Consider the following 115,343-nt stretch of genomic DNA (forward strand, 5'->3'; position numbering starts at 1 on the left):
CTCGCGCCCGTGAGGGCCTTGCCCACCGCGCGGTTGTCACCCGACGCCGCGAGCCACCGGTGCAGCTCCTCATTCACGTGGAAGAAGTTGCGCCACCCTTCCGCGCCGCCGTCCTTCACCTCGCCCGTGTACGGATTCACGTAGACGAGGCTCTCGCGGCCCAGGTTCACCAGCACCGCCGCGTCGGGCTCCGGGTACACCGTCACGCCCGAGGGCTGCGCGTCCGGACGGGCGGCGCGCACGCACGTCAGCAGCTCGTCCACGGAGAGCCGGGCCGCGTCCGGCGCGGGCACCTGCACCTGGCGCGCATCGCGCTCGGCCCACTCCAGGATCTGCGACTCGAAGGCAATCGCCGCCCCGGTCAGCGACATGGTCGCGATGACGAGTCCGGCGACGATGCCCACCACCAGGTGAATCCAGAAGAGGATGTTGCGAAAGATGCTGTTCATGGGCGGGGACGGGCCCGGGCGCGAGGCCCGTGGCTTCACTTCAGGGAGAACTCGACGGGAATCTCGATGATGACGCGCACCGGCCGGCCCTCGCGCCCGAGCGCCGGGGAGAAGCGCCAGCGGCTGACCGCGTCGATGGCCGCCTGGTCCAGCGCGGGCACGGAGCGGATCACCCGGGTGTTCTCGGGCTCCACCTTCCCGTCCGTCCCGATGATGATGCGCACCACCACCAGCCCTTGGATGCCATCCGAGCGCGCGCGGCGCGGGTAGTCCGGAGCCACTTGCTTGAGCACGGCCGGGGGACGCGACACCTGCTTCAGCCCGAGGGCCTCGCCCGTCCCGCCCGAAGCGCCCACCACCCCGCCTTGCTGTCCACCAATGACACCCCCCACCACGCCACCCACCACCTCACCCACGTTGGCCGCCGGAGCCTCTTCCGTGGGCTCGGACGGCGCGACGTCGACGGGAGGCTCGGGCTCCACGGGCTCGGGGATGGGCTTCGGCACGGGCGCGACGAACTGGCGCTCCACGGGGCGCGGGGTGCGCGCCTTCGTCGGGCGCGGCGCCTTCTCCACCTTGGCGGCTCCCGCGCTGGCGGGCGCGGGCGGCGGCGGCGCGAAGGTGAGGAACACCAGCTCTGGCTCCGGCTTCGTGGGGGCCTTCTCCGGCCGCGCGGACGCGAACATCACCCCGGCTGCGAGCGCCGCGACGTGCACGGCCACGGCGACCACCACGGCCTGGCCCCAGCGCTTCGACGGAGCCTCGCCCGGGGCCGCTTCGCCCATGCGGAACAGCCCCACCGCGGGCCGCGCGCGCTCCACCGGCGCGGTCCGCGCGTCCTCCATTGCCGGGTAGTCGAAACTGAGAATCGTTCTCATTTTCACCGTGGCAGCTGGATACTCCCTGGGCAGGCCAGCCGTCAACGGGTGAGTTCAGTGAGGCCGTACTGTGCGTGTGGGGCTGTAGTGCGCAGCTGGTGTTGCTGTCGCTTGGGAGACCCCGACTCGCGGGCGGTGCTTATAGCCGCGTGAAGGACCAGCTCACCGCGCGGCCGCCCTCGTACGGCATGACGCCATGGAAGGGCCGCGAGTCCCCGTCGAACACGAGCGGCAGGAAGTGCCTGTCTCCGTCCCACAGGTTCAGCTTCGGCAGGTCCACCACGGGGACCCAGGACAGCGAGCCCTCCGGGTTGCGCTCCAGGGGCGTGCCCTCGAAGCGGTCGATGCGGAAGACGAAGCCGAGCCAGTCCTCCCCCTTCTTCCCGAAGCCGGGCCAGGAGAGGGTGCCGCGCAGCACCATCTCCACGCACTCGATGCCGGCCTCCTCGCGAATCTCGCGGCGCATGCACGCGGCCACGTCCTCGTCGCGATCCATCTTCCCGCCCAGGCCGTTGTACTTGCCGTAGTGCGCATCATCCGGCCGCGCGTTGCGGTGGATGAGCAGCACCCGCTGCCGGTCCGGCGACATCACGTAGCCGAGCGTTCCGATGATGGGCGTGTAGGGCATGACGGGCTCCGGCGGCGAGGGGTGGGGACTGGCGCGCCTGCGTAGAGCAAAGAAGCGCATCGCACCAGCGCCGTCCCCGTGAAGCAGGGCGCGCGCGTCCAGCGACATGGCGGCTGCCAGCGCGCCTGCCTGAAACAAAGGGCCGCGCCCCACCCGTTCCATTCCCCATGCGGCGCGTCACGCCCAGAGTCCCGGGCGCCGCCTCGCGTCACGGAAAAGCCCGCCCCCGGCGGCCCTGCGTCCGCCGGAAAGGCGACGCCTCCCTGCCCCGCGGTGTCGGCCAGCCCCTCTGGCGTCCCCTTCAGGGCTCGCGGAGGACTGCCATTTGCCGACGCGACGCGTTAGCATGCTGCGTTACCCACATAACCTCCCGCGTCAGCGGGGAAGGGGGAAGTTGATGTCCGCAATCCTCCCCGGCCGGTACGGCCTCTACGAGCCCGACACCGAGCACGACGCCTGCGGCGTGGGCTTCGTGGCCCACCTGAGAGGTGAGCGCTCCCGAGGCATCGTCGAGGACGCCCTGGAGTTGCTCAACCGACTGAGCCACCGGGCGGCCGCCGGGAGGGACCCTCGGACGGGAGATGGAGCGGGCATCCTGGTGCAGCTCCCCCACCGCTACTTCGAGCGCGTGGTGCCGGGGCTCGGCTTCGAGCTCCCCCCGCGCAGGCACTACGGCGTGGGCCAGGTCTTCCTCCCGCCCGAGCCGGAAGCGCGCGCGGCGTGCGAGGCGGCCTTCGCGGAGGTGGTGGCCGAGGAAGGTCAGCGCGTGCTCGGCTGGCGGGACGTCCCCGTGGACCCCGAGCACCTGGGGCCTGTGGCCCGCGAGGCCGCCCCCGTCATCCGCCAGCTCTTCATCGCCCGGCGCCGCGTGGTGCCCAGCGCCTTCGAGCGCAAGCTCTACCGCATCCGCAAGCTGACGGAGAACCGAGTGCAGGCGCGCGGCGTGGACCCGGGGAGCCACTTCCACGTCGCGTCGCTGTCGTCGGAGACGCTCATCTACAAGGGGCTGATGCTGCCGGTGGACCTGCCCCGCTTCTACACGGACCTGCAGCAGCCGGACTTCGTGAGCGCGCTGGCGCTGGTGCACTCGCGCTTCTCCACCAACACCTTCCCCCGGTGGGAGCTGGCGCAGCCGTTCCGCTTCATCGCGCACAACGGTGAAATCAATACGCTGCGCGGCAACCGGAACTGGATGACGGCGCGGCGCGGGCTGCTCCAGACGGCGCGGCTGGGCGGCAGCCTGGAGCCGCTCCAGCCCATCATCGTCCCCGGCAAGAGCGACTCGGCGCAGTTCGACAACATGGTGGAGCTGCTCTACCTGGGCGGCCGCACGCTGCCGCACGCGCTGATGATGATGATTCCGGAGGCGTGGGAGGGCGACGCGCTGATGGCCGACGAGCGGCGCGCCTTCTACGAGTACTCCTCCGCCCTGCTGGAGCCGTGGGACGGGCCGGCCGCCATCGCCTTCACGGACGGGCAGCTCATTGGCGCCACGTTGGATCGCAACGGCCTGCGGCCCGCGCGCTACCTCGTCACGGAGGATGACCGCATCATCCTCGCGTCGGAAGTTGGCGTCATCGACGTGCCGGCCGCGCAGGTACGCCGCAAGGGGCGCCTGACGCCGGGGCGCATGCTCCTGGTGGACACCACCGAGGGGCGCATCCTCGAGGACGCGGACGTCAAGCGCGACATCACCACGCGCTGGCCCTACCGCAAGTGGCTGGAGCGCAACGTCTACACCTTCGATGACTTGCCCTCCATCACCGCCCCGGAGCGGCTGCGGGGCGAGGAGCTCTGGCGGCTCCAGCGCGCCTTCGGCTTCACCGCCGAGGACGTGCGCACGGTGCTCACGCCCATGGCGGAGACGGGCAAGGAGCCGGTGGGCTCCATGGGCACGGACACGCCCCTGGCCGTCCTGAGCGACCAGGCCCCGAGCCTCTTCTCGTACTTCCACCAGCTCTTCGCGCAGGTGACGAACCCGCCCATCGACCCGCTGCGCGAGTCGCTGGTGATGACGCTGGCCACCGCGCTGGGGCCGGAGAGCAACACCTTCGAGGAGACGCCGGAGCAGTGCCACCGGCTGTCGCTGCCGGGCCCCGTCCTCACCAACGGGCAGCTCGCGAGGATGAGCGCCATCCACGGCGAGGGGCTCTTCGAGACGAAGCGCCTGTCCCTCCTCTACCCGGCGGACGGCGGTGAAGGTGCGCTGGACGTCGCGGTGGAGCGGTTGTGTACGGCGGCCGTGGACGCGGTGGACTCCGGTGCCAGCATCCTGCTGCTGAGTGACAGAGGCGTGGACGCGGCGCACTCGGCGATTCCGGCGCTGCTCGCCATGTCCGCGGTGCACCAGCGCCTGGTCCGCGACGGCATCCGCATGTACACGGGCCTGCTGCTGGAGACGGCCGAGGCGCGCGAGGTGCACCACTTCGCCTGCCTCTTCGCCTACGGCGCGGCGGCGGTGAACCCGTACCTCGCGCTGGACACGCTGCGCGCCATGGCGGACTCGGGCGAGCTGGCGGTGGACGCGGAGAAGGCCCAGGAGCGCTTCATCCACGCGGTGGAGGAAGGGCTGCTCAAGATCATGTCGAAGATGGGCATCTCCACGCTCCAGTCCTACCGGGGCGCGCAGCTCTTCGAAGCAGTGGGGCTTCAACGCTCGCTGGTGGAGCGGCACTTCACCGGCACGTCCTCGCGCGTGGAAGGCGTGGGGCTGCCGGAGCTGGGACGCGAGGTCCGCGAGCGCCACACGCGCGGCTTCGGCACGGAGGCGGACGCGGAGGTGGGCCTGCTGCCCGTGGGCGGCCAGTTCCGGTGGCGCCGCCTGGGCGAGCGGCACAAGTGGAACCCGGCCACCATCGCGAAGCTGCAGGCGGCGGTGCGCGGCAATGACCCCGCGCTCTTCACGGAGTACTCACGGCTGGCGGATGACGAGACGCGCGAGCACAGCAACCTGCGCGGACTCCTGGACGTGGTGACGGACGGCTGCACCGCGGTGCCGCTGGAGGAGGTGGAGCCGGCGCTCTCGATTGCGCGCCGCTTCGTCACCGGGGCCATGTCCTTCGGCTCCATCAGCGCCGAGGCGCACGAGACGCTGGCCATCGCCATGAACCGGCTGGGCGGACGCTCCAACAGCGGCGAGGGTGGCGAGGAGTCGCGCCGCTACACGCCGGACGAGAACGGCGACTCGCGCCGCAGCGCCATCAAGCAGGTGGCGAGCGCGCGGTTCGGCGTCACCACCGAGTACCTGGTCAACGCGGATGAACTGCAGATCAAGGTCGCCCAGGGGGCCAAGCCCGGCGAGGGCGGCCAGCTCCCCGGGCACAAGGTGGACGAGCGGATTGCGAAGGTGCGCTGGTCCACACCGGGCGTGACGCTCATCTCCCCTCCCCCGCACCACGACATCTACTCCATCGAGGACCTGGCGCAGCTCATCTACGATTTGCAGTCGGTGAACTCGCGCTCGCGCGTCAGCGTGAAGCTGGTGAGCGAGGTGGGCGTGGGCACCATCGCCGCGGGCGTGGCGAAGGCGGGCGCCGGGGCGGTGGTCATCTCCGGGTATGAAGGCGGCACGGGCGCCTCGCCCCTGTCGAGCCTCCAGCACGCGGGCCTGCCGTGGGAGCTGGGGTTGGCGGAGACGCAGCAGGTGCTGGTGCACAACGGGCTGCGCTCGCGCATCCGGGTGCAGGTGGACGGCGGCCTTCGCACCGCGCGCGACGTGCTGGTGGCCACACTGCTGGGCGCCGAGGAGTTCGGCATGGCCACCGCGAGCCTCGTGGCCGTGGGCTGCATCATGCTGCGCAAGTGCCACCTCAACACCTGCTCGGCCGGCATCGCCACGCAGGACCCGGCGCTGCGCGAGCGCTTCCAGGGGACGCCCGAGGACGTGGTGAACTTCTTCCTCCTCGTCGCGGAGGACCTGCGCGGGAAGATGGCCGCGCTGGGTGCGCGCACGATTGAGGAGCTGGTGGGCCGGGTGGACCTGCTGCGGCAGCGTCCGGCGGTGGACCACTGGAAGGCGAAGCGCGTGGACCTGTCCGCGCTGCTGGCGGCCCCCGCGGCTCCGGCCAGCGAGCCCCGCCACTGCAAGGTGCCGCGCGTGAAGGACGTGTCGGACCACCTGGACCACACGCTGCTCAAGGCCGCGAGCCACGTGCTGGATGGCGGGCCGCCGCTCCTTTTGACACAGCCGGTGAGCAACACGCACCGCGCGGTGGGGGCCATGTTGTCGGGCGAGATTGCGCGGCGGCACGGAGGCCGGGGCCTGCCGGACGGACGCATCCACGTGAAGCTGAAGGGCTCGGCGGGACAGAGCTTCGGCGCGTTCCTGGTGGCCGGGGTGACGCTGGAGCTGGAGGGCGATGCCAACGACTACGTCGGCAAGGGCCTGTCCGGAGGGCGCGTCATCGTCTACCCGCCGCAGGCCAGCCGCTTCGTGGCGGAGGAGAACGTGCTGGTGGGCAACACCGCGCTGTACGGAGCCACCGGCGGCGAGGTGTACCTGCGAGGGCTCGCGGGTGAGCGCTTCGCGGTGCGCAACAGCGGCGCTCAGGCGGTGGTGGAGGGCGTGGGCGACCACGGCTGCGAGTACATGACGGGCGGCGTGGTGGTGGTGCTCGGCTCCACCGGGCGCAACTTCGCGGCGGGCATGAGCGGCGGCACGGCGTACGTGCTGGACCGGGAGTTGTCCTTCCGCGAGCGGTGCAACCTGGAGATGGTGGAGCTGGAGTCGCTGGTGGACGAGTCCGAAATCTGGCTCGTGCACGGCATGGTGGAGCGGCACCTGCGCCACACGGGCAGCGCGCTGGCGAAGCGGGTGCTGGACAACTGGGAGTTGATGGTGCCGCGGTTCGTGAAGGTGATGCCCACGGACTACAAGCGCGTGCTCCAGGCGCGGCGCGCGGCGAAGCGGCCACCGGAGCCCATCGCGGAGCATCTTCAGCAGACGGCCGGCGCAGGCGGGAGGTCCTGACCATGGGAAAGCCAACGGGATTCATGGAGTGGCCCCGCGTCCATGCGCACAAGCGGGAGAAGCAGGAGCGGCTCGGGGACTGGAAGGAGTTCGCGCTGCCGCTGGCGCCCGAGGAGGCGAAGCGTCAGGCGGGCCGGTGCATGGACTGTGGCGTACCCTTCTGCCACCAGGGCTGTCCGCTGGGGAACCTCATCCCCGACTTCAACGAGGCCGTGTACCGGGGACGCTGGCGCGAGGCGTACGAGCTGCTCAGCCGCACCAACGGCTTCCCGGAGCTGACGGGCCGGCTGTGCCCCGCGCCGTGCGAGGCGGCGTGCGTCCTGGCGATTGACCGGGACGCGGTGACGATTGAGCAGATGGAGAAGGAGATCTCCGAGCGGGCCTTCGCGGAGGGCTGGGTGAAGCCGAGGCCCCCCGCGCGGCGCACGGGACGCACCGTGGGCGTGGTGGGCTCGGGGCCCGCGGGCCTGGCGGCGGCGGCGCAACTCAACGCGGCGGGACACACCGTCACCGTGTACGAGCGGGACTCGAAGCCCGGTGGACTGCTGCGCTACGGCATCCCCGACTTCAAGCTGGAGAAGTGGGTGTTGGACCGGCGGCTGGCGGTGATGGAGGCGGAGGGCATCAGCTTCGTCAACGGCGTCGATGTCGGTGGGGCGCTGGGCTTCCGCGAGCTGCGCTCGAAGCATGACGCGCTGGTGCTGGCGATGGGCGCGAGGCGGCCGAGGGAACTGGAGGTGCCGGGGCGGGAGCTGTCCGGCGTGGTGCAGGCGATGGACTTCCTGGAGCACCAGAACCGGCTCGTGGCGGGACACGGCGAGAAGGACGCGCGGCTGGACGCGGCGGGCCGGCGGGTGGTGATTCTGGGCGGTGGAGACACGGGCTCGGACTGCCTGGGCACGGCGCTGCGGCAGGGTGCGAAGAACGTGGTGCAGGTGGAGCTGCTGCCGGCGCCGCCCTCGGTGCGCGCGGCGGGCAATCCGTGGCCGAAGTGGCCGGTGGTGTTCCGCACCTCGTCGAGCCAGGAGGAAGGTGGAGACCGGGCCTTCGCACTGCTGACGAAGCGGCTGAGCGGGAGCGACGGACGTGTGCGGGCACTGCACGCGGTGCAGGTGGAGCTGCACCGGGAGCCCGGGGCACTGCCGCGCATGGTGGAGGTGCCCGGCTCGGAGACGACGCTCGACGTGGACCTGCTGGTGCTGGCCATGGGCTTCACGGGGCCGGAGCCGGGGCGGCTGTCGGAGGAGCTGGGCGTGAAGCTCACGCCGCGAGGCACGGTGCAGGTGGACGCGCGCTTCGCGACGACGGCCGACGGCGTGTTCTGCGCGGGCGACGCGAGCCGGGGCGCGAGCCTCATCGTCTGGGCGCTTTCCGATGGTCGCGAGGCGGCGAAGTCGGTGGACGCGTACCTCGCGGGTGGGCGGTCGGCATTGCCTGGCAAGGGCGCGGACTGCGCGTTCTAGATGCCTTTGAACACTCCCTTCATGGCAGTCCTTGGTTCACGGCTTTCTGTTTTTTCCTGAACGTCTATAATTCTCCCTGGTAGTCGATGTCTATCCAGGGAGTCACCGTGAATCAGATAAAACTGAAGGTGTCGTTGTCCGGACTTGCACTGCTGATGGGGCTCTTCACGGGCATGACCCTGGCAATCGCCCCCGACTCCGCACCGGGGTTTTCTCCCTCGACGGCCGTCGCGACTGGGAAAGCGGATCCCGTGTCCTTGTCGGAGGACGGCGACAACTACTCCACTCCGCGGCCCATGATCTGCTCTCTTTCCTGCAGGAGCTGCAACGCCACCCTCTCATGTCCCCCGGGTGAGGGCACCTGCACCGCAGACCCCTGCGTATTCTGAGGCCTGGGAAGCACTCTTCCCAATGCCAGACGCAAACGCACCTGACCCATCATCCTGCGAACCCGCACCATCGGCCGGTCGGAGGCCTCTGCGCCGTGGAGGCCAGGGTTCCCGTCAGAACCGCTGACGGTTGCTGGATGGCACGCGCTGCGCCAGCACCCGGGCAGCGCGGCATCTGTCCGCGTCAGAGCATCTTCGCTACCCTCGGGGGAGACTGTCCGTCCAGCGCGATGACCCCAGCTTTGGCGCCCCACCCGCGTGCGTTCCCCGACGCGAAGGACGGTGCCCCCAATGGCTTCGCAGCCTGTCCGGCCGACTCTCCTCCTGCTGTGTCTGGCGGGAGCCATTGCCTGTGATGGTTCCCTCCCCGCGCCCCTCTCGGACAGTGATGACCTGGCGCACAGTGTCTCCGCCCTCCTCTCGGGATCTCCGTCCGCCGTGGACGACATCGCCGGAGGCCGCCTCAGCGGCGCGCCCTACGCGCTGACGGACGTCGCCGGCACGCTCCTCTTCGGCGCCACGGACCTGTCTCGGGGGACGGAGCTCTGGAAGAGCAATGGCACGGACTCCGGCACCTTCCTGGTCAAGGACATCCGCCCCGGTCCCCTGGGCTCGGACCCTCACGACCTGACCGCCGTCGGCGGCACCCTCTTCTTCATCGCCAATGACGGCGAGCACGGCGACGAGCTGTGGCGCAGCAATGGCAAGCCAACCGGGACGTCGCTCGTCACCGACCTGCGCCCGGGCTCCGCCAGCGCCGGCCTGCGGGACCTCACCGTCCTGGGACACTTCCTCTACTTCGTCGCCAATGACGGCGTCTCAGGCGTCGAGCTGTGGCGCACCGACGGCACTTCCGCGGGCACCCGGCTCGTGAAGGACCTCTCGCCCGGGGGCTCGGGTTCCTACCCGTCCCAGCTCACTGTTTCGGCTGGGCGAATCTACTTCTTCGTCGACCGCACCCTCTGGAAGAGCGACGGCACTCCGGAGGGCACCCTCCCCGTCCGCCAGTTGGAGGCCGCTCCCGGTGTCATCGTCCGCACTCAGGGACTCACGAGTGTTGCGGGACAGCTCTTCTTCTTCGTCCAGCTCGACGGCAATGACGACGATGGTACCCCGCTCACCGCGCCGCCCCTGTCGCTGTGGAAGAGCAACGGAACCGCGAGCGGAACCGTCCGGCTCGCGGACATCGGGAGCCCCAGGCTCGACGGCGATCCGCGCCCCACCTCCGCCCGGGGGCTCCTCTTCTTCGTCACCAGCACTCCGGAGGACGGTGACGAGCTGTGGCGCAGTGACGGCACCCCCGGCGGCACCTACCGCGTCTCCGACCTTGCCCCCGGCCCGGCCAGCTCCAACCCGAGAGAGCTGACCGCGCTGGGAAACCTCCTCTACTTCTCCGCCTGGTCTCCCCAGTACGGCGACGAGCTGTGGCGCAGCGACGGCACCCCCGGCGGCACCGTGCTCGTGAAGGACATCACCCCCGGGCCGGAGGGCTCCGCGCTCGCATCCCTCCGCGCCCAGCAGGGCCGGCTCTACTTCTCCGCCCGCGAGCCCGGGAAGGGGCACGAGCCGTGGACGAGCCTCGGCAACCTTGCCAGCACCTCGCGCATCCGGGACATCGCGGGCGGGGCCCTCTCCTCGTCGGCGCGCGACTTCACGGCCAGTGGCTCGCGGCTGTTCTTCACGGCGAACCACCGCGACTCCGGCGCCGAGCTGTGGGCCATCGGCCTCTCGGATGACATCAGCCAGCTCCCCACGGACCTGCGCTTCGTCGGCGGCTCCGGCACGGACCGCGAGAGTGACGACACGTCGGCGGCACCGCAGTGGGACCCGGACGCTGCCCGCATGGTGCAGGACCTCCGCCCGGGCTCCCTACCGCCGTCCACCTCGTCGTGGACCTCCATGGGCGGAACCCTCTTCTTCGACTCGGACGACGGAAGCCTCGGCGCCGAGCCGTGGCGCACCGACGGCACCCCGGAAGGAACGTTCCTTCTCATGGACCTCCGCCCGGGTCCCGAGGGCTCGGCACCCTCGCAGTTCTTCGTGCTCGGCGCGCAGTCCTTCTTCTTCGCCGACGACGGCGTCGTGGGCCGCGAGCTGTGGCGCACCGATGGGACTCGCGCGGGCACCGTCCTCGTGAAGGACATCCACCCGGGCCCGGCGGGCAGCGCGGCCTTCGGCCTTCCCGTGGTGCTGGGTGGCCTCGCGTACTTCACCGCCACCGACGGCCTCCACGGCGAGGAGCTCTGGCGCACCGACGGTACCGCCGGGGGCACGGTCCTCGTGAAGGACCTCCGCCCGGGCCCGGCGAATGGCTCGAGCGGCAACCTGCTGGCCGTGGGAGACCGCCTGTTCTTCACCGGCTGCTTCGAGGACGAAGGCTGGGAGCCAGGCGTCAGCGACGGCACCGCCGAGGGCACCCGGCTCGTGAAGGACCTGGTACCGGGGCCAGACGGATCCTTCCCCCGGAGCCTCACCGCCCTGGGGACGCGCGTCGTCTTCGCGGCCGGGGACCTGGAGCACGGCAACGAGCCCTGGGTCAGCGATGGCACCGAGGCCGGCACCGTGCTGCTGCGCGACATCCACGCCGGCCAGGGCAGCTCCGTCCCGGACGGCTTCACCGTCGTGGGCAGCCGCGTCTTCTTCGCGGCCTCGGACCCGGTGAGTGGCCGCGAGCCGTGGCTCAGTGACGGTACCTGCGACGGCACGGTGCTCGTGGCGGACGTCTGGCCCGGGCCAGAAGGCTCGTACCCCGGCTGGTTCGGAGCCCTGGGGAACACCGTCCTCTTCAGCGCTGACGACGGGGTGCATGGCCAGGAGCCGTGGCGCTCGGATGGGACGGAGGACGGCACGGCCCTGGTGCGGGACATCTACCCGGGCCCGGGACACTCGGAGCCCCGGTGGATGACGGACTCCGGTGGCTCGGCCCTGCTGCACGCAGACGACGGTGAGCACGGCGCGGAGCTGTGGCGGACCGACGGCACGTGGGCCGGGACGCAATTGCGGCAGGAGCTGGCACCGGGACGGCTCGGCTCGCTGCCCTACTTCTTCACGCGCGCCGGCCCCCACGTCTTCTTCCTCGCTGATGACGGCGCGCACGGCATCGAGTGGTGGGTCCTCGACGAGCCCGAAGGCGGCGGATGACGATGAATCCTCGGGAATAGACCCGAGCCCCAACCGTTATGCGGGGTTCAACCCCAGTTTCAGCCAACGGAGCCTGGAGCCATGAACCCCGAGCAGTCCCTCATCGTGACCGAGACCGACCTGGAGCGCCTGCGCCACATCATCGACCACCATGGAGGCGGCCGGACGGCCGAGCTCGCGGAGCTGCTCGACCTGGAGCTGTCCCGGGCCCGCGTGGTGGCCTCGGAGGCAGTGCCGGCCGACGTGGTGACGATGAACAGCACCGTCGTCTTCGAGGACGAGCAGACGGGCGAGCGACGGCAGGTGACGCTCGTCTACCCGCGCGACGCGCGCAGTGACGACGGCCGCATCTCCGTCCTCGCGCCCGTCGGCAGCGCGCTCATCGGCCTCTCGGTGGGTCAGTCCATCTCGTGGCCCATGCCGGGCGGCCGCACGAAGCGCCTGCGCGTCGTCGCGGTGCCCTACCAGCCCGAGGCCGCGGGGCACTACCACCTCTGACGGGCCGCGGAGCATGGCCCTCTCCCCCACGGACCAGAAGCTGTTCGAGGAGCAGCGGAGCATCCGCAGGCGCAATCGCGTCCGGACGCGCACGCTCGTCTCCCTCGTCGACGCCGCGGGCGTCCTGACGCGAGTCGAGCCCAACACGAGTTGAGCTCGAGCCCGGTCAGGGCTCGTCGAAGATGAGCAGTCCGCGCGACGTGTCCACGACGTACACGTACCCGTCCCCGGGCACGCGGATGCCGATGGCGCCCTCGGCCCCGCTGTCCGTGCGCTCGGGGTCCGTCTCGCGGTAGGTGTTGAAGTGCGCCACCTCGCGCGGCTTCGTGGGGTTGGACACGTCCAGCACGCGCACGCCCTCGTGATACCAGGCGACGTACAGCCGCGTGCCCACCAGCAGCATGTTGTGGATGGAGGTGACGTCCCGCAGCTTGTACTGGCCAATCTTCACGATGTGGGCGGGGTCGGTGACGTCCAGCACGCGAAGAGAGGCGCCGGAGCCCTCTCCGCCCTCGAAGGCGATGGTGCGGCCCGCGAAGGTGCCCACGGCATTGTGATGGCTGTAGCTGTTGGCATACGGGTAGGTCCCCAGCAGCTTCACGTCCTCGAGGTTGCTGACGTCGACGACGTGGTAGCCGGCCGCGGTGTGGTTGACGTAGAGCCGGCCTCCGTACGCGAAGGCATCATGCGGCCCGTCGTACGAGTCGATGAGCGGGAGCTGGATGCGCTGCCGCAGCACGGGCGCGAGCGGCTGGGAGACGTCGAAGACGAACGTGGAGCTCTCGGGCGGGGGCGCCATGCCATAGAGCCGGTCTCCGTCCACGAGCACGGTGTGGATGTCGAGCGGCGCGGCGCCAGCAGGCACCGTCCGCACGAAGGCGGGATTGGCCGGGTCGGTGATGTCGAACACGACCACTCCGGTGGCATTGCTGGCCACATAGAGCGCGTCTCCCTTCGCCCAGACGCCGTTCCAGTAATTCTCCTCCGGCAGGCTGATGACCTTCTTCAGCACCGGGTGCCTCCGGTCCTTCACGTCGAAGACGGTGAGGCCGCCCGCCTTGCCGGAACGCGCGGAGGTGCTGACGGAGACGACGTAGGCATGCTCCTTCGTGACGTAGACGTCCACGGGCATGCCCTGCGCCACGGAGGACTCGGAGACGCGCTGGAGCCCACCCGAGGACTCGGCCTCTCCTTCCCGCCACGACATCCGGACCGCCTCGAACGTGGCGCTCGAGCGGACGACACCGTTGACGCAGCGGGCCTGGCAGCCGGTGAACCGCCCCGGCGTCCGGGCCTCGCACCCTGCGAAGAGCACGCGAGTCGAGCCACCATCGGCTCGCAGGGTGTGCTGTGCCAGGAAGAGGCTCTGCCCATCCTTCTGCTTCGACGTGAGGGGCGTGCCCAGCCCGGTATCGGGACCGCCGTCCGAGCGGAACTGGAAGGAGAAGCTGGTGACGGGCCCCTCCTCGTAGCGCATCCTCACCTGGTAGATGCCATCCTCTGGCACAGTGCCCAGGGTTGCGCGGTCGCACGCGGACAGGTCGAACTGGGAGGGCTCGGGGCATGCCGGGGAGGTACTACCGGGCTCGGGCAGGAAGGCGCACGGGGCCAGCGCGCCCGGGTCCTCCATGGAGTCGCCCCACTCCTCCAGCACGGTGTAGCCGCCATCCCACGGTGTGCCCGCATCCTCGCCAGGTAGGGTCCCGGCATCGGGAGCGGGACGCGGTGGGTCATCGCACCCGGAGAGCACTGCCAGCACGTGCAGTGCGCTGAGGAACACGGCCAGGGGAAAGCGCGGCAAGGGTGACATCGGGGGGCCCCTCGAACACGTCATCACGTGCGACTGCGGGATGCGCTGCATCATGAGAGTGCGCGCGCTCACCCCTCCGGAATGGTTGCGAAATGAAGGTGACCTCTCGCTGTGCAGGCGAAAACCGCGGGCGGCCGCCCCCTCCTGGTACTGCCATTGCTTGTCCGCGCCCACACACCGGAACGAATGCGACGTACGATGGCCCTCGCCCGGGGGGCCTCATGACGACCGCTGTCGCAGTCACCTCGCAGGACTTCACGCACCGCCACGTCCCCGTCTTCGGCAAGCCCGTGCATCGGCTGGGTCTGGCCGCCAACTACGGCATCGACGAGGCCGGGATGCGCGCCGCCTTCGAGCGCGGCCTCAACTACGTCTACTGGACGCCCACCGCGCGCAAGATGACGCGTGTGCTCCGCGAGTCCCTCAAGCCGCACCGCGAGCGCTTCGTCGTCGCCGCCTGCACCACCCTCGGCTGGTTCCCGGGCCAGGTGCGTCGGAGCTGCGAGCGCGCCCTCAAGGTGCTCGGCACGGACTACCTGGACCTCTTCCAGCTCTCCTGGCTCGGCACCACCAGCGCGTGGACTCCGGGCACGGTGGATGTGCTGATGAAGCTCAAGGAGGAAGGCAAGGTCCGCGCCCTCGGCGTCTCCATCCATGACCGGGAGCGCGCCGGACGGCTCGCGGAGGACTCGCCGCTCGACTTGCTGATGATTCGCTACAACGCCGCCCACCCCGGCGCCGAGCGCGACATCTTCCCGCACCTGGCCCGCCGCAAGCCCGCCGTCATCGCGTACACCGCCACGAGCTGGCGCCGCCTCCTCAAGCGCCCGCGCGGCTGGGACGGCCCCGTCCCCACCGCCGGAGACTGCTACCGCTTCTGCCTCTCCAACGCGCACGTGGACGTGGTCCTCACCGGCCCCGCCAACACCGCCCAGCTCGACGACAACCTCGCCGCCCTGGAGCGCGGCCCCATGTCCGCGCAGGAGCTCCAGTGGATGCGCGACTTCGGCCGCGTCGTCCACGGCTGATACGCAACCCGGACGACACGTCCCGCCGGACTCAACTTTCGTGGCCTCCCGGGCGACAATGTCCGGGAGTCCAGGCCACTGCAGCAGTGCACAGGGGGAGTCGCCACATGTCTTCGAAGATCTCCAGGAACCCATCGCCCCAGTCGATTTCCACTCCGAGCGAGCCGAAGCCCTCGGCCGCCCCGGAGAAGAACACCGCGACGGTGGCCGCCAGCACGCCGAAGCCCCTCCGCGCCACCGACGGGTTCGACGCTCCGAAGTCCGCCTCGCGGCAGACGGTGTCGCTGGACACGCCCACGCGGCAGCAGTTGGGGGGCACCGGTGGGACGCCTGGCGTCGCCACGGTGACCGGCCCGGGTGAGGACGGGAAGATGACCGTGCGCGTGGAGACGAACATGCACACCGTCTACCCCCTGGGGCTGCCGGCGCGCGGCTACATCGAGATTCGCGTGACGCCGCTGAACCTCAACATCGCGCCGGAGAACCTGCAGGCGGAGATGGACCGCGCCATGGCCGAGAAGCAGGCCGACGACGCGAGTACCTACGGCGCGGAGCTCGCGGCCCATGGCTATTCGTCGCTCGAGGAGTGGTCCCGCGACACGGGCTACTACGGCTCCCCTTCACACATCGCGTGGGCCGAGGCCGCCAGCGCCCGCTCCGGCGGCCAGATTCCCGCCGAGTACTGGATGCGCTTCGACCCGTTCGGCGGCACCGCCGGCAACGGCCCGAACATCCTTCCGACGGGCGAGTACCCCGGCGCCCTGAGCCGCATCGCCATGGCGCACGACACCGACTGGGACCTGGGCCGCTACTTCGGCGCGGGCCCGCTGGCGTCGCTGCGAGGCCAGCCCCACCCGGAGAACCTGGGCACCGTCGGCCTGATACCGGGCCAGGGCGTCGACAACTACTCGACCGGCCATGCGGACTGGCAGGTGACGTATGGCAGCGAGGTCATCCTCCCCGGCAGCCCGCCTCCACCGCAGATTGCCTGAGCGGCGCGTAGTAGAAGCGCGGCCATGCACCCGCGCCGACGTGACATCGACGAAGCCCTCCTCGACCTGCGCACCCGCGTCCCCGGTGGGAAGATTGTAGACCACTGGGGAGGCGAGCCGAACTGGCCCACGCCCGAGCAGAAGCGCCTGCGCGAGAAGTGGTTCGACAGCATGGCCGAAGCGCTGGACGCGGCCCTCCAGCGCACCACCTTCGAGCCCATCACGATTCCCGGCGCCCGAAGCCCTCCGGACTGGGAGTTCATCGTTGCCCATGCCCTGAAGCGGCTGGGCGGCCCCGTCGCCTCCTTCCCGGGCTTCTCAGAGACGAAGCAGCGAGGCGGGGAGACGTTCATCACGCTCGGCACGACGTCGGATGAGCTCGTCGTCTACCAGGGGCCGCTGGAGCTGCACGGCCACGTCCACCTGTCCGGGACGGTGGTGGTCCTGGGAGACCTCATCGTCCATGGCGCGCTGATGGATGGCGACCCGGCCGACTCGGGAATCGTGGTCATCGGCAACGAGCGGGTGCGCGCGCTCTACAGGGGAGCGGACCACCTCGTCGTCGGAGACCTCGAAGCGGACCTGATGATGCAGACGGGCTCGGATGGCTCATGGGACGTGGGCGGAGAGGTTCGCGCGCGGTTGCGGCTCGAAGACTCCGACCTGCTGTCGCAGGAAGACGCATTGCGGCGGTCGCTCGAGCCCGCACCGACTAAGGAGCTGCTCTCCCATGGATGGAAGCTGTGCCTCGACGTCGGCCGGGGCCGGACGAAGGTCCGTGCGCAGCCGCTGACGGAGTCCCCCTCCGGGGACTGAAGCACACCGCGAGACCGCGCCCCGGGCCCCATTGCCCTGACACGTGCCAACGCAGGGAGTAGGCTGGCGGAGATCTCACCCTCCCTCCTCGCGGGGCATTCCATGGAGCCTGGCTACCTCAATCCGGCATGCCTGCCCCCGGGCACGAGGGTGGGACCGTGGCGTGTGATGGAGCGGCGTGGCTGGGGAGCCTACGGTGCTGTCTACCGCGCCTTCCGGGTGGAGGGCGTCCCCGGGCCCGTGGCGCTCAAGCTGGCCCTGCACCCCGGAGATGAGCGCTTCGCGCGAGAGGGAGAGTTGCTCTCGCGAATCCGGCACCCGAGCGTCCCGCGCCTCGTGGCCCGGGGGAGCTGGCGGCAGCCGGGGGACATCCTCTCCACCCCCTACATCGCGATGGAGTGGATTGAGGGCGTGTCCCTGTACGAATGGGCGCGCGTGCAATGCCCCAGCTCCCGACAGGTGCTCCACGCCCTCGCCAGCCTCGCTCGGGCCCTGGAGGCCACGCATGCCGCAGGCGGCGTCCACAGAGATGTGAAGGGTGACAACGTGCTCGTGAGCGCCGCGGACGGCCAGGTCTTCCTGACCGACTTCGGCTCCGGGCACTACCTGGGTGCCGCCACGCTGACGTCACCGCCGTTCCCGCCCGGGACACCGCACTATCGTTCGCCGGAGGCCTGGCGCTCCGTGCGGCTCCCCTTCCAGGCGTCGGCCCCGCCCTACGCGCCCGGACCGGCGGATGATGTCTTCGCACTGGGGATGACGGCCTACCGGTTGGTGACCGACGACTACCCTCCCACGCCCGCCCCGATGGACGAGGAATCCCATATCTGGAGACCGGAGGGCCCTGGCCCGCGACCTCTACACGCCGTCAACGTCCGCTGCTGTGAGGAATTGAGCGGGCTCGTGTGCCGGATGATCTCCGTACACCCCGAAGCGCGTGGCAGCGCCCGCGAGCTGGCCGAGGCGCTGGAGCAGGCCGCGCGGAGAGCGGGGCCCAAGGCAGACGTGCCGCTCTTCGCGCGGGAGGAACCCCAGCCCGTGGATGCAAGGGGCGCCCCCCGACACGTCGTGCCTCGGGCGGCGGGGCACACCGCGCGGTCCTGGCTCACGGCAGCCAGCCTGGGAGGAGCCGTGGTGCTTGGAGCCGCATGGCTGCTGAGCGCGCATCCTGGAGAGGAGGCAGCGCAAGGACACGCGTCAGCGCCTGAGGACGAGAAGGATGGCGGCACCGTGGCCGTCGGAGATACCGCGCTGACGGCCCCGGTGTCTCCTCGGGCACCGTCCGCGTGGTCGGCCATCAGTGTGGATGTTCCCCCCAGGCCCCTTCCGGGACAGCAACGGGTGGATACCTCCGGCCGATGTCCCAGCAGGACGCAGGTTCCCATCAACGGTGGGTGCTGGACGAAGCTGGCCGTGAGCATGAAGGACTGTGACGCGAGCTTTAACTATTACGAGTACAAAGGCGCGTGTTACGGGCCCGCCCTCCCGCCGGCTCGGCCTTCCACCTCAGGGCCCGCGGAGCACTCCGAGTACGACACCCCATAGGCCCGTGTCTCAACAATCCGGTGCGGTACAGAGGCAACAACACCATGACTGGAAGATCCTTCTCCCTCCCGCAACGACTTGGGCTCGTCGCAGCGCTCTGTGCCTCTGCCCTCGTGGCCTGTTCAGACAAGCCCTCCACCGAGAGCGATGCCGGCACTTCCGATGCTGGGACTTCTCTCAAGAACAGCTGCCTGGGGCCTTCGAGCGCCAACGTGGCCAATGCGAGGTTGCCAGCGGGGTACTGTGCATGGACCTGGGCGACCGCTGCTGATCCGCGAGGGTTGATCGTCGCTCCGAACGGAGACGTTCTGGTGGTCGAGCGCACCGCGGGTCGAATCGCCGCGCTCTACGATTCGAACGGTGACGGCGTTTCGGATTCGTCCGAACGGGCGACGCTGGTCGAGGTCAGCGGGCTCAACCATGGCATCACACTGCACGACGGATATCTCTATGCCTCTTCCGCGACGCGCGTCCTGCGTTGGCCGTTCGCAACCGGCACGAGAGCAGCGCTTAGCGGCCAGGAAGCAGTGGTGACCGGCATCCCTTCGGGCGGCCATGCCACCCGGACGATCATCTTCGACGCCGAAGGCCGCCTCTACGTGAGCGTCGGTTCAGCCGCGAACGTGGACAACGATTCGACGCGCGCTCGCATTCGTCGCTTCACCGCGGCCCAGGTTCAGGCGGGCAACGTGGCTTTCACGGACGGCGAGGTGTTTGCCGATGGCCTTCGAAACGAAGTGGGCCTGCGTTTCGACGGCCAGGGCCGGCTGTGGGGTGTGGAAAACGGGCGAGACAATCTCAACCGTGCCGACCTCGGGGGCGACATCCACACCGACAATCCCGCTGAAGAGCTGAACCTCTTCGCCGAAGCCGGGCGGTTCTATGGCTACCCCTATTGCTTCAGTGAGTTTCTGCTTCCGTCGGGTGTGGGAATGGGCCCGAAGACGCAGTGGGCGGATCCGGGCTTCATGAATGATGGCACCCACTCCGATGCGTGGTGCCGCGACGTCAACAATGTGGTGCCTCCGATGCTGGCGATGCCCGCTCACGTTGCGCCGCTCGACATCGTCTTCTACGACGGCGCGTCCTTCCCGCCCGAGGTGGTCGACGACGCCTTCGTCAGCTTCCACGGTTCCTGGAATCGACAGCCCGCCCAGGGCTACGAGGTGGTGCGGGTGGTGTTCGAGAACGGGTCGCCGGTTCGCTACGAGCCGTTCTTCGAGTTCAACAGCGCCAGCGACACCGCAGCCAGCTGGCCGCATCGGCCGGTGGGGTTGGGTGTGGGCCCCAATGGCGAGTTGTTTGTGAGCAGCGACGCGTCAGGCCGAATCATCGCAATCGGCTACCAGCGATAACCGGACGGAGACTCGTTTCAGTCCAACACTCCATCGCTATAGTGGTAGTGCTCTTGACTGGCCGAAGAGAATCCCTGCACGAAAGTGGCAGAGGAGTGTTCTGCTCGCTTGGGCTCGAAAAAGCCTCCGCGCACGGCCCAGTCGTACACGCCCTCGTCAAGAGGGTATTTCGTCAAGGTACCTGACAGGCGATAACGGCCAATCCAATCCTCCGCGGAGCTACGAGCACGAAAGACCCCCGAAGGGAAACGTGCTCCAGCACCACAGAATACCCATACGTCAGCGAGTTCATGGAGCATTCAGGTCTCAATCCAGTTTGGGTGTTTTCAGGTTCATGCTTGAGAGACTGGCCATTCTGCGCTGCACGGCCCCGGACGTGAAGTCCCGGGCCCCGCCCCGGAGGCAACACGGCGCCGAGGCGGGGCGGGCCTCCAGGTCCTTCGCCCGCCCAGGGCCAGCCAGAAGGACCTGGGACCGCAACAGGCGAGCCGGCCCGCACGCCGGCTCATCGACGCGCGAGCGCCTTGACTCTCCCCCAGGGGGAGACCGCCACCATCCGCGCATGTCATCCAGACAGCGGTCGCGGAGGAACATCATGGTGTTGGCATTCGGAGCACTCGTCCTGCTGGTGGGTGCGGCGGCGGGCGCGTGGTGGTGGATGGGACGCGGGCTCTTCCAGCCGGGCACGGTGGAAGAGACGCTGGCCGCTCGGGGCGAGACGCTGGAGGTGCCCCCCGGACAGCGGACCGACGCCTCCCGCTGGGAGGTGGCGCCAGGCGTGCAACTGCACCACGTGGCCGTGGGCCAGGGGCGGGACGTCGTCGTCGTGCACGGAGGCCCGGGACTTCCCCCAGCAGCACCGTGGCGCGCAGCCGGCCTCACCGGCGAGGCACTGCGCTGGCACTTCTACGACCAGCGCGGCTGCGGTGCGTCCTCCCGTCCCATCACCCGCGCTCCGCCGGACGGGACATGGAAGGCCATGCAGGAGGTGGAGGCGCGGTTGGGGCTCGCCGCGCAACTGGCGGACCTGGAGCGCATCCGGCGCCTGCTCGGGCAGGAGCGTCTCACACTGGTGGGGCACTCCTTCGGTGCGCTGGTGGCCACGCTCTACGCGGCGGAGTGGCCGGAGCGGGTGGAGGCGCTGGTGCTGGTGGCGCCCGCACCGCTGGTGACGATGCCCGCGGGCGACGGGAACCTCTTCACCCAGGTCGGCGCCCGGTTGGACACGGAGCAACGGCAGGTGCTGGAGGCGTGGATGGCGCACACCTTCGACTTCCCCGCGCGCCTGAAGGAGGACGACGCCACGCTGGCGGAGCACTTCGCTCGCTTCGGTCCCCTCTACGCCCAGGCCGTGCGGAAGGAGCGCCCCGGAGCACAACTGCCCGACTCCGGCACTCCGGGAGGGCTGCTGTCCCTGGGGCTCTACCTCAGCCTGGGGCGCCACCACGATTGGAAGACCTGGCTCGGCCGGGTGCGTGCGCCCACGCTCGTCATCCACGGCGCCGAGGACCTGCAGCCGCGTGCCGCCACCGCCCGCGTGGTAGAAGCCCTGCCCCACGCGCGGCTGGTGGAGCTCGCGGGCAGCGGGCACTTTCCCTTCGAGGAGCAACCCGAGGCCTTCGCGGCCACCCTGCGCGCGTTTTTCGCGGAGGCAAAGCGGTGAGTGGACTGCTGTATGCCATCGGTGAGGTGTCGCGAATCACCGGCCTGAGCGTGAAGGCGCTGCGCCTCTACCAGGAGAAGGGACTGCTGCTGCCCTCGCGCGTGGACCCCTCCTCCGGCTACCGCTACTACTCCGAGCGCGACATCGCCCAGGCCCACACCTTGCGAGCGCTGCGCGACCTGCGACTGTCGCTGGAGGAGATTCGCGGGGTACTCGATGAGCTGGACCAGGGCGCGTCCCTGTCCGAGCACCTCACGAGGGTGCGCGCCCGGCTTGCCGACGAAGCGGCCAGCGCCCAGCGGTCGGTGCTGGCCCTGGACACGCTGCTTCGGCACCAGGAGCAGGCGGAGGCGTACCTGCGCGCGCCTCCTCCCCTGCTGGAGCGATGGCTGCCCGGAATGCGTGTCGCCGTGCACCGCGCTCGGGGGCGCTATTCGGACGCGTCGCAGGTCTTCCCGCGTCTGATTGCCGCGTGCGGTCCGGATGTCGGAGGTGCTCCCTTCTGCCTCTACCACGAGGCGGAGTACCGCGAGGACGATGCGGACATCTCCTGGTGCGTGCCCCTGGCCCCCGGTGCCCGGCCCGAGGGTGTGCACGTGGAGGAACTGCCCGAGGTGCAGGCGGCCACGCTCGTTCACACCGGGCCTCCCGACTCGGTGGGCCCGTCCTGGGCGCGGCTCTTCGCCCACCTCCATGCGCACGAGCGCATCCCGGCCGTCCCCCTACGCGAAACGTTCCTGCGCGTGGGCGCGAACGAAGCAGTGCCCTCCTCCTCCTGGCTCACCGAGCTCGCGCTGTCCTGGGAGGCGAAGCACGGGGTGTGAGCGCCAGGCCCCAGCGGCTATTTGCATACGCCATTGCAAATGTTTCCAGCACCACCAATATTCAGGCAATTCAAGCTTAACCTGTCATAGGCTGCCTCCGGGCCTCGGCATGGGTGTACGTCCGTCTCGACAGCAGAGGGCCCTTCCTCGAGAGGAGTGCTCCATGAGGCGGTCACTGTTCCTTCTGTTGTCATCCCTGGTGGTTGTCATTTCCTGTGGCGAGCCCACGCGCGAGGGGGACCCGGGTCCCGAGCTCGGGGAGAGCACCGCGCCGCTATCGGCCGTCTTCTCGGGGACGGTCCTGAGCTCGACGGGCACTCCCGTGGTGGGCGCCCGGGTCACCATCAACGGCGCCGTGCGGACGACGAGCAGCACGGGGACCTATACCCTGTCGGTGGCGGACTCGCCGTCAGGCTATCGCATCGACGTTCGCCATCCTCAATTCGGAATCATCAACGAATTCCGCACGGCCGGTGCCCTCGGTCAGGTGTACCGGATGAACCGTACGTCCCTCAGTACGGCTGTCTTCAATCCGGCGGGAGGCCCTCAAACCCAATTCGTCACGGACCCCTCCACGGGGATCAGGGTGTACCTTCCCTTCTTCGGGGGACTGCGCACGATGAGTGGGGCGACGGCGCAGAGTCCCATCCGCGTCTTCATCACGCCGCTCGACGCCACCAACATGCCGGGTGACTTCACGGCCCGGAGTCTGACGGGAGAGCGGGTCCGACTGGAGACGCTCGGAGCCGTGACGGTGATGGCAATGGATTCGGCCAACCAACCGCTCTTCGTTGCGCCGGGCCTGTCCTTCCATCTGGAGATTCCGATTCCCTCTTCGCTGGGGGACAGAACCCTGCCCTGTGCAAGGACGCCCCCCTCCACGTGCCCGATCACCGCGTGGAAGTTCAACCGGACGACGGGCGAGTGGATCGAACGTCAGGCCCAGGTAGGTCTCAGTGGCAACACGACAGTCATCAGCGTGACGGTGCCCCTGGGTGATACGCCGGACCCGATGGAAGGCATCGGCACGTGGAACGCGGACGTGGAGATTCGCGGCCCCGCGGCCTGCACCATCATCGAATACTCGAGTGACACCCCGCCGAGCTGCTTCCCCATCCAGACGAAGTTCTCGCAGGTCACCAGCCTGGGCACGACCCAGTCGGCCACCAAGGCCATTGGCGCCACGGATCCATTCGTCATCCTCTACAACCTGCGCCCGAACGCGGACGTGGACCTGTCCTTCTCCCTCAAGACGGGGAGCTGCGCCGACAACCTGGAGATCACCTCGGTCCCCGCCCCCGCGACGGGCTATCCGCAATACACAGCCACCGGTGGAACGACACGGGTCACCTCAGGGGCCGGGGCACTCGTTCCAGGCTATCCATTGGACCCGGACGGAAATCCCGTCGACCTCCTGGACATCGTGAACGGCGACCACCCCTGTGGCGCGGTCGTCACCGTCCGAAGCCCCCCCACCCCATGAGCTTCGAGCAGGGCTGAAGCAACCCCTCCATGGGACGGCTCGGTGCCGCCGCCATGGAGGGAAGTCACAGCGCGCGTCCCGACGAAGGAACCGGGCGGTTGACATGGGCAGCAGTTCTGGAAAGCTTCATCCGGGCCGGAAGCAGCAGGGGGATTCCATGCGCGGGATTGGAAGAGCGGCCTGTGTCTCGGTGCTTCTCGTGCTCGTCGCGGCCGGTTGCCAGTCGGAGCCTGCCGCCACCGCGGGCTCGGTCCAGGTGGCCATGTCGCTGGACCAGGCGCTGAGCTCCACTCAGTTCGTCAACCTGGTCACCCTCACGTACTCCGCCCCGGACGTGCCCCCCGTCACGGTGACCCTTCCCAAGACGAACGGCACCTGGGGAGGTGTCATCGACGGCATCCCCTCGGGCTCGGGCCGCACCTTCGTCGGACGGGCCTACGACGCAAGAAGCATGCTGCTCTACGAGGGGCAGGTGTCCGACGTCACCGTCACCGCCGGGCAGACGACGCTGGTCGCGATGACGCTGCATGGGGCCCACCCGCCGCCACCGTTCTCCAACCAGGCGCCCCTCATCGACGCCGTGGTGGCCTCGCCCACCACCGTGCGGACAGGAGGCACCGTCACCCTCCGGGCCGACGCGCATGACGTGGACCCGGGCGACACGATTTCCCACGCATGGACGGCCACCGGAGGCACCTTCCTGGGCAGTGCGAGCAGCGACTCCATCACCTGGCAGGCACCGACAACCCCCGGCATCGTCACCTTCACCTACTCCGTGAGTGACTCGCGGGGCGCGACGACGACCTTCTCATTCCTCCTCGACGTGGTCGCGGCGGAGACCCCGCCGGGGAATGGCAGCGCGACCGTGACGGTGCGCTTCAACAGCCATCCCGCGGTGTCTCGCATCACCAACGCCGCGGCGCAGGTCGTCGTGGGGCAGACCGCCACCGCCACGGCGGAGGCCACGGACCTCGATGGGGACACGCTCACCTACCAATGGACGGCGAGCTGCGCCGGCGTCTGGCTGGAGGCAGCGTCCAGCACCGCCCGCTTCATGCCCACCTCACTGCCCGAGGGGGCCTGCAACAACTGCCGACTCACCGTCACCGTCTCGGACCCGCATGGGGCCCAGGGGATGGGAAGCCTCGCGCTTTGCGTGGTCGCCTCCGGCACCGCGCGATTCCCGCCGACCGTCCTCCGCGCCAACCAGTCCGCGCTGACCGCCAGCGCCGGCGAGCAGGTTGTCTTCGAAGTGGAGGCAGGCGACCCGCAGGGCAGCGCACTGAGCTTCGTCTGGAGCACCACCGCCGGCACGCTGGCCGCCGCGCAGGATACGGCCACCACCAGCCGGGTTGTCTGGACGGCGCCCGCCTGTTTCCGCCCGGGCGAGAACACCGCCGCCACCGCCATCCTCACCAACACCCATGGCCTGTCCACCACGAAGCGCTTTTCCGTGACGGGGCTGCCGGTCTGCTCGTCGTTCGGCTGGTCCGTGACGGGCAGCATGCTCTCGGCCCACAACTCACACACGGCGACGTTGCTCTCCTCCGGCCAGGTGCTCGTCGCGGGGGGCAACCGCGGCCCCTTCGCTGGAACGGAGCTGTACGACCCGGCCACGGGCACCTGGGCCGCCTCCAGCCCCATGCTCATGGCGCGCAGCGGCCACACGGCGACGCTGCTGCCGTCCGGCCAGGTGCTCGCCGTGGGGGGCCAGTTCGGGATGCCGGAGCACGTCATCACGGCAGAGCTGTATGACCCGGCCACGGGCCACTGGACCTCGACTGGCGCCATGGCTTCGCATCGCATGAGCCACACGGCGACGCTGCTGCCCTCCGGCAAGGTGCTCGTTGCAGGGGGCGTCACGTCCGAGGGCGTCGCCGCCGTGCCGGAGCTCTACGACCCGACCACGGGCACCTGGGCCCCCACCGGCGCGATGCTCACACCTCGATGGATCCACACGGCGACGCTGCTGCCTTCCGGGAAGGTCCTCATCACCGGGGGGAAGAACGCGTTGGCCCGCGTCCTCGAGACGGCGGAGCTTTATGACCCGGCCACGGGCACGTGGACCTCCACCGGCGCCATGGCCTCACCTCGCATCAGCCACACGGCGACGCTGCTGCCCTCCGGCAAGGTGCTCGTCGCGGGGGGCCACCTCGACATCGAGGGTCTCCCCATGATGGCGGAGCTGTATGACCCGGCCACGGGCACCTGGACCCATGCCGGCTCCATGGACCTGCCTCGCTCCAACCACAGGGCGACGCTGCTGCCTTCCGGCAAGGTGCTCGTCGCGGGGGGCCACAGCGGCGGCCCCACCGCCGCGACGGAGCTGTATGACCCGGCCACGAGAACCTGGAGCTCCGCCGGCTTCATGGCCGGGGCTCGTTATGACCACGCGGCGACGCTGCTGCCCTCCGGTCAGGTGCTCATCACGGGGGGATACAATGGCTCCGGCTTCACCTCGGTGGCGGAGCTGTACACCCCCTGATGAGGGCCCTGTTGCGGCCGGGCCCCTTACCCGCGCGTCCAGAGGAAGGGCCCGTTGTCGGCTCCCAGGTCCGGGTCCAGCGTGTCGGGCACCCAGTCCGCGTCCACGTTCCCCGGGCCCGCGTGGATCTCCGGATCGACGCAGTCCTGGATGCCGTCTTCATCGACGTCATGCCAGCCATTGAGCACCAGGGAGAGCAGCGCGAAGTCCTCCCTTTCCAGCACCCGGCCGGTCCTCGGGTTGAAGACCTGCGTCCGGTCGTACACGATGCCACCCACCTCCTCGAAGGTCTCGGGCCCCTTGGTGTACTCGGCGAGCAGCACCGGGACGTTGCGCCGGAAGAGCTCGTTGTAGAAGAGGCCCGGGCTCACATGGAGTGGATCGATTCGCAGGGCGGCCGGCCCATCTGTCCTGAAGATGGGATGATTCATCGGCCATCGTCCGACGCCGTAGCCCGCGAATTGTCCGGGGAGGTCCTCGAGGAACACGACGGCGTCGTAGGCCGCGAAGCCAGCCGTCTGCTCGCTGCTCAGCGCGTCCGGGTGCTCCGCGGGAAACACCTTCACGTCGAAGGTGAAGGAGACCTGGGGCCGGACAGCAAGGCCGCTGAAGACGGTCGCCGGGACATACGCCACGAACAGCGAGGTCAAAGCCGCGTGGACATCCGCATCCAGCAGCATCCTGGGCACCTCGGACACCTCGGGGTTCATGCGCAGGGCGTCCCGGTTGGCCGCGGTGTCGAAGAACACGACCAGGACGCGGAAGGCACCACAGGTCTTCTCGAGCCGGGGCACCGCCTGGCCCGTGGAGGCCAGGAAGTAACCCTCGTACTTGTAGAAGTACGGAGGGAAGCAGACCGGCTCATAGTGGGTCAGCGGCTCCTCGCTGTTCTCGGTCTCGAACAAGACCCCCATGTCGTCGCAGGCGGGCGCCACCACATGCGTCACGATGGCCCGGCTCGACGGGCCCGGGCTCCCGCCCCCGCAACCGGGCGCGAACAGACAGACGGCGGAGAGGAGTGCCGCTCGCGGGAAGGATCCGGGGCGCTGTCCTGTCATGGGCCCCAGGGATATCACGCGACGTAGGAGTCCGCCTCGCTCCGGGAGCTCCCCTCCTGCTCCGTGAAGCCAACCCTCGACGACATTTTTGCAGCACATGGAAGGGGTGGGCCCGCCCCGGTTGCCAGTGCATGGCGACGTTGGCACAGTGGGAAGATGCGAGCAGCTCGCAAAGAACCGGTGGGGGAAGACGTCATCACCCGGGCGGTGGAAGCGTTCCGGGTCACCCTGCGGGCCAGGTCCCAGAACATGAGCTCGGTGCGGGAGGCCATCGTCCGGGCGGCCCTCACCTACGACGGGCACTTCTCGGTGGAAGACCTCGTGCAGGTGCTCCACGGCCGGGGCGTGGCCGGCGCGCACATGGCCACCGTCTACCGGGCCGTGCCCCTCCTGCTCGAAGCGAAAATCATCCAGCCCGCGCTCGTCTCCAGGGGAGACCGCCAGCTCTACGAGGCGGCGTTCGAGCAGGAGCACCACGACCACCTCGTGTGCTCCATGTGCGGCAAGGTTGTCGAGTTCCAGTCCGAGGCACTCGAAGCGCTCCAGCGGGAAATCGCGGAGCGCTACGGCTTCGAGCTCGATGAGCACGTCATGGAGCTGTCGGGACGGTGCTCATCGTGCAGCGCGAAGCGCCGGAAGCACGGCGCTCACTGAGCGGACTCCTGGGCGCCTGCCCCCGCCTCGAGGGCGCGCGCCACCGAGGCACTGGCGGGCAGGCCTTCCGCCCGCGCGGGGCTCCGAGCGGCGGAGGCGGACCGTACGCGTCCCGTGCGCTTCTTCCACCAGATGATGACACCCGTGACGCTGAGCATGGCCACCACCAGGCCCATCAGCGAGATGAGGATGCGCCCGGGCAGTCCCAGGATGCGACCGGAGTGCAGCGGGAACTGCGCCTGGACGAAGACGTCCGCCGCCGTGCCCTTCCAGGGCTGGCGGTCGCCGAGGAGGCTCGCATCCTGCGTGTCGAGGTAGAGCTGGCGATGGCCCACGCCACCCGCGCCGTGGTCGTCCTCGGGATGGAAGAAGGCAATGGCGTAGATGCCCTGGTACTCTGAGTGGAACAGGTACCCGACCGGCTCCGTCCAGCCGCGGCGCCGGGCCTCGCGCTCGGCAATCGCAATCGCATCCGCGTAACCGGTGCGAGGCTCCACCGGCAGCGCCGACAGCGCACGCGTGTCGAACGGCGAGGGCGTCAGCTTCGAGACGACCGACATCACCGGGATGAAGACCTCGCGGTAGAGGTTCATCGAGAACGCGGTGAACGCCAGGATGAAGAGCAGCACCCACGTCCAGAGCCCGAAGGCCCGGTGCAGGTCGAAGTTCAGCCGGTAGCGTCCGGCGTTCCAGTTCACCTTCCACGCGGGCTTCCAGAGCTGCCAGAAGGTACGCCCCGAGGCCCGCGGCCCGTCCCCCTCCAAGACAGGCTCGGCGGCAATCTCTCGCTTTCGCTTGCGAAGCGGCAACGTGAGGTAGAAGCCGACGAAGCAGTCCAGGGTCCAGATGAGCGCGATGACCCCGAGCAGCCACGGCCCCCAGCGGTCCGTGCCGAACATCACCGGCAGGTGCAGGGTGTAGTGCATCTTGTAGAGGAAGGAGACCGCCGTCTCCCGGGTGACGGGCCACACCGCGCCCCACTCGCGACGACCAAGCTCCTCACCCGAGACAGGGTCGACGAACACCTGATTGAAGCCTGGCTCGAAGAGCGTCCCGGTCGCCGGGTTGACGCGGGGAGAGACGCTGAACGCGAGCGCCTTTCCCGCTTCCGCGGCCAGCGGCATGTACGTGACGCGCACCTCGGGATGGCGAGCCTCGACCTGACGGGCCAGCTCCAGCGCGGGGATGGGCGTCCCCTGCGCATGCGCCCGGGTCAGGTGGGGGTTGAGCCACTCATCCAGCTCGTGGTCCCAGGAGATGACCACGCCGGTGAGGCCCGTGATGAACAGGAAGGCGGCGGTGATGAGCCCCATCCAGCGGTGAGCCACGGTCCAGAATGCACGCATCACGGCCTCCTCGAAGCACGCTCCGCGGCCAGGGCAGGAGCAATCATCGATCGAATCTCACGTTCACGAGCGCGACCGCGCGCGTGGGCTGACCGGCCCGGTCGAGCCCGGGGGCCCACCGCTTGGACAGCGCGCAGCGCCGCGCCTCACGCCCGAAGCCATGCCCCGGGTCCGCCGTCACGGCGGCCGAGAGCACGCTGCCCGCGGAATCCACCTCGACGCGCAGGGTGACGACGCCATGGTCGATGCCCGCGTCATCCGCCTCGTCTGGGAATGGACAGTCCCAGCGTGCACCACCCGCGAGCGCCGGCCTCCGGGAGCGGTCCCCGGCGAGGTCCGTCCCGGTGCCACCTTCGACGCCTCCCGCGCGTGCGTTGGAGTCCCGCACGGCGTGCGTCGCGGTGCCGCCGGACTCAGTGGTTCCCCCGGCGTAGGACGTGCCCTTCCCCACGACGAACGTGTCACCGAAGTCGACGACCTCGGGAGCCGCTGTCGCGACCTGCGCGGCTTGCGCGGCGGCCGGAGGCGGCGCATTCGCGGTGCGCGGAGCGGGCGCCCGCGCTGCTGGCGCGGCCTTCACGCGAGCAGGCTCCGCCCGTGGCGCCTCGGCGGGTGGCGGCGGGGCCACCGGCTGGACGGGCCGAGGCGGGAGCTCGACCTCCACCCACTGGGACACGGGCGCGCTCTTCACGACACCGCCCTCCTCCGGCAACGGCCCCATGAGGGTTGCCCCCAGGGCGAGCGCGCCATGGAGGAGCGCCGCGCCGACGCCCGCCAGGATGAGCGGCCTGGGCGAGCCGCGCGGTGAGCCGTCCAGCATCGACGCACGCGTGTCCACGCGGGCTCGAGGTGCCCTCGTGGGCGACGCGCCCTGCCCGCTCAAGGCCCGACCTCCACCGGCGGCCCCGGCTCCACCGCGAAGGCGATGCGGGACAGGCCCGCCTGCCGGAGGACGTCGAGCGCATGCATGACGCGGCTGTGTGGGACGGCTCCCTCCGCCTGCACGACGGCGCGCAGGTCCGGGTGGGTCGCAAGCGCGGTGCGCGCGAGCTGCAGCACCTGCTCGTCACGGGGAACCGCCTGGCCGTCCACGTACGTGGTGCCATCCGCGCGCAACGAGACGCTGAAGACCTGCTGCACCTCGCCGCCCGTCGCGGCCCTGGGCAGGTCCATGGGCATCGCCCGCGACACGACGAGCTTCGCCGTCACCATGAAGATGATGAGGAGCACGAGCGTGATGTCGACGAGCGGCGTCACGTTGATGCCCGTGATGGGCGCGTTCGGCTTGTTCGAAGAGAAGCCGGCCATGCGTCACTCCACGGCCGTCGCCAGGGAGGCCGACCCGTTGCCCTGGTGGCTCGCGGCCTCGCGCTGGATTCCCTGTCGCGAAACGCCTCGGGGCGCATGCTCCTCGCGAAGGTGGGCCAGCAGCACGTGCCCGAGCGTCTCGGCATCCGCGAGCGCCGCCGTGACGCGGCCCTGGAAGTAGTTGAACGCCGCCACGGCCGGAATCGCCACGACGAGCCCGACCGCCGTCGCGACCAGCGCCTCGGAGATGGCGCCCATGATGCGCTCGGGCGCCAGGGCGCTCGCCGCGGCCATCGCGCCATTCACCGGCTGGGTGTGTCCGAGCGCCTCGAACGCGCCGACCACGCCAATGACAGTGCCGAGCAGCCCGACGAAGGGGGCGTTGTTGCCGACGGTGCCGAGAAACAGCAGCCGCTGTTCGAGCCGCTTGCGCTCGAGCCCCATGGCCGCCGCCATGGCCTCCTCGGCGGACGCGGCGCCCTGCTCCAGCTCGGCGAGCCCCGCGGCCACGACGCGCGACTCGACGCTGTTCGCGCCCTCGAGGAGCTTCCGCGCGCGCTCGTACTCCTCGCCGCGCAGGAGCTTGCGAAGCTCGGGAACGAGCGGGTCCATCCTGCCGTTCATCCGGCGGAAGACCCACGCGCGCTCGAGCGCAACCGCGACCGAGGCGAGGCTCAGCGCGATGAGCAGCCAGAGCACCCAACCGGCGCCCGACCCGACCATCAAGTAGGTGAGTTTCTCAATCATGTGTCGTTCCCCGTCACCGGGATGGGTGTCTCACTCGATGGGCATGAGCCCGGAGAAGTAGCCATCCATCGTGAACTTCTGGACGGCGGTGTTGGTGGCCGGGTCGAGCTCGAAGACCGTCGACTTCGAGCCGTCGTCGCTCTCGCTGGTGTAGAACCTGCCGTCCACGCCACTGCCGCTGAAGCCGACGACCGAGTAGTGCGCGCCCTGGACCTCTTCCGCCTTCGGCGTGTCACCGAGCGTGAGGCGCCACATCTTGTAGGCGGGCACGGTCCAGTGCTCGAAGTTCACCCGGTTGAGGTTGGTGGGAATCCGGTCCTCGTACTTCATCATCGTGAAGCCGACCCCACCATTGACGGACGGGGCCTCCAGCTCCGTCATCGAGTCGAGCCCACCCGTGAGCGACGGGATTTCGAAGAACCAGTCGTCCTGGAAGTCGGTGGCGCCCGGGGCGATGCGCAGCAGGCAGTTGGGCACCGAGGGCTTGCCGCTCGCCGCGGCGAACACCTGCATCGACTGGTTCCGGCCGTCGCCCATCACATAGGCATAGCCCCGCGAGTCGAACGTCACGCGCCCGCCGGCGCCGCAGCGATTGTCCTCGGCGAAGCTCACGACGGCCATCGCCTTGGGGTCGAGCGTAATCATGCTCACCGTCTGCTGGATTTGCGCCGTGGTCCAGTTCACCCACTTGCCGGGGATGTAGACGAGCCCGTTGTGCGTCACCGTCGTGAAGGCCTCGAGCGAGTAGCCATCCCTCTTCAGGAACGACAGGTCGACGTCCCCCTTGATGGTCATCGTCTTCGGATTCCAGACGACGGCGACGTAGGCCTCGGTGAGCACGGAGACCGCGGTCTCGTCGTCCACGATGACGTTCGAGAAGTCCATGTAGGTGATGCCGTAGTTCAGGAAGCTGAGCCGACCCGTCTCCTTGAACCCGTTCTCGGTGGAGTAGCGCACCCACACCGGAGACTCCGCGAGGCCGTAGAAGAAGTCGCTTCCGTGCGCGAGGAAGACGGCGTTGCCGTTCACCTCGATGCCATTCGCATTGGTGAAGTGGCCCTCCAGCTTGCTGACAATCTGGGCGTAGCTGACGCGGTTGCCGTCCGCGTCGATGCTCACCGACCCGAGCACGTAGCGCGGGCCCTCCGGCGCGGGCGTGTCGTTGCCGTCCTCATCGGACTTGTCACTGCACCCCGCGAGCGCGAGCGCCAGCGCGCCCACGGCCCACATCTTCCTGCTCGGCATCACGGTATTCCTCCTGCGCCGTACGAGAGGCGCTCACTGGCTGTTCCTCAGAGCTCTCCCGTCACCTTCAGGAAGAGGGACCGGCCGGGCCGCTGCACCCCGAAGAAGTCGTAGACCGCCGCGTCGGTGACGTTCTGCATCTCCAGGGTGCTCGTCACCCGCGCGTCGTGGTTCATGCTCCACGAGAGGCCCAGGTTGTGCGTGAGCTGCGCGTCCACGACCTGCTTGAACTCGCGCAGGCCCTGGCTCTCCCAGCCCCGGTAGAACGAGTGGACGTAGCGGCCCGCGTAGAAGGGCTCCAGCGTGTCGTCACCACCGGGCAGGCCCGGAAGGCGGACGCGCGCGCCCCAGCTCGCGAAGAGCCAGGGGCGGTTCGGGATGCGGTCTCCCTCGAAGTCGCCGAAGGTGCCTTCGCTCGACGCGTTGCGGACGTCCTGGAAGGTCACCATTCCATCGAGGCTCAGCAGGCGTCCCGGGGAGCTCCACGAGACGGCGTTCTCGACGCCCACCGAGCGGGCGCGGTAGACGTTCTGGTAGGTGAAGTAGCGGTCGTTGCCGAGCAACACGATGAGGCGACTGCTGTCGCGCCAGAAGGCGTTGACGTCGACGGTGAAGTCACCCAGCGAGGCGCGGCGCAGCTCCAGCCGTGGACCGAGGTTGGCGTTGTGACTCACCTCGGGCTCGAGCTCCAGGCTCGGCGAGACGAGCACTCCGTTGCCGAAGACCTCGTCGGGCCGCGGCAGGCGCGTGGCGTACTCGTACGACGCCTTGGCGTAGAGCCACTCGGTGAGCCGGACGCGGATGCCATCGCCGACGCCGAAGGAGTGGGAGTCCTGCGAGAGCGGACGGAAGAGGCCGCCCGGGAGCGCCTCCTCGCTGGACGCGCGGTAGACGTAGGCCTTCACGAAGAGGCTGTTCTGGAGACGGTAGTCGGTGCCACGCCGCCGCCCCTCCAGCACGTCGGAGGCCCCGGAGACCGGGAGCGCGTTGAGCTCGTACTCGAGCCCGCCCACGAACGTGGAGAGCTTGCGCCGCGCGGTGAGCGGGTCGCGAGCGGAGGGGTCGGCCTGGAGGTGGTCGGCACCGGTCCGGGACACGTGCGTCGGCGACAGCGCGAGCCGCAGCACGTGCTCGGCGTGGGGTGCCCACTCGAGCGACACGCGGCCCAGCGCGCTGTCCTCCCAGAGCGTCTGGTCGGCCGGTCTGCCCTGGGTCTCCCCGTCCACGGCCCGCTCACGGATGCGGTTGCCGAACCAGTCGTACACCCACTCGCCACGGTCCACGAAGTCGATGGTGCGCCGCGCGACGTTGCCGAGCACCGCCAGCTCGAGGTTGGGAGCCAGGGGCTGCTCGTACCGCGCCGTGGCTCCGATGACGCCCTCCCCGTAGGTGGCCTCGCCGTACGGGACGGTCATCACGATGTTGTGCTGGATGTCCTTGTCGAAGGTCGACGCGAAGGCGCGGAGCAGGAGCTTGCGCGCCCAGGGCCGCTCGACGAGCCCCAGTTCCACCGCGCCGCCGAACGCACCGTACCCATCATGGAAGCGAGGGATGGTGACGGACCGGGGTTGCCCCTGCTCGTCCGGTGCCTCGACGCCGATGCGGTAGTCGTTGCGGGCGGAGTCGAAGAAGGCCTCGCCGCCGGCCACGAAGCCGGTGGGCTCATGGCGGTAGTGCCCGTTGAGCGACACCCGATGCGTGCCGAACGAGCCGAACTGGTAGCTCGCGCCCAGCCGCGTCTGGTGGCTCTGGTCCGTGACGAGGTTGACGGCCCCGCCGAGCGCATCCGCGCCGAAGCGGATGGGCACGACGCCGCGGAAGATTTCCACGCGGTCGACGAGGTTCACCGGCACGTTGGAGAAGCCGAACGTGTACCCCGCCATCTCCAGCGGCACGCCATCGAGGAAGAAGCGGATCTGGTCGTCGTAGAGGCCGTTGAGCGAGAACCGCGCTCCGCTGCCGAGACCGCCCGAGCGACGCACGGACACGCCCTGTGAGCGCGCGACGACCTCACCCAGGTCGGCGCTCTGCTCGCGCGCCCGTCGCAGGTCGACCACATTCACGGCCTCGGCGGATTCCTGCCGCTGGCGTGCTTCGGAAGGCGTGCCGCGCACCGTCACCTCGACGGGCGTGGGGGCGGCGGGCACGGGCTCGGCGGGAAGTCGAAGCTCGACGCGGGCCTCGCTCCCCGCGTCCACGTCGCCCTGCACCGGGGTCGGCTCGGGCGGAAGGCGGAACGCCATGCGGTAGAGGATGCGGGCGGCGATGGGCTGCCCGTCCCGGCGCGCCGGGTTGAAACGCAGCCGGAGGGCGGCTTCGCGCGCCGCTTCGTCCAGTGAATTTCCGAGCGCCTCGGTGACTTCCGCCGTGGTGACGCGCCCCTCCGCGTCGAGGTTCAGCCGCAGCACGACCTCGCCTTCCAGGCGCTGCGCGCGGGCATCCTCCGGGTAGTCGGGCTCGACCGGCTCGACGAGCGTGGGCGGCTCGAGCCCCGTGCCGGGTGCGGCCCCCGTGGACTGCTGCGCGTGGGCGCCGAAGCCCAGGCCCACCACGGCGACGAGGACCTGGAACATGCGAGGGACTCGCCACTTCGAAAGCCGACCCGCGCGGACCACGCCCGCGCCGGTCCGCTGGCGGTCGCGCGCACTGGAGGGCACCGAGAAATCTGGAGCGCGCGACGGGGGTGACATGGCTCCCTGCATTGGGTTGAAAGCGCGAGTAGTTCGCATTCTCGTCGCACGCGAAGTTCTCACTGTCAAGAGAGGAACGTCCACACAGTTGCGCTGTAACGCGCCGTAACGGAGCCGATGGCGGCAGCTCTCGTTCGCAGAGCGAAATCGCGACGAGGTGGCAAAACGGAAAGAGGCTGGGGCTATCCTCCCGGCATGTCCCACGTCGACTACGTGATCATTCGTGGCTGCGAGGCCCCGGAAGAGGTGCGGCCCACGCTCCAGAGGCACGGCATCACCGCGGGCCCGGAGCTGCACGAGAAGGAGAAGGTGGAGCAGGTGCTGCTAGACGCCCTGGAAGCCTTTCCGGAGGCGCCCATCTGCGTGGTGTTCCAGGACACGTTCTGGGAATTCAAGCACGGCGTGTTCCTGGCCTCCGACAGCGGGCTCGACGAGGCGCAGGTCTCCTGGTCCTTGAAGGAGGATGAGCTGGCCGGGTTCGAGGTGCCGGAAGCGGAGGAGGCCCGGGTCCCGCTCTCCGTCGACGCGGACAGCCTGCTCGACCTCTTCGACGGCACGGCGGAGGATGCTTCCGCCGAGGAGCACCTGCTGAGCCTGCCCGAGCGCTTCTTCGAGCTCCCGAAGGCACGGCAGGTGTTGGCGCAGGTCGCCGCGGTGCTCGAGCCCAAGCAGTTCCAGGTCCTCGTGGACATCGCCGGGCACTACTTCGTGGCCACGCTGGAGCGGAAGAAGGGGGTCGCCCTGGCGCCCCTCTACCCCTGGGTGGAGGACGGCGAGGTGCGGAAGCTCATGCGCTCGGCGGTGGGCACTCCGACGCCGGGGACCTTCGAGCCCTGTCCGAAGAAGGAGCGGGCCCGGGGCGGCTCGAAGCGGGACACCCAGCGGCCCTTCACCACGGGCTCGCTGAAGGCGCGCATGGACAGCGTCCGGGACGCCACCGTCATGAACCGCGCCGAGTATGGCCACAGGACCTTCGTGGGTACTCCCGAGGCCTTCGAGCAGCTCGAGGCCGCGCTGCGGGCCCCGGAGAACGCGGGGCCCGGGTTCGCCCCGGTGCGGAGCGCGCTGTACCAGGTGCTGTTCAAGTGCTGGCCGGAGAAGACCCGGCCCCTGCTCTTCTCAGGGCTGGAAGCGGAGCAGGACGACGCGGTGCGAGGGCAGCTCTACGCCTGCCTGTCGAAGGTGGAGGACCCGGCCGCGTACCACGCCCTGGCGCGGGGCATGAAGGTGGAGCCGCCCGGTGTCATCGAGCGCCTGTCCCAGGTCATCTGGCGGCAGAAGGCCACGGTGGAGCTGCTGGTCCGCGAGTACCTCGTTCCCTCATGGCCGGAGGACCGCGCGCTGGCGGATCGCGTCGTGAAGGTGCTGCGCGACGAATATGTGGAGATCCCGCCCGCCTGGGTTTCCGAGGCGCCCGAGGAGCTGCGGAAGGTGCTCGGCCCCGTCCTCGAGAAGGCCTAGCTTCGAACCCAGGACAGACCGCAATCAGCCGGTCGATGGCTTGCCGGTGTTGGCCGCCAGTTGAGCGTCGAAGGCTCGCTTGTAGGCGGGCCGCGCTTCGCCGCGGGCGACATAAGCGGCCAGGTTTGGGTATTCGTCCAGAATGCCCGATGACTTCAACCTGAGCAGCACCGACACCATCAAAAGGTCGCCCGCGCTAAACGCACCATCGAGCCAGTCGGCATCACCCAGGCGAACGGAAAGTGGGTTCAGCCTGCCGCGAACGCGATCTTCCACCAGAGGAAGGCGCTCCGAATACCAGGGCTTGTCGCCCTCGAACAGCCTCGCGGTTGCAAATTCAAGGATGGGCGGTTCCACCGTGTTGAGCGCGGCAAACATCCAGGTGATCGCGCGAGCCCGGGCATTGGCATCGTCCGGCAGCAAGCCTGCATGTCGCTCGGCGATGTGAAACACGATCGCCCCTGTCTCGAACAGCGCGAGATCGCCTTCCTCAAAGGTCGGAATCTGGCCGAAAGGATGAAGCGCCAGATGCGCGGGTTCCTTCATCGCACGAAACGAAACATAGCGAACCTGGTAGGGTTGGCCCACTTCCTCGAGCGCCCAGCGAATGCGCGTATCACGCGCCAGTCCCTTGCCGCCATCGGGTGAGCGTTCAAAGGCGGTAATGGTGATGGTCATCGAGAGGCCCCTCCTTGGCGAACATCATCGGCTGCGGAGACAGACCTTTGCAACCATGCACATGCCTTGGAATGGATATATCAAAACCGTGAAGGGCCTGGACTCAGCCTCACGTGGGTTCAGGTACAATGAGACATGCCGATGAAGCGAAAGCAGCCCGGTCGCAAGGCGCCCTCCGCGCATCTGGAGGGGCTCGGGTCCTCGTTGATGCATACCGTTCGTGTCTGGCAGGTCGCCCCGGTCCGCACCGAATGGACCGCTGTGCTGCCCGTCCGGGCTGGACGCGAGGAGTCGGCGCGGCGGCTGGTGACCGAAGCGCTGGCCCGGAATCCGGACATGGGAGGGGGACCGCCGCGCAACGCGGTCGGGCTGCTCGAGCCGGGGGCCGGACGTCGTGGGATGCGCTTCAACCCGAGCGAGCGCGCCTTGTGGCCGCCCGCGGCGCTCTACCTCGAGTTCATGCCGGCCGGCTCCGACATGGTCTACGCGCAGTATGAGCTGGCGCATCACATCCTCGAGCGTGCCGCGCCGCTGCTCGTGGATGCGAGCTGGTACACCATCCTGACGCAGTGCGAGGACATCCTCGACCGTTGGGAGATTGCGGCGGGCCGGCTGCACTACGAGCGGCACCTGACCGAGGAAGAGCAGGCCCGAGCGATGCTGCAACAGCTCGAGCCGTCGCTCCGGGGGCATCTGGGCTGAGCCAGACCGGCCGCGCCCGCTTACGAACTCGAGCTCAACGGGTCCTGGCCAACTCCACGGCGTCCGCGCCGGCGGGCTGGCGGATCGGGCTCGACGGCTCGTTCACCGCGCGCCAAATCACCTCTGCCACGTCAAGCGACCGGGTGGATGGCCCCGAGTTCTGCCCCATGGTTCTCTCGAAGACGCTCCGCGCGAAGTCGGAGTACGCCTCGGGGACGGCGACGCCCTGCTTCCGCATCTCAGCCTGTGCGTTTTGAGCAAAGGACGTCTCCCGGGCCTGCCCCGGAAGCACGAGGCCTACCCGTACATTGAAGGGCTGGAGCTCCAGCGCGAGCGACTCGGTGAACGCGTTGAGCGCCGCTTTGCTCGCGGTGTATACGGCAAGCATCGGAAGCGGCTTCAGCGTCGTGCTCGACGAGACGTTCACGATGACCCCCGCCTTCCGTTGCCTGAACTGAGGCAGGAACGCCTGGGTCACTGCCATCGCACCGAACGTGTTCGTTTCGAAGGTGGAGCGGACCGTTTCCATCGAGGTGCCCTCGAAGACACTCAGCAGGCCGACACCCGCGTTGTTGACCAGCACGTCTATCGGTCCGGCGGCCTCCACCGTCTTGCGAATGCTCCGCGGGTCGGTGACGTCGAGCGCGAGCACCTGCAGATGCTCGGACCGGGGCAACACGTCCTCGCGCGGCGCGCGCATCGTGGCAATGACCTTCCAGCCGCGCTCGAGGAAGTAGCTGGCGGTTTCGAGGCCGAATCCAGACGAGCATCCGGTGATCAAGATCGTTTTCATGGCATCTCCTGTCGGTAGTGGTTTCAGTCCCAAGACGATAGGGAGCGAGGACCGGACGTGCTACAACAGGAAGTCCGCATCTCATTGGCAAGAGTCCGGTCATGATCGATCCGCTCGCAGAAGTGGTCACCCTGCTCCAACCAGGCGCTCCGTTCTCGAAGCGGGTGAGCGGTGCAGGCCGGTGGAGCGTTCGGCGCGCGGAAGCCGGGAGGCCTTTCTATTGCGCCGTCCTCGAGGGTTTGAGCCGCCTTGCCGTCGATGGACGAGCGCCGATGATCCTCGAGAAGGGGGACTTCGTTTTGATCCCGTCGGCGTTCGACTTCACGGCGTCGAGCCTCGAACCGCCGCCGGGTCGACGCGACACCCCGCACGTCGTGTTGCCAGATGGCGAAATCAGACATGGCGATCCACGTGCCCCGCCGGATGTTCGAATGCTGGTGGGTTACTGCGTCTTCGCTTCCCCGGACGCGAGCCTGCTCGTCCCGCTCCTCCCGCAGCTCGTGCACATTCGCGGTGAGCGGAGGCTCGCGACCCTCGTGGAGCTCGTGAGCGAGGAGTCCCGCGAACGGCGGCCCGCGCGCGAGGTCATCCTCGCCCGCCTCCTCGAGGTTCTTCTCATCGAAGCCCTCCGCTCCACGGCGGGCACCTCGGCGTCGCCGGGTCTCCTGCGCGGGCTCGCCGACGAGCGCCTTGCCGTCGCGATACGACGGATGCACGAGAGCCCGACCCAGGCGTGGACTGTCGCGCAGTTGGCGAAAGAGGCCGCGCTGTCCCGCTCGACGTTCTTCGAGCGATTCAGCCGCGCAGTGGGCGTTGCCCCGATGGAGTACCTGCTCGGCTGGCGCATGGCCCTGGCGAAGAACCTGTTACGGCGCAAGGAAGTCACCGTCGCCGAGGTCGCGGAGCAGGTCGGCTACAGCTCCGCGAGCACCTTCAGCGTCGCCTTCACCCGCCACGTCGGACTTCCGCCAACGCACTACGCGCGGGAGCAGGCGAAACCGGCTTCATCAGGGCGGCCTCGTGGCTTGAGACGCTCTACACCCGCCTGAAGCCTGGGCGGGCCTCGCTCACGGCGGGGGACCCCGGCATCATCCATTCGAGGGGGCACGGGCAGGTAACAACGGGGCCTCGGTGTCGGGTGTGGACGCACAGCTCGGCGGCACCTGTCAGCGGCCCTCCTCTGCCCCTCCCGCTCCAGCCCTCACCCTCAACGGGCTTTCCATTTGCCCCATGCCTCTTTATCAGGGCTGGGGGCGCGTGCCCCGGTCACCGAGCCGAGGTATACCCACCCACCCGCGGGGACCGGGCCCACCCGGGCTCCGCGGAGACGACCCATTACAGAGGAAGACGCTCGTGGCCGGAAGTAGCCTCTTTGCCCTGATTGATGACATCGCCAGCCTGCTGGATGACGTCGCGGCCATGACCAAGGTCGCGACCCAGAAGACCGCTGGCGTCCTGGGTGACGACCTCGCGCTGAACGCGCAGCAGGTGACCGGCGTCACGGCTGACCGCGAGCTGCCCGTGGTCTGGGCGGTCGCCAAGGGCTCCCTGGTCAACAAGGCCATCCTGGTCCCCGCCGCACTGGCCATCAGCGCGCTGATTCCCTGGGCCATCGTCCCCATGCTGATGCTGGGCGGCGCCTTCCTCTGTTACGAGGGCGTCGAGAAGCTGGCCCACAAGCTCCTGCACAGCAAGGGCGAGGACGAGGCCCACCATGGTGAGCTCGTCAAGGCTGTCGCCGACCCCGCGGTGGACATCGTCTCCTTCGAGAAGGAGAAGATCAAAGGCGCGGTCCGGACCGACTTCGTGCTGTCCGCGGAGATCATCGTCATCTCGCTGGGCACCGTCGCCGCCGCGACCTTCGGGCAGCGGGTCGCCGTCCTGGTCGGCATCTCCATCATCATGACGGTCGGCGTCTACGGCCTGGTCGGCGGCATCGTCAAACTCGACGACGCGGGGCTCCACCTCAGCGCGAAGACGGGCACGGGGGGTTTTCGCGGCTTCCAGCGCGCGCTGGGCCGGGGGCTCCTGACCGGCGCTCCGTATCTGATGAAGACGCTCTCGGTGGCCGGCACGGTCGCCATGTTCATGGTCGGCGGCGGCATCCTCACCCACGGCATCCCCCCCGTGCACCACTTCAGCGAGGACCTCGCGCACGGCGCGGGCACCGTGTCGGGCATCGGCGGCGTGCTGGCGGCGCTCGTCCCCACGCTGATCAACACGGTGTTCGGCATCCTCGCCGGCATCGTCGTCCTGCTGGTCGTGACAGGCGTGACGCGCGCCGTCCGCGCGGCGCGCCCGAAGCCCCGGTAGGCCCTCCGCGACGGCTCGGGCCCTCGTCACCGCGAGGGAGCCGATGGCTCGAGCCGGCGGAGTCCCGGGTGCCGCCGTGCGGGCCTCACACCTCCGTCTCGCCCAGGCCGAGCTTTTTTCGCAGAGGGCCCATCCGCTCGCCCAGAGCGGCCTGGACCTCGGGCGTCAATACCGCGCGGCCGTCGCCCACCACGCCCTTGCGGATGAAGCCTGGCCTGGAGGCGCTCCGGTCGAAGAGCGGCAGCCGCACGTCAAAACGCTCATCGTGCTGCTTCATGAAAGCGAAGCCGCACTTCTCCAGGATGGCACCCATGCGGTCCTCTTCGAGGGTGACGTCCAGAAAGCGCGCCACCTTCCGGATGGCGCCCTCCAGGTCCGCGACCAGCTCCTCGTAGCGCAGGTGGAGGACGTTCGGGTCCGCGCGGTGCGGCCACCAGGACTCCAGGTGCCAGAACCACCGCTTCAGCAGGAAGTCCCGGCGGAGGAAGGGGACGTCGAGCTTGGGCCGGTAGCCCGTCTCCAGACAGACGTGGTTGTGGACCGAGACCAGCGAGTCCGCCGCGTTGCGGGTGACGTAGATGACGCGGCTGTCCATGGGCGGAGCCACCAGCCAGTAGGGCATGTGCGTCTTCAGGATGCGGGGGGACGGGAGCGCATCCAGCACTGCCTCCGTGAAGTCCCGAAGCATCAGTTGCTCCAGGTAGGGGGACACCTGGGACATGTGCTCGAACTCGCCCCGGCCTCCCGTGAGGACCTGGTAGACGATCTGCTGCATCCACGTCGTGCCCGATTTCGGCGCAGTGGCCACGTAGATGTCTCCGGGCCGCGGCTTGAGCATCGCGTAGCGCAACCGGAACCACCGCAGCGCAACGGTTGCCAGGATCGTGGGGATGCTGAGGAGATTCACGAGGCCGAGCAGGATGCTCAGCGCCCCGTGGAGGGTACGCGGCCGACGGGACGCGTCAGTCCCCATGTCGTGCATGGTACGGCCTTCCCACCGGCGGGCCCTTCCACCTCAGGGCCCGCGGAGCACTCCGGAGACTGAGCCCGGGTTGACAGTCATTCCGACGAATCACTAGCGTCAATTCGCTTCACCCGAATTCAACGTCAGTGAGGATGACCATGCAACTGCGGATCATGCTGGGCGGGCTGCTTGCAGCGGGACTGTTGTCGACGGGCTGTGGCGGAACCATGCCGGAGGAGATGGCGCCGGAGCAGAACCTCAGTGAAGCGGAGCAGGCGGTCTTCACCTGCCCCACCGGCTACACGCACGGCTCCTACTGGGACTGTGCCCAGGTCTGCGGTCTGGGGTGGGGCAACTTCCAGGTGCACTACTGCTACAACGCGACGGACTACTACGAGATTGGCAATGGCCCGACGCGCTGTGGAGCGTGTTACTGAAGTCACCCGCTCTTGATTGAGCGGAGCTGTTGACCAGGGCAGCTCTCCGTCCATGGAGAGCTGCCCCGCGTCCGGCTCCCCGGCAGCGGATGGAGGACCGAGGGATACCTCAGGAGGACGCGGGCTTCGTGTTCTCTCCATTCCGGTGGAGGCGGTCAGGACCCACTTAGACCGTAATCAGGTAATTCGCGACATATTGAGATTAGTCTGTATAGCGCGTATAAGGGCCGCGTTTCTCCCCCCGCCGTCTTGGAGTGCCGCCCTATGAAGCGAATCCTGCCGACCGCCGTCGCAACGCTTGCGCTGTGGGGATGTGGTGATGCGAACGACACGCCCGTGAATACGTCGCGTGAGCTGACGGATTCCGCCGAGCAGTCGGCCGTCGTCTCGCGCGCGATGGGCCTGGTGGCCAGGCAGGACGCCTCCGAGAAGCTGACGGCGCGCACGGTCATCGTGGACGACAACGGCTCCGAGCACGTGCGCTTCGACCGCTCGTTCGCGGGCCTGCGCGTGCTGGGCGGTGACCTGGTGGTGCACAACCCCGTGGGCCGCGCCTCCGAGGTGGAGTTCGCGACGCCGTCCACGCTGCGCGGGCTCTCCACGCTGCCCTTCTTCGACGCCGCGGCGGCGACGGTGCTGGCCGAGGCGGCCTTCGTCGGCCAGCGCAGCGGCCCGTCCAGCGCGGAGCTCATCGTCGACGCGCGGCCGGAGCGCGCTCCGGGGCTCGCGTACGAGGTGGTGCTCGAGGGCATCAAGCCGGACCAGACGCCCAGCGAGCTGCACGTGCTGGTGGACGCGCGCACCGGTGCGCTGCGCGGCTCGTGGGATGGCGTGCACACCGCCGCGGCCACCGGCTCCGGCCGGAGCCTCTACCTGGGGACGGTGAGCATTGGCACCAACTCCATCAGCAGCGGCTATGAGATGCGCGATGTGACGCGGGGCACCGGCTTCTATACGGTCGATGCGGGCCGCAGCAACGCCATCTTCACCGACGCCGACAACGTCTGGGGCAACGGCACCAACAGCGACCGCGCGAGCGCCGCGGTGGATGCGCACTTCGGCCAGAAGACGACGTACGACTACTACAAGAACGTGCACGGCCGGAACGGCATCGACGGCGCGGGCCGCACCGGCTACAGCAAGGTGCACTACGGCACGGCCTACAACAACGCGTTCTGGACCGACTCCTGCTTCTGCATGACGTACGGCGACGGTGACGGCTCCACCTTCACCCCGCTCGTGGCGCTGGACGTGGCAGGCCATGAGATGACCCACGGCGTGACGAGCCGCACCGCGGGCCTCGTCTACTCGGGCGAGTCCGGCGGCCTCAACGAGGCCACCAGCGACATCTTCGGCTCGCTGGTGGAGTACTACGCCGCCAGCGCGGGCGACCCGGGCGACTTCCTCATCGGCGAGCGCATCTACACGCCCGGCACGGCTGGGGACGCGCTGCGCTACATGTACAAGCCCTCGCTCGATGGCAAGTCGAAGGACTGCTGGTACAGCGGCATCGGCTCCATCGACGTGCACTACTCCAGCGGCGTGGCCAACCACTTCTTCTACCTGCTGGCGCAGGGTTCCGCCGCCAGCCCGGCGAGCCCCACCTGCAACGGCACGGCCGTCACCGGCATCGGCCGCGACGCGGCGGGGAAGATCTGGTACCGCGCCCTCACCGTGTACTTCACGTCCTCCACCAACTACGCGGCGGCCCGCACGGGCACGCTGAAGGCGGCGACGGACCTCTACGGCGCCACCAGCACCCAGTACAAGGCCGTGGCCGCCGCCTGGTCCGCGGTCAGCGTGAACTGAGCGCCGCGACGTAGCGCGAATGGGATGTATTCCAGGCCGGTCCGTCCCGAGGTGGGCGGGCCGGCCTTCGCGTTTCGAGGCGGAGCCCGCTCAGCCGCCGCGTGCTTCGAGCGTGGTCATGCCAGCACCAGCCACCCGCCCATCAGCAACATCCAGCCGAACACCGCCGCCTCGATGGCGCGTTGGACGAGTCCGCGCACGGGCGACTCGAACGACAGCACGAAGATGCCGAGGAGGACCCCCTTCCCCAGCGCGGCCGTGACGGCGGAAAGACCGGACAGCGACGACATGTCCTCGAAGGCGCGCCCGAGCTCAATCAAGCCGGCGCCCGCGCCGAAGTAGCCGATGGCGGCGACGAGGTTGTGAAGATGGTTGCGCCAGGTCCCCCAGAACGGCGCTCCGGCGTCACACGGAAACACCGCGGCGCCGACGTAGCTCACGCCGAACAGGGAGAGCAGCACGAGGCCCGTCCCGGTGTCGGCCGGAAGCCGCGCGCCGAGCAACGCCACGAACATCCAGACCGAGAGGCCAAGAGGCGCGAAGGCGAGCCAGGCCACCCGGCTCGCATCGGGAGCACCCGTCTCCCCCAACTCGCTGATGGTGTGCCGCAGGTGGCTGTAGCCGGGGCGGCGGCGCGCGAACCACCACGGTGGCACGGCGGCCAGCAGTGCGGCGAGGATCGCCGCGAGCAGGACCCAGAGGCTCATCCTCCAGCGCATAAGCGCGTGGCCCCCACGGCGAAAGCCGGCCCCCGCGCGGCTCGGGGGCCGTCAGGCGTCGTCATGGATGATGCGGCCCAGCGTGGCTTCTTCGGCCACGCTGGGCCATCACTTCGCGGACCTGCCTGAAGGGGATTAGTTCGTGTCCTGCGTCCCCATGCAGTTGTGGCCCAGGAGCGTCTGGCGGGTCTCGTCGAGGTTCGCCCACCAGGACTGGCTGTTGATGTGGTAGTCCCACAGGTTCACGCCATCCGGGTCGCTTTCCCCGTCCTGGCGGTTGGCCGTGCCGTCCGGGAAGACGGCCCACCGCAGCGCGATGTCGAGGGTGGTCGAGTTCTTCTGGTCGTCCTGTCCCGCGGGCGCCTCAGCCAGCTCGTTGTCCGAGTCGTCCAGGTCCCAGAAGGCCTTCACCACCTGGGCCTCGAGGCCCTTGTTGTCGGTGCACACCGGAGCGATGGGCTCCGCCTCCACGAAGTCGCTTCCGAAGCGGCTGGGAGCGGAGCCAGGGTTCTCCGGGTCCCAGAGCGAGGCGATGGCCACGTACCCCGCCCAGCCCTCGGCGGTTGCACACGACTCGTGCTCCGTGAGCTCCAGGGAATGGCCGGAGCCATTGAAGGAGCAGTCGCTCGCCAGGTCATCCTCGTCGAACTGCTGCATCTGCAGCACGTGCCCGAGCTCATGCGCCGCCGACTGGGCCTGGTCGCCGCGCGTCCCCGACACCTGGTACTTGTTCTGGTTGAAGGCCGCGCTGCCCGACTCCGGCCAGACCATGTCGATGTCCTCGGCCTCGAGGATGCTGGAGTAGACCTGGAGCATGTGCTGGGAGCTGTCGAGCGACATCGCCCGCCCGCCCCGCTCCGTGGTGCTGTCCGTCGTCACCAGGAGATACCCCGGCTGGTTGCACGCCGCGCCACTCTGGCAGTTGGCGACTGCGTTCGGACGCCAGGTCACTCCGCCGTAGCGGTTGTTCGCCAGGTCCCGCGCCACGACGTGGGGACCGCCGGCCGTGCCACGGACCTCCGACTTCCAGACGACGTACGGGTCCGGATGCGTTTCTCCCTTGAAGTAGCTCGCGCCCTCCCACTCGAAGGTGGCGCAGCCGCCCGTCGGGTTCACGAGAATCCACGTGCCGATGTACTCGTCGTCGCTCGTGTCGTCCTTGTCCCAGATTTCCACCAGCGCGCCCACGGGATGGGTGTAGTCGCCGTCCGGCTGCGTCGTGAAGTTGTGGAACTCCTGGTGGCAGGCGCGCTTCGCGCCCGGGTCGGACGGCGTCGGGCAATCGATACGCTCGTCCTTGAGAAGCAGCTCGAAGCAATAGGTCCGCGTCGCGGCGGATGCGGCAGGGGCCAGCAGGCTCACTGCCAGTGCAGCGGTCAGGCACAGGGGTGTCTTCATGATGGGATTCTCCGGGGCCTACTGGCCCTGCTCGCTGTTGTCGGGGGTGCTGTAGGCCGTGCCGCTCTCGATGAGGGGCAGCAGATTCGTCTGGAGGGCGGACTGCCTCGCCGCGAGGACGCCGGGATGGGCAGGCTCGAGACTCCCCTGCTTGTTCTTCCGTTGCGACGCGGGGTCGACCTGCGCGGAATACGCAGCGAGAGTGAGGCGCTGGGCCACGCCATTGACGACGCGGAAGTAGAGGGTGCGCCGCTCGCGGAACGGCGCCCGGCTTCGCGCCCCGGGCCCCGGGACATGACTCACTTCGAGCCAGCGGCTGTACACCCCGTCCGGCAACGGCGGCTGCCCTTCCGGACGCGGAGGAGCGTCGACCCAGACGTTTCCCTGCGCGTCCGTCTGGACCGCGAGCTGCGCCACCACCGGGACGCCCTGCACCGTCGAAGCGCCGGCATCGACGAGGGCTCCCGCGATGCGGTTGTAGACCGTGGTGACTGTCACGGTGTTCGGTGCCACGCGGAGCGCGAGCCCGAAGCGAAAGGTGCTCCCGTCGTCGATGATTTCAGCGAGCGAGGTGGGGTCCGTGGCAAGCGCCAGCTTCGGAACGAGGAACGCGAGTGTGACAGCCCACAGCAACGCGCCGGGCATGCGCTTTCGATTCAATGACATGTGAAGGCTCCGTGGTCGCCTCACCGGGACGGTGAGCGCGAACACATCGCTATTCGCGACGTCGGAATTGAATCTGACAGCGCGGTGCAAGCCATTGCGAGAAACGGAATTCTTCCGCCCCCGGCACGGCGGGTGGACACCCGCGCGGCGCCACCTCTAGAGTCCTCCGACTTCATGACTCGCGGCATAACGGAGGGGACCTCGGAGCTGGTGGAGCGAGCGCTCGCCCGGGATGGCGAGGCGCTGCGCGCATTGGTGGATGCGCTCACCCCGGTCATCCAGGCCCGCGTGGCGCGAGCCCTGCTGCGCCGGGCCGCGTCCGCGAGCGGCCGGAACATCCGTCAGGAGGTGGCGGACCTGACGCAGGACGTGTTCGCCGCCCTCTTCGCCGAGCAGGGCAAGGCGCTGCGGGCGTGGAAGCCCGAGCGAGGCCTGTCGCTGGCCAACTTCGTCGGCTTCGTCGCCGAGCGGCAGGTGGCCTCCATCCTCCGGACGACGCGCCGCAGTCCCTGGACGGAGGATCCCACGCTGATGGAGGAGCTCGACGCCCCCGAGGACTCCCCGAGCGTGGAGCTGCGGCTGGAGTCCCAGCAGATGCTGGAGGCCCTCCTGGACCGCCTGCGCGAGGAGCTCAGCCCGCTGGGCCTATCCCTCTTCGAGCTCATCTTCATCCAGCAGCGCACGGTGCCCGAGGTCTGCGAGCAGACGGGGATGAGCCGGGAGGCCGTCTACGCCTGGCAGAGCCGGCTGGGACGGCTGAGCCGCAAGCTCGGCGCGGAGCTCTTGTCAGATCCGCAAGCCCCGCCGCGAATACGCAAAGTGAGTGACACTCCATGAGCGACAAACTTCTCCTCGAGCTGGGCCGCGTGGCGCGGGAGCGCCAGCGCGCCGAGTCGCGCGACGAGCGCTGGGAGTCACTCACGGAAGGGACGCTCTCGGAGGACGAGCGGCGGGAACTGGAGCGACTTGCCGCGGAGGACCCCTCCGCCGCGGAGGCCTACGAGGCCTTCCGTCCGCTGGATGCGGCCGCGCGGGAGCACATCGCCGCGCGCCTGGAGCGGGAGCTCGCGGAGGTGCCCGCCCTGGAAGCATTGCCTCCTGCCCCGGAAGCGCCGCCTTCCGTCCGGGAAGCACCTCCCACCCGCCTCGCCCCACCCGCCCGCGGACACCGCTGGCGGAGACTCGCGCCGGTGCTGGGCGCCGTGGCCGCCGCCGCCGCGGTCCTGCTGCTCGCCCTCCCCAGGGAGGCGCCACCGCTGCCGGGCTACACCCTGTCCGTCTCCAGCGAGCAGGCGGTGCGCGCGGGAGCGCCGGAGCCGGAGGTGCCACGCCTGGGTCCCGGCTCGCGGCTCGACGTACTCCTGCGCCCGGAGCAGGCGGTGGACGGGCCCGTGGAGGTGCGCGCCTTCCTCCTGCGGCCGGGCGAGGCGCGGGCCTGGACACCGCCCCTGGAGCGCTCTCCGGACGGCGCGGTGCGCATCCAGGGTCCGGTGGACGCGCTGCTCTCCCTCGCGCCGGGCGAGTGGACCCTGGCCATCGCCGTGGGGCGCCCCGGGACGCTCCCGGAAGCACCGGACGAAGTGCTCGCCCGGGTCGAGGAGGGTCGCGCACCGGAGGCGGGCACCTGGAGGCTGCTCACCCGGAAGTTCCTGCTCGTGGACCGCCCGTGAGACGTGCCGCGCTGCTGCTGGCCCTGGCGCTCGTGCTCACCAGCGGGGCCTGCCAGTGCCAGCGCCAGGCGCCCGCCGTGACTCCCCCACCCTCGCCGTCCCTGCGCGTCGGGTTCGCCGGCTGCGCCGCCGTCCTGGGCGGACCGGTGTGTGAGCTTCCCGGAGACCGCCGCCTGCGACTCTGGGTGGAGCTTCCCGCGCGGATGCCGCTGACTGTCTCGGCGGGTGGTGCCCGACTTCCCGTGGAGGAGCAGGAGGCAGCAGGCGGGCGCGCCTGCACCTTCGTGGTGCCAACCGGAGCCACGGAGGTGGTGCTGGAGGTGACGCTGCCCGGCGGCCCGGCGGTGTGGCGACTGCCGGTGCGGGAGACGGAGCCGGTGCCCCTGCTCCAGCGCGCGACGGCGCTGCGCGCGGAGGGGAAGCCCGATGAGGCGGCGCGCCTGCTGCGCGAGGAGGCCCCGGCGCTCCCGGACGCCGCTCGCGTGCGGGCGAAGAGCCTCCTGGCTCGCGTCGAGCTGTCACTGGGCCATTCCGATGAGGCGGTCGCGCTGCTGAGGGAGACGCTGACGCTCCACCGCCACGCGCAGCGACGCTCGGACGAGGCCAGCGACGCGATGGTCCTCGTCTATACGCTCATCCACCACGGGCGCCGCTTCACCGAGGCGCGCGAGGTGCTCGGAGCGCTGGGCCCCCTGGAGGAAAGCCATCCCGAGGGGAGCGCCCAGTTTGCCTATCACGAGGGGCTGCTGGCCCTCGAGTCGGGGGACCCCGGCACCGCGCTCCGGCATTTCACCGAGGCTGCGCTGCTCGCGGAGCGGCTGGGCATCGGGCGCCTGCAACGGGCGGTGCGGCAGGTGATGGCGACGACGCTCCAGTCCCTGGGCCGCGACGCCGAGTCCCTCGCACTGCTGGACGTGCTGCGTGCGGAGACAGGGGCCTCCGACTGTGAAAGGGCGGATCTGCTCACCAACATCGGCTGGGGGCTGCTGCTCGCACGGGAGGCCGGTGGCGCACCCCGGGGGGAGCCGGTGCCTCCGCTGGAGGAGGCGCTCGCGCTCTACCGCGGGGTGTGTGCCAGTCCCGATGACGAGGCCAATGTCCTGGTGAACCTGGCGCTGGCGGAGCTGCATGCGGGGCGCGCCGGGGCCGCGGCGGCCCGGCTGCGGGAGGCCCGTCGCGCACGCCCCGAGCCGGGAGCACGCCTCGCCCTGTGGTGGCTGGACCTCGAGGGGCGCATCCTCCTGGAGGCGGGGCACGCGCGCCAGGCGCGGCACCACTTCGCGCGACTGGCCGAGCTGGCCGAGGCGTCGGCCTCCCCCGAGGCCCGCTGGCGCGCGGCGTTCGGCCGGGCCCGGGCCGCGGAGCAGCTCGGCGACGTGCGTGCGGCGCTTGCGACGTATGCCCAGGCCGAGGACCTGCTGGACGGCGAGGCCCTGCGAGTGCCGCTCATGGAGGGCCGGCATGTCTTCCTGCGCGAGCGCGAGCGCGGCAGCCGCGCGTACGTGGCGCTCGCGGTGAAGGCGGGACAGACGGCGGAGGCCCTGGAGGTGGCCCGGCGCGCGCGGGCACGGGTGCTCGAGGCCGTGCGGCTGGCAGACCGGGTGACGCACCTGCCGGCGACAGCGCGCGCCCGATGGGACAATGCCCTCTCGGCCTACCGTCAGGAGCGCGAGGCGCTGGATGAAGAGGCCGCGCGGGACTGGCGGCTGGCCGCGGCCCGGCTCGCGGAGGTGCGCCAGGCCCGGCGGCTGCGCGAGGAGCGACTGCGAGCCCTTCTGGAGGAAGCGTTCTCCCTCCTGGCGCCGGCCTCCGCGGGGAGCCCCGCCCGGGGCGTACGCGCCCGCCCCGGCCCCGGTGAGCTCTGGCTCGTCTACTACCCGGCACCGCGAGGCTGGGTCGGCTTCGCGGCCGATGAACACCACGTGACGGCCCGCTTCCTCGAGCCCCTCGCTCCCGGCGCTCCACCCGCGACGCTGGCCGCCACCCTGCTGGAGCCCTTTCACGAGGCGCTTGCCGCGGCCAGGCGCGTCACCCTGGTTCCCTACGGAGTGCTTCGCGCCGTGGACTTCCACGCCCTGCCCTTCGAGGGGGACGCACTGGTCGCGGGGCGTCCGGTGGCCTATGCGCTGGACCTGGCGAGCCCGGAGCCAGCGCCGGACGGAGCCGAAGCTCCAGAGCGCACCGCGCTCATCGTCGCGGACCCCGAGGGCAACCTCCCCCAGGCGCGGGAGGAGGCGCGGCGCGTCCACGAGGCGCTGCGCGAGGACTGGCGGGTCCAGGTGCTGTCGGGCCCCGCTGCGACGGGCTCCGGAGTTCGCGCCGCACTCGAGGGCGCGGAGCTCTTCCACTACGCGGGGCATGGGCGCTTCGCGGGGCTCGGCGGGTGGGAGAGCACGCTGCCCCTCCACGAGGGGCGACTGATGGTGGGGGACGTGCTGGCCCTGCGCCGCGTGCCCGCGTGGGTGGTGCTCTCCGGCTGTGAGACGGTTCGCGCGGCCCAGGACTCCCCGGTGGAAGGCCTGGGGCTGGCGCAGGCCTTCCTCGCCGCTGGCGCTCGGGGGGCCGTGGCCGCATGGCGCGAGGTGGACGACACGCACGCCATGGAGCTGATGCGGGCGCTCTACCGCCATGGCGGCCCCCGCACCTCCACCGAGCTGCCGGACGCGCTCCGCCGCGCCCAGCTCGAGCTTCGCGCCAGCCGGCCGGAGGCGGACTGGGCCGCCTTCCGTGCACTCGTTCCGTAGACACACCCCACCGGGAGACCCTCACATGAAGCCCGTCCGCTTTCTGATTGCCAGCACCCTGGCCTGCGGAGTCATGGCCTGTACGCCCTCGGGAGCAGGTCCCGAAGAAGGAGGGAGCCCGCCCCTGGCGCGGCGGGAGCTCGGTCTGGATGCCGGCGCGCCGCCCTGCCCCACGAATGGGGGCACCTGCGTCCCCGTGTCGCCTCCCATCACCGAGGAGGCAGCCTGCCCGGGCAACCGATGGATTGCCGTCCTGGCGGAGGGCGTCGACAACTGTCCGCAGGGCTCTTCCGGCCTGGAAGGCCAGTGGGTCGGGGCGCGGCTGTTCGAGGCCTCGCGAGGCACGTGGTCCCTGCCCCCCGGGCTCGCGCCCTTCTGTTCGTACGACTGGGTGACGCCAGGGGGTGGCCTCCCCTCGCAGCAGGCGGTGGCGCAGCTGAAGTCGGGCCTGGGCGCGCGGGTCCTCCGGGTCGACCGCGACTGTCAGGTGGTGGCCCCCCTGGGCACGAGTGCCACCGCCAAGGCCGCGTGGCAGACGCTGCACAAGGACTTCCATGCGCAGACGGGACAGGTCGCGAGCCTCCCCCCGGGCGGGGTGCTTCCGCCCGCGGAGGTGCGCGTCGCGGTGGTGGACTCCGCGCCTCACGGCTACAGCGACGGCGAGGCGGTGGAGGACCGGCTCGGCCATGGTCATGCGATGGGCCGCGTGGTGCGTGAGCTGGGTTGTCCGGATGGAAGCCCGGTCTGCATTGCCCAGGTGGCCAACCACCTGGCGCTCCCACAGGTGACGCCGAACGTGAGGGACCTGGCGCATGGGGGCTACTTCGGTGAGCAGACGCAGCTGGCGCGGTCCATCCACGCCGCGGTGACGGAGTGGCGCGGCCACAACGCGGGGCAGGTCCCCCCGGGAGAGACGGCGACGCCCCAGCCGCGCCTGGTCGTCAACCTCAGCCTCGCGTGGGACGGGCGCTACGGGGGCGCGTACAACGGCAACCTGGTGGAGCAACTGCCGGCGCCGGTGCGCGCGGTCCATGCCGCCATCACCCATGCCGTCTGCCGCGGGGCCCTGGTCATCGCCGCGGCGGGGAATGACCCTGGCGGACCGGATGCCGTCCAAGGCGCCATGTTCCCCGCGTACTGGGAACAGAAGCCGGCACCCGCGCTCGCGCAATGCGAGCTCCTCGAGGACCCGGGCTATTCGGGGGCGGGCGCGTACCCTCCCCTTCCGCCCGCCGGGGCGACTGTCTATCGGCCCCTGGTCTACGCGGTGGGCGGAGTGCGGGGGGACGACGCGCCGCTGGCGAGCACCCGCCCCGGGGGGCGCCCTCGCCTGGCGGCACCCGGCGCGCACGCGCTGGCGACCGACGTCGACGCGTCCGGCAAGCTCGTGCCGACGGACATCCTCACGGGAACGTCCGTGTCCACGGCGGTGGTGTCCGGACTCGTCGCCACCGTCTGGGGCTACCGGCCCGAGCTGTCCGGGCCCGAGCTGATGGAGCGGGTACGCCAGGCCTCGGTCGACCTGGGCACTCCCGCGGACTTCTGCCTGGGCGGAGCCCCCTGCCCATGGGCCGCCACGGACGTGCGCCGTGGCATCCGCCGCGTCTCGCTCTGCCAGGCACTGGTGCAGGCCTGTGCGGGAGGGCTGGGGCGCTGTCCGCCTTCCTCGAAGCTCCCCGCGTGCACCTCGCGTCCGGCATATGGCTCGCCGCTGCCGTCGCTGGACACGGTCGCCTGGAGCTCCATCGAGTCGAAGCTCACCCGCACCATTGACGGCTCGACGCTGAACGTCGCGCTGCCGCCGCTGCCCGTATGCCGTCAGAGCGCGCTGCGCTCCAGCCGCTGGAGCTACGACGAAACTGTCTGTCCATTCCGCCAGTACTACGGAATCCCGCTCCGGCCCTGGACGAACCCGCAGCCGAGCAAGAATCCCTGCACCTGCTGCCTGATGGAGGTCGACCCCGAGGAGGCCATCACCCCCACCGCGACGCTCTACATCAGCATCGATAGCGAGTATTCACCCCGCAGCCTGGACTCGCCCACCCTGCTGGTGAACGGCAGGTATGAGATAGACCTCTCCGGCCTGCTGGAGCTCGAGGGGGAGACCCAGCTCACCGCGGGTGACGAGGTCAAGGTGACAGCAATCCCTATCGACCCGGCCTGGCTCCCCATCGAAAGCGCGGTGCTCACGCTGCGCGGCGAGGAGCTGGGCGTCTCGTACTCCACGTCCAGCGAGCTGCTTCTGCAATAGCGCGCGGAGGGCCTGGCGGAGACCTGGAGGTTCTCCAGACGGGCCCCCCCGCGGGCGTGTCGCTACTCGAAGAGGGAGAGCTGCCCCAACGAGCGCAGCTCTCCCGTCGTATCCTTCGGGGTGGCCCGCACACGGACCCGCGAAACCGGTGTCGTGCCCGTGAGGTCCACTTCCATGAAGGGCTGCACGCCGGCGCCGCCGAGCAGGTTGGCCAGGGACATCCACTGGGTGCCGTCGGCGCTCCCCTCCAGCACCAGCTCGTTCAGGGTGCCCGACACCTCGAAGTTGCGCAGCACGGCCTTGCGCGGCACCACGGACCGCGAGAGCTGCACGGCGACCTCCCGGACTCCCGACTGGAAGAGCACGAGCCCGCCAAGGTCTCCGCTGGTGATGCGGCAGGGCGTCTCGGCGTTCAGGTAGGTGCACGCCGCGCCACGGCTTGCCGGGACGAGGGCACGGCGAGGCACGGCAACATCATCGCTGGAGTACGAGAGGCCGACCGTCACGTCCCCCACCTTCACGTTGCGCTCGGCGCTGACGGAGGCCTTGAGTCCCTCCGCGTCCTCGAGGACGTAGTCGCTCAGGTGGACCGGCGAGGAGGCCTTGAGCACCTGCCAGGACACCTTGACGCTCGACGGGCGGATGGACAGCACGTGCTCATCATTCCCGGCACCGTGGGTGGCGGACAGGGGCCGGAAGCCCACGCTCACCCCCTGCGCCTCCGCGGCGGCCGTCGGCGTGCCGGTCCACTCCTGGAAGGCGGGCAGCGCCACCTCCGACTCCTGGATGAGGAAGTAGGCCGAGAGGCTCCTTCCCTGGGACTGCGCGGGCGAGCGGGCCACGAAGCAGCGCGCGATGCTCCCGTTGCGGGTATCCGCCCCCAGCAGGTCGAGCTCGAAGGTGCCATCGGCGCGGGTCTTCACCGACTTCCAGCTCGACGTGAAACCCGCGAACGCGCACGAGGAGTTTTCGCTGCGGTAGAGCTTCAGCAGCGCATCCGGGAGCGGCGCTCCAGCCTCGTCAACGAGTCGCCCACTCAGGACGATGTCCTGGTCCTCATCCACCTTGCTCTCGGTACAGCCGCCCAGCATCGCCAACACACCCAGAGTCAACGTGCGCATCCATCGCATGGGAACCTCCGCCATCCGTGAGCCGCGCGGCCAGTGCAAGACTGGTGCACAGCCCCGCTCCCTCTGAGGACGGGAGCCCGGGCTCGGCCGTTCCTGACAGGGTCGTCATGGCGCGTCCCCTACACGGGTGCCACCGCCACTTCGCAGCTCCCTCGAGCGTAGGAGAAGGTGGGGCCGCGGGCGTGGTCGCACGGACAGGAGCCCATGCCCCACTCCCGGGATGCCTCCACGAGCACGGCTCACGGAGCCCGGGCTCCATGAGCCGCGACTCAGGCCGCGACTAGCAGCCGCAGATGCGGAGGCGCTGGGTGGTGCAGGCGCCCGCGTCGGTGCAACACGTCTTCGTGTAGGTCTGGAACGTGCCGTTCGTGCCCGGCTCGCACTGGCCCACGCGACACTGACCCCAGGCCTCCGTGCACGTGGTGGCGGCCTGTGACACCTGGCCCTCCGGCGTCTCCGCCGCCGGGCTCTCCGTGGAGGTCTCCTCCTCCATCTCCATGGGAGCGCCGCAGCCAACGACAGACAGCGCCACCGCGCACAACAGCCATCGCAGGTTCTTCATCGTATCTCCCTTGTCACCCGCGCCATCACGGGTTCGGGGGACATTACGGACCTGCCATGTAACCATTGCAACTCGCGCTGCATCAGCCACAGCGCATCAACCCTGCCTCCGCATCCACTCCGGAAGCGCCGATGATGATCACCCGCTGCCTGGGGCGCACCCATCGGAGGCACAGGGACGAGAGCACTGGATGGCTCTACGTCCCGCTTGGGGCTTCCATTTCCGGCTGGAGCGCCACCTCCTGCGGGGCCTCGCGGAGCTCGGGGAGGCTCACGGTGAAGGTGGTGCCCTTGTCGACCTCGCTCCGCACCTCGATGCGCCCTCCGTGCTGTTCCACCAGATTGCGGCAGATGTAGAGCCCGAGCCCCAGTCCTCCAAAGCGCTTCGCCGCGGCGGTGCGGGCGCGGAAGAAACGCTCGAAGAGTTGGGGGAGTTGCTCGGCGGGAATGCCCACCCCCTCGTCCGAGATGGACACGCGAGCTTCTCCACCGCTGCACGTGAGCTTCACCCTCACCGCCCCGCCCTCGGGGCTGTATTTGACGGCGTTGTCCAGGAGGTTGTTGAAGACCTGTGTCAGCCGAGCCACGTCCCCCTTCACGTGCACCTCCTCCCGCGGAAGCTCCAGGGTGAAGTGGTGACGTGGAGAGAGGGAGAGGAAGTCCCCCATGGCTTCGGCAAGGAGCGAACCCAGGGAGACGGGGGCCTGCTGGAGCGCCAGGTTGTCGCGCTGGATTCGGGCAACATCCAACAGGTCGTCCACCAGGCCGGCGAGGTTGGCGACCTGGCGTCGGGCGCGCTGGAGATACTCTTTCGACACCTCCTGGTCCGATTGGAACCTCCGCTCCAACGCTTCCAAGGTCAGGGAGAGAGACGTCAGAGGGGTCTTCAGCTCGTGGGAAGCCACCGTGAGGAATTCTTCCCGGAGCCGCAGGGCATCCGCGGCCTGATGGTAGAGCCTGTCCAGCTCCACCAGCTGTTCATCGCGGGTCCTGGCACTCGCGTTGAGCTGGTCCACCATGGAGTTGATGCCCTCGGCAAGGTGGCCGAGCGTGTCGGGCTGTTGCACCGGGATGTACTCCACATCCCGGGTGGTCGAGCGCTCGACAATCCCGTCCACGGCTTTCCGGATGGCGTTGATCTGTCCGGACACGGCCTTGGTGACGAGGAACGCGCTCAGCGGGGCCCATGCCAGCGCGGTGAAGGCGAAGAGGAACATCGTGCCGGGCGTTGGCGAGGGAGCGAGGAACGCGCAGCTCATCCAGCTCGTCGGTGCCAGCGCGAGGCAGAAGGTGAAGACCATCAGCCTCTTCCGGAATGAGACGAGGTGAGGCAGGGTGAGCAGGTTGCGCTGACGGGCACCGAGGGAGAGTTCCCGGGTGATGGGCGCGAGTCGCCAGATGAGGAGCGGCGTCGCCACGGCGATCTTGGCCGAAACCGTCGCCAGGACCATGAGTCCGGTGAGCAGCAGCTCTCTTTTGCCCAGGGTCACCCGCTCTGGCAGAAGCAGCGCCAGCACGACTGGCAGGCTCGACAGCAGGACGGCCCAGGTGCTCGACCACGCCACGGTGAACCATCTGGGGGTGCGGTAGGCGCGGGTCAGGGCCTGGAGGATGACCTGGTCCGTCTCCTCGCGAGTCCCCCGAGCACTCCGCCAGCGCTCCAGCGGCTGCAGCATCCATCGGAGCAGCAAGGCCAGAACGAATTCCTTGCCAACGAAGACCCCCAGGGTGACTGCCAGGAAGGCTTCGGAGGCTTGCCAGGCCGAGAGGGGAAGGAGCTTGGAGTAGCAGACAGGGCACAGGATGTCGAAAGGGACTCCGACGACAAGGCAGGCAATGAACGTGCGAGTCCATAGCTTCTGCATCCCAGCCATGAATGAAGACTGAGGCTGGAAGTGAGCCTCGGGGAGCACGGACCCTCCATGTCCCCCGAATCGTCGCCGGCCCGCTTCCCGACCAGCGGCATCGACCAGGCGCTCCCCGCGTTCCAGAGCCGCAACCCCCGCCAGCCCGGATGTTCCAGAATGGCGCGCACGCACCATCCGGTGGCGATCCACAATGGTGCACCGCTCGACATCGGACACCGCGAACCAAGTAATTCCAGCCACTTGGAGTTGGCACTCCCCGTGCTCATGCCTCTGAGCGTCAGGGCGTCCGAGGAGGATGTCCCCCACTTTAGGAGGTTCATCATGGAAGTCCGATTTTACGGGGTTCGGGGGAGCATCGCGGTGTCGGGCTCGCGCATCGGCGGCAACACGGCGTGCGTGGAGGTGACGAGCCAGGGCCACCGGCTGATCCTGGACGCGGGCACGGGCATCCGGGCGCTGGGCGAAGTCATGATGCGCGAGGGCGCCCCCCAGAAGGCCACCATGTTCTTCTCGCACCTGCACTGGGACCACGTGCAGGGCTTCCCCTTCTTCACGCCGGCGTACCTGCCCACGTCGGAGTTCGTGATGTACGGCCCCGGCGCGAATGGCGCGCAGGCGCTGCTGTCGGAGCTGGCCGCGCAGATGCAGCCGCCGCACTTCCCGGTGCCGCTGTCCACGATGCGCTCGCACATGGACTTCCGCTCCGCGCTGCACGCGCAGCCCATTGAAGTGGGCCCGTTCAAGGTGACGCCCATCGACGTGCCGCACCCGCAGGGGTGCCTCGCGTACCGGGTGGAGGCGGACGGCCACTCGTTCATCTACGCCACGGACGTGGAGGTGCGGATGCAGGACCTGGCGCCCGAAGTCGGTCGCCTCTTCGAGGGCACGGACGTGCTGTGCCTGGACGCGCAGTACACGCCCGACGAGTACGAGGGCCGCAAGGGCATGTCCAAGAAGGGCTGGGGCCACTCGACGATGATGGACGCGGCGGGCGTGGCGAAGCTCGTCAACGCGCGCCGGCTGTGCCTGTTCCACCACGACCCGGCGCATGCGGACGACGTGCTGGAGGACATGGCCGAGCAGGCCCGCTCGCTCTTCCCGGTGGTCGAGCCGGCGCGTGAGGGCCAGCGGCTCGTGCTGGGCCACGCAGCCTGAGAGGAGGCGGCCCGATGCCCTCCGGATGCTATGGTGAGGCCGCGGCCTTCGTCCTTCCGCCGCTGCCCCCCATGCCCCACCCGCCCACGGACGTCACCCAGGTCCTCCTCCCCTTCGGGGGTCTCGTCGGGAGGGAGGTGGACCTCGACGCGTTCCTCCAGACGCTGATGGACCGCATCGCCACCACGATGCAGGCGGACCGGGGCACGCTGTGGCTGTTGGACCCGGCGCGCCGCGAGCTGTTCAGCCGCGCGGCGCACCTGCCGGAGGTGTCTCAGATTCGCGTGAAGCTGGGCCAGGGCGTCGCCGGCACCGTGGCGGAGGCCGGCCAGGCCATCAACGTCCCGGACCCGCGCGGCGAGCGCCGCTTCTTCGCGGACATCGACCGGATGACGGGCTACCGCACCACCAGCCTGCTGGCGGTGCCCCTGCGCGACGTGGACGGCGCGCTGTACGGCGTGCTCCAGGTGTTGAACCGCCGCGGCGGCGACACCTTCACCGCGGACGACACGGAGCGGCTCACCGCGATTGCCTCGCAGGTGAGCACCGCGCTGCAGAGCACCAGCCTCTACCAGGAACTGCAGCGCGCCAAGGACCAGCCCCAGGCCCCCGTCGGCTACTTCTTCAACCGCATCATCGGCGAGTCCCCGCAGCTGCAGTCCATTTACCGTCTTGTGCGCAAGGCCGCGCCCACGGATGCGACGGTGCTGCTGCGCGGCGAGAGCGGCAGCGGCAAGGAATTGTTCGCCCGCGCCGTGCACGTCAACGGGCCACGGAGGGATCAGCCCTTCATCAAGGTGGACTGCGCCGCGCTGCCGGCGACGCTGATCGAGAACGAGCTGTTCGGCCACGAGCGGGGCGCCTTCACCGGCGCGGACCACCGCGTGCCCGGCAAGTTCGAGGCGGCCAACGGCGGCACGGTGTTCATCGACGAGATTGGCGAGCTGCCGCTGCCGGTGCAGGGCAAGCTGTTGCGCGTGCTGCAGGACCGCGAGTTCGAGCGCGTGGGCGGCACCCAGGCGGTGAAGGTGGACGTGCGCATCGTCGCCGCCACGCACAGGGACCTCGCGCGCATGGTGGCCGAGGGCCGCTTCCGCGAGGACCTCTACTACCGCATCAAGGTGGTGGAGGTGGTGCTCCCGCCCCTGCGCGAGCGCGGCGCGGAGGACATCGAGCGGCTCGCGCGGCACTTCATCGCCGCCGTGGCGAAGCGCCACCGGTTGCAGCCGCCGCGCCTCGGCGCCGCCGCGCTGGAGCGCCTCAAGCGCTACCGCTGGCCCGGCAACGTGCGCGAGCTGGAGAACTGCATCGAGAGCGCGGTGGTGCTGTGCGAGGGGGAAATCCTCGAGGAGCACCTGCCGCTGCCCAACCTGGACCGTGCAGCGTCCGCGCCTGCCCCCGTCTCCACCGAGAGCCGGACCCCGAGCGAGCTTGCGCCCGCCAGCGGCGGTGAAGCGGGCCTGCTCCCACTGGCGGAGGTGGAGCGGCGCCACATCCTGCGCGTGCTGGACTCGGTGAAGGGCAACCGCACCGCTGCGGCGAAGGTGCTGGAGATTGGCCGCAACACGCTGGCGCGGAAGCTCAAGGAGTACGGCCTGGGTGACGAGGGCTGACGCACCGCGCCCGGGTGTAGAGACACCTGTCCTCCAGGGCAGGGCATCCGGTGACTGCCGGGCGTTTCGGGTGGGTGGCTTGTTCCGCGAGCGCGGCCGGCGTACGACCAGAGGGCTCCGAACTCCATGGCCGACGGGCCATACCCCAGGGGGACCCGAATGAAGGTGGTCAACAAGCTGCTGGCGAAGCTCCCGGACGAGATTGCCCGGCAGGTTCCCGACGTGAAGCTCCTGGACCAGGACATCAAGGTGTCCCTCGCCCAGGGCACCTTCACGCAGGAGAACCTCCTCCCGCCCAAGCTGAACCTCACCGACTTCACCCTCTCGTTCGAGGCCGGCGGCGAGGCGTCCATCCGCAACTTCAACTCGCCCGGCGACGTGGATGAGAACCGCGTGGTAGGCGAGGCCACCGAGGAGGAGCCGGCCCCCGGCGCGCCCCGTCCGCAGCTGCTGCTCGGTGGAGACATGGGATGGATGCGCTACCAGGTCACCGCGCGCGTGAAGTCCGCGGCGGGCGTGAATCTGTCGTTCCTCTCGTCCGGTGCGCAGGGCGAGCTGTCCGTCACCCTCAGCGACTACCGCGCCCACCCGCTCTCGCAGAACATGCGCGAGGCGGCGAAGCTGGACCTGGCCGAGCTGCGCCTGATGCAGGCCACGGACATCGCGAAGCTCAGCACCGGCGACGCACTGTCGTGGCAGGCGCGTGGCAATCTGCAGACGCGCCTGGAGCTGAACTGGGCGGACCTCTTCACCACCAACCTGGGACGCCTGGCCTTCGTGCGCGGCAGCGAGCTGCTGGCGCTGAAGACGGACCTGAAGGCGGGCGTATCCGCGAAGGTGGGGCTCACGGACGACTACCAGCTCACCTTCTCGCGGCCGCGCGCCGGGCGCATCCAGATTGCCGTGCGCAAGGCGAAGTCGCACGAGGCGACGCTCGGCGCGGGGCTCGGCGTCACCGTGGAGTTCGTCGACGCGGGCGCGGTGAAGGCGCAGCTGGGCCGGGTGCTCGATGCGCTCCTCGGCCCGGCGCTGCGTGAATTGTCCGGCAAGCTGGGGACACCCACGGACGCCACCGCGCTGCAGGTGATGGACGCGCTGGTGGACAAGGCGAGCAAGCTGAAGCTGGACGACACGCAGAAGAAGGTGCTGCGCCTGGCGCTGGAGCGCATGGGCCTGGACCCGAACCTGGCGGACGTGGCCAACGTGAAGGCGGCGTGGGACGACTTCAAGAAGAAGGTGGAGGTCAAGCTGGACGAGGTGGTGAAGACGCAGATCGCCTCCGGCTTCCAGTACGAATACCTGCGCCTGACCGAGGCCTCCACGCTGCTGGAGGTGGTGGTGGACGACGCCACGGCGATGCGCTTCCACGGCTCGCTCATCAAGGGCAACCTGGTGGACCTGCTGAAGTGGATGAGGGAGCTGCCGGAGAACCAGAAGTCCTTCGAGCTGCGCAACTACCTGCACTCCACGTCGCTCACGCGGCAGCAGGCGTATGGCTTCTCGCTGGGGCTCGGCGCGTTCGAGGTGCTCAAGGCGGGCGGCTCCCGGAAGGAGAGCTGGGTGACGCAGGAGAACGGCCAGGGCGGGCGGCGGCAGGCGTTCCTCGGGCTGCGTGGGTACGAGGACAAGCTGCTCGGCAACCGCGGGCAGTGGGTGGTGGATTTGAAGGCGGACATGGAGCGGTTCTCCCCTGCTCCGGTGGCCTCGGACTTCCGCTACGGCCTGCACATGATGCTGTGGGGCCGGCAGAAGAAGATGAGCCGGAAGGAGCTCCAGGCGGCGGTGGATGACGCCGTGGTGTGGGGCGTGCTGGACGCGGCGGACGCGGCCGCCGTCATGAGCACGCTGCAGGGCGACACGGGCAAGGAGCCGATCGAGACACGGCTCGAGTTGAAGATGGCGGACGACACCTTCCGGGCGCTGATGCCCCAGGTGCAGGCGTTCGACGTGGCGCTCTTCTCTCGGGCGCTGGCCCGGGCCATGCCGTGGAGCGAGCAGACGCCGCGCGCCTCGGCGGAGTTCCGGCGCTCGGTGTACGCGCCCATCTGGGAGGCGTACCTGCGCGAGGTGCAGGAGAAGGGCAGCATGATGACGGGCGACCTGGCGCCCTCGCGCGCGGCGCAGATCGCCGAGGCCTTCCTGAAGCGGGATCCGATTGGGAAGGAGCTGCTGCTCATCGAGAGCACGTGGCGGCCGGACGGCGGCAACTTCACCTTCGCCGAGATGACGGAGCGCAACCGGGGCACGCTGGCCAAGTGCCAGGCCTTCGTCGCGGGCATGGTGCGCCTGAACCGGGCCATCAACGAGCGCAAGGCACCCGATGAACTGCGCACCGTGTTCAGCGAGCTGGAGGGCATGTGGAACACGGGCTTCCACCTGCGCGCCGCGGGCTCACTGCTGTCGGAGCTGGCGAAGGCGACGCCGCAGGGACTGGCCAGCGTGGAGCGGACCTTCACCGTGACGATGGCGGACCGAGGGGAACAACTGGTGTTCTCCACCACGAAGGGCACCGGGGTCTGAGGCATCTGGACTGAGGCGTGGGAGCCCGGGAGGTCGTCTCCGGGCTCCCGCAGGTCCGAGGGCGCGGATGGCATCCGCCCCGCTCTGGCCCATGTCGTGCTTGTGGCCCGGCTCACAATGCCCGGACCGCATGACACCTTCGTTCGCCACACGTTTGACCATCCCGAGAACGCCGCCGCAGAGCTGCGCGCCGTGCTGCCCGAGCACGTCGTCTCACAAGTGGACTGGCCGTCTCTGCGCGTGGAGTCCAGCAGCGTCGTGGACTCGGACCTCCGGGAGACCGAGAGCGACCTGCTCTTCTCTGCGCGCCTTCGCGGTGGCCACCCGCTGCTCCTGTACGTCCTGCTGGAGCACCAGTCCTCAGTGGACCGGTGGATGGCGCTGCGGATGCTGCGCTACGTGGTGCGCCTGCTGGAACGCTGGCGCCAGCATCACCTCGACAGCACCACGCTCCCGCTCATCATCCCGCTCGTCATGTACCACGGGCCCGACGGAGCCTGGACAGCGCCGCGCCGGGTCGAGGACTTGTTCGAATTCCCTGGATTGGCGCGCGAACAATGGCGGGCACTGGTGCCGCGCTTCGAATACCTGCTCGATGACTTGACGGCCAAGCGTGAGGAGGCACTGAAGGCACGTCCGGGACCGCCGATGGCGCGGCTGGCGTGGCTGGTGCTGCGCTATGGGCGCAGCGAGGAACTCGCGCGAAGATTGCCGGAGTGGGTGGCGCTCTTCGCGCAGGTGCAGGCAGGCCCCGAAGGCGATAGGCACCTGGCAGTGCTCATACAGTACCTGCTGTTGATGGGAGATCAGGCGGCACATACAGCGGCCGGGCAGGTGTTAAACTTGGTGGTGGGTGGGCAGCGCACGGAGGAGTTGATGCGGAGCTACGGCGAGGAACTCATCGAGAAGGGACGCCAGGAGGGGCTGGCGCGGGGAGTGACCCGAGGGCGTGCCGAGGACATCTTGCGGATCCTCACCGCCCGGGGCGTGCACCTGGACGAGCAGGCCCGGCAGCGCATCCTCACCTGCACCGACGTCGCCACGCTGGACCGCTGGTTCGACAAGTCCCTGAACGCCAGCACCCTCGTCGACGTGCTCGACACCCTGGAGCATTAGCTGACCCCTTCACGGGCCGGTCAGCGGATACCGCCCACGTGGCCTGGCGGGGGCGCTCGCCGTAAGAATCGCTCGCGCGCGCTCACATCGTCCGCGACAGCACGAGCGCGGCGGCCATGGACAGGGCTCCGGCTGCCGCGAAGTGTGTCCAGGCACGGCGCGCGAGCAATCCTCCCATGACGGGCGCCTCGGGGCCGAGCACCACCAGCGCCGGCCCTCCGTCGCGTCCGCAGAGCACGTAGGCGCCTTCCTCGGAGCCGCGCCGCAACTCGCCCACCACGAGGCACGTCTCTCTCGCCGTGCCCACCCGCTCCCATGAGAGGGCCTCCGGCTCCGTGGCCTGGACCCCGGGCGCGTCCTCGTACCAGGACGCGGGCACCGTTCCCGGCAGCGCCTGGCAGCGGCGGACCTCCACCGGCGCCATCAGCGTGGACGGCGAGAAGCGCACCGACGCCCTCACCCGCTCGCCTCGCAGCACCAGCACCGGCGCATAGGCGCGCTCGCGTGACAGCAGCGGCCCCTTGCGCCCGTCCTGCGCCACCTCGCGCACCTCCGCCTCGTAGAAGGCGCAGGGCACACCGCCCGGGGACGTCAGCGCATCGGCGGCGTCCAGGCTTCCCCGGTACACGCCCCACCCCGGCGAATGGCCCGCGCGCAGGGCCGCGACGGCCTCATCCAGGGACTTCGGCACCGAGGCCCGCAGCAGGTCCGCCCGGAAGCGCGCCCGCGAGCCCCGCACCGCCAGCCCCGCGGCCACGACGAGCAGCGCCAATCCCGCCGCCTTCGTCGCCACCTCGAAGGACAGCACCTGCCCGCTTCCCCCGTGGAACCGCGACGCGACACAGAAGGCGCCCACCACCAGCAGGCCGAACCAGACGAGCGGCAGGCGCCACGGCCTCGACGCCGCGTCCTTGCGTCCGAAAGCGAACGCCGCCACCACCAGCGCCGTCAGGCACGTCGCGTACAGCGGTGCCAGCAGGATGCGCCACAGGTCCATCCCGTTCCCCGCCAGGCCAGGCGCGGCCTCCCCATGGCAGGCCACGACCGGAGCAAGGTGCGGATGCCAGCCCGCGCATGCAACCTCGCTCCCGAGGGCGCACCGGTATCCGTCCACCGACAGGCCCAACCCGCGAGGCACGGAGGCTGTCCACCCGTCGACAGGCCCTGCCCTTGGGGTCCAGACACTGACACCTGCCCGACTCCGCTCCCGACGTCCGGCCGCTGGTGCCCGGACGCGCGCCAGCACTACATGCCTCCCCGAGTCGTCGAACGCAGCCCGCGCGAGCCTCGCTGTCCTCCCCGACATGACGGCGTCCTGGCGCGCCCTTCCCTGGCGCCGAACGCTTCACCCACCACCAGCGCGGCGCTGCCCACGAAGGGGAATCCCATGCCTGGAAGGCGTTGCTGGATTTGGATGGTCGTCGTCACCCTCGGGCTCGCGTCGCAAGCGGCGGCAGAGGAACCGGGCGCCCCACGCGAGGAAGGACCGACAGGATTGCAGGTCGCGCTGAGCGTCGGCGCCGGGGCGGGGGCGGGCTACGTCTACAAGAATGGCGTGTCCCCGACGACCGGTGAGCCACAGGACCTGAAGGTCACCGACGCCTCCAGCATCACGCTCCCCGTCCTCCTCGAGGTCGGCTACCGCGCGACCCCGCACTGGTACCTCGGCCTCTGGGGCTCGTACGAGAAGGTGTTCGAGAAGGACAGCGACCTCTCCTGTCCCGAGGGCTTCGACTGCAACTTCCGACAGTGGCGCTTCGGCCCCGAGGTCCGCTACCACTTCTCCCCCGGGGCCGGCTTCGACCCGTGGGTGGGACTCGGTGTGGGCCTGGAGGTCGCCGAAAGCGACCTGGAAGGCGAGACGGACGTCCCCGTGCCCGACGTGGGTCCGGTGCCCGCCCGTGTCGAGTTCTCCGTCACCGACCGGGGGCCCACGTACGCCCGCCTGGCCCTCGGCGGTGACGTGAAGCTCTCTCGCTCCCTGTCCTTCGGCCCCATCATCACCGCGTCCATCGGCAGCTACACCATCCGGACGGGCGATCAGACCGTCACCTTCCCCGGCATCCCCCCCCAGGAGATCCCGCTCCCCCTGGTGGACGACGGCTTCCACGCGCTGTTCACCGTCGCCCTGCGCGTCGCCTGGCTCCGGCCCTGACCGACGGGAGCGTCACCTCGAAGGTGCAGGCAGGTTGGAGAGCGCCGAGCGCGGCAGGCCCCACGGCTCGTCGCCGTGCGTGCCATCGTCCGCGACGAAGACGATGCGACCTCCGCTCTGGATGAAGGCGCGCGGAAAGGAGCTCTCCGGCCCGGAGCGGACGTCCTGCAGCAACACCGTGCCCTCCTCCGTGCCGTCACTCCGCCACAGCTCCACGCCCGTCGTCCCGTCATCCGCGCCGAACAGGAGCCGCTCGCCCGTGGCGAAGAGCTCCGGAGCAAAGGGGAAGCCGCTCGCCAGCCCCGGGTTCATGTCCCGCACCAGCGTGGTGCCCCGCTCCGTCCCGTCGCTGCGCCACAGCTCCGAGCCGTGTGCGCCGTCGTCGGCCGCGAAGAACACCGTGCGGCCGAACGCGACGAGGTTGCCCCCGGAGAAGCCGCTCCCTGCTCCCGACAGGATGTCGCGCACGAGCCGCGTGCCACCTGCCGTTCCATCCGTCACCCACAGCTCCCGGCCGTGCTCGTCATCTTCCGCGGAGAAGAAGACCCGGCTGCCAGCGGCGACGAAGCCCGCGGGGAACGAACCGAAGGTACCCGGGCGGATGTCCATGAGGAGCTGCGTCCCACGCTCCGTTCCGTCCGTGCCCCACAGCTCGGTGCCGTGCGTTCCATCGTCCGCCTGGAAGACGATGCGCCCCCGCACGGGGGTGAAGCCGAAGGAAGTGGAGCCCTCCTCGCCCGGATTCACGTCCGCCAGCAACCGGGTGCCCCGGGGCGTCCCATCCGTCACCCACGGCTCGCCCCCATGGGTGCCGTCGTTCGCGTTGAAGTAAGCCCGCCCCCCGATGCGCACGGGCATGAAGGGCCCGCCCGACCCCTGGAACCCGGGGAAGATGTCCTTCAGCAGCTCGGTGTCGTCCTCCGTCCCGTCGCTCGTCCACGGCTCCCAGCCCAGGACGCCGTCATCCGCGCGGAACAAGAGCGTGCCGCTCCCCAGGTTCAGGAGGAACGAAGGCTTGGAGCTCGCGGAGCCGGGGTTGATGTCCTCGACGAGGTGGGTGCGCGCCCGCGTCCCGTCGCTCGTCCACAGCTCCACGCCGGACACGCCATCCGTGACGGGGAAGTAGAAGTCGCCGCCCACCACCGCCGAGTTGAAGTCCGCGTCCTCGCCGGAGAACGCGCTCGCCGGGCCGGGATTGACGTCCTTCAGCAGCTCCGTCCCCGCGGGCATTCCGTCACTCACCCAGGGCTCGTAGCCGAGCGAGTCGTTGAAGGCCATGAAGAGGAACGTGCCGCTCGACTCCGCGAAGAGCGTCGGGCCCGAGCCCTCCAGCCCGGGGCGGATGTCCCGCAGCAGGAAGGCCGGCGGCGCATCCGGCCTGGGATGGGGCCTGCTCTCCGCCCCGGCTTCGATGCCAGGGCCACTCTCCGCCAGGGATGCGGCGGGAACGAGTGCCACCGCGAGCCACAACGACCAGGGCCATTTCATGTCTTCCCCTCCTCACGCGGCGGGTGCCGCGATGGATGGGGAATCTGGGAGCCCGTTTGTGACAGCCCATCCTCCCCGGGGTGGCCCCGGGGGAGTGACGCAGGACACTGCCCCCTGTCCGGAGGGAGCCCTACTCCGCGCCGCCGGCGCCCTGGGCGACCTTGCGCTTCGGCCGCGCCTCCAGCACGCCCTTCACCTTCAAGTCATCGAAGGAGCACTCCAGGTTGCGACACCCGAGCGCCACCTTGCCCACGCGGTCCTCCAGCTCGGGCAGGAGCTTGCGCGCGAAGCGGTCGTTGTTCAGGAACGCCTCCACCAGGACGCCGCCGTTCTTCATGCGCTGCATCTGCAGGCGGACCAGGTAGGGGCCGTGCGCGGGCAGCGGCATCTCGTCCTCGACGAGGTTTTCCGTGTCCAGCGCGCTGTTGCCCACCACCTCCTGGCCGTCGTCCGTGAAGTAGCGCCACGCCAGCCGCATCCCCGCCCCGGGGATGGCGAAGGCCGACACCTGCAGGTCCTTGATGCGGAACGCCAGCTCGCCGTAGTGCTGGGCCTCCGGCTCCTCGGGGTACTGCTTCCCGAGGGGCTTCACGTTCATCAGCACCTCGGCCCGGAAGTCGTTGATGGAGAAGTAGCGGTGCGCCACGTACGCGCGAGGCACCAGCCGCTGCCCATCCGACTCCTTGCCGCCCTGGATGGCCTGGAGCTGCCCGTCCACCAGCCTCCACTGGCCGCTGTGGACGTTGATCTCCTCTTCACCCTTGTCGAAGCCCACCTCGAAGCGCAACGGCCCGCCGGGCTTCGCCGCGTCCACCAGGTTCACCGAGGCGAAGACCTCACCGTAGGTGTTCGGAGGCCAGTGCTTCTCACCAGCCGCCACCTGCACGCCGTTGGTGCCGATGACGACCCGGTCGTCCTTGCCCAGGTGCAGGCTCATCGGCCCCACGAACTCGCGCACCGCGAAGCCCAGCAGCGCCAGCCCGCCCACCACCGACAGGCCCGCCCGCACCCGCCTCCAGCCCATCTTCACCCGGCGCGACAGGTGGCTCCTGGAACGCGCGACCGCCGGCACCACGCGCCCCTCCACCTCGCCCTCGGACATCCCCGGCGCGGACGAGTTGGAGATCATCGCCTCCATCGCCGCGCACAGCTCGCCCGCCGTCGCGTAGCGGGCCTCCGGCTCTGTCTCCAGCAGCCGTTCCACCACCACGTCGACGCGCGGGTCCAACCCCGGCACCTTGGTGGACGGCAGCTTGAAGCGACCCAGCGGCAGCTCGCCGGTGAGCACCTCGTAGAGCATGACACCGAGCGAGAAGAGGTCCGCGCGCCCGTCCACGTTCTTCGCGTCGCGCCGCTGCTCCGGAGCCATGTAGTTCAGCGTGCCCATGGCCACCGCCGTCGCGGTGAGCTGCAGGCGCGTGTTCGGCCCCTGGATGCCGGCCAGCCCGAAGTCCGCCACCTTCGCGTGGCCGCGCCCGTCCAGGAGGATGTTCTCCGGCTTCAGGTCGCGGTGGATGATGCCCTTGTCGTGCGCGCACTCGATGGCGCGTGCCACCGACAGGAGGATCTTCAGCGCCCGCTCCGGCGTGAGGCCCGCCGCCATCGCCTCGCGCAGTGAGCGGCCCTCCACGTACTCCATGACGAAGAAGTAGTGCTCGCCCGCCACGCCCCGGTCGATGATCTGGATGATGTGCGGGTGGTTGAGGGCGGCCAGCGCCGTGGCCTCCTTCTCGAACCGGGTGACGAACTCCGGGTCCTTCGCCAGCCGTGGCGGCAGGAGCTTCACCGCCACCGTGCGCCCCAGCGACTGCTGCCGTGCGAGCCACACCTCGCCCATGCCGCCCCGGCCCAGCACCTCCAGCAGCTCGAAGCCCGGCAGCTCCACCTTCTTGCCCGTCAGGAACGTGCTCACGTCGTGCACGCTCACATCCGAGTGCTCGGTACCCATCCCCGTCTTCACCGATGAACGCACCACCGTCGCATCCACGGGCGCGTCCCCACCCGCGACGTCGGAGGGCAGCGCCACCCCACGCTCCGCGTCCGCGGGCGCGGCCACGCCCGGAAGCGGTAGCGCGCTCGGAGGCAGCGGCGTCTGGCCGGGGGGCTCCGCCCTCGCGACACCGGACTCCGCCACGGGCGGGGCAGGAGTCATCGCCTCACGCGAGGCAGCGTCCGACGGGGCCTGCGAGGCGACACCCGACGCGGGCGGCGCCTGCCGCGAGGCCACCACCAACGCCGGAGCAGCGACACCCGACGCGGGCGTCACCTGCCGCAAGGCCACCATCGAGGCCGGCACGGCGACACCCACCGGCTCGCCACCGGGGACGAAGGTGATGTTCTCCGCCGGGCGCGGAGCCCCGTTCGCCGCCATGCTCGAGGACTGGGCACCCGAGCCCGGCACCACCGTCACGGCAGGGCCGACGCGCGACTGCCGCTCGAAGACGCCGCTGCCGCCCGGCACCACCGTGTTGCGCAGAGCCCCTGCTCCAGCGGAGTCAGCGCGACGCACCTCGAACCGGATGCCGCAGCGGCAGGTCACCTTCTGACCGCTGACGTATACCCGGATGTCGTGTTGCGTCCCGCAGTTGGGACAGGCCTGCGTCGTCATCATGCGCGGCGCGGGGAAGCAGCGGTGGTGTATTCCACGCCATGGACGCGGTAGGTCGGGACGGCCTTCTCCTTCCCCTTCACCTGCATCGCCGGCAGGCCCTCCACGTCGAAGCCATGGCCCGCCTTGCGCACCGTGGACTCGGAGGCGAGCACCTCACCGCTCTTGGCCATGCCGCACAGGCGCGACGCCGTATTCACCGTGTCACCAATGGCGGTGAACTCGTGCCGCTCGGCGCTGCCCATGTAGCCGACAACCGCCTGGCCGGTGTTGACGCCGATGCCCACTTCAATCGGCTTCTTGCCCTCGGCCACGCGCGCCCGGTTCAGCGCTTCCACCGCGTCCTGCATCTCCAGCGCCGCGCGCAGCGCTCGCGCCGCGTCGTCAGGGTGCGACAGCGGCGGGCCCCACACGGCCATGACGCAGTCGCCAATGAACTTGTCCAGGTTCCCCTCGTAGCGGAACACCACGTCCGCCATCGCGGTGAAGAAGCCGTTGAGCATGTTCACGACTTCCTGCGGCGACTCGTTCTCCGAAATCGTCGTGAAGCCGCGGATGTCCGCGAACAGGCAGCTCACCTCGGCCAACCGGCTCTGCGCCAGGTCCTCGGCCTCGCCGGCAATCACCGCGTCCGCCACCGCCTTGGACAGGAAGCGGCTCAATTCCGCGCGAGTCACCGCCTCGTTGCGGATCTGCTCGGCCAGCACCGAGTTCTCCAGCGCGATGCCCGCCTGCGCGGCGATGCCGGAAAGGATGGTGAGGTCCTTCTCCGAGAAGGCGTTGATCTGCTGCCGGCTGTCCAGGAAGAGCACCGCCTGGATCTTGTCGTTCACCATCAGCGGCACCGCCATGGCGGAGCGGATGCCCTGCGCGACGATGCTCTCCGCCGCGGAGAAGCGCTCGTCGATGATGGCGTCCGCCGTCAGCACCGCCTTGCGCGTCTCCACCACGCGCTTGAGCACGGTGTCGGACAGCATGACGTTGACGGCCTTGCCCGTGCGGTGGTGCACCGCCGCGGGGATGAACTGGCCGTCGTCCGCCACCTTGAGGATGACGCCGTGGTCCGCCGCCAGCAGCTGGAAGGCCACCTTGAGGATCTGCTCGAACAGGCCCGTCTGGTTGCCCTGGAGGCTCACCTGCCGGTGGAACTCGTGGGCGATGCGCAGCTTCTCGTAGTCGCGCTTCAACGCCTCGATGTCCGTCACCATCTCCACGGGACGAAAGTTCTGCGGCACCTGGTCCATCTGCGCCAGGAAGGCCGGCATGGACACCGACTGCGCCACCACCGTCACCCCGGGCGCGGTGGGCGCGCTGTGGTTCACCGCCGGCTCGCCGCTGTGGAAGATGAGCCGCGAGGAGCCCAGGGCCACCTCGTCCCCGTCCCGCAGCTTCAACTCCTTCACCCGCCGGCCGTTGACGAAGGTGCCGTTGGACGAGCCCAGGTCCTTGAGGACGAAGTCCTTGCCGACACGCTCGATGATGGCGTGTTCCTTGGAGACCTCGCGGTCCACCAGCCGGAGCGTGTTGGACGGATGCCGGCCCAGGGACGTCAACGGTCCCAAGGGGAACTCACCCAGGCTGCCGTCCGCGAAGCGTCCCGTCAGGCGGGGGCCGCGGATCTGCCCGGGTTTCGGAGCGAATGGGGCGGGGGCCTGGGTCACGCGCGAATCCTCACCGGGGCGGACAGTACCAGAGCCACCCGAATACGGGGAACGCTCGACGCCGTCCCCTCGTTCCACCCGACAGCCGGAGGACTGCACGGCCGGTCAGCATCCGGCCCCCTCGACGGCCTCTCAGCGCCCATGCCCCACCCGCTCCCGGTCCGGCCCCCCCGTCCTGACGGCCAGGCCGAAGGCCGGGTAGAAGGTGACGCCACCCAGTTGCCGCTCCGCGCCAAAGAGGTTCGGCTTGCAGCTGACATAGCCGCCCGTCAGCTCGGCGAAGAGGTAGACGTACCGGTAGCCCAGGGCCATGCCCACCGTGCTGCCCACGAAGTGGCTGCCCACCGTGGCCGGAAGCGACGCGTCGAAGCCCGACACCGGCTTGCCCTGCTCGGAGTAGTCCACCAGCCGGGCGTCCAGCCGGGTGTGGCTGTAGACGTACTTGGGCGCACCATAGAGCTTGAAGATGTCACCGAAGTCCGCGCTGACGTACAGGGGGACCTCCACGTCATAGCGGCTGAAGTCGCCCATCTGCACCACCTCCAGCACGTCCAACACCGGGCTGGAGAAGAAGTGTCGGGCCGCGCCCACCCCCAGGGCCACGTCGTAGGAACGCTGGCTCGGCGCCATCCGCCCCCCTTCCGAGTCCCCGCCGTGGAACAGCAGCACCTTGGCGTCCGCCCGCAGGGAGATGCCGCTGTAGCGCAGCCCCACGTCCACCCGGTCCACCACGCCCACCCGCACCATCAGTTCCGGGTTGGCGCCCGGCGGGGCCACCATCAGCGCAACCCCCGCCGTGAGGAGCTTCTGCTGGGCCTCCTCGGTGAGCTCGTACGGCCGGCCCTCGTCCACCGCGTCCCGGGCCTCCCGGCCCTGGTCCTTGCCGGTGTCCACCACCCGGATGAGGTTGCCCACGGGGAGGAAGACGCCCATGCCCCCCGAAACCTGCACCTGCCCGGGCGCCAGCGTCCGGGCGGTCTGCATGGTGGAAAGCGTGGTGGCACAGCCGGGGGCCAGGGCGAGCGCCAGGGCGAGCAGCGGGACGGGAAGAAGCCTCATGGCGTCCGACGTTAACCCTTCCTGGCGCTCGCGCTTCAATAAGCGGGCCCACGCTGCTAAGGGGGGCCCGTGAGAATCAAACAGAAGCCCGAAGACTTCTCCGTCAAGGAGTCCTACCGTTTCGACGAAGTCGAGACGGGACGCCACCGCGTCTACCTCATGGACAAGCAGAAGCTGTCCACGTTCGACGCGGTGACCCGACTGCGGGACGCCTTCGGCCTCAAGCCCGGCGCCATCAGCTACTGCGGCCTCAAGGACAAGCAGGGCCGCACCGAGCAGATCATCGCCGTGGACGGCGCCGACGTGGACATGCAGGAGCCCGACCTGCGCCTGAAGTACCTGGGCCGCACGGACAAGCCCCTGTCCTCCGCCAACATCACCTCCAACCGCTTCTCCGTCACCGTGCGCTCGCTGAGCCCGGCGTCGCTGGGGCCCCTCAACGTCGCCACCGCCGAGGTCAACCGCCTGGGCGTGGTGAACTACTTCGACAGCCAGCGCTTCGGCTCGCTGAAGCATGGCCAGGGCTTCATCGCCAAGGACCTCATCCGCGGCGACTTCGAGGCGGCCCTGCACAACTTCCTCGCCGCCCCCTCGGAACTGGACCGCACCGAGGACGCCAAGGTGAAGGCCTTCTGGCGTGACAACTGGGGCCGCTGGGACGCGCGCGTCCCCTACGAGGGCACGCGCAAGTACCACCGCATCCTCAAGTCCCTGCGCGACCATCCGAAGGACTTCGTGCGCGCCTTCATGCAGATCGACTCGGACTACCGGGCGATGCTGCTCTTCACGTACCAGAGCTACCTCTGGAACGAGGGCGTGCGGCGCTACCTCCAGCTGCTGCTGCCGCGCGAGCAGCTCTTCCCGATGCGCTACCAGGCCGGCACGGTGCTGTTCCACCGCGACGCCAGCGCGGAGGTGATGCGCACCCTGCGCGAGGCCACCTTCCCCCTGCTCGCCCCCGACTCCACCTTCAGCGACCCGAAGGTGGAGGAGGCCGTCACCTGGGTGCTGGGCAAGGAGAAGCTCAAGCTCTCGGACCTGCGCATCGAGGAGGAGCCGCGCCGGCTCTACTTCAAGCACGAGGAGCGGCCGCTGCTCGTCTTCCCGCACAAGCTCGTCGTCGGCCGCACGCAGGCCGACGACATCAACCGCGGGGAGGTGAAGGTCAACGTCGCCTTCACCCTGCCGCCGGGCGCGTACGCCACCCTCGTCATCAAGCGCCTCTTCCACTTCGAGTACACCGAGGACACCCCGGAGGTCATCCGCGCCTCCCAACGCCCGCGCTTCGTGGAGATGGAGCAGGCCGCGAGTGACGGCGAGCGCGAGGAGCGGGGCTCGGCGCCTCGTGGCCGAGCGCGCACGCCCGCCGGACGTGACGAGCGCCCGGCCCCGCGTGGCCGCGCGTCCACGGACCGCGAGGCCCGGGGCCCGTCGGACTCCCGTCGCCGGGGGACTGAAGGCCGCGAGCCGCGCGCCACGGAAGGGCCGTCCCGCCACCGCGACCTGGCCACCCAGAAGCAGGCGGCCGAGCAGCCGAAGGAGGCCCCGGTGCCCGTGGGCTTCCGCGAGCACCAGCGGCAGCGAAAGGCCGCTCGCGAGGTGGCCCGAGCCGAAACGGCCGCCAAGCAAGCGGCCAAGGGCCCGAAATCACGGAAGAAATAGAGATGTCACAGCCGGACGCAATGGGCGGACGGGCACGCCGTAGACCAAGGCGTGAACGCTCTTGCCCTCGACGACGTGCCCGGGTCGCTCGCCCATGCCATCGGGATGCTGATGGCTGAGGAGGCTCCCCCGCTTCCCTGGAAGGCGGACGTGCAGGCCGCCCGCCGTGGTGACCCGTCCGCTTTCGAGTCCCTCGTCCGCAGCGTGCAGCGCCCGGTGTACGGCCTGGCGCTGCGGCTGTTGCAGCGCGAGGCCGAGGCCGCGGAGGTGGCGCAGGAGGCCCTGCTGCGCGCCTACCAGAACCTGCACCGCTACGACGACTCGCGCCCGTTCGACCTCTGGGTGCTCGCGATTACGCGCAACCTCTGCCTGGACCTGCTCCGCCGCCGCACCAAGGTGAAGACGGAGGAGCTGGAGCCCATGAAGGAGGTGCTCCCCAGCGGCGACGTGTCGCAGGAGGACCGCGCCATCGCCACCGAGGAGCGTCAGTCGCTCGAGGAGGCCATGGCCACCCTGTCCGCCGAGGACCGGGAAGTGCTCGCGCTCTACTACGTCCAGAAGCGCACGACGAAGGAGATCGCCCAGGTCATGGGGTGCGCTCCCGGCACCATCATGGCCCGCCTGTTCCGTGCCCGCGAGAAGCTCCGCAAGAAGATGACCCCCGCCCCCGAGGAGGCTGCCCGATGACTCCGCACCTGTGCCCGGACCTGGAAGTCCTCTTCGCGGAGCTGGAGGAAGGCGAAGGCGCCGCCCTGGACCATGCGGCCGAGTGCGAGGCGTGCAGCGCCGTCCTCGAAGAGCACCGGCTGATGGAGAGCGACCTGTACCGGCTGGCGGATCCGCTCCCGCCACCCACGCTGGTGGCGAGCGTCATGGCCCGGGTGGCCGCCGAGCCCATCCCCCAGCGGCGCGAGGTCTGGTCCGGCGTCGCCATCCTGCTCACCTCGCTGCTGGGGGGGCTGGGCTACCTCCTGATGAACGACCAGGCGCTCGGCCGCCTCGGCACCGGCATCGCCTCCATCGTGGTGGAGGGACGGCCCTTCGCCGAGGGCATCCTCAGCGGGGCCCACGCGCTGTGGTCCACCGCGGGGCTCGCGGTGGCCACCACCCTCGCCCTCCTCCTCCTGACGTCCCTGTTGGGCCTGAAGCGACTCGCGGGCAACGTTCCCACCCCCTCCGAAGCCTGAGCGAACCATGAAGATCTCCCCTCGAATCCTTCTTCCTGCTCTGCTCCTCGGCGCTCCCCTCGCGCTCGGCGCGGAGACCGCCACCGCCCCCCAGGCCGTCAGCGCGCCGGCCGACCGCACCATCGACGTCAGCTTCCGCGGCAGCCTGCGCGACGCGCTGAAGACCATCGCCGACAAGGGCGGCCTCAACCTCGTCGTCACCGGCGACCTGGACACGCCCGCCGAGGTGCACCTGCGCGGCGTCACCGCGAACCAGGCCCTGCGCACCGTGGCCCGCGCCTACTCGCTGCGCCTGGAGCAGGACGGCTCCATCTTCACCCTGCGTCCCATGACGGCGAAGGAGAAGGACGCGGCCGCCTCGAGTGACAGCGCCCCCGCCGAGGCTCCGGCGGCTCCCGAGGCCCCTCAGGCCGCCGCCGCGCCCGCGGCCCCGACGCCGCCGGTGCCACCCATTCCCTCCGAGGAGGATGCGGAGGAGATGCAGGACGCACAGGAGGAGGCGCAGGCGGCGGCGCAGGCGGCGCGGGAGGAAACGCGCGAGCAGATGGACCGGGCTCGCGAGGAGATGCACAAGACGCGCGAGCAGCTGCGACGCAACCGCCGGGGCGGCCGCGACGTGGTGGCGCGGGGCCAGTCCCTCGAGGTGAAGGAGGGGCAGGACGTCGAGAGCGCGGTGGTGTACGGCGGCAACCTGGTGGTGAAGGGCCACGTGGAGGATGACGCCGTGGCCTTCGGCGGCAACCTGGAGATTCATGGCCACGTGGAGGGAGACGCGCACGCCTTCGGCGGCAACGTCATCCTCGGGCCGGACGCTCGCGTGGACGGCGACGTGTCCTCCTTCGGCGGCACCGTGGAGCGCGCGGATGGCGCCGAGGTGGAGGGCAGCGTGGAGACCTTCGGCGGCGCCGGCATCGGCCGCCTGGTGGCCGGTGAAATCAAGAACGGGATGCGCGAGGCCCGCCACGAGGGCCACCATGACCACGACGCCGACGACGGCGACGAGGACAACGACGGTGGCGGGCTGGCCGGCTTCATCCTCACCTTCGCGGTGCTCTTCGGTCTGGGCTTCCTGGGGCAGATGTTCTTCCCGGCACGCATGAAGCAGCTCGGTGACGAGGTCCGCCGCAAGCCCGTGCAGACGGGGCTCACCGGCTTCCTCGGCCTGCTGGCCATGGTTCCCCTGACGGTGGTGCTGTGCATCACCATCATCGGCATCCCCGCGGCGCTGGTGCTCTGGATGGCGGCTCCCCTCGCGGCGGCGCTGGGCTACGCGGCGGTGGCGAGCGAGCTGGGCACGCACCTGCCGCTGCTGCGCGGCCGCAAGACGCAGGCGGTGGTGCTGGCCCTGGGGCTGCTGGTGCTGATGGTGGTGGGCGCAATCCCCGTGCTGGGCGTCATCGTCTCCCTCCTCATCGTCCTGATGGCGCTGGGCGCGGTCATCCGCACCCGGTTCGGCAACAACCGCCCGCGCGGCATGCCCGAGCCCCTCATCAACTCCACCGAGCAGCCCGTGTAACGGGGCCGTGCCGGGCAGCCTGCCCGGCCGCTCACTTCTTCGGGGACTGCTCGCGAGGCCCACACGGCCCGTGACGGTCCCCGAGGTGTTTTCAGGGCCCTCGCCTCGCGAACGCCCCAAGAGAAGCTCGCGCGTCCCATCACCGGCACTGTCGGCTGACGCGCATGGCCATGGTGCGTCATGCACTGAGAGGCTTTGACCCCCCGGGCGCGGTGCGCCATTTTGGGCGCCCCATGCGACGCCTCCCAGACGCACCCCCGCGCGGTAGGGCCATCACCGTGGACCTCGATGGCGAGAGCATCCCCGCCATCGAAGGTGAGCCGGTGGCGTGCTCCCTCGTCGCCGCGGACGAGCCCGTCCTCGCCCGTTCCATCAAGTACCACCGGCCCCGGAGCCCGTACTGCTTCGCCGCCGCCTGCTCCCACTGCCTGATGCGGGTGGACGGCATGCCCAATGTCTACACGTGCCGCACGCCCGCGCGGGACGGCATGCGGCTGGAGCGGCAGAACGCGTATCCCTCCGCGAAGGTGGACGTCTTCGAGACCATCGACTGGTTCTTCCCCAAGGGCCTGGACCACCACGAGATGTTCGCTGGCGTGCCGGTGGCCGAGCAGGTGATGGCCAAGGTGGCGCGGCAGCTCGCGGGGCTCGGCCTGCTGCCGAAGGAAGAAGGCCCCGTCACCCCTCCGGCCCGCACGCTGCGCACGCGCGTGGCGGTGGTGGGCGGCGGCGCGGCGGGACTCGGCGCGGCGCGGGTGCTCGCCGACAAGGGCGTGCCCTTCCTCCTCTTCGAGCGGGATGACCACCTGGGCGGACGCCTGGCCCACGGCGTGCCGGAGCAGGACGGGCCCGAGGTGCAGGACGCCGCCACGTTCCCCAAGGGGAGCATCCTCACCCGCGCGACGGTGCTGGGCCTGTATGACGACGAGGCCGGGCGCTACCTCGCGGTGGGCGCGCTGGAGCCGGAGGGCCCGCGGCTGTTGAAGGTCTACGCGGAGCGCTTCCTGCTCGCGCCGGGCGGCCACCCGCCGATGGTGCCCTTCGAGAACAACGATCTGCCCGGTGTGTACGCGGGCCGCGCGGCCAGCCTGCTCCTGCGCCGCTATGACATGGCGCCGGAGATGGCGGCACTGGTGGGCTGGGGCCCGGAGCTGCACGCGCTGGTGAAGCTGCTGCAGGAGCGCGGCGTGAGGGTGACGGCGGTGGTGGACCTGAAGGGCCCGCTGCCGAAGGACGCCCACCCGCTGGCGGTGCTGGGCTCGGAGCCGAAGGCGCACGGGCTGCGACGGGTGAGCGCGTTCAGCTACACGCAGGCGGGCGGCGGCAGGAAGAAGGTGTCCTGTGACGCCGTGCTGGTGTCGGTGCCCGTCAGCCCCAGCTTCGAGCTGGCGCGTCAGGGCGGCGCGAAGGTGACGTTCGACGCGGGCCTCGGCCTCTTCGTGGTGGAGGCGGACGCGGACGGGCGCACGCAGGCAACGGACGTGTTCGCCGCCGGGGACCTCACCGGGGGCGGCACCGCGAGGGAAGCGGAGGCCGCCGGCCGCCGCACGGCCGAGGCGCTGGTGGGAGGGCTGTCATGAGCAAGGCGATGGTCTGTTCGTGCGAGGACGTCACCGTCGACGACGTCAAGCACGCGGTGTCCCGCGGCTTCTGCGACGTGGAGTCGGTGAAGCGCTACACCGGCTTCGGCACCGGCATCTGCCAGGGCAAGAGCTGCCTGGCCGCGGTGGCCTCGCTGCTGGAGAAGGAGAAGGCCCTGAAGCCCGCGGCCGTGGTGCCCTTCACCCCGCGCCCGCCGCTCTACCCCACCGAACTGCGGCTGCTCGCCTCCGCTCCGGTGGACATGTCCGTGCCGCCCGTGGGCGGCGTGCCCCAGGAGGTGGACGCCTTCCCGTCTTCGCTCCGGCCGGAAGGGCCGGTGCCCGAGAAGGCGAAGGTGGTCATCATCGGCGGCGGCATCATGGGCCTCGCGCTGGCGTACAACCTGGCCTGCGAGGGCGAGACGGACGTGGTGGTGCTGGAGCGTGGCTACCTCTGCGCGGGCGCGTCCGGCCGCAACGGCGGCGGCGTGCGCATGCAGTGGGGCACCCCGGCGCTCGTCGAGCTGGCCAAGCGCTCCATCGACCTGATGAAGAGCTTCGCGAGAGACCTCGGCATCAACGTGTGGCTGCGCCAGGGCGGCTACATCTTCCTCGCGAAGACGAAGCCGGTGGCGGAGCGGTTGGACCGCAACGCGGCGCTGCACAACAAGTTCGGCGTGCCCACCCGCATCATCAGCGCGGACGAGGCGCGCGAAATCGTCCCCGGCCTCACGATGAAGGACTGCCTGACGGCGTCCTACAACCCGGAGGACGGCGTCATCTTCCCCTGGCCCTTCCTCTGGGGCTACGCGCAGGGCTGCAAGAAGAAGGGCGTCCGCGTGGAGACGTACACGGACGTCACCGGCTTCGAGACGAGCAACGGACAGGTGCGCAAGGTGAAGACCACGCGCGGCGACATCGCCTGCGACACCGTGGTGCTGGCCGCGGGCGCGTGGAGCCCGGAGATCGCGAAGCTGGTGGACGTGCAGCTCCCCAACGTGCCGCACCGCCACGAAATCCTCAGCACCGAGCCCCTCAAGCCCTTCCTCGGGCCGCTCGTCTCCGTGCTCGACACGGGCCTGTACTTCAGCCAGTCCATGCGCGGAGAGATTGTCGGCGGCATGGGCGACCCGCTGGAGCCCGCGGGCCTCAACATGGGCAGCACGCTGCGCTTCGTGACGCGCTTCGCCCAGGCCCTGATGGAGCAACTGCCGCAGGTGGGCCACGTGAAGGTGCTGCGCCAGTGGGCAGGCTGCTACGACGTGACGCCGGACAACAACCCGGTGCTGGGCCGCACGCCGGGCCTGGACAACCTGCTCCAGATGTCCGGCTTCGTGGGCCACGGCTTCATGATGGCCCCCGCCGTCGCCGAGCGGATGGCGAAGTGGATGGCCACCGGCGAGTCCGATGAGCTCTTCACCCGCTTCGGCCTGCGCCGCTTCTCCGAGGGCACCCTCGAGCGCGAGGACATGATCATCGGCTGAAGGCCCCTGCCCCGCTGTCCCTTCCGGGCCGCGCCCCGTGCCTCCCAACGGCTCGGGCCGCGGCCCTGTACTTTTCCGGGGCCTGTCCTGGCCGGCGACAGCACCGGGGCCACGCCTGCCCAGGGAAACTACACTTCCAGGAAAACAAGCAAGTCCCGATTATCATTGCGAGTGTGAGCCTCTGACGTGAAGCACCTTTACGCGCGCAACTGAGTTGCAGGAGCAGCCGCGCACCACTTCGGGGGGCGCTCTCGGGGAGAAGCCTTGTGGCACGGGGCGTGCCTGGGCCCTCGCCGCGCAATCCCGCGCGAGGAGGTGGTCTGATGTTCGCGAAGAGCGTTCGTGCGCTGTTCCTGGTGGGTGCCCTGTCTGCCTGCGGTACCGAAGCTCCGCCGGATGTTCCGGATGTAGAGGCCAATGAGCCGCTGGCGTCGCAGGAGTCCAACGTCATCGTGGGCACGCTGAACTGGGTGAGCGCCACGTCGCTGTCGGGCACGCAGCGCACGCGCTCGCTGGCCGTCGGCTACCTGTCCATCCCCGCCGCGGGCACCCGCTGCACCGCGTGGCTGGTGTCGCGCGACGTCATCATCACCAACAACCACTGCATCGGCAGCGCGTCGGGGGCCGTGGGCGCGCGCGCGTCCTTCAATTACGAGGACGGCGTCGCCTCCACCGGCCGCATCTGGTACGACTGCGCCACCTTCATCAAGACGTGGTCTTCCGACGACATGACCGCGGTGCGCTGCAGCGCGCTCAACGGCCAGCTCCCCGGTGACGTCTACGGCTGGCTGACGGTCTCCAGCACCAACGCCGCCACCAACGCCAGCATCTACGTCGTCAACCAGAACTGCGACTACTACACGACGAGCGGCTGCTCTCCGACGAAGAAGTCCTCGCCGGGCGTGGTGAAGAACGCCAACTACAGCACCACGGACCTGTCCTACGACGCGGACACGCTGGGCGGCTCCTCGGGCTCGCCGGTGATTTCCTCCTCCACGCACCAGGTGGTGGGCCTGCACCACATCGGCCTGGGCGGCAACTCGTCCGGCCGCGGCACCGCCAACACCGGCGTGAAGGCCACGCGCGTCAAGGCGCGCCTGGCGGAGATTGGCCTCTAGTTTCGTCTCACGCCGTCGAGGGCTCGCCGGCCAGCAGCACCGGTTGTTCGTGCCCCAACCCGGGGGCCTGTGGCGACAGCAGCGACTCGCGCCGCAGGCCCCGCAGTGCCAGCCGCCCCAGGGTCCGCTTGAGCCCGCGCGGCAGCAGCGGCAACAGCCGCATCACCCACCGGTGGCCGAAGCCCGGGTACACCAGCGGCTCGCCCCGCTCGAAGCCGGCCAGCGCCTCGCGGGCGCACCGTGCCAGGGAGATGCTGAAGAACGGCGCCGCCTCGCCCGTGACGGCCTGCGCGCGCTCGTCCCACAGAGGCCCGGGGGCCACGCGGGTGACGGTGACGCCCTGGCCTTCCACCTCCAGCCGCAGCGCCTCGGTGAAGCCGTCCAGGAAGCGCTGCGTGGCGGCGAAGGTGGCGGAGCCGGGCAGGAAGAGCTGCGCGGCGCCCGAGCCGATGTTGAGGACGCCCCCTCGCCCGTGCGAGAGCATGGGCCCGAGCAACCGGTGCGTCAGCAGCGCGGGCGCCCACACATTCGCCTTCAGCACCTCCTCCACGTGGCCCCAGCCCTTGTCGGAGTAGAGGCCCCGGTCGCCCACCGCCGCGTTGTTCACCAGCACGTCCACCCGGATGAAGTGCGCCTCCAGCCAGGCCAGCAGCGAGTCCACCTCGCGGGGCCGGGCCACGTCGCAGCAGTGGAGCAGCACGCCGAGCGTGGGGTTGGACGCGAGCAGTTCGTCCCGCAGCGGCTCCAGGCGGTCGGCGCGCCGGTCCACGAGCACCAGGGTGCGCACCCGCCGGGAGAGCAGCCGGGAAAGCTCCCGGCCGATTCCTTCCGTCGCGCCGATGATGAGGACGGTACCTTGATCGATGGGAGGAGGAAGCATGGGGGTGTCCTCGGCTTCATTAAGTTGCCCATGCTGCGCACGGTCTGCGCCGCATGCCTCCCCTCGTGCAAAGCCTGCACGCCCGCGCGCCGGTCCGCCGTGCAGGCGCCGGCATGCTTCTTCCAATGAGGGTGACCCGACCCCAAGTCAGCAAGCGGGGGGCACCCCCGCAAGGAGAAGACCCGATGCCTGCTCCCACCCGCATCCTCGTTCCCGTGGACCTGTCCGAAGGCTCGCGCACCGTCATCGACTACGCCGTGCAGCTCGCACGTCCCTTCAACGCCGCCGTGCACGTCGTCCACGCCTGGGAGCCGCCGCAGTACGTGGCGCCTGACCTGCTCGTGGCCGCACCCGGGTGGAACTCGCTCTCCCTGGAGCAGGTGGCGGTGGAGACGGCCACCAAGGATTTGACGGCACTCATCCACGCGCTGGAGAAGCCGCCGGTGCCGCTGACGCACAAGGTGCTGGTGGGCGAGGCCGCGTCCACCATCCTCGACCTCGCCGAGCAGGGGAAGTACGACCTCATCATCATGGGCACGCATGGCCGGCGTGGGCTGCCACGACTGTTGCTGGGCAGCGTGGCGCAGAAGGTCGTCGCTCGCGCGCACTGCCCGGTGCTGTCGCTGCACGTCGCGCCGGAGAAGTAGCGCCAGCCGGCCGGGCCAGCGCCCCTGTCCGGCAGCAACCCCTCCGGGGCCGTACCGCTTGTGGAGCGCGCGGCTTCGGGGGCAAAGTGGCCGGGAGTCCCGTAGGCCCCCGGGCACGCCTTGGAAAACTCCTCACGCCCCCTGAGCTCCCCGTCGCAGGACCTGCTCGAGGAGAGCGCCGAGGACCTGTACGAGAACGCGCCCTGTGGCTACCTCTCCACGCTGCCGGATGGCGTCATCGTCAAGGCCAACCAGACCTTCCTGAACTGGTTGGGCTACACGCGGGAGGAGCTGCTGTCGGGCAAGCGCTTCCAGGAGCTGCTGTCCGTGGGCGGGAAGCTCTTCCATGAGACGCACTTCGCTCCGCTCCTGCAGCTGCAGGGCTTCGTCAACGAGGCGCAACTGGAGCTGGTGACGCGGGCGGGCGTGTCGCTCCCCATGCGGGCCAACACCGTGCAGCGCAAGGACGCCGCCGGGCGGGTCGTGGTCAACCGGACCACCCTCTTCAACATCTCCGACCAGAAGAAGTTCGAGCGGGAGCTGGTGCTGGCGCGCCGCAAGGCGGAGCAGGCCGCGAAGGCGAAGGCGGACTTCCTGTCCATGGTCAGCCACGAAATCCGCACGCCGATGAACGCCATCATCGGCATCACCAGCCTGCTGCAGCGCACGGACCTCTCCGCCCAGCAGCAGAAGTACGTGCGCATCCTGTCGTCGTCCTCCGAAAACCTGCTGGGCCTCATCAACCACATCCTGGACTTCAGCAAGCTGGATGCGGGCAAGGCGACGCTGGAGGAGCGCAACTTCGACCTCCGCCAGCTCGTCTACGGGACCATCTTCGCCCTCAACGTGAAGGCCGAGGAGAAGAAGCTCGCCGTCGTCGCGGAGGTGGACGAGCAGGTGCCGGCCTTCGTCCTCGGGGACCCCGTCAAGCTGGGCCAGGTGCTCACCCACCTGGTGGGCAACGCCATCAAGTTCACCGAGCTGGGCGCGGTGACGGTGTCGTTGCGGCCGCGGGAGACGTTCGAGGACGCGGTGTCGCTCGACTTCGCCGTCACCGACACGGGCATCGGCATTCCGGAAGACAGGCTGGCGCACATCTTCGAGGAGTTCACCCAGGCCGACCAGGACATCGGCATGAAGTACGGGGGCACCGGGCTGGGGCTCGCCATCAGCCAGAAGCTGGTGGAGCTGCATGGCGCCCGGATTGGAGTGAAGAGCACGCCGGGCCAGGGCTCGTCCTTCTACTTCACCCTGCGCCTGAAGCGCGGCTGCGAGGAGCCGGAGGAGTCGCCGGAGAGCCTCGCCAGCACCCGGCCCATCCAGGGCCTGCGCATCCTGGTGGCCGAGGACAACGACCTCAACGTGTTCATGCTGTCGCAGTTCCTGAAGCGGTGGGGCGCCGACTTCGACGTCGTCGCTGATGGGCGCCAGGCCGTCCAGCGCATCCAGGAAGCCGACTACGACCTGGTGCTGATGGACATGCGGATGCCCGGCATGGACGGTTACGACGCCGCCCGCGCCATCCGGGAGCTTCCCGGAGCGCTCTACCCGCGCATCCCCATCATCGCCGTGACTGCGTCCACCCGCATCGGGCTGGAGCACCAGACCCGCGCCGCCGGCTTCACGGACTTCATCGGCAAGCCCTACAAGCCCTCGGAGCTCGCCGCGCTCATCGTGCGGCACGCCACGTGGAAGCAGGACGCGGCACCCGCGGCGGGTGCTCTGGACGGGCCACCAGAGCCCCCAGCGCCCAGGGGGCCACCGTTCAGCCTGCGGCGCCTCCAGCGCATGCTGGATGACGACCGGCACGCCATCGTGGAGCTGAGCACCATCACCGCCGGGAGCTGTGAGCAGTACAAGCACGACTTCCAGCAGGCGCTCCAGACGGGCAACCGCGAGGCCTTCGACTACCAGGCCTACAAGATACGGCCGACGCTGGAGTTGCTGGAGGCGCGGGCCCTGCGCGAGGCGCTGGAGCAGGGCCGGGCCTCACTCGAAGAAGCGTCAGGCGCTCCGGGCATCGGCGTTCCACCCCTCCTCGCCATCCACCGCGAGCTGAACGCCCTCATCGCGGCGCTCAGGGAGCTGGCGCGCCGGGCGTAGCGGCACCGTGCGCGGGACGTGCGCTCACCGGGGCTGGACCTGGGCGCTGGCTTCGCGGCGGGCCCGGGCGCGCGCGGCGAGCAGCGTGGGCAGGGCCAGCACCGTCATGGCGGCGATGACGAGCGACGCCCCGGCCAGCTCCCGCCCGCCGACGCCGGGCAGCCCCACCCACGCCGCCAGCCCCCACGAGGCCACCACGCCCGCGAGCACGCTGGAAGCGCGGTTCACCGGCACGGTGAAGGAGTTCTCCCGGGCGTCCAGGAGGATGAGGCCGCCGAAGATGCCCGTCCCCTGCGACAGCACGCCCACCAGCACCTCCTCCAGCAGGTGGCCGCGCGCGAGGAAGCCGGTGAAGCCCTCGCGCAGCTCCCCGAGGATGCCGTCCCCGCCGCCGCCCACGAGCGCGAGCAGCGCCAGCGTGCCCACCAGCGCGGGCGTGGCCACCATCTGCTCCTCCACGAAGTAGCGGATGGACACGGCGGGGTCCCCTGACTTGGCCAGGTGGCTCATGGCGCGCAGCCGGAAGAAGTACCCCGTGAGGTACACGCCCACGTCCACCATGGCCACGAGCGTGAGGGTGCCGCTCACCTCCGTGCCGGTGGCGGCCACCACCGCCCCCAGGCTCAAGGCCAGCGCCAGCCACGAGGGCCAGCGCACCCGCCGGCCGCTCAGGACGTCCACCAGCGGCGCGAGGACGAGCACCCCACCGCGCATCAGCAGCATCATGAAGACGATGGACGCGCCCGGCAGGGTGTACGCCAGCGTGGTGGTGCCGATGATGGCCGCCGAGCACAGCCCGGACAGCAGCGTCCACCGCCCCGGCACGGGCACTCGCACGCCGAGCACCTCGCGGTGCCCCGCGTAGCGCCACCACCCCTTGAGCGTGAGGAAGATGAACATGCCCACCAGCGAGGCGGTGGTGCTCACCGGCAGCAGCGTGAAGCCGGAGATGCCGTGCGCCATGCCGGGCAGCGAGCCACCGGACAGGGCCTTGGTGAGCGCGCTGTACGGGGCATAGGCCGCGAAGTAGCCGAAGGCGTACGCCCAGATGGTCAGGTCGTGCGAGTCATCACGCGGCGTGGGAGCCAGGGGTATCTCCGGGGTGGGACCAGGACGCGCGGTATTGCAAGGGGCGCGCCCTGCCCCATCCTATGCGGCCGGCCTCCCCGCGTCGCGGAGGCCTTACGTCTCACGCAACGAGTTCGGGCCGGGGGGCGGCGGGGTCAGGGCTTCGCGTCGAACGCGGTCGCGCGGGCGATGGCCTCCGTCCGGTCGACGTCGGCGGCGATGAACGCCAGCTTGCCGCGAATCTGGTCGACCGCGTCGCCGCCGAGGGGCAGCCGGAGTGGGAGCTCGTCGGCCGGACGCGCGACGACCTCGGCGATGGCGCGTGCGGCCTTCGCCGGATCGCCTGCCTGCTCGCCGTCCATCTGCGTCACCCAGCTCCGCATCTGGCCGACCGTCGCGGCGTAGGCGTCCATGGCGGGCATGGTCCGGAACGCCGGGCCGAAGAGAGCGGTGCGGAAGGTGCCGGGCTCGACCACCAGCACGCGGATTCCCAGCGGCTTCACCTCCTGTGCGAGGCACTCGGACAGCGCCTCGAGTGCGTGCTTCGCCGCGCAGTAGGCACCGAAGCCCGGCGCGGTGCTGATGCCGGCGACGCTGGTCATCTGGACGATGGTTCCACTCGCTCTCGCGCGCATGTGCGGGAGGACCTCCCGCGTGGTCGCGGCCGCGGCGAAGAACATCAACTCCATCGTCGCGCGCAGCGCGTCGTCGCCCGTCTCCTCGACCGCGCCGAGGATGCTGAAGCCGGCGTTGTTGACCAGGACGTCGATGCGTCCGAAGCGTGAGACGGCGGCCGCGACGGCGGCGCGCACCTGCTCGGGGCGCGTCACGTCGAGTTCGGCGAGGTGCAGGCGCTCCTCGGGGGCCCTGGCGGCGAGGTCGGCGAGCGCCTCGGGCCGGCGTGCGGTGGCGACGACGCGGTCGCCGCGGCGCAGCGCCTCCTCGACGACAGCGCGGCCGAAGCCCGAGGACGCGCCGGTGACGAACCAGACCTTGGACGACGCGGGAATGCTGTGGGTGCTCATGGTGGACTCCTTCGGATGCGTGTTCGAGGCACCACGCTAGGCGTCCCGGGCCCCTCTGATTAGCGGCGGAATTGAGATGTGCTTTTAAGCCCTGCTAAAAAGTCGGCGCATGCAGGACGACCTCTCGGGACTGACGGCGCTGGTGGTGGTGGCGGACAAGCGCAGCTTCACGGCCGCCGCGGCGGAGCTGCGCGTGACGCCCTCGGCGCTCAGCCAGAGCGTCCGGGCGCTCGAGGAGCGAGTGGGCGTGCGCCTGCTCCAACGCACGACGCGGAGTGTCGGCCTGACCGAGGCCGGAGCGCGCTTCCTCGCGCAGCTCCGGCCCGCGATGCAGGGCATCCACGCCGCGTTCGAGTCGCTCGACGCGGTCCGCGGGCGCCCGGCGGGAACGCTGCGGCTCAGCATCCCCCGGCTGGCGAGCATGATGGTCGTCGAGCCGATACTGGCGGCATTCCTCGCCGAGTACCCGGAGCTCCGGCTCGATGTCGCGGTCGAGGACGGCCTCACCCGCATCGTCGAGCGGGGCTTCGACGCGGGAATCCGCTTCGGCGAGCTGCTCGACAAGGACGTCGTGGCGGTGCCCGTCACCGACGACATGCGGATGGCGGTGGTCGGCTCGCCCGCGTACTTCGCGGCGCGCGGCCGGCCGAGGCACCCGAGGGACCTGCACGCGCACGACTGCATCAACTACCGCCACATCACCAGCGGCGCGGTCTACCGCTGGGAGTTCACCGACAAGGGCCGCGACATCACCCTCGCCGTCGACGGACGGCTGACCACCACCGACAACGACCTGATGATCCGCGCGGCGCTCGACGGCGTCGGCCTCGCCTACCTGATGGAGAGCTGTATCGCGGAGGAGCTTGCCGACAGGCGCCTCGTCCGCGTCCTCACCGGCTACTGCCCGCGCTTCCCCGGACTGTTCCTCTACTACCCGAGCCGGACGCAGCTCGCGCCCAAGCTCCGCGCGCTGGTCGACTTCCTGCGCGCGCGGCGGCGCGAGGTGAAGGCGTCGAAGTGACGCCACGGCCCTCCCCGCGGCATCCTGCTCGCGCCCGAGCGCCTCACGGGGAGTCTGCTCGAAGGCAACCCCTTGGACTTCCAGCGTAAGTACCTGCCACACGGAGTTGCGCAATCGACGCGACGTCCTTCCGTAGGAAGGGTGTCCCTGACTCTCAGGAGCCGTCCATGCGCCTGTCGTCCCTCCCCGCCCTGGCCCTCACCTTCACCCTCGCCGCCCCCGCCTTCGCCGCGGATGACGCCGAGAAGAAGCCCAACGACTGGAAGGTGGTGTGCGCCAACAACACCAAGGACGGCAGCCGTGCCGTGCAGGGCACCGACCTGGTCATCGAGGCCGGGGAGAAGGTGAAGGACGCCGTCGCCGTGGAGGGCAACGTCATCATCCGCAAGGGCGCCGTGGTGGAAGACGCCGTCGCCATCCGCGGCCGCGTCATCGTCGAGCCGGGCGCGCACGTGAAGGGCGACGCGGTGTCGCTCGGCGGGGAGGTCCGCATCAAGGACGGGGCCCGCGTGGACGGGGACGCCGTGGCGCTGGGCGGCCGGCTCAACCTCGACAAGGACGGCTCCGTCGGGGGCGACAAGGTCAGCCTGTCCTTCGAGATTGGCGGCAAGGACGTGGTGCGCAGCCTCATCGAGAACGCCCTCGACGAGGACATGCGCTGCCACATCATCGACAACGACGACAAGGACGTCTGAGTCCCCTGTCCCGGGGGACGTCTGAGTCCCCCGCCCCGGAAACTACGCGGCGGAGGCGGTGCTGCCAGGCTCGGCGCCTCCGCTCGTGTGCGGCATCAGCCCGGCGCGCAGCGCCAGAATCTGCGTGCGCGCCAGGTCCTTCAGCCGCTCCACGTCCGCCAGCGTCATGCCCTTCGTGGAGATGGGCGTGCCCACCGTCACCAGCCCGCGCGACGTGGCGAAGCGCCACGAGTGCTTCGGCAGCGCGCGGCGCGTCCCGCTCACCGCGAGCGGCAGCACGTCCGCCTGCGCTTCGATGGCCAGCCGGAAGGCGCCGTCCTTGAAGGGCAGCAGCTCGTCCGTCTTCGAACGCGTGCCCTCGGGGAAGATCATCACCGGCATCCCCTTCGCCAGCCACTCCTTGCAGCGGGCCATGGCGCCCGTCGCGGAGTCGCGGTCCCCGCGGTGCACCGGGATGTCGCCCGCCATCCACATCATCCAGCCGACCACCGGAATCTTGAAGAGGCTGGCCTTGCCCAGCCACTTCATCTCCCACGGCAGGTGCGAGATGAGGAACGGGTCCGCGTTGGACTCGTGGTTGCTCACCACCACCGTGTTCGGCGCCACCCGCTCGGGCACCGGGCCGTGGACGCCGAAGCGCCAGAACGGCGTCAGCTTCGCCGCCGTGACGCCTATCAGGCGGAAGCAGCGTCCCGTCGCATAGCGCATGCGGTCGAACGGCCAGGTGACAATCGCCAGCGCCAGTTGGACGAAGAAGCCGGACAGCGCCACCAGGCCAATCTCGATCCACGTCCAGATGGAGAGCAGTGCGTTCATGAGAGCCTCGAGCAACCTTCAGCGGACCGCCGGGTCCAGGTCCACACTCACCGGGCAGTGGTCCGAGCCCGTCACGTCCGGGTGGATTCCCGCCTTGCGCACGTATGCCATGGCCGCCGGCGTGGCCAGCACGTAGTCAATCCTCCAGCCGATGTTCTTCTCGCGCACGCCGAAGCGCTGACTCCACCACGAGTAGTGCCCGGCCGCCTTGTTGAAGTGGCGGAAGGTGTCCACCCAGCCCGCGCGAATCCACCGGTCGAACTCCTCGCGCTCCTCGGGGCGGAAGCCGCTCGTCTCGCGGTTCTCCCGGGGCCGGGCCAGGTCGATGTCCTGATGCGCCGTGTTGAAGTCCCCCACCACCAGCACCCGCCCGCCGTCGCGCAGCGGCTTCTCCAGCCGCTCGAAGAGGTGCCGGTAGAAGTCCAGCTTGTAGGGGATGCGGCTGAGGTCCCGGTCCTTCCCGTTGCCGTTGGGGAAGTAGCCATTCACCACGGTGAGCTTGCCGAAGCGGGCAATCTGCAGCCGCCCCTCCACGTCCATCTCGCTCACGCCCAGCCGCGTCACCACGTCATCCGGCTCCAGCCGGCAGAACAGCCCCACCCCGCTGTAGCCGGGGCGGTCCGCCGACACGAAGTGCGTCTTCCAGCGCGGCGGCGTCCGCACCTCGTCGGGGAGCTGGTCCGCGCGGGCGCGCACCTCCTGCACGGCCACCACCTGGGCACGGGCCCCCGCCAGCCAGGGCAGGAAGCCCTTGCGGTGCACCGAACGCAGTCCGTTGACGTTCCAAGAAACGACTCGCACGAGAGGCTTATGGCCCGGCCCGCGCGGTATTTCCAGCCCCTCGCGCGCGCACTCCCACCGGGAGTGCGCGCCTGCCCGGCGACTAGGGCTCGACCGGGCTCGCCTTGTTCTGCGGCTGGCGCGTCGTCCGCAGGACGAAGTCGGCGGCGTTGTTGTCCGTGTCCTGCCCGTTGCCCTTCAGCGCGTCGGAGCCCGTCTCCATCGAGGCCGCGGTGGAGGAGGCGTTGGCCTTGCGCTCGAAGCTGCCCGTCGTGGCCGGAGTGGACTGGATGGTGGAGCCCTCCGCACCCACAGCCGTGCCGTAGCCCAGCTTGTCCACCGTCGCCGGGTCATCGGCGTCCGTGCCCAGCGACGCGGGGCCGATGCGGACGTGACCGCCGCCGGCGCCCAGGGTGAGGGTGGTGCCCCAGCTCGCATCCCTCGTGGCCCCCGTCGTCCCGGGCAGATAGGTTTCGCGGCCCACCAGGAAGTAGCCCCTCGGCGCGATGCTCGAACCGGAGGGGAGCGCGAAGCCGGTGTTGTACGCGGCCCCGGTCGCGGACCGGTACTGGATCCTCCAGCCGGAGATGTCCACCGTGGTCGAGGTGGGGTTGTAGAGCTCGACGAACTCGTCGTTGTCAGCCGTGGAGCCAGTGCCAGGACCGCGCGCCGCGAGCTCGCTGATGACGACGTGGTTCGCGCCGGTGGTGCCCGTCACCTGGACGTTCGACACGGCGGTCTGCGCCCCGAGCGTCGCAGCCACCTGGCCCTGGCCGCCCGTGTTGCCCGCGGTGAAGTCGAACTTGGCGGACAGGGTGTTGGCGCGCACCGTCACCTTCGCGTCCGTCGTGCCCAGCGACGCGGGCTGCACGGAAAGCTGCACGTCGGTGTCCACGGACGGGGGCACGTCGAGCGTCACGGTGAAGGTGTGCGTCTTGCCGCCCGCCACCACCGCCGCCTCGGGCGTCAGCACGGACAGGGACACCGGCTGGTCCACCGCGATGACCCGCACCGTGGCCTGGCGCGAGTCGTTGCCGAGGCTGGCCGTCAGCACCGCCTTGCTCACTCCCGGGTCCGCGGCCAGGTCCGCGCTCACGAGGACCAGGGCGGACGTGTCACCGGCCGGAACGCGGACGAGGTTTCCGCCCTCCACCATGACGGCCTGGCTGGAGGACACCATCTGCACCCAGACGTCCGTCGGCGCCGGCTCCTTCAGCGTCACCCGGAGCGCATCCGGGAACGTCGGACCCGTGTAGCCCGAGCGAGCGAAGTTGCCCGTCGGACCGAAGTCGGCCAGCGTCACCTGCGTCGTACCCGCGTCGGTGCTCGTGCCGGCGTCCGTGGTGCCGGTGCCCGCATCCGTGCCGGTACCCGCATCCGTGCCGGTGCCGGCGTCCGGCCCCGGGCCCGCGTCGATGTCGGTGCCCGCGTCGGGGCCGCTGCCGGCGTCGATGTCAGAGCCCGCATCCGTCACAGTGCCCGCATCCGTGTCGCTGCCAGCGTCGAGGTCAGAACCCGCATCCGCCGCAGTGCCCGCGTCCGTCACGGTGCCCGCATCCGTCGCGGAACCCGCGTCGGTGTCAGAACCCGCGTCCGTCACAGTGCCCGCATCGGTCGAGGAACCCGCGTCGGTGTCAGAGCCCGCATCCGTCACGGTGCCCGCGTCCGTCACAGTGCCCGCGTCGCTGTCGGAACCCGTACCCGCATCCGTCACGGTGCCCGCGTCGCTGTTGGTACCCGTGCCCGCGTCCGTCACGGTGCCCGCATCCGTCACGGTGCCCGCGTCGCTGTTGGTACTCGTGCCCGCGTCCGTCACGGTGCCCGCGTCCGTCACGGAGCCCGCATCCGTCACGGTGCCCGCGTCGGTCTCGGAGCCCGCATCCGTCTCCACGCCCGCGTCAACGTCATTGCCCGCATCCACGCCACTGTCTTCCGGCGGGAGGCCCGCGTCCGTCACACCGGAGTCCGTCTGCTGCTCCGGCGTGGGGATGCAGTCGTTCTCGCAGCCGTCGCCCGGCGTGCGGTTGCCGTCGTCACAGTGCTCGGTCCCCTCCACCCGGCCGTTTCCGCAGACAGGTCCGCCGCCATCCGTCACCGGCGCGGGCTGGCAGTTGGCCGGGCAGGAATCACCGTCGGCGGTGTTGCCGTCGTCACACTGCTCGCCGGGCTCCACGACGCCGTTGCCACATTCCGGGTCATCACCGCATGCGGACAGGATGAGAAGCAGCGCCGAGAGGGGCGCCAGAAGCTGCCGGAAGGACCAGGGCATGTAGGGACGACTCCGTTGCGGCCTGAGTGGCTCCCCTGCATCCCACAAATGTCCACTGCTACGCAAATAGCGAAAGACTACAAGGACACCAGAACCCGCCAGTTCCTGCTCTATCCTGTTTCGCAGCAATTTCAGGGACATGCCGGCCCGGCTCGCTCCCAAGGTGCGTCCCGCTTCCTGTGAAACCTCTCAGACAACGAGAGCCGGACGCGGGCGAGCGGCCTGAGTCCGCGCCTTTACGCTGACCTGTTTACTTTCGTGAAGTCGGCCGGCTACTGAGAAAAGCCAAACACGGAAAGTATGTCTGTGTTTTATGAGAATTTCCTCAGAAACATGCAACTGATTCCTGAGACTCCTCTCAGGAATACCAAATGCGCCACACCCCAGGGGGAAGCGTGTTTTCAACCGTGAGACGACACAAGGACAGGGGTTCCCTGTCCAATGGCAGGCGTGTGCCCGCACTCGGCCGTTCCGTGCTGGCGGCAGTGCTGACTTCGGCCCTCGCCTGCCAGCCCGAAGGCGCTGGCGAAGCAGCCGCGCCCGGCTATCAACCCATCAGCCCGCCCAACACCGAGCAGGTGGAGGCGGCGCCCCAGGGGCTGACCGCGCCGACGTGCGCGCGCACCCTCACCGCGGACGTGGTGGCCCTGGACCAGGTCTACACCTACAACCGGCTCGGCTCTTACAACCCCACGGGCATGGTCTACGCCCTGCGCGAGGACGTGGAGGCCATCTCCACCAGCAAGCCCATGGGCCCGGGCAACGCGCGCCTTCGGGTGAGCAAGCGCCCCCGCCCGCTGGCGCTGCGCGCCAATGTGGGCGACTGCCTCCGCGTGACGTTCACCAACTGGCTGGCGCCCACGCGCGCGGAGATTCCCAGCCCCAGCCAGTCCCAGCCCGGCCCCAGCAAGGCCGGTGGCTCCACCACCATCAGCTTCCTGCAGAAGGCCCTGCCCACCTGGGTGTGGAACATCACCTACGACCCGGTCAGCTCGCTCCTCAACAACAAGGCCGTGGGCGGCCGGTGGTTCTTCCCCGGTGAAGAGGTGGAATTCGAGGACGACCACCGCAACGACTCACCCGCCACCCGCCATGCGTCGCTCCACATCCAGGGCCTGCAGTACGTCAGCATCGGCTCGGACGGCGCCAACGTGGGCTTCAATGGCAGCAGCCTCGTGGCGCCCGGCAACAGCATCAGCCAGACCTGGTACGCGGACCACGAAGGCACCTTCTTCTTCTACAGCATGGGCGCCTCGTTCGGCGGCCAGGGCGACGGAGGCTCCACCGCGCAGGGCCTCTTCGGCGCCGTCAACGTGGAGCCCCAGGGCAGCAAGTGGTACCGCTCCAAGGTGAGCAACGCGGTGCTCAAGGCCGTCGCCACCGGCGCCAACCCGGACGGCACCCCGCTCATCAACTACGAGCTGGTGGACTCCACCGGCCGGCCGCACCTGGCCATCCTCGACTCCAGCAACCGCATCCGCCACGGAGACCTGGAGGCCATCATCACCGGCTACCGCTCCACGGTGATGCAGACGAATACGTCCATGGACCAGGGGCACTTCCGCGAGCTGACGGCCATCTACCATGACGAAATCAAGGCGGTTCAGGCCTTCGACGAGCTGGAGTGGAACCCCACCTTCCACAGCGTGCGCGACGGCTTCGGCATCAACTACGGCGTGGCCGGCCTGGGCGCGGAACTGCTCGCCAACCGCGCGAAGATCGGCCCCACCAAGGACTGTGTCACCTGCGAGTACGAGGAGTTCTTCCTCGAGTCCTGGGCCAACGGCGACCCGGCGATGAACGTGGAGAAGGACGCCAGCGGCAAGGCCGTGGCGGCGCTCTACCCGGATGACCCGTCCAACGTGCACCACAGCTACCTGGGCGACCCGGTGCGCATCCGCAACATCCACGCGGGCCCCGCGGAGACGCACGTCTTCCACCTCCACGCCCACCAGTGGAAGTTCTCCCCGAGCGTCAGCGACTCCAACTACCTGGACTCGCAGACCATCGGGCCGGCCTCCGCCTTCACCTACGACATCAACTTCGGCGGCTCCGGCAACCGCAACCTCACCGCGGGCGACTCCATCCACCACTGCCACCTGTACCCGCACTTCGCCCAGGGCATGTGGGCCCTCTGGCGCGTCCACGACGTGTTCGAGGCGGGCACCAAGGACCGCATGCTGCCGGACGCGGAGATTACCGGCGGCACGCCCAACCCGGCCGTCATCCCCATCCCCCAGCGCGCCATGCCGCCCATGCCCACGTACGCGGCCACCGTGGTCAGCACGCCGTCGGGCAACATGACGCGGCCCGCGTTCCCCGGCTTCCCCTTCTACATCGCCGGCATGTCCGGCCGCCGGGCGCCCCAGGCTCCGCTGGACATCGAGTTCGACGGCGGCCTGCCGCGCCACATCGTCACGCGCGCGGTGGGCCCGGTGACGTATGGCAACTCCGGCCGCTTCGACGTGGACCCCTCCGCGCTCAACATCAAGCTGCTGCCGCAGAACGGCACCGCGCTGGAGCAGGCGGCCATGTCCTTCCACGCGGGCACCTTCCCCAACTGGGCGGCGGCCACCACCTTCCACGGCGACGCGGCGAGGTCCTACCCGGCCTACACGCCGTCGGGCGCCACCGGCCGATTCCTCATCAACGGCCGCCCGGCCGTGGCCGGTGCGCCCTTCGCGGACCCCTGCCCCGCCAACGTCCCGATGCGCAACTACCGCGCGACGTACCTGCAGGTCGCCGTCCAGAACGTGAACCGCGCCGGCTGGCATGACCCGCAGGGCCGGCTGATGGTGCTCAACGAGGACGTGGCGGACACCCAGGACGGCAAGCGCCCTCCGGAGCCGTTCTTCTTCCGCGCCGAGTCCAACGACTGCATCAACTTCTACGCCACCAACCTCATCCCCGCGCACCTGGAGCCGGACGACTTCCAGATCTACACGCCCACGGACGTCATCGGGCAGCACATCCACCTGGTGAAGTTCGACGTGACGGCGTCCGACGGCGCCGGCAACGGATGGAACTACGAGGACGGCACGCTGTCCTCGGACACCGTGGCGGACCGCATCCACCTGGCCAACCTGGCCGGCGGCGCCTTCGCGGCGGATGGCAACGTGAGCGAGACGGGCGTCAGGACGGTGCTCACCATCCCCACCGCGCACCCGCGCATCCCCCGCGCGCCGCCGACGGCGCAGACCACCGTGCAGCGCTGGTGGGCGGACCCGCTGAAGCCCACCGCGACCGGCAAGCACCACGCGCTGGAGACGGTCTTCACGCACGACCACTTCGGCCCGTCGTCGCACCAACAGCACGGGTTCTACGGCGCGCTCATCGTCGAGGAGCCGGGCTCCAAGTGGCAGGACATGAAGAGCCCCGTGTACTTCGGCTCGCGCGTGGCCGACGGTGGTCCCACCAGCTGGCGCGCACGCATCATCACCGCCAACCCCGCCAACAGCTTCCGTGAGTTCGCGCTCGCCTTCGCCGACTACGTCCCCTACTACGACGAGTGCGGCAAGCCGGTGAACCCTCCCAACTACAAGGAGGAGAAGCTGCCCGTCGCCATCGGCTTCAGGCCCACGCCGATGCCGGAGGCCATCAGCGCCGCGGACCCGGGCGCGATGACGGTCAACTACTACAACGAGCCCATCCCCCTGCGCATCTCCGAGCGCATCAGCTGCAGCGACCGGGCGCAGTACACGGACTGGCGCGGAGACATGGCCAACGTCTTCCGCTCGGACGTCCATGGCGACCCGTACACGCCGCTGCTGGAGGGCTACGTGGGCGACAAGGTCCGCATCCGCCTCATCCAGGGCTCGGAGGAGGAGCAGCACTCGTTCAGCCTCCACGGCAACAAGTGGCTCAAGGAGATGTACGACCCGAACAGCGGCTTCTACAACGCCCAGGCCATTGGCATCTCCGAGCACTTCGAGTTCGACCTCAGCGACGGCCTGCCGCAGATCGTCGGCCCGTACGAGACGGCGGACTACATGTACATGAGCGCGTCCAACGGCGACCTGTGGAACGGCATGTGGGGCATCATGCGCACGTACAAGCGCAAGCAGATTGGCGTGCGCTCGCTGGCGGACGTGGCGCTGCTCGCCGCGGACAAGCGGCCGAAGCTCCAGACGTTTGGCGCCAAGCCGGGCGAGGCGATGCCCTACCCGCCTGTGTTGCTGGAGGAGCTGCCGCGCGAGGCCGGCCTCGAGCAGATGAGCGAGCAGGACGAGACGGTGCAGAAGTCCTACGAGGTGGACGACTTCGGCAAGGAGCTGGCGCCGCGCACCGTGGAGCACCTCATGGCCGACCGCGAGGCGATGATGAAGGTCGACGCCGACATCGTCACCAAGGCCGAGGCGGCGGGCTGGTTCGGCATCAAGCCCGTGCTGACGGACTCGTGCCCGAGGGGCGCGCCGGTGCGCACGTACAAGGTCTCCGCCATCGACGCGAAGAACTGGTTGCCCAACCAGCGGCTCGTCTACAACGACGACTACCTGATCTACGACCCGGACGCGATCATCTTCGCCCAGGACGCGCACCTGACGGCGCTCCGGGACGGCAAGCGCAGACCGGAGCCGCTCATCCTCCGGGCCCGCGCGGGCGAGTGCGTGCAGGTGACGCTGACCAACCGGCTGCCCTCCACGACGCTGCCGAAGACGGACATCTGGGCGCACCACTCCGCCATCACCGAGAACTTCAACGTCAACCAGGTGCGGATGTCGAACCAGGTGTCGCTGCACCCGCAGCTCGTCAACTACGACGTGAACACGGATGACGGCGCCAACGTGGGCCTCAACGCCGTGCAGACGGTGAAGCCGGGCAAGACGCGCGTGTACCGGTGGTTCGCCGGCGAGTTCAAGAGCGCGGCGAAGGGTTCGCCGTTCCCCCTGGGCAAGGTGACGGGCATGGAGTTCGGCATCGTCAACCTGCGCAACATGGCGGACGTCATCAACCACGGCATGCACGGTGCCATCGGCGCGCTCATCATCGAGCCGACAAACTCGGCGTGGACGACCGACACCGGCACCGAGGCCCAGGCGCGGGTGACGTACACCAAGGTGGACGGCTCGCAGGAGACGTTCCGCGAGTTCGTCAACCTCTTCCAGGACGACCTCGGCCTGCAGTCCGACAACGACAAGTTCTGGGACACCGACGACCTGAACAGCGGCCGGTCGCTGCGCAACACGGCCGGCATCGACGACTCACAGGACACGGGCCAGAAGGCGTTCAACTACCGCACCGAGCCGCTCTGGGCCCGGCTGGGAGTGCCTCCGCAGACGCCGCCGGAGGAAATCAACAACTACGACCTGCGCAACATCCTCAGCTCCGTCGTCCACGGCGACCCGGCCACGCCGGTGTTCACCGCGAACGCGGGCGAGCCGCTGCGCTGGCGCTTCGGCCACCCGAGCGGCCACTCGCGGCAGCACGCCATCTCCCTGCATGGCGCGGAGTGGCGGCGCAATCCGTGGGCGGCGGGCGCCCAGTCTCGCGTCATGGGGCCCAACGCGCTGTCGCCCATCATCGCCACCCAGGGCGGCGCGTCGGTGTCGCAGTCCTACAACATCGTCCCGGAGTACGGGGCCGGGGGCGCGTACGGCGTCCCGGGTGACTACCTGTACCGAGACCACGCCAGCTTCCTCTGGAGCGGCGGCGGTCTGTGGGGTGTCTACCGGGTGAAGTAGCCGCCCGGCCGCAGAGCAGCATCGGGTGCGGCGCGGGGCTTCCCCCCGCCCGCGCCGCGCCCGCTTCTTCGTTTCCCTTCGCCCTGGTTCCTCCGCACACCCCATGCGCAAGCGCATCCTCTTCACCGCCTCCGGCCTGCTGACCGCGGGCTTCCTGGCCGCCGGTGGGCTCTTCCTGGCCCGCCCACCCCAGCCTCCACCTCCCGCCGCACCTCTTCCCGCCATCACCGCGCCCCCCGTGTCCGTGGAGCGCGAGGGCGTGTCCGTGTCCTTCGACCTGGCGCTGGCTCCGCGACCCCTGGCTGCCGAACGCGGCTCGCCACTGGAGGGCACCGCGCGCTTCGTGCTCGAGGATGCGAAGACGGGCGAGCCGCTCCAGGGCCGCCGGCCGCTCGGCTGGCTGTCGCTGCGCGCCAGGGACGGCGCGCCCCTGGACGACGCCGCGTGCAAGGAGCGCGTGAAGACGTACCTGGGCGGACTGCTGACCGCGCGGGCGGAGGTGGACCTCAACGCCTACTGGTTCCTCACCCTCAACCACGACCACACGCTGTCCGTCATCAACCCGCAGATTGCCTTCGGCCGCACCAAGCTGCAGAGCCTGGTGTCGGTGGGCGGCGCGGTGGCGGACTGGGCGCTGCTGAAGGACCGCTCGGCGGTGTACGTGACGGTGCCCTCCACCAACACCCTGTCCGTGGTGGACACGGAGCGCTTCCTCGCCCTGCGTCCCGTGCGCGTGGGACGGCAGCCGGGCCGCATCGCGGTGGCCCCGGACGGCCGCACCGCGTGGGTGAGCAACGACGGGGACGGCACGGTGAGCGTCATCGACACCGCGTCGCACACCGTGGTGGAGACGGTGGATGCGGGCCCCGGCCGGCATGAAATGGCCTTCTCCGACGAGGGCCGCACCGCGTGGCTCACCAGCGAGGAGGGAGACTCGCTCATCGCCGTGGACGTGGGCTCACGCGAGGTACTGGGCCGGGTGATGATTGGCGCGGGCGCGGGCGCGGTGGCCTGGAGCCCGGTGGCTCGCGCCGTCTTCGTGGCGCAGACGCGGACCCACGAACTGCTGGTGGTGGACCCGGCCGCCCGCGAGGTGTCGCGCCGCATCCCCGTGAAGCCGGGCCTGGAGGCCCTGCGCTTCGACCGCACCGGCCGCTGGGCCTTCCTGGTGCACCGGGACGCCGGCGTGGTGGACATCGTGGACGCGGCGACGAGCCAGGTGGCGCACTCGCTCACCGGCTTCTCCGCGCCGGACTCCGTCATCTTCACGGACGCCTTCGCCTACGTGCGCAACACGCAGGAGGGCCGCGTATCCCTGGTGGAGCTGAGGACGCTGGAGGGCACCGGCAAGCCGGCCGTCGTCCACGTCACCATGGGGCAGAAACCGCCGGCGGAGGCGCGCGAGCTGGGCCGCTCGGACCCCATCGCCCCGCTGCCGGAGGGCAATGGCGTCATCGTCGCCGGCACCGCGGACCGCGCCCTCTACCTCTACCAGGAGGGCATGATGGCCCCGCGCGGCACCCACCTGAACTACGGCCGCGAGCCCCGCGCCGTGCTGGTGCTGGACCGCTCGCTGCGCGAGGTGGAGCCCGGCGTCTACACGGCCTCGGGCACGGTGCGGGAGAACGGCACCTACGACGTCCAGTTCCTCCTGGACAACCCGCGCGCGGTGGTCTGCACGGAATGGAAGGTGGGCGGCGTCCCCGAGGACGCGGCGCTCGTCAAGAAGCTGCCGCTGGCGCTCACGCCGGAGTTCGACCCGAAGGCGACCTTCACCGCCGGCTCCACGGTACCGCTGCGCTTCAAGCTGGAGCCCACGGCGGGCACGGGTGGACTGCCCGTGCAGCCGGAGGAGATTCGCGTGCTGATGTTCAAGACGCCGGGCACGTGGCAGTGGCGCACGGAGCCTCGCCGCACCGCCGAGGGCCAGTTCGAGGTGGACTTCGCTCCGCCGGAGCCCGGCCAGTACAAGTTCGTCGTGGGCGTGGAGAGCCGGGGCATCGACCTGGGCCGCCTGCCCACCTTCACCCTGGGCGTGTTGCCCTCCCCCGCCGCCACCGCTTCCACCAAGGTCCCCTGATGAAGACGTACACCCTTTCCTCCCTCTGGAAGTCGGCCGCCGCGCTGGCGCTGGCGCTCGCCACGCCCGTGCTCGCCTCGGACGTCGCCGTCCCCATGCCCCCACCGTCCGCCACGAAGCCCGCGTCCCTGGACGTGGAGGTGCCGGACGTGGAGCTGGTGGACCAGACGGGCCGCAAGGTGCGGCTGTGGACGGACCTGGTCCGCGGGCACACCGTGGCCATCAACTTCATCTTCACGCGGTGCAAGACCATCTGCACGCCGATGACGGCGACGATGGCGCGCGTGCAGCAGGACCTGGGTCCGAAGAGCGACGTGCGCTTCATCTCCATCACCCTGGACGTGGCCAACGACACGCCGGAGCGGATGGCGAAGTTCGCCGAGCCCTTCAAGGCCGGGCCCGGCTGGTCCTTCCTCACCGGCGAGCCGGCGAAGGTGAAGGAGGCGCTGGTGGCCCTGGGCGGCTACGTGCCGGACAAGGAGGCCCACCGCCCCACCGTGCTCGTGGGCAACGCGGTGGCGGACTCCTGGACGCGCGTGGACGGGCTGGGCAGCCCCTCCCGCATCCTGGAGGCCATTCGCGAGGCCCGGGCCGCGTCCGCCGCCCCGTCCGAGCTGGGCTCGACGGGCAGCGACTCCGCCGCCCAGGATGCGGCCGCCGCGAAGTACTTCACCAACACGGAGCTGGTGGACCAGCACGGCAAGACGCACCGCTTCTACGAGGACCTGGTGCGCGGCCGGAAGGTGCTCATCAACTTCGCCTTCACCTCGTGCAAGGGGGCGTGCTCGCCCATCACCAAGCACCTGACCGAGGTGCAGGAGAAGCTGGGCGACCGCGTGGGCAGGGACATCACGATGATTACGCTCTCCGTGGACCCGGCGAACGACACGCCCAAGAGCCTGGGCACCTTCGCGAAGAAGTTCGGCGTCAAGCGGGGGTGGTACTTCCTCACCGGCTCGCGGGAGAACATCACCCTCGTGCTGAAGAAGCTGGGCGGGTACGTGGACACGCCCGACGCGCACAACACCACACTGCTCATCGGTGATGCCGCCACGGGCATGTGGGTGAAGTCTCCCGCCATGGCGCAGGTGGAGAACATCGTCCACGCCGTGGAACACCTGAACGACCCGAAGTGACTCCGGTGAGCGGCATGCGGTGGGCATGGGTGCTGGCGGCGTGGGTGCTGGTGGCCGGGTGCAAGCGCACCGAAGCACCCCGCCCCGTGGACCCGGCGTTGGCGAAGCGCGGGCGGAGTCTCTTCCAGCGCGGCCAGAGCGTCCGGGGCGAGCCCTTGATGGGGTTCCTGGCGCCCGAGCGGGTGGAGCTGAGCGGCGGGGTGGCGGCCTGCGCGCGCTGCCATGGGCCCGGCGGCCGGGGCAGTCGCGAGGGCGGCGTGGAGGTGCCGGACATCACCCCTGGCGCGCTCGGGCATGTCCGCTCGCGCGCGGTGGGCGAGGTCGAGGACCGGGCCCGCCCGGCGTATACGCGCGAGCTGCTGCTTCGCGCTGTCACGGAGGGCGTGTCCGCGAGCGGCCGTGAGCTGGGCGTGGCCATGCCCCGGTATGCGCTGGGTGAGGTGGAGCGCGAGGAGCTGCTCGGGTACCTCCAACAACTGGGTGACCAGCCGGATCCGGGAGTCACCGCGTCCACCCTCACCGTGGGCGCCGCGCTGCCGCTCAGCGGGCGGCTCGGTCCGCTGGGACAGGAAGCCGCGGCCGTGGTGCGCGCGGTGTTCGCGGACGTGAACGCGGGCGGCGGCATCTTCCGGCGGAAGCTGGAGCTGGTGGTGGAGGACGACGCGGCCCTCCATGCGCGACCGGGAGGGACTCTCGGGAGTCCGGACAGGCTGGCAGTGGAAGGCGGGGCATTTTCGCGGGCGCGACCGGGCGGGCCGGCAGCGGAACCGGATGCCACCTCGCGGCTGCTCGACAGGGGTGTGCTGGCGATGGTGGCCAGCGTGCGACAGGGCGCGCTGCCCTCGGACTCACTGCTGGCCCAGGAGGGCGTGCCGCTGGTGTTGCCGTTGACGCTGGGCGGAGGCGCATCGGACGAGGACGCGCCCGTGTTCTTCCTCTACCCGGATGAGCCCGCGCTGGCGCGGCTGACGGTGCAGCATCTGGCCCGGCTGCACGAGCCCGAGCTGCGCCGCAAGCCTCTGGCCGTCGCGCATGCGGGCGGCGAGGCCGGGAGCGCGTGGGCCCGGGCGGTGCGAGAGGAGGCGGAACGCCGGGAGCTGGCACCTCCGGTGGAGCTGGCCCCGAGCGAGGACGGGACGCTGACGGAGCTGGAGGTCATGGTGAAACGGTGGGCCGCGGCACCTCCCCCCGCGGTGCTGTACGCGGGCACCTCGGCGGGACTCGGCACGCTGCTACGGGCGCTGGAGGCACATGCGCCCGGGGTGCCCGTCTTCGCTCCCGCGAGCCTCGCGGACCCGGTGGCGGTGGGAAGCTCGGCTGGGAGCGTGCGCTTCGTGTACCCGGCGGGGCTGGGAGCCCGCGCGCCCGACTTGAAGACGTTCGCCGCGTTCATGGAGCGGCATGGCCTGGAGCCGGGACACACGGCCTTCCAGCTCGGGGCCTACGCGGCGGCGCGAGTGCTGGTGGAGGCCCTCACGCGCACCGGCGCGGACGTGACGCGGGCCAGCCTGGTGCAACACCTGGAAGCGCTGCGCGACTTCGACACGGGCGTGTCTCCGCCCGTCACCTTCGGCATCAACCGGCGCGTGGGCGTGCAGGGCGCGCAGCTCGCGGCGCTGGACGTGGCCACGGGCGGGCTCGTCGCGGCGTCGGAGTGGATTCCCCTGACGCCGTGAGCCAGCATGCGGGTGCAACCCTCGAAGGAGCACCCGTTGATGACTCTCTTTCGTGCCCATGTAACGCCCCGTCGTCTCGCGAGGCTGCTGCTCTGTCTGGTGACGGCCACGACAGGCGCATGTCGCTCCGAGAGCGGAGAGGCGAAGCGCCGCGAGCCCGCCCGGGCAGCGACGGAGGCTCCCGCGGTGGAGCAACCCGTCGACCTGCACGGGCTCGGAGGAATCGAGGGAGTGCAGGCCTCGTATGACCAGTCCCGTCAGCCCGCCAGGTTCATCGCCGCGCTGGGGATTGTGCCGGGACAGCGGATTGCCGATGTCGGAGCGGGCCTGGGCTACTTCACGCAGCGACTCTCGGAGGCCGTCGGTCCGGCGGGACAGGTGGTCGCGACCGACATCAACGACGAGGCCCTCAAGCGGCTTCGCGCACGCACGTCCGAGAGGAAGAACGTCGTGGTGCGCAAGGTGGAGCCGGACGAGCCGGGCCTCGAACCCGGTGCGTACGACCTCATCCTTCTCTCCGAGGTGGACCACTTCCTCTCGGACCGTGTGGCCTACCTGACCAGGCTGCGTCTCGCCCTCACCCCGAATGGCCGTATCGCGGTGACGCACCTTCGGGCGATGCGCCCTCCGCTCGTCGCCGCCGCACAGCAGGCGGGCTACTCCATCGTGTCCGAGTACAACGACCTTCCGGACCACTACCTGCTGTTCCTGCAGCCCGCGTCCAGCCAATGACCCTGGGGGTCGACCTGCTGCCCGCGGCGGGTGGTGCCTCCGACCAGGAAGCGGGATGAGGCATGTCCTCCCCGCCTGAAGCTCGATGTGGAGGCTCGAGCCTTCGCCTCAAGGCCCCTGGTGCTCGGACAGGATGCGCACGTTGAGCGCGCCGTTGGCGAAGAACTGGATGTTCTGCCCCACGCGGTGCTGCTCCAGCCGGCGCTGCAGGCCGATGTCGTAGCGGCCGAGCTTCATCAGGCCATCGTTGAACCAGCCGTCACCGCTCCCGGAGCCGTCGACGTATTCCGCGTACGTCCCGTCCTCGGGCCAGATGACGGTGTTGAGCGTCGCGGTGAAGCGCCGGAGGTCGTCATCCGTCCACGTGAGACCGGCGTCGTGCGCCTCGACGAGGAACGCGAGCACGCCGTTCGCGTGCGCCACGTCCTGCCCGGGCGGCTCGTGCGAGCCCCACCTGTCACTCCAGAACCACGCTTCCGGGTAGCGGGGGTGGGGTTCGAGCTGCGCGCGCAGGGACGCACTGACGTTGGGCAGGTCCTGGTTGATGTTGTCGAAGACGGCCTGGTAGGTGGGCCGCGCGGCGGTGTCCGCCGTCATGAGCGCCAGGTCCATGGCGATGAAGGCCCAGTGCGCGGCCAGGTGCGTGCGGCTGCGGTAGATGAAGGCGTCCGCCCCGCGCACGAACCACTTCTCGAAGATGTTCTTCTCGGTGAAGGCCAGCAGTCGCTCGTACTGCGAGCGATAGGCGGTGTTGACGTAGAGCTCGGGCGTTTCGCGGATGACGCGCAGCAGGCGCGTGACGTAGCGCCAGCAGTAGCTCTCGTACAGCGGCACCTCCTCCCCCGCGGGGTCCGACAGGGTCGAAGCCCAGCCGAGGAAACCGTCCTTGAACTGGCTCCGGGGGAGAGACCGGGAGACGCGGGCCGTGTCGACCAGGTTGTTGACGTAGAGCAGCGCGCGGTCGAGGTACACGGTCCGTCCGGTGGCCCGGTACATCGCGGTGTTGGCGTCGATGCCGTACGCGAGGCTGTAGAAGTCCCAGCTGTCCGTCGACTTGCTCCGGGGCAGGTATTCCATCCTGTGCTCGCGCTCCCAGGTGTTCAGGAACAGCCGCTCCCACGCATCCACGGTGCGCAGTCCGGGAGGCGCCGAGGGTACGGGCGGAGGCAAGGGAACGGGCGGCGGCGCGGGGACCGAAGCGTTGGCCACCGTGAAGCTCGCGGTGGCCTCATCCACATGGAAGTCGGCGTCGTGGACGACCACCGTGAGGGAGTGGTCCCCGTCGGCGAACTGCCGCGTATCGTAGAGCGTGGCCCTCCCGTCGAGCGCCGTCCCCGCGAAGTCGAAGGGGACGCTGAGGTCCAGGGATATCGGCGAGCGCTCCCGGGTGGGTGCGTCCAGGAAGAACTCCACCCGGGTGATGCCACTTCCAGCGCCGTGGGCCACGAAGATGGCAACGCTGCCCTGGAGCGTGCTCCCCGCGAGCGCCTGTTCTTCCGCACGGTCCGGGGAGCGACTGACCCTGAGGGCCGAGGCATTGAACAGGCCTGGCCGCTCGTCGGTGGGCGTGGACGCAGGGGGCGGCTGGCCGTCTGGCGCGCCCTTTTCGGCGCTCTCACAGGCGCACGCAGACAGGAGCAGGAGCGCCAGGGCGAAGCACGTGGAGAGCCCACGGGTGCGTCGACCACGGAATGTCGACATCGAGACTGTCCTTGAGTCGGGTCACCGCCCCTACCCGTCGAGGGTGGATGCGGCCGTGGACTTCCCCAAGGGGGCCACGAGGGCAGGCGCGCGCTCGGCACCGGACGCCCTGCCCGACATCAGGCCAGGGTGCCGCGGTTCGGTTCCGGCCGGGTCTGGACCGCGCCCGCGGCGACGGGCACCTCGAGGACCACCTCCGCCCCGCCCGCGGCACTGTCCGCTACGTACGCACGGCCGCCATGCTTCGCCGCCACCTCGCGGACGATGGCCAGCCCCAACCCCACCCCGGGCCTGCCGGCCGCGGTGTCCGCCAGCCGGTGGAAGGGGGCGAACACCGCTTCACGCGCGGCGGGTGGAATACCCGGTCCGTCATCCGACACGCTGACCCGGTAGCGCTCCGCCTCCCGCGACAGCCGCACGCGGATCTCCCCACCCTCCGGTGAGAACTTCAGGGCGTTGGCCAGCAGGTTGTCCACCGCCTGCCGCAGCCCTCCCGCATCGAAGTGCGCCTCCGCGGGCTCCGGCGCGTCCAGGTGGATGAGCAGGCCCCGCCGCTCCGCCTCCGCGCGTGCTCCCTCCACCGCCTGGGCCACCACCACCGCCAGGTCCCCCTTCTTGCGGTCCCACGCCCCCCGCCCCACCGATGCCAGGTCCAGCAGGCTCCCCGCCAGCACCGCCAGTCGCTCCACCTCGCGCCGCGCCTCGCGCAGGCTGGCCCGGAGCTCCTCCGGCTCCCGCTCCCGTCGCAGCGCCAGGTCCATGGTCGTCCGCATCAGTGACAGCGGCGTGCGCAGCTCATGCGCCGCGTCCGCGATGAGCCGCTCCTGCGCCTCCCTCGCGCCCCGCAGCCGCTGCGTCGCCTCGGCCAGCACCGCCCGCAGCTCGCCAATCTCGTCACGGCCCAGGTCCTCCGCCGGCGCGTTCGAGAAGTCCCCCTCGCGCAACTGGCCCAGGTGCCCGGTAATCGCATCCAGCCTCCGGGCCAGCCGCCGGGCCTGGAGCGTCTGCACCCCCAGCAGCAGGAGCCCTGTCACCGCCGCCAGCGAGAAGGCCATGCGGTAGTACGTGCCCACCGAGCCATCCACCTGCCCCAGCGACGCCGACAGCCGCAGGGCGAACCGCTCCCCGTGCGGCGAGCGCACGTTCACCAGCACCTCGCGCCACCGGCCACCGTCCGCGTCCGTCCGCGTGGAGAGCGCCGGCTCCGCGCCGGGCACACCGGGCACGAGGCGCTCCTCCAGGTGGGCCTGCTCCGGGAGCGGCGGGTAGCGCATCACCAGCATTCCATCCGGCCCGTAGAGGTAGCCCTGCGGCGCGAAGGGACGCACCTGGTCCACCAGCGGGGACACCGCCATGTGCAGGTGCACCTCCTGGTCGGGGCCGTCGAAGAGGCTGACGCTCTCCACCGCGGCCTGCGCCAGCAGCGCCCGGTCCAGCGAGCGCTCCAGGTCATAGCGGAACAGCCGCCCCGCGATGACCAGCGCAGCGAGCGTGGCCAGCGTCGGAACCAGCGCCCCCAACAGCCACAGCCGCCGCGTCAGCGTCAAGGCGACCCGTCCCCGGATGCCACCACCAGCTTGTAACCCACGCCCCGCACGGAGCGGATGGTGACGTCCGTCGCCTCCAGCCGCTCCAGCTTCGTGCGCAGGTAGCCCACGTAGACCTCCAGCACGTTGCCACTGCCGTCGAAGTCCGGCCCCCACGCCTGGGTCAGCAGCCGGGCTCGCACCTGGGGCTCTCCCGGATGCTTCGCCAGCGCGGAGAAGAGCGCGAACTCGCGCGCCGTCAGCGGCTCCTCGCGCGCGCCCTGGCGCAACACCCGGCGGCCGGGGTCCAGCACCAGGCCCCCGAGCCGCAGCAGCCCATCCTCCGGCTCGCCCCTGCGGCACAGCGCCTCCAGGCGCGCCAGCAGCTCGTCGAAGTCGAAGGGCTTCACCAGGTAGTCGTCCGCGCCCGAGCGCAGCCCCGCCACCTTCTCCGGCGTCGTGCCTCGCGCGGTGAGCATCAACACCGGCGTGCGCACCCCGGCGCTCCTCCAGTGCTTCAGCAGCGTGAGGCCATCCACGCCCGGCAGGGCCCAGTCGAGGATGATGACCTCGTAGCCATCCTGAGCACCGCGCTCCCGCGCCTCGCGGCCCTCCGAGCACACGTCCACTGTGTGGCCCTCCTCCGCCAACCCGCGCTGGAGGAGCGCCACCATCTTCTCCTCGTCCTCGACGAGCAGGATCTTCACGGTACAGCCCCCCTTCGGAGGCCACTGCCAGCCTCACACCCGTGTGCACTTTTTCACGGTTGTGCCGGGCGGAGCCAGACCCTCGGGGACGGGCCGCGCGGACGCCCATGACGCGCCCGGACTCACCCGCCGCAGACGCCGCAGTCCGGGAGGCAGCTGTTGTACCAGTTGACGTTCCCGCACGACTCGGTCACCTGGCAGATGCCATCACCGCACCGGTAGATGTCCCGGTCCCTCAGCCGCGTGACGAGGGGCCGGTACGTGACGTTCGCGTAGGTGCATTGGGCGTAGAACAACCCCGAGGCATCCAGCGTGCAATGACTGGCGCACTCGCCGACGAAGTAGATGGGCAGGCACTGCCTGCGCTGGCTCCCCGAGCCGTCCACCACGGCGCACGCCCGCGAACTGCTCAAGCTCTGGTTCAGCAGCGTCCCCCGACTGCCCGCGTAGATGCCCTGCCCGGTGAAGAGGTTGCCGAAGAAGCACGACTCCTGCTTCGGGAAGGTGTTCAGCTCATCGCTCGTATACGGGATGACCTGCCCCTGCGCGTGCCGGCCCAGCACGGAGATGGGGACATTCACCCCGTAGGGATTCACATGGGCGGCGAGGCACGCGGAGACGAGCTGCTGCTCGAGCGTCGACGCTGGCGAGCCACCGGCCCACACCGGCGCCAGTCCCAGGGCTCCTGGCCAGGTATACGTCTGTCCCGACGTGGGCTGCGTGTACGTGCGCGTCTGTCCCGCCGCCACGGCACAGCGGACGAGGTAGCGCATCACCTCGTTGGCCTTCGCCGGATTGGAGTCGAACCACGAATGAAAGGACGGCGTCGTCAGGCCGTTGAACGACAGCCCGTTGAAAGACAGGCCATTGAATGACAGGCCGTTGAATGACAAGCCATTGAGGGACAGGTTGTTGTCGGTCTCGACGTCCTGGCCCTGGGTACGAAGCGCGGGGGGCTCGGCGGGAGGGTCCTCCACCGGCCCGCACCCTCCCGTCCCCAGCAGCAGGACACACGACGCCAGGGACCACGAAGCGACACGACTTCTCATGCCGCGGCAGCGGCCGGACTCGACGGTCTGCATGTGCTTCCCCTCAGGGGACAGCGGACTCACGCCGGGCGGCGCAAGACATCATCCGCCCGGGAGGGAAGCTTGGACGACCGGGCCGGGTGTCCCTCGCATCCACCATGGATGTAAAAATCACAGTACCTGAACGGCCCCGGCTCCGCCCCCGGCCGTCCCGCGTTCATCCAATGACAGACATCCGCTCCATCCGCGACTGGACACAGACGTGGGCCAGCATCCAGAACTGGATATTGGGGCCCACGAAATTGTGGCCGCCGTGTTTCAGCCCGGAAGCGGCTCGGCGGGCGAGCCCGGACGGGCCGCCTCCATGCCGTGCTGCACGAGGAAGGCGCGCACGGCGTCGGCGATCTCCGTGCCCGCCTCCAGGAGCCCCGCGTGGCCGGCGTCATCCACCCGCATCCAGTGCGCGTGGGGCATGGCATCGCGCATGCGCTCCACCTCGCTCAGGGGCACCAGGGTGTCATCTCTCGCGGCGATGATGAGCGTGGGCACCCTCACGCGGCCCACCACGTCCCACGCGTGTCCCTCCGCCAGCCCGCGCAGCGTGTACCAGTACGCCTCCGGGCTCATCCGCCGCAGTGCATGCATGAACTCGTCGATGTCCGCGCGTGGCGCCCGGGCGCGCAGCGCGCCCACCGCGCGTCCCAGTGGATAGGCGAAGCGGCTGGCCATCACCGCGTGCGCCACCGGCGCCGCCAGCGGCAGCGCGGGCGTGGTGGCCCGGAACAGGCCCCGGGTGGCGGACAGCGCCACGCGCGCGCGCAGGCTGTCCTTCCCCGAGCCCGGCGCCCCGGGCGTGCCGGCGATGAGCGTCATCGCGGGCACCAGGTCCGGCCGCTTCCGGTACAGCTCGAGCAGGACGCGCACCCCCATGGAGAAGGCCACGTGCAGCGGCGGCCGCCCGTTGCCCCGGGCCATCACGGCCTCGGTGACGCGCTCCAGATCATCCACGTGCACGGGCACGCGGTAGTCGCCGCTGATGGAATTCTCGCTGCTGCCGTGCCCGCGGTAGTTCCAGTGCACCACCCGGTGGTCCTGCTCCAGGTTGGCGACGATGTAGCGCCAGAAGTTCTCCGACGTGCCGATGCCGTTGGTCAGCAGCACCGTCGGCCGCTCCGCGAGCTCCGTGTCGGCGGAGTCCTCCAGCAGGTTGCCTTGGTGTGTATGCCAGGCCACCCGGGTCCCATCCGGGGCGGTGACGAAGCGCGTGGAGCGGCGGTAGGGCATGCCACTTCCAACCATGGGGCGCCCAGGCGGGGGGCGCAAGGTCTCCCTGCCACCAGGCAAGCGCCCCCGCGCCACGGCGGCCTCCTCCGGCACCCCACCGTGACGCTCCCCCTACCGTGCGCGGCCGGGTTATGAGTGAGCGCATGCTCTGCGTGGACGCGGAACAGTTCGATATCAGCCTGGCGCTCGCACACTACGCCGAGCACGGCTACGCGCGGCTGGGCCGCGTGCTCGGCGACGAGGGCCTGGAGGCCCTGCGCGAGCGGGCGGACGACCTCATGCTCGGCCGCGTCGTCCATGAGGGCATGTTCTTCCAGCCGGACGCGACCACGGGCCGGTACGAAGACGCGCCCCTGGGGCTGGGCTGGCAGGGGCCGTCGCTGGACTACCGCAAGCTGGAGAAGCTGGAGAAGGACCCGCGCTTCCTGGCGTGGCTGGAGAACCCGCTGTTCGAGCGCATCGCCCGCGCCCGCATCTCCGGCGACGTCGTCCTCTACCGCGCCATCCTCTTCCACAAGGGCCAGGCCGGGGGCAGCAACCTGCCCTGGCACCAGGACGGGGGCCGGCTGTGGGGCCTCACCCGCGAGCCGGATTTGCAGATCTGGACGGCGCTGGACGACGCACCCGAGGGCGGCGGCTGTCTGGAAGTGGTCCCCGGCAGCCACCGGGACGGCCTGGTGACGGCGCTGGGCGGCGTCATCCCCACGGACGCGGTGGCCGCCGCGGACGCCGAGCACCGCGCCCTGCTCCTTCCCGCCCGCGCCGGCGAGTCCATCCTCATCCACAACCACGTATGGCACCGCTCCGGACGCGGGCGTCCCGGGTTGCGCCGCCGCGCCTTCTCCGCCTGCTACATGGGCGCGGACGTCCGCTGCCTGAGGAAGAAGAAGGCCCCGCGCGTCTTCCCGCCCGTGTTCCGGCGCTAGAGGCTCAGGTCAGCAGGTGAGGGCGAATGGGGGGCAGGGCCACGTCGCGGCCGCGCTGCGCCACCGGGAGGACGACGCGGAAGGTGCTGCCCCGCCCCTCCTCGCTCTCCACGGTGATTTCGCCGCCGAAGCCGGTGACGATGCCGTGGCAGATGGACAGCCCCAGCCCGGTGCCCTCGCCCACCGGCTTGGTGGTGAAGAACGGGTCGAAGATGCGCGCGCGCACCTCCGGCGGCATGCCGACGCCGGTGTCCTTCACCTCCACGATGACCCGGTCTCCCGAGTGGCGCAGCACCAGGCGAACCTCGTGCTGGTCCGGCTTGCCCTGCGGAATGGCCTGCGCGGCGTTGATGAGCAGGTTGAGGAACACCTGCCCGAAGCGCCCCTCGTTGCCCTCCACCAGCGGCACCTCGCGGTACTCGCGGACAATCTGCGCCCGCATCTTCAGCTCGCCGCGCGCCATCGTAATCGCCGACTCGAGCACCGCCTGCACGTTGACGGCGGTGGCCACCTCGTCGTCCCCGCGCGAGAAGGTGCGCAGGTCCCGGACGATCTGCCGCACGCGGTGCGCGCCGTCGGAAGCCTCGCGCAGCACTTCTTCCATCTCCGCGGTGCGCCCCGGCGGCAGCTCGCGGGACACGCCCTGCAGCTCACCGGAGAGGAAGGACAGGTTGGACAGCACGAAGGCCAGCGGGTTGTTGATTTCGTGCGCCACGCCGGCCGCCAGCGTGCCCACCGCCGCCAGCCGGTCCGCCACCACGAGCTGCGCCTGCATGGACTTGCGCTCGGTGACGTCCAGCGACACGCCGCCCAACAGGCGCCGCCCGGAGCGCTCCTTCACGATGAAGCGGTAGGTGAGCCAGTAGCGCTCGCTGCCGTCCGGTGACGGAATCATGCCCTCGCTGGCCCAGGCCTTGCCCGACGCGAGCACCGCCTGGTCCTCCCGGCGCACGTGCTCCGCGGACGCCACCGGCATCAGCGCCGTGTCGTCGATGAGCGCCAGGTCCACCCCTTCCGGCAGCCGGAAGAAGCGGCGGTAGGACTCGTTCACCCAGATGCGCCGGCCCTGCTCGTCCTTGATGAAGGCCACCACCGGGCTGTTGTTCATGAAGGACGCGAACAGCTCCTGCGACTCCTGCAGCGCCGCAAGCGCGGCCGTGCGCTGGGCCATCAGCTCCTGGCGCGCCTTCGCCTCCGCGGCGTTGCCCATGGCCGCGCCGAGCAGGCCCGCCATCAGCTCCAGCGTGCGCACGTCCCGGTCATCGAACGCGTTCGGCCGGATGGAGATGACGTTGAGCGCCCCCACCGGCCGCGCCTCGCGCCAGAGTGGGACGCAAATCATCGAGCGCGCCCCCACCTGCCGCGTGGCGTGCACGTTGACGCGCACATCCTCCTCGGTGTCGTCCGTGCGCATGACCTCGCCGCGCAGCAGGCTGGCGCCGGTGAGGCTGCCCTCCACCCTCAGCTTGAAGCCGGTGTGCTGGGCCACGCTGCCGGTGGCCACGCGGTACTCGACAATCCCCTCCTCCATCAACGCCACCGCCGCGCCCTCCGCGCCGCACAGCACCCGCGCGCGCTCGCACAGCAGCCGCATGATTTCATCCAGGTCCAGCCCCGCCAGCGCCACGTCTGCCTGCGTCTGGATGATGGCGGCCAGCCGCTCCATCTCCCCGCGCGCCGCCTCCTCGGACGTCCGCCGCTGACGCCGCGCCGCGCCGCGTCGCTCCAGCATCAGCCGCCGCGCGCGCACCTCGCTCGGGGTGAAGGGCGCCACCAGGTACTCGTCCACGCCCGCCGCCAGCAGCGGCTCCAGGTCCGCGTCCGAGTCCGTCCGCGCCACCCCCAGCACCAGCGGCTCGTCCGGCCGCGCCCGCATCCGCAGCGAGTCCAGCCACCGCGCGTCCGCCGCCAGGTCCCCGGACTCCACCACCAGCACGTCCACCGGCCCGTGCACCAGCGCCGAGCCCGCCTCCAGCACCGTCGAGGCCACGGAGACGTCCTGGCCCTGCCGACGCAGCTCCTCCGCCACGGGGTGCTGAGGCTCGGTGCTGACGCAGAGGAACTTCATCCCGCCCTTCCCGCTTCCTGCGGAAGCCGTACACTTAAAATGTTACAGCCCCGCAGTACGAGAATCCAGACCCACCCATCCACCCCGCAGGGCGGGTCTATCCGGCCCCATGGTCTGCCAGCGGCCTGTAATCAGGTGACTTCACGGGTTGATGTCTGGCCACGGCAGGCGTCGCGGCCGCATATCATCGAAAGCGTGCCGGGTATCCCTGGAATCCTGGTGGCCGAGCAGCCTCACTACCTGCCGTGGGTGGACTTCTACGAGCAGGTGGCGCGCGCGGGCACCCTGCTGGTGCTGGACAACGTGCAGTGGCTGCGGCGCGGCTGGCAGCGGCGCACCCGCGTGGCGCTGCCGGCCAACGTCCCCGTGCCCCCGCCCACCGAGCCCGGCTTCCAGTGGCTGTCCATCCCCCTGGAGGATCCGCACCGGGACACGCTCATCAGCGACCTGGCGGTGGACACGCGCCAGCCGTGGGCACGCAAGCACCTCCAGACGCTGGTGACGCTGTACGGACGGCGGCCGCACTTCGCCACGCAGGTGCTGCCGCTCATGGAGCCCTTCTACGACGCGGCGGCGCGCGAGGGCGGGCCGGGCTCGTTGCTGCGGGTGCTGCTGTCGAGCATGGCGCTGTTCCACGAGCCGCTGGGGCTGCGGCCCCACGTCCTGCTGGCCTCCACGCTGGAGCGCCAGGGCGAGGACAAGTCGGGACGGCTGGTGGCGTACTGCCAGCAGCTCGGCGCGCACACCTACTACTCGGGCCTGGGCTCGTCGCTGTACCTGCAGACGGGCCTGTTCCGGGACGCGGACGTGCGCGTGTTGTGGCAGCGCTTCCGGCACCCGCCCTACCCGCAGGGCCGCGAGGGCCGCTTCGTCCACGGCATGTCGCTGGTGGACGTGCTGGCCAACGTCCCCGTGGACGAGGTGCGCCAGTGGCTGGAGCCCTCGCCCTGGGGGCCCTTCGCCCCGGCGCCCTGAGGCTCAGGGCGTCTTGTTCTGGTCGAAGCGGACGAAGTAGCCCCGCACCGCCGAGTCCAGCAGCGCGTGATCCAACCGGGGCTCGGTGCCCTGGTAGTGGGCCATGTCGATGACCTGGTCGAGCAGGTCGCGAGGCTGGCAGGCCGCGAAGGGGCGGTTCACCGGGCGGTAGTGCGTGTCGATGAGGTAGTCCACGGCGGCCGCGTCGTATTCCACGCCGCGCTTCCTGCACATGATCTGGAAGATCTCGTGGAACTGCTCCTCGTCCGGGCGCTGCACCTCCAGCTTGTAGCGGACGCGGCGCAGGAAGGCGTCGTCCACGAGGTCGCTGGGGTCCAGGTTGGTGGAGAAGGCGGCGAACACGTCGAAGGGCACCTGCACCTTCTTGCCGGTGTGCAGGGTGAGCATGTCGATGTCGCTCTCCAGCGGGACGATCCACCGGTTGAGCAGATCCTTGGGCGACACCTTCTGCCGGCCGAAGTCGTCGATGAGGAGCATCCCGTTGCTCGCCTTCATCTGGAACGGGGCCTCGTAGTACTTCACCTCCGGCGAGTAGACGAGGTCGAGCATCTCCAGCGTCAGCTCACCGCCCACCACGACGAGCGGGCGCCGGCAGCGCACCCAGCGCCTGTCGTACGCGGGCGCGCCGTCGTCCTCCACGGGCTTGTGGAGGTTGGCGTCGAAGATCTTCACCACGAAGTCGTCGATGAGCAGCGCGTGGGGGATGAAGACGTCCCCGTCGAAGCAGTTCACCATCCCCTGGCAGATGGCCGTCTTGCCGTTGCCGGGCGGGCCGTAGAAGAAGATGGCGCGGCCGGAGTTCATCGCCGGGCCGATGCCGTCGAAGATGTAGTCGCGGATGACGAGCTCGCCGAACTTGTCCTGCATCCGCGCGCGGGTGATGCGGTTGCCGCGGACGGTCTGCTTCTTCACCGCGGCCACCCACTCCTGGAAGGGCACGGGCGCGGG

The 115,343-nt window shown here is 70.0% G+C and carries 87 protein-coding genes (2 of these 87 cut by a window edge); 48 read left to right on the top strand and 39 right to left on the bottom strand.

The features are described from left to right. The 3 genes from OV427_RS47755 to OV427_RS47765 all read right to left on the bottom strand — a co-directional run. Positions 1-449, bottom strand: the 5' portion of a protein-coding gene (locus OV427_RS47755) for a PepSY-associated TM helix domain-containing protein (protein WP_267862932.1). It extends 958 nt beyond the left edge of the window; only the first 449 of its 1,407 coding nucleotides appear in the window; it begins with the start codon at positions 447-449; the stop codon falls past the left edge of the window. Positions 450-484: 35 nt separating this feature from the next. After that, positions 485-1,327 carry an energy transducer TonB gene (locus OV427_RS47760; protein ID WP_267862933.1) on the bottom strand — a complete coding sequence of 281 codons (843 nt, stop codon included), beginning with the start codon at positions 1,325-1,327 and terminating at the stop codon, positions 485-487. A 139-nt stretch (positions 1,328-1,466) separates the two neighbouring features. Further along, positions 1,467-1,955, bottom strand: a complete 489-nt coding sequence (locus tag OV427_RS47765; protein WP_267862934.1) for an NUDIX hydrolase — start codon at positions 1,953-1,955, stop codon at positions 1,467-1,469. 397 nt (positions 1,956-2,352) lie between these two features. Here OV427_RS47765 and gltB point away from each other — a divergent pair, with 397 nt between their 5' ends. The 5 genes from gltB (at position 2,353) to OV427_RS47790 (ending at position 12,569) form a co-directional block, all read left to right on the top strand. Continuing rightward, the gene (gltB, locus tag OV427_RS47770) at positions 2,353-6,924 is read left to right on the top strand and encodes a glutamate synthase large subunit (protein WP_267862935.1); all 4,572 of its coding nucleotides are present in this window, start codon (positions 2,353-2,355) and stop codon (positions 6,922-6,924) included. Between the two features lie 2 nt (positions 6,925-6,926). Beyond that, entirely contained in the window at positions 6,927-8,387 is a 1,461-nt protein-coding gene (locus OV427_RS47775; RefSeq protein ID WP_267862936.1) for a glutamate synthase subunit beta, read from the top strand. Between the two features lie 827 nt (positions 8,388-9,214). Further along, positions 9,215-11,917 carry an ELWxxDGT repeat protein gene (locus tag OV427_RS47780; RefSeq protein ID WP_267862937.1) on the top strand — a complete coding sequence of 901 codons (2,703 nt, stop codon included), beginning with the start codon at positions 9,215-9,217 and terminating at the stop codon, positions 11,915-11,917. 81 nt (positions 11,918-11,998) lie between these two features. Continuing rightward, on the top strand, positions 11,999-12,415 hold the full coding sequence (gene rnk / locus OV427_RS47785) for a nucleoside diphosphate kinase regulator (RefSeq protein ID WP_267862938.1): 417 nt from the start codon (positions 11,999-12,001) through the stop codon (positions 12,413-12,415). A 13-nt stretch (positions 12,416-12,428) separates the two neighbouring features. Further along, positions 12,429-12,569, top strand: coding sequence for a hypothetical protein (locus tag OV427_RS47790; protein ID WP_267862939.1), 141 nt, complete (start codon positions 12,429-12,431; stop codon positions 12,567-12,569). Positions 12,570-12,581: 12 nt separating this feature from the next. Here OV427_RS47790 and OV427_RS47795 read toward each other — a convergent pair whose 3' ends face one another. After that, positions 12,582-14,225, bottom strand: a complete 1,644-nt coding sequence (locus OV427_RS47795) for an LVIVD repeat-containing protein (protein WP_267862940.1) — start codon at positions 14,223-14,225, stop codon at positions 12,582-12,584. Positions 14,226-14,446: 221 nt separating this feature from the next. Between OV427_RS47795 and OV427_RS47800 the strand changes: the two genes are divergently transcribed. The 5 genes from OV427_RS47800 to OV427_RS47820 all read left to right on the top strand — a co-directional run bounded on the left by OV427_RS47800 (position 14,447) and on the right by OV427_RS47820 (position 19,961). After that, positions 14,447-15,253: an aldo/keto reductase gene (locus tag OV427_RS47800; RefSeq protein ID WP_267862941.1), complete on the top strand. Its 807-nt coding sequence runs from the start codon at positions 14,447-14,449 to the stop codon at positions 15,251-15,253. Positions 15,254-15,360: 107 nt separating this feature from the next. Beyond that, on the top strand, positions 15,361-16,245 hold the full coding sequence (locus tag OV427_RS47805) for a hypothetical protein (RefSeq protein ID WP_267862942.1): 885 nt from the start codon (positions 15,361-15,363) through the stop codon (positions 16,243-16,245). A 24-nt stretch (positions 16,246-16,269) separates the two neighbouring features. Next, a complete protein-coding gene (locus OV427_RS47810) occupies positions 16,270-17,061 on the top strand; it encodes a hypothetical protein (RefSeq protein ID WP_267862943.1) in 792 nt (263 codons plus the stop codon). A 168-nt stretch (positions 17,062-17,229) separates the two neighbouring features. Beyond that, the gene (locus tag OV427_RS47815; protein ID WP_267863590.1) at positions 17,230-18,606 is read left to right on the top strand and encodes a serine/threonine protein kinase; all 1,377 of its coding nucleotides are present in this window, start codon (positions 17,230-17,232) and stop codon (positions 18,604-18,606) included. Between the two features lie 44 nt (positions 18,607-18,650). Beyond that, positions 18,651-19,961: a PQQ-dependent sugar dehydrogenase gene (locus OV427_RS47820; protein WP_267862944.1), complete on the top strand. Its 1,311-nt coding sequence runs from the start codon at positions 18,651-18,653 to the stop codon at positions 19,959-19,961. Between the two features lie 17 nt (positions 19,962-19,978). Here OV427_RS47820 and OV427_RS50935 read toward each other — a convergent pair whose 3' ends face one another. Continuing rightward, positions 19,979-20,260 (bottom strand): DUF7710 domain-containing protein, encoded by a 282-nt coding sequence (locus tag OV427_RS50935; protein WP_420718338.1) that lies wholly within the window; start codon positions 20,258-20,260, stop codon positions 19,979-19,981. 296 nt (positions 20,261-20,556) lie between these two features. Here OV427_RS50935 and OV427_RS47825 point away from each other — a divergent pair, with 296 nt between their 5' ends. The 4 genes from OV427_RS47825 (at position 20,557) to OV427_RS47840 (ending at position 26,416) form a co-directional block, all read left to right on the top strand. Continuing rightward, the gene (locus OV427_RS47825; RefSeq protein WP_267862945.1) at positions 20,557-21,624 is read left to right on the top strand and encodes an alpha/beta fold hydrolase; all 1,068 of its coding nucleotides are present in this window, start codon (positions 20,557-20,559) and stop codon (positions 21,622-21,624) included. Next, a complete protein-coding gene (locus OV427_RS47830; RefSeq protein ID WP_267862946.1) occupies positions 21,621-22,448 on the top strand; it encodes a MerR family transcriptional regulator in 828 nt (275 codons plus the stop codon). Before OV427_RS47825 ends, OV427_RS47830 begins: the two co-directional genes overlap by 4 nt. A 163-nt stretch (positions 22,449-22,611) precedes the next feature. Continuing rightward, positions 22,612-23,931, top strand: a complete 1,320-nt coding sequence (locus OV427_RS47835) for a carboxypeptidase-like regulatory domain-containing protein (RefSeq protein ID WP_267862947.1) — start codon at positions 22,612-22,614, stop codon at positions 23,929-23,931. A 157-nt stretch (positions 23,932-24,088) separates the two neighbouring features. Next, positions 24,089-26,416: a Kelch repeat-containing protein gene (locus OV427_RS47840; RefSeq protein ID WP_267862948.1), complete on the top strand. Its 2,328-nt coding sequence runs from the start codon at positions 24,089-24,091 to the stop codon at positions 26,414-26,416. A gap of 26 nt (positions 26,417-26,442) precedes the next feature. Here the strand turns inward: OV427_RS47840 and OV427_RS47845 are convergent, their stop codons facing one another. Then, the gene (locus OV427_RS47845; RefSeq protein ID WP_267862949.1) at positions 26,443-27,363 is read right to left on the bottom strand and encodes a hypothetical protein; all 921 of its coding nucleotides are present in this window, start codon (positions 27,361-27,363) and stop codon (positions 26,443-26,445) included. A 360-nt stretch (positions 27,364-27,723) separates the two neighbouring features. On the opposite strand from OV427_RS47845, the gene OV427_RS47850 reads away from it, so the two are divergent. Beyond that, positions 27,724-28,128 carry a Fur family transcriptional regulator gene (locus OV427_RS47850; protein ID WP_267862950.1) on the top strand — a complete coding sequence of 135 codons (405 nt, stop codon included), beginning with the start codon at positions 27,724-27,726 and terminating at the stop codon, positions 28,126-28,128. On the opposite strand, the gene OV427_RS47855 is transcribed toward OV427_RS47850, so the two are convergent. Genes OV427_RS47855 through mxcH form a run of 6 tightly spaced genes read right to left on the bottom strand, consistent with a single transcriptional unit; the run spans position 28,122 to position 35,347 of the window. Beyond that, positions 28,122-29,474, bottom strand: a complete 1,353-nt coding sequence (locus OV427_RS47855; protein WP_267862951.1) for a PepSY-associated TM helix domain-containing protein — start codon at positions 29,472-29,474, stop codon at positions 28,122-28,124. The two genes, OV427_RS47850 and OV427_RS47855, sit on opposite strands and share 7 nt — an antisense overlap. Before the next feature lie 43 nt (positions 29,475-29,517). Then, complete coding sequence (locus tag OV427_RS47860) at positions 29,518-30,312, bottom strand: energy transducer TonB (protein WP_267862952.1); 795 nt, start codon at positions 30,310-30,312, stop codon at positions 29,518-29,520. A 41-nt stretch (positions 30,313-30,353) separates the two neighbouring features. Further along, a complete protein-coding gene (locus OV427_RS47865) occupies positions 30,354-30,782 on the bottom strand; it encodes an ExbD/TolR family protein (protein WP_267862953.1) in 429 nt (142 codons plus the stop codon). A gap of 3 nt (positions 30,783-30,785) precedes the next feature. Next, entirely contained in the window at positions 30,786-31,529 is a 744-nt protein-coding gene (locus OV427_RS47870) for a MotA/TolQ/ExbB proton channel family protein (RefSeq protein ID WP_267862954.1), read from the bottom strand. A 30-nt stretch (positions 31,530-31,559) separates the two neighbouring features. Further along, on the bottom strand, positions 31,560-32,774 hold the full coding sequence (locus OV427_RS47875; protein WP_267862955.1) for a hypothetical protein: 1,215 nt from the start codon (positions 32,772-32,774) through the stop codon (positions 31,560-31,562). A gap of 47 nt (positions 32,775-32,821) precedes the next feature. Further along, positions 32,822-35,347 carry a TonB-dependent siderophore myxochelin receptor MxcH gene (gene mxcH, locus OV427_RS47880; RefSeq protein ID WP_267862956.1) on the bottom strand — a complete coding sequence of 842 codons (2,526 nt, stop codon included), beginning with the start codon at positions 35,345-35,347 and terminating at the stop codon, positions 32,822-32,824. A gap of 312 nt (positions 35,348-35,659) precedes the next feature. Here mxcH and OV427_RS47885 point away from each other — a divergent pair, with 312 nt between their 5' ends. Further along, positions 35,660-36,925: a hypothetical protein gene (locus tag OV427_RS47885; protein ID WP_267862957.1), complete on the top strand. Its 1,266-nt coding sequence runs from the start codon at positions 35,660-35,662 to the stop codon at positions 36,923-36,925. Positions 36,926-36,949: 24 nt separating this feature from the next. Here the strand turns inward: OV427_RS47885 and OV427_RS47890 are convergent, their stop codons facing one another. Continuing rightward, positions 36,950-37,603 (bottom strand): glutathione S-transferase family protein, encoded by a 654-nt coding sequence (locus OV427_RS47890; protein WP_267862958.1) that lies wholly within the window; start codon positions 37,601-37,603, stop codon positions 36,950-36,952. Between the two features lie 141 nt (positions 37,604-37,744). On the opposite strand from OV427_RS47890, the gene OV427_RS47895 reads away from it, so the two are divergent. Further along, entirely contained in the window at positions 37,745-38,305 is a 561-nt protein-coding gene (locus OV427_RS47895) for a hypothetical protein (protein WP_267862959.1), read from the top strand. Between the two features lie 34 nt (positions 38,306-38,339). Here the strand turns inward: OV427_RS47895 and OV427_RS47900 are convergent, their stop codons facing one another. Beyond that, complete coding sequence (locus OV427_RS47900) at positions 38,340-39,098, bottom strand: SDR family oxidoreductase (RefSeq protein ID WP_267862960.1); 759 nt, start codon at positions 39,096-39,098, stop codon at positions 38,340-38,342. Positions 39,099-39,199: 101 nt separating this feature from the next. On the opposite strand from OV427_RS47900, the gene OV427_RS47905 reads away from it, so the two are divergent. Both OV427_RS47905 and OV427_RS47910 read left to right on the top strand, forming a co-directional pair. Continuing rightward, entirely contained in the window at positions 39,200-40,147 is a 948-nt protein-coding gene (locus tag OV427_RS47905; RefSeq protein ID WP_267862961.1) for a helix-turn-helix transcriptional regulator, read from the top strand. Between the two features lie 304 nt (positions 40,148-40,451). Further along, entirely contained in the window at positions 40,452-41,411 is a 960-nt protein-coding gene (locus tag OV427_RS47910; RefSeq protein WP_267862962.1) for a DUF808 domain-containing protein, read from the top strand. A gap of 85 nt (positions 41,412-41,496) precedes the next feature. On the opposite strand, the gene OV427_RS47915 is transcribed toward OV427_RS47910, so the two are convergent. After that, positions 41,497-42,393, bottom strand: coding sequence for a sulfotransferase domain-containing protein (locus OV427_RS47915; RefSeq protein WP_267862963.1), 897 nt, complete (start codon positions 42,391-42,393; stop codon positions 41,497-41,499). A 140-nt stretch (positions 42,394-42,533) separates the two neighbouring features. Here OV427_RS47915 and OV427_RS47920 point away from each other — a divergent pair, with 140 nt between their 5' ends. Next, on the top strand, positions 42,534-42,812 hold the full coding sequence (locus tag OV427_RS47920) for a hypothetical protein (RefSeq protein WP_267862964.1): 279 nt from the start codon (positions 42,534-42,536) through the stop codon (positions 42,810-42,812). 264 nt (positions 42,813-43,076) lie between these two features. Next, entirely contained in the window at positions 43,077-44,621 is a 1,545-nt protein-coding gene (locus OV427_RS47925; RefSeq protein WP_267862965.1) for a M4 family metallopeptidase, read from the top strand. 116 nt (positions 44,622-44,737) lie between these two features. Here OV427_RS47925 and OV427_RS47930 read toward each other — a convergent pair whose 3' ends face one another. The 3 genes from OV427_RS47930 to OV427_RS47940 all read right to left on the bottom strand — a co-directional run bounded on the left by OV427_RS47930 (position 44,738) and on the right by OV427_RS47940 (position 47,404). Next, entirely contained in the window at positions 44,738-45,328 is a 591-nt protein-coding gene (locus tag OV427_RS47930) for a DUF998 domain-containing protein (protein WP_267862966.1), read from the bottom strand. 147 nt (positions 45,329-45,475) lie between these two features. After that, a complete protein-coding gene (locus tag OV427_RS47935; protein ID WP_267862967.1) occupies positions 45,476-46,738 on the bottom strand; it encodes a hypothetical protein in 1,263 nt (420 codons plus the stop codon). An 18-nt stretch (positions 46,739-46,756) separates the two neighbouring features. Next, entirely contained in the window at positions 46,757-47,404 is a 648-nt protein-coding gene (locus OV427_RS47940) for a hypothetical protein (protein ID WP_267862968.1), read from the bottom strand. 174 nt (positions 47,405-47,578) lie between these two features. On the opposite strand from OV427_RS47940, the gene OV427_RS47945 reads away from it, so the two are divergent. From OV427_RS47945 to OV427_RS47960, 4 genes are read left to right on the top strand one after another with little or no spacing between them, the layout of a single operon-like run. Then, on the top strand, positions 47,579-48,241 hold the full coding sequence (locus OV427_RS47945; RefSeq protein ID WP_267862969.1) for an RNA polymerase sigma factor: 663 nt from the start codon (positions 47,579-47,581) through the stop codon (positions 48,239-48,241). Then, on the top strand, positions 48,238-49,074 hold the full coding sequence (locus tag OV427_RS47950; protein WP_267862970.1) for a hypothetical protein: 837 nt from the start codon (positions 48,238-48,240) through the stop codon (positions 49,072-49,074). The genes OV427_RS47945 and OV427_RS47950 overlap by 4 nt, the downstream gene beginning before the upstream one ends. Then, positions 49,071-51,818, top strand: a complete 2,748-nt coding sequence (locus OV427_RS47955) for a CHAT domain-containing protein (RefSeq protein WP_267862971.1) — start codon at positions 49,071-49,073, stop codon at positions 51,816-51,818. Before OV427_RS47950 ends, OV427_RS47955 begins: the two co-directional genes overlap by 4 nt. Positions 51,819-51,843: 25 nt before the next feature. Next, positions 51,844-54,069, top strand: a complete 2,226-nt coding sequence (locus OV427_RS47960) for a S8/S53 family peptidase (protein ID WP_267862972.1) — start codon at positions 51,844-51,846, stop codon at positions 54,067-54,069. A gap of 62 nt (positions 54,070-54,131) precedes the next feature. Here OV427_RS47960 and OV427_RS47965 read toward each other — a convergent pair whose 3' ends face one another. From OV427_RS47965 to OV427_RS47975, 3 genes are all read right to left on the bottom strand, one after another. After that, positions 54,132-55,190: a hypothetical protein gene (locus tag OV427_RS47965; protein WP_267862973.1), complete on the bottom strand. Its 1,059-nt coding sequence runs from the start codon at positions 55,188-55,190 to the stop codon at positions 54,132-54,134. Positions 55,191-55,479: 289 nt separating this feature from the next. Continuing rightward, positions 55,480-55,761: a hypothetical protein gene (locus tag OV427_RS47970; protein WP_267862974.1), complete on the bottom strand. Its 282-nt coding sequence runs from the start codon at positions 55,759-55,761 to the stop codon at positions 55,480-55,482. A 196-nt stretch (positions 55,762-55,957) separates the two neighbouring features. Further along, the gene (locus OV427_RS47975; RefSeq protein ID WP_267862975.1) at positions 55,958-57,451 is read right to left on the bottom strand and encodes a sensor histidine kinase; all 1,494 of its coding nucleotides are present in this window, start codon (positions 57,449-57,451) and stop codon (positions 55,958-55,960) included. Positions 57,452-57,949: 498 nt separating this feature from the next. Here OV427_RS47975 and OV427_RS47980 point away from each other — a divergent pair, with 498 nt between their 5' ends. The 4 genes from OV427_RS47980 to OV427_RS47995 all read left to right on the top strand — a co-directional run bounded on the left by OV427_RS47980 (position 57,950) and on the right by OV427_RS47995 (position 64,032). Further along, the gene (locus tag OV427_RS47980) at positions 57,950-58,783 is read left to right on the top strand and encodes an MBL fold metallo-hydrolase (RefSeq protein ID WP_267862976.1); all 834 of its coding nucleotides are present in this window, start codon (positions 57,950-57,952) and stop codon (positions 58,781-58,783) included. A 14-nt stretch (positions 58,784-58,797) separates the two neighbouring features. After that, positions 58,798-60,396: a sigma 54-interacting transcriptional regulator gene (locus tag OV427_RS47985; RefSeq protein ID WP_267862977.1), complete on the top strand. Its 1,599-nt coding sequence runs from the start codon at positions 58,798-58,800 to the stop codon at positions 60,394-60,396. 159 nt (positions 60,397-60,555) lie between these two features. Beyond that, entirely contained in the window at positions 60,556-62,916 is a 2,361-nt protein-coding gene (locus tag OV427_RS47990) for a hypothetical protein (RefSeq protein ID WP_267862978.1), read from the top strand. Positions 62,917-63,033: 117 nt separating this feature from the next. Further along, a complete protein-coding gene (locus OV427_RS47995; RefSeq protein WP_267862979.1) occupies positions 63,034-64,032 on the top strand; it encodes an Rpn family recombination-promoting nuclease/putative transposase in 999 nt (332 codons plus the stop codon). A gap of 82 nt (positions 64,033-64,114) precedes the next feature. Here the strand turns inward: OV427_RS47995 and OV427_RS48000 are convergent, their stop codons facing one another. Continuing rightward, complete coding sequence (locus OV427_RS48000; protein WP_267862980.1) at positions 64,115-65,029, bottom strand: hypothetical protein; 915 nt, start codon at positions 65,027-65,029, stop codon at positions 64,115-64,117. Between the two features lie 498 nt (positions 65,030-65,527). On the opposite strand from OV427_RS48000, the gene OV427_RS48005 reads away from it, so the two are divergent. Further along, positions 65,528-66,187 carry a hypothetical protein gene (locus tag OV427_RS48005; protein WP_267862981.1) on the top strand — a complete coding sequence of 220 codons (660 nt, stop codon included), beginning with the start codon at positions 65,528-65,530 and terminating at the stop codon, positions 66,185-66,187. 12 nt (positions 66,188-66,199) lie between these two features. On the opposite strand, the gene OV427_RS48010 is transcribed toward OV427_RS48005, so the two are convergent. The 4 genes from OV427_RS48010 to OV427_RS48025 form a co-directional block, all read right to left on the bottom strand. Then, the gene (locus tag OV427_RS48010; RefSeq protein ID WP_267862982.1) at positions 66,200-67,675 is read right to left on the bottom strand and encodes an ELWxxDGT repeat protein; all 1,476 of its coding nucleotides are present in this window, start codon (positions 67,673-67,675) and stop codon (positions 66,200-66,202) included. Positions 67,676-67,805: 130 nt separating this feature from the next. Then, on the bottom strand, positions 67,806-70,286 hold the full coding sequence (locus OV427_RS48015; RefSeq protein ID WP_420718339.1) for a protein kinase domain-containing protein: 2,481 nt from the start codon (positions 70,284-70,286) through the stop codon (positions 67,806-67,808). Next, complete coding sequence (locus OV427_RS48020; RefSeq protein ID WP_267862983.1) at positions 70,283-71,944, bottom strand: adenylate/guanylate cyclase domain-containing protein; 1,662 nt, start codon at positions 71,942-71,944, stop codon at positions 70,283-70,285. Before OV427_RS48020 ends, OV427_RS48015 begins: the two co-directional genes overlap by 4 nt. A 132-nt stretch (positions 71,945-72,076) precedes the next feature. Beyond that, positions 72,077-73,003, bottom strand: a complete 927-nt coding sequence (locus tag OV427_RS48025) for a hypothetical protein (RefSeq protein WP_267862984.1) — start codon at positions 73,001-73,003, stop codon at positions 72,077-72,079. A 69-nt stretch (positions 73,004-73,072) separates the two neighbouring features. Between OV427_RS48025 and truD the strand changes: the two genes are divergently transcribed. From truD to OV427_RS48060, 7 genes are all read left to right on the top strand, one after another. Then, the gene (truD, locus tag OV427_RS48030; protein ID WP_267862985.1) at positions 73,073-74,665 is read left to right on the top strand and encodes a tRNA pseudouridine(13) synthase TruD; all 1,593 of its coding nucleotides are present in this window, start codon (positions 73,073-73,075) and stop codon (positions 74,663-74,665) included. A gap of 111 nt (positions 74,666-74,776) precedes the next feature. Then, complete coding sequence (locus OV427_RS48035; RefSeq protein WP_267863592.1) at positions 74,777-75,352, top strand: RNA polymerase sigma factor; 576 nt, start codon at positions 74,777-74,779, stop codon at positions 75,350-75,352. After that, positions 75,349-75,852, top strand: coding sequence for a hypothetical protein (locus tag OV427_RS48040; RefSeq protein ID WP_267862986.1), 504 nt, complete (start codon positions 75,349-75,351; stop codon positions 75,850-75,852). Before OV427_RS48035 ends, OV427_RS48040 begins: the two co-directional genes overlap by 4 nt. 7 nt (positions 75,853-75,859) lie before the next feature. Continuing rightward, positions 75,860-77,368: a hypothetical protein gene (locus tag OV427_RS48045; RefSeq protein ID WP_267862987.1), complete on the top strand. Its 1,509-nt coding sequence runs from the start codon at positions 75,860-75,862 to the stop codon at positions 77,366-77,368. Between the two features lie 233 nt (positions 77,369-77,601). Continuing rightward, entirely contained in the window at positions 77,602-78,948 is a 1,347-nt protein-coding gene (locus OV427_RS48050; RefSeq protein WP_267862988.1) for a 2Fe-2S iron-sulfur cluster-binding protein, read from the top strand. Next, the gene (locus tag OV427_RS48055; RefSeq protein ID WP_267862989.1) at positions 78,945-80,432 is read left to right on the top strand and encodes an FAD-dependent oxidoreductase; all 1,488 of its coding nucleotides are present in this window, start codon (positions 78,945-78,947) and stop codon (positions 80,430-80,432) included. Before OV427_RS48050 ends, OV427_RS48055 begins: the two co-directional genes overlap by 4 nt. A 323-nt stretch (positions 80,433-80,755) precedes the next feature. Continuing rightward, on the top strand, positions 80,756-81,550 hold the full coding sequence (locus OV427_RS48060) for a trypsin-like serine peptidase (RefSeq protein WP_267862990.1): 795 nt from the start codon (positions 80,756-80,758) through the stop codon (positions 81,548-81,550). Positions 81,551-81,557: 7 nt separating this feature from the next. Here the strand turns inward: OV427_RS48060 and OV427_RS48065 are convergent, their stop codons facing one another. After that, the gene (locus tag OV427_RS48065) at positions 81,558-82,430 is read right to left on the bottom strand and encodes an SDR family NAD(P)-dependent oxidoreductase (RefSeq protein WP_267862991.1); all 873 of its coding nucleotides are present in this window, start codon (positions 82,428-82,430) and stop codon (positions 81,558-81,560) included. Between the two features lie 185 nt (positions 82,431-82,615). On the opposite strand from OV427_RS48065, the gene OV427_RS48070 reads away from it, so the two are divergent. Together OV427_RS48070 and OV427_RS48075 are read left to right on the top strand one after the other, a co-directional pair. Beyond that, the gene (locus OV427_RS48070) at positions 82,616-83,077 is read left to right on the top strand and encodes a universal stress protein (protein WP_267862992.1); all 462 of its coding nucleotides are present in this window, start codon (positions 82,616-82,618) and stop codon (positions 83,075-83,077) included. Between the two features lie 120 nt (positions 83,078-83,197). Next, on the top strand, positions 83,198-85,180 hold the full coding sequence (locus tag OV427_RS48075) for a PAS domain-containing hybrid sensor histidine kinase/response regulator (RefSeq protein ID WP_267862993.1): 1,983 nt from the start codon (positions 83,198-83,200) through the stop codon (positions 85,178-85,180). Between the two features lie 24 nt (positions 85,181-85,204). On the opposite strand, the gene OV427_RS48080 is transcribed toward OV427_RS48075, so the two are convergent. Both OV427_RS48080 and OV427_RS48085 read right to left on the bottom strand, forming a co-directional pair. Next, positions 85,205-86,143, bottom strand: coding sequence for a hypothetical protein (locus OV427_RS48080; protein ID WP_267862994.1), 939 nt, complete (start codon positions 86,141-86,143; stop codon positions 85,205-85,207). A 260-nt stretch (positions 86,144-86,403) separates the two neighbouring features. After that, entirely contained in the window at positions 86,404-87,273 is an 870-nt protein-coding gene (locus OV427_RS48085; RefSeq protein ID WP_267862995.1) for an SDR family NAD(P)-dependent oxidoreductase, read from the bottom strand. A gap of 109 nt (positions 87,274-87,382) precedes the next feature. Between OV427_RS48085 and OV427_RS48090 the strand changes: the two genes are divergently transcribed. Continuing rightward, on the top strand, positions 87,383-88,294 hold the full coding sequence (locus OV427_RS48090; protein ID WP_267862996.1) for a LysR family transcriptional regulator: 912 nt from the start codon (positions 87,383-87,385) through the stop codon (positions 88,292-88,294). A 167-nt stretch (positions 88,295-88,461) separates the two neighbouring features. After that, positions 88,462-88,989 carry a hypothetical protein gene (locus tag OV427_RS48095; RefSeq protein ID WP_267862997.1) on the top strand — a complete coding sequence of 176 codons (528 nt, stop codon included), beginning with the start codon at positions 88,462-88,464 and terminating at the stop codon, positions 88,987-88,989. 42 nt (positions 88,990-89,031) lie between these two features. On the opposite strand, the gene OV427_RS48100 is transcribed toward OV427_RS48095, so the two are convergent. From OV427_RS48100 to OV427_RS48110, 3 genes are all read right to left on the bottom strand, one after another. Further along, entirely contained in the window at positions 89,032-89,805 is a 774-nt protein-coding gene (locus tag OV427_RS48100) for a lysophospholipid acyltransferase family protein (protein ID WP_267862998.1), read from the bottom strand. 18 nt (positions 89,806-89,823) lie between these two features. Further along, positions 89,824-90,606, bottom strand: a complete 783-nt coding sequence (locus OV427_RS48105; protein ID WP_267862999.1) for an exodeoxyribonuclease III — start codon at positions 90,604-90,606, stop codon at positions 89,824-89,826. 82 nt (positions 90,607-90,688) lie between these two features. Further along, on the bottom strand, positions 90,689-92,854 hold the full coding sequence (locus OV427_RS48110; RefSeq protein ID WP_267863000.1) for a lamin tail domain-containing protein: 2,166 nt from the start codon (positions 92,852-92,854) through the stop codon (positions 90,689-90,691). A gap of 485 nt (positions 92,855-93,339) precedes the next feature. Between OV427_RS48110 and OV427_RS48115 the strand changes: the two genes are divergently transcribed. The 5 genes from OV427_RS48115 to OV427_RS48135 all read left to right on the top strand — a co-directional run bounded on the left by OV427_RS48115 (position 93,340) and on the right by OV427_RS48135 (position 104,159). Then, complete coding sequence (locus OV427_RS48115) at positions 93,340-98,535, top strand: copper oxidase (RefSeq protein ID WP_267863001.1); 5,196 nt, start codon at positions 93,340-93,342, stop codon at positions 98,533-98,535. A 103-nt stretch (positions 98,536-98,638) separates the two neighbouring features. Beyond that, positions 98,639-100,615, top strand: a complete 1,977-nt coding sequence (locus OV427_RS48120; protein ID WP_267863002.1) for a YncE family protein — start codon at positions 98,639-98,641, stop codon at positions 100,613-100,615. Continuing rightward, complete coding sequence (locus tag OV427_RS48125) at positions 100,615-101,751, top strand: SCO family protein (protein WP_267863003.1); 1,137 nt, start codon at positions 100,615-100,617, stop codon at positions 101,749-101,751. The genes OV427_RS48120 and OV427_RS48125 overlap by 1 nt, the downstream gene beginning before the upstream one ends. A gap of 14 nt (positions 101,752-101,765) precedes the next feature. After that, positions 101,766-103,427, top strand: coding sequence for an ABC transporter substrate-binding protein (locus OV427_RS48130; RefSeq protein WP_267863004.1), 1,662 nt, complete (start codon positions 101,766-101,768; stop codon positions 103,425-103,427). A gap of 39 nt (positions 103,428-103,466) precedes the next feature. Continuing rightward, positions 103,467-104,159, top strand: a complete 693-nt coding sequence (locus OV427_RS48135) for a class I SAM-dependent methyltransferase (protein ID WP_267863005.1) — start codon at positions 103,467-103,469, stop codon at positions 104,157-104,159. Between the two features lie 108 nt (positions 104,160-104,267). Here OV427_RS48135 and OV427_RS48140 read toward each other — a convergent pair whose 3' ends face one another. The 5 genes from OV427_RS48140 to OV427_RS48160 form a co-directional block, all read right to left on the bottom strand. Continuing rightward, positions 104,268-105,860: a hypothetical protein gene (locus OV427_RS48140; RefSeq protein ID WP_267863006.1), complete on the bottom strand. Its 1,593-nt coding sequence runs from the start codon at positions 105,858-105,860 to the stop codon at positions 104,268-104,270. 119 nt (positions 105,861-105,979) lie between these two features. After that, positions 105,980-107,407 carry a HAMP domain-containing sensor histidine kinase gene (locus OV427_RS48145; RefSeq protein ID WP_267863007.1) on the bottom strand — a complete coding sequence of 476 codons (1,428 nt, stop codon included), beginning with the start codon at positions 107,405-107,407 and terminating at the stop codon, positions 105,980-105,982. After that, positions 107,404-108,093: a response regulator transcription factor gene (locus OV427_RS48150; RefSeq protein ID WP_267863008.1), complete on the bottom strand. Its 690-nt coding sequence runs from the start codon at positions 108,091-108,093 to the stop codon at positions 107,404-107,406. Before OV427_RS48150 ends, OV427_RS48145 begins: the two co-directional genes overlap by 4 nt. 122 nt (positions 108,094-108,215) lie before the next feature. Continuing rightward, the gene (locus OV427_RS48155) at positions 108,216-109,175 is read right to left on the bottom strand and encodes a hypothetical protein (protein ID WP_267863009.1); all 960 of its coding nucleotides are present in this window, start codon (positions 109,173-109,175) and stop codon (positions 108,216-108,218) included. A gap of 264 nt (positions 109,176-109,439) precedes the next feature. Continuing rightward, the gene (locus tag OV427_RS48160) at positions 109,440-110,405 is read right to left on the bottom strand and encodes an alpha/beta fold hydrolase (RefSeq protein ID WP_267863010.1); all 966 of its coding nucleotides are present in this window, start codon (positions 110,403-110,405) and stop codon (positions 109,440-109,442) included. A gap of 143 nt (positions 110,406-110,548) precedes the next feature. Between OV427_RS48160 and OV427_RS48165 the strand changes: the two genes are divergently transcribed. Next, a complete protein-coding gene (locus OV427_RS48165) occupies positions 110,549-111,331 on the top strand; it encodes a phytanoyl-CoA dioxygenase family protein (protein ID WP_267863011.1) in 783 nt (260 codons plus the stop codon). A 4-nt stretch (positions 111,332-111,335) separates the two neighbouring features. Here OV427_RS48165 and OV427_RS48170 read toward each other — a convergent pair whose 3' ends face one another. Beyond that, positions 111,336-113,399, bottom strand: a complete 2,064-nt coding sequence (locus tag OV427_RS48170) for an ATP-binding protein (RefSeq protein ID WP_267863012.1) — start codon at positions 113,397-113,399, stop codon at positions 111,336-111,338. A 195-nt stretch (positions 113,400-113,594) separates the two neighbouring features. Here OV427_RS48170 and OV427_RS48175 point away from each other — a divergent pair, with 195 nt between their 5' ends. After that, positions 113,595-114,374, top strand: a complete 780-nt coding sequence (locus tag OV427_RS48175) for a WbqC family protein (RefSeq protein WP_267863013.1) — start codon at positions 113,595-113,597, stop codon at positions 114,372-114,374. A gap of 3 nt (positions 114,375-114,377) precedes the next feature. Here the strand turns inward: OV427_RS48175 and OV427_RS48180 are convergent, their stop codons facing one another. Beyond that, a protein-coding gene (locus OV427_RS48180) for an ATPase (RefSeq protein ID WP_267863014.1) crosses the window boundary here: on the bottom strand, positions 114,378-115,343 show its 3' portion. 807 nt of this gene lie beyond the right edge of the window; only the last 966 of its 1,773 coding nucleotides appear in the window; its start codon lies beyond the right edge, outside the window; its stop codon occupies positions 114,378-114,380.

Origin of the sequence: Pyxidicoccus sp. MSG2, from assembly GCF_026626705.1 — a bacterium.
GTDB lineage: Bacteria > Myxococcota > Myxococcia > Myxococcales > Myxococcaceae > Myxococcus.

Excerpts from the sequence above, each read along its gene's own strand:
- OV427_RS47760 (WP_267862933.1), bottom strand. The coding sequence starts at position 1,327 with ATGAGAACGATTCTCAGTTTCGACTACCCGGCAATGGAGGACGCGCGG.
- OV427_RS47765 (WP_267862934.1), bottom strand. The coding sequence starts at position 1,955 with ATGCCCTACACGCCCATCATCGGAACGCTCGGCTACGTGATGTCGCCG.
- gltB (WP_267862935.1), top strand. The coding sequence starts at position 2,353 with ATGTCCGCAATCCTCCCCGGCCGGTACGGCCTCTACGAGCCCGACACC.
- OV427_RS47775 (WP_267862936.1), top strand. The coding sequence starts at position 6,927 with ATGGGAAAGCCAACGGGATTCATGGAGTGGCCCCGCGTCCATGCGCAC.
- rnk (WP_267862938.1), top strand. The coding sequence starts at position 11,999 with ATGAACCCCGAGCAGTCCCTCATCGTGACCGAGACCGACCTGGAGCGC.
- OV427_RS47790 (WP_267862939.1), top strand. The coding sequence starts at position 12,429 with ATGGCCCTCTCCCCCACGGACCAGAAGCTGTTCGAGGAGCAGCGGAGC.
- OV427_RS47795 (WP_267862940.1), bottom strand. The coding sequence starts at position 14,225 with ATGTCACCCTTGCCGCGCTTTCCCCTGGCCGTGTTCCTCAGCGCACTG.
- OV427_RS47800 (WP_267862941.1), top strand. The coding sequence starts at position 14,447 with ATGACGACCGCTGTCGCAGTCACCTCGCAGGACTTCACGCACCGCCAC.
- OV427_RS47805 (WP_267862942.1), top strand. The coding sequence starts at position 15,361 with ATGTCTTCGAAGATCTCCAGGAACCCATCGCCCCAGTCGATTTCCACT.
- OV427_RS47810 (WP_267862943.1), top strand. The coding sequence starts at position 16,270 with ATGCACCCGCGCCGACGTGACATCGACGAAGCCCTCCTCGACCTGCGC.
- OV427_RS47815 (WP_267863590.1), top strand. The coding sequence starts at position 17,230 with ATGGAGCGGCGTGGCTGGGGAGCCTACGGTGCTGTCTACCGCGCCTTC.
- OV427_RS47820 (WP_267862944.1), top strand. The coding sequence starts at position 18,651 with ATGACTGGAAGATCCTTCTCCCTCCCGCAACGACTTGGGCTCGTCGCA.
- OV427_RS50935 (WP_420718338.1), bottom strand. The coding sequence starts at position 20,260 with ATGCTCCATGAACTCGCTGACGTATGGGTATTCTGTGGTGCTGGAGCA.
- OV427_RS47825 (WP_267862945.1), top strand. The coding sequence starts at position 20,557 with ATGGTGTTGGCATTCGGAGCACTCGTCCTGCTGGTGGGTGCGGCGGCG.
- OV427_RS47835 (WP_267862947.1), top strand. The coding sequence starts at position 22,612 with ATGAGGCGGTCACTGTTCCTTCTGTTGTCATCCCTGGTGGTTGTCATT.
- OV427_RS47840 (WP_267862948.1), top strand. The coding sequence starts at position 24,089 with ATGCGCGGGATTGGAAGAGCGGCCTGTGTCTCGGTGCTTCTCGTGCTC.
- OV427_RS47850 (WP_267862950.1), top strand. The coding sequence starts at position 27,724 with ATGAGCTCGGTGCGGGAGGCCATCGTCCGGGCGGCCCTCACCTACGAC.
- OV427_RS47855 (WP_267862951.1), bottom strand. The coding sequence starts at position 29,474 with ATGCGTGCATTCTGGACCGTGGCTCACCGCTGGATGGGGCTCATCACC.
- OV427_RS47865 (WP_267862953.1), bottom strand. The coding sequence starts at position 30,782 with ATGGCCGGCTTCTCTTCGAACAAGCCGAACGCGCCCATCACGGGCATC.
- OV427_RS47870 (WP_267862954.1), bottom strand. The coding sequence starts at position 31,529 with ATGATTGAGAAACTCACCTACTTGATGGTCGGGTCGGGCGCCGGTTGG.
- OV427_RS47875 (WP_267862955.1), bottom strand. The coding sequence starts at position 32,774 with ATGCCGAGCAGGAAGATGTGGGCCGTGGGCGCGCTGGCGCTCGCGCTC.
- mxcH (WP_267862956.1), bottom strand. The coding sequence starts at position 35,347 with ATGTTCCAGGTCCTCGTCGCCGTGGTGGGCCTGGGCTTCGGCGCCCAC.
- OV427_RS47885 (WP_267862957.1), top strand. The coding sequence starts at position 35,660 with ATGTCCCACGTCGACTACGTGATCATTCGTGGCTGCGAGGCCCCGGAA.
- OV427_RS47890 (WP_267862958.1), bottom strand. The coding sequence starts at position 37,603 with ATGACCATCACCATTACCGCCTTTGAACGCTCACCCGATGGCGGCAAG.
- OV427_RS47895 (WP_267862959.1), top strand. The coding sequence starts at position 37,745 with ATGAAGCGAAAGCAGCCCGGTCGCAAGGCGCCCTCCGCGCATCTGGAG.
- OV427_RS47900 (WP_267862960.1), bottom strand. The coding sequence starts at position 39,098 with ATGAAAACGATCTTGATCACCGGATGCTCGTCTGGATTCGGCCTCGAA.
- OV427_RS47905 (WP_267862961.1), top strand. The coding sequence starts at position 39,200 with ATGATCGATCCGCTCGCAGAAGTGGTCACCCTGCTCCAACCAGGCGCT.
- OV427_RS47915 (WP_267862963.1), bottom strand. The coding sequence starts at position 42,393 with ATGCACGACATGGGGACTGACGCGTCCCGTCGGCCGCGTACCCTCCAC.
- OV427_RS47920 (WP_267862964.1), top strand. The coding sequence starts at position 42,534 with ATGCAACTGCGGATCATGCTGGGCGGGCTGCTTGCAGCGGGACTGTTG.
- OV427_RS47925 (WP_267862965.1), top strand. The coding sequence starts at position 43,077 with ATGAAGCGAATCCTGCCGACCGCCGTCGCAACGCTTGCGCTGTGGGGA.
- OV427_RS47930 (WP_267862966.1), bottom strand. The coding sequence starts at position 45,328 with ATGAGCCTCTGGGTCCTGCTCGCGGCGATCCTCGCCGCACTGCTGGCC.
- OV427_RS47935 (WP_267862967.1), bottom strand. The coding sequence starts at position 46,738 with ATGAAGACACCCCTGTGCCTGACCGCTGCACTGGCAGTGAGCCTGCTG.
- OV427_RS47940 (WP_267862968.1), bottom strand. The coding sequence starts at position 47,404 with ATGTCATTGAATCGAAAGCGCATGCCCGGCGCGTTGCTGTGGGCTGTC.
- OV427_RS47945 (WP_267862969.1), top strand. The coding sequence starts at position 47,579 with ATGACTCGCGGCATAACGGAGGGGACCTCGGAGCTGGTGGAGCGAGCG.
- OV427_RS47950 (WP_267862970.1), top strand. The coding sequence starts at position 48,238 with ATGAGCGACAAACTTCTCCTCGAGCTGGGCCGCGTGGCGCGGGAGCGC.
- OV427_RS47960 (WP_267862972.1), top strand. The coding sequence starts at position 51,844 with ATGAAGCCCGTCCGCTTTCTGATTGCCAGCACCCTGGCCTGCGGAGTC.
- OV427_RS47965 (WP_267862973.1), bottom strand. The coding sequence starts at position 55,190 with ATGCGCACGTTGACTCTGGGTGTGTTGGCGATGCTGGGCGGCTGTACC.
- OV427_RS47970 (WP_267862974.1), bottom strand. The coding sequence starts at position 55,761 with ATGAAGAACCTGCGATGGCTGTTGTGCGCGGTGGCGCTGTCTGTCGTT.
- OV427_RS47980 (WP_267862976.1), top strand. The coding sequence starts at position 57,950 with ATGGAAGTCCGATTTTACGGGGTTCGGGGGAGCATCGCGGTGTCGGGC.
- OV427_RS47985 (WP_267862977.1), top strand. The coding sequence starts at position 58,798 with ATGCCCTCCGGATGCTATGGTGAGGCCGCGGCCTTCGTCCTTCCGCCG.
- OV427_RS47990 (WP_267862978.1), top strand. The coding sequence starts at position 60,556 with ATGAAGGTGGTCAACAAGCTGCTGGCGAAGCTCCCGGACGAGATTGCC.
- OV427_RS47995 (WP_267862979.1), top strand. The coding sequence starts at position 63,034 with ATGCCCGGACCGCATGACACCTTCGTTCGCCACACGTTTGACCATCCC.
- OV427_RS48000 (WP_267862980.1), bottom strand. The coding sequence starts at position 65,029 with ATGGACCTGTGGCGCATCCTGCTGGCACCGCTGTACGCGACGTGCCTG.
- OV427_RS48010 (WP_267862982.1), bottom strand. The coding sequence starts at position 67,675 with ATGAAATGGCCCTGGTCGTTGTGGCTCGCGGTGGCACTCGTTCCCGCC.
- OV427_RS48015 (WP_420718339.1), bottom strand. The coding sequence starts at position 70,286 with ATGATGACGACGCAGGCCTGTCCCAACTGCGGGACGCAACACGACATC.
- OV427_RS48025 (WP_267862984.1), bottom strand. The coding sequence starts at position 73,003 with ATGAGGCTTCTTCCCGTCCCGCTGCTCGCCCTGGCGCTCGCCCTGGCC.
- OV427_RS48035 (WP_267863592.1), top strand. The coding sequence starts at position 74,777 with ATGGCTGAGGAGGCTCCCCCGCTTCCCTGGAAGGCGGACGTGCAGGCC.
- OV427_RS48040 (WP_267862986.1), top strand. The coding sequence starts at position 75,349 with ATGACTCCGCACCTGTGCCCGGACCTGGAAGTCCTCTTCGCGGAGCTG.
- OV427_RS48045 (WP_267862987.1), top strand. The coding sequence starts at position 75,860 with ATGAAGATCTCCCCTCGAATCCTTCTTCCTGCTCTGCTCCTCGGCGCT.
- OV427_RS48050 (WP_267862988.1), top strand. The coding sequence starts at position 77,602 with ATGCGACGCCTCCCAGACGCACCCCCGCGCGGTAGGGCCATCACCGTG.
- OV427_RS48055 (WP_267862989.1), top strand. The coding sequence starts at position 78,945 with ATGAGCAAGGCGATGGTCTGTTCGTGCGAGGACGTCACCGTCGACGAC.
- OV427_RS48060 (WP_267862990.1), top strand. The coding sequence starts at position 80,756 with ATGTTCGCGAAGAGCGTTCGTGCGCTGTTCCTGGTGGGTGCCCTGTCT.
- OV427_RS48065 (WP_267862991.1), bottom strand. The coding sequence starts at position 82,430 with ATGCTTCCTCCTCCCATCGATCAAGGTACCGTCCTCATCATCGGCGCG.
- OV427_RS48070 (WP_267862992.1), top strand. The coding sequence starts at position 82,616 with ATGCCTGCTCCCACCCGCATCCTCGTTCCCGTGGACCTGTCCGAAGGC.
- OV427_RS48080 (WP_267862994.1), bottom strand. The coding sequence starts at position 86,143 with ATGGCGCACGGCATCTCCGGCTTCACGCTGCTGCCGGTGAGCACCACC.
- OV427_RS48085 (WP_267862995.1), bottom strand. The coding sequence starts at position 87,273 with ATGAGCACCCACAGCATTCCCGCGTCGTCCAAGGTCTGGTTCGTCACC.
- OV427_RS48090 (WP_267862996.1), top strand. The coding sequence starts at position 87,383 with ATGCAGGACGACCTCTCGGGACTGACGGCGCTGGTGGTGGTGGCGGAC.
- OV427_RS48095 (WP_267862997.1), top strand. The coding sequence starts at position 88,462 with ATGCGCCTGTCGTCCCTCCCCGCCCTGGCCCTCACCTTCACCCTCGCC.
- OV427_RS48100 (WP_267862998.1), bottom strand. The coding sequence starts at position 89,805 with ATGAACGCACTGCTCTCCATCTGGACGTGGATCGAGATTGGCCTGGTG.
- OV427_RS48110 (WP_267863000.1), bottom strand. The coding sequence starts at position 92,854 with ATGCCCTGGTCCTTCCGGCAGCTTCTGGCGCCCCTCTCGGCGCTGCTT.
- OV427_RS48120 (WP_267863002.1), top strand. The coding sequence starts at position 98,639 with ATGCGCAAGCGCATCCTCTTCACCGCCTCCGGCCTGCTGACCGCGGGC.
- OV427_RS48125 (WP_267863003.1), top strand. The coding sequence starts at position 100,615 with ATGAAGACGTACACCCTTTCCTCCCTCTGGAAGTCGGCCGCCGCGCTG.
- OV427_RS48130 (WP_267863004.1), top strand. The coding sequence starts at position 101,766 with ATGCGGTGGGCATGGGTGCTGGCGGCGTGGGTGCTGGTGGCCGGGTGC.
- OV427_RS48135 (WP_267863005.1), top strand. The coding sequence starts at position 103,467 with ATGACTCTCTTTCGTGCCCATGTAACGCCCCGTCGTCTCGCGAGGCTG.
- OV427_RS48140 (WP_267863006.1), bottom strand. The coding sequence starts at position 105,860 with ATGTCGACATTCCGTGGTCGACGCACCCGTGGGCTCTCCACGTGCTTC.
- OV427_RS48155 (WP_267863009.1), bottom strand. The coding sequence starts at position 109,175 with ATGCAGACCGTCGAGTCCGGCCGCTGCCGCGGCATGAGAAGTCGTGTC.
- OV427_RS48160 (WP_267863010.1), bottom strand. The coding sequence starts at position 110,405 with ATGCCCTACCGCCGCTCCACGCGCTTCGTCACCGCCCCGGATGGGACC.
- OV427_RS48165 (WP_267863011.1), top strand. The coding sequence starts at position 110,549 with ATGCTCTGCGTGGACGCGGAACAGTTCGATATCAGCCTGGCGCTCGCA.
- OV427_RS48170 (WP_267863012.1), bottom strand. The coding sequence starts at position 113,399 with ATGAAGTTCCTCTGCGTCAGCACCGAGCCTCAGCACCCCGTGGCGGAG.